Raw genomic sequence first — 115343 nt, forward strand, 5'->3', positions numbered from 1 at the left:
CCATAATATATCTATAAAATGCCAAAAAATAGATGCGATTTCCATGCGATATTGGCTTTTCGCTAATGGAATATTTCTGTAGCTCCCCACTAAAGCACTAATTATTAAAAAAGCGCCAGCTATAATGTGTAGCAGGTGAATAAAACTCACCACATAAATAAACGAAATTGCTGCATTATTACCTACGAGGGTTGCACCTGTTTTGATCATACTGCCCCATGCATTAAACTGCATTACACCGAAAGCAATAGCCAATAGCACAGTTACCAAAAGCAAATTTCTTTGTAACTTGAAATTTAATTTACGCAACGCCCTAGATGCTAAGAAAAGCGTAATACTACTGGCGATAATCACCAGACTAGAATAGATAAAGGCATCGGGCAAAACCAAACCATGCCCTTTTCCTTTTGATGCAGAAAACACAAGATAATAACTTGTGAAACCACCAAACATAATTGTTGATGATACTACAAATAACCATACTATAAATTTTCTTGGCTTTGGATCAAATGTATCTTGGATATTTTCCATTGTTAGAACCATAAATTATTTTGCTATAAAATTTAATAATAAACCCAACTGTACGGCAGGGATGTAAAAAAACGAACAGAACATTACTTTTTTTGCATCAACTAATTCTCTGTTTAATAAAAGTTTTAAAGCCAACCAGCTAAAAATAAGCCCGGCTATTAGCGATAAACCAGCAATGTAACAACCACCGAAACCGTAAAAGGTCGGCAATAAACTTACCGGAATCAAAATTAACGTACTTACAAAAGTTAATAAAGCTGTAGCCTTATCGCGTTTTTTAGTGGGTAAAAGTCTGAAACCAGCTTTTTTGTAATCATCATCCAACACCCATGCAATTGCCCAAAAATGTGGAAACTGCCAAACGAACTGGATTAAAAATAATATTCCTGCGATGTAATAATCAATTTCATGAAACATTTCTGCTTTCAAACTTCCGAATGCTGCCAGGTAACCGATAAGTGGTGGCAATGCACCAGGTATAGCTCCAACAAAAACCGCAATCGGTGATTTACGTTTCAAAGGTGTATAAGCAAAAGCATAAAGCAAAATCGAAAATACTGACAATAGCCCGGTCTCGAGGTTAAGTCTTCCAAGTAGCCACGTTCCTACGAAAGCCATAAACACGCCCAAAATTAAGCCCTGTCCGGTTGTCATTCTCCCTGCAGGCATTGGTCTATCTTTGGTACGAGACATCAGCTTATCTAAGTCTTTCTCAATAATTTCATTGAAACAGTTTGCGGCTGCTGTTACCAAAAACCCACCAGCAATCAAAATGCCCCAATTTCCCCAATCAATAGATGGAATATGGCCTCTGCCTACTTGCATTTTCTGACCGATCAAAAATGATATCGATGCAGAAAATACTACCGTAAACGATAGCCTGAACTTGATAAGTTTAGAAAAATCAGAAATAACTTGTTTCAATTCTCTTTTTATTATTGCTTATAAGTACTTGTACGGTAAACCAGCAAGTACAAATAAAATTGTAAACTAAATAGCAGCGTAGAAAACAAAATGTGTATGGCTTGCGCTGCCGGTGGAAATGCGATATAAGCTAAAGCAAAACCACTTAAAATTTGTATGAGAAGCGTGATTAAAATAAAACGGGCAGTTAATAATGGGGCTGCTTTTCCGCTAAAGCGATCAATAACCATTTTATAAACGATCGCATTTGCAACCACTACTAATATGGCCAAGTCACGATGATATGAAAAAACAGAACCCACTCTTGCTATCCAACTTCCTCTGAAATTGTATGAGAGTGATTTAGCAATTACATCCACCGACTCTCTTACCTCAGTACCTAATATGATTTGAACAACACTAACAATCAAGGTGAAAAGCAAAAATCCTTTTAGCCATAATATGCGGTACATAATTACGGATTGTGGTTTGTTCAGCTGTTTCGCATAGTTATAAGTATATATGGAAATGGCTAAAATTACAATGGCCAATAACATGTGTACGGTAACTACCCACTGTGCCAGGTTAGTCGAAACCACAATAGAACCCAGCCAGGCTTGATATCCCACCACTAAAATATTCAGGATACTTAAAAAAATGATCCTCTTTGCTGATTTCCTATAGGTAAAAGAATACACCGCTGTTAAAAGCAAAAATATTCCTGCAACAACTCCCGTTAAACGGTTAATATATTCTACCCAAGTTTTTGCCGGATTAAATTCTTCAGGCAGTGTAATACTTTTATCATTCCTGATGCTATCTGCCAATTCAACTTTGCCCATACTTTCTAGGTATTTAGCAAATTTTTCATTCTTTTTTAACCTTCCGGCAACATACTTCTCTTTATAATCTGCAGGAAGCTGAGATACATCAGTAGGTGGAACATAACGGTCAAAACATTTTGGCCAATCAGGACAACCCATACCCGAGCCAGTACTGCGAACAATACCGCCGGCAAGTATAACCAATAGTGTAACTATGATGGTTATGAAATTGATCCTAATAAAACGTTGTTCTGATCTGCTGACCATATATCTTTTAAGATGAAAAGGGTATCCGGATAAGCAGAAACTTAATCAGATACCCCTTTTAAAATTGTATTAAAGCTAAAAGCTAGTTATTCTCTTCTACAGGATTAGCCAATTCCCAATCTTGTTGAATTTTCTCTGCTTCAGCATTTCCTTCAAAATCATGAGGCAGGTTTGAACTCATGGTTTGAGAGAAAGGAACCGTTTGTGGAATAAAATCTACATCATGTCCTGGTTTGCTATAGTCATAAGGCCATCTGTAAACTGTTGGAATTTCTCCTGGCCAGTTACCGTGGATATGTTCAACTGGTGCAGTCCATTCTAAAGTATTTGATTCCCAAGGATTTTGAGGTGCCTTTTTCCCTTTGAATATCGAATAGAAGAAATTGAACAAGAATGCTACTTGAGCCAATGCTGCCATAATAGCCGCCCAAGTTACAAAAACGTTCACCGTTAACCATTTTTTCATGAATTCGAATTCAGTGAAAGCATAGTAACGACGAGGTACACCATCTAAACCTAAGAAGTGAAGTGGGAAGAATACCAGGTAAGCCGCGATGAAAGTTAACCAGAAGTGTAAGTAACCTAATTTAGCATTCATCATTCTACCAAACATTCTTGGAAACCAGTGATAAACACCTGCAAGCATACCAAAAATTGCTGCAGAACCCATTACCAAATGGAAGTGGGCAACTACAAAATAAGTGTCGTGTAGGTTAATATCCAGTGAAGCGTTACCTAAGAAGATACCGGTTAAACCACCAGAGATAAAGAATGAAACTAAACCAATAGCGAACAACATGGCTGGAGTGAAACGTATGTTACCTCTCCATAGCGTAGCTAAATAGTTAAATGTTTTTACCGCTGAAGGTACGGCAATAATCAACGTGGTTATCATAAATACACCACCCAATAGCGGGTTCATACCGGTAACAAACATGTGGTGACCCCAAACGATGAATGAAAGTACGGTAATACCAATCAATGAATAAACCATCGCATGATAACCGAAAATTGGTTTACGTGAGTTTACAGAGATTACTTCAGATGAGATACCCAAAGCTGGCATAATTACGATGTATACCTCAGGGTGACCTAAGAACCAGAATAGGTGTTGCCATAAAATTGGAGAACCACCTTCGTTTGGTAAAATATCAGTACCTAAAACTATATCAGATAAATAGAAACTTGTTCCAAAACTACGATCGAACACCATCAATACCACCCCAGCTACAAGAACAGGGAAAGATAAGATACCTAAGATAGCCGTTAAAAAGAAAGCCCAAATTGTTAATGGCATTTTCCAAAGGTCCATACCTTTAGTACGCATGTTTAAGATTGTACTCACATAGTTGATACCCCCCATTAATGATGATGCCACGAAAAGTACCATACTAATTAACCATAATGTCATCCCCATACCAGAACCTGGCATTGCTTTCGCAACTACAGATAAAGGCGGATAAACCGTCCAACCACCAGAGGCAGGTCCTGTTTGGATGAAGAACGAAGACATCATGATCACACAAGCCATAAAGAAGAACCAGTATGAAAGCATGTTCAAGAATGGCGATGCCATATCTCTTGCACCAATTTGCAATGGAATAAGTAAGTTACTAAAAGTACCACTAAGCCCTGCAGTTAACACGAAGAATACCATAATGGTACCGTGAATGGTAACTAATGCTAAATAAAAGTCAGGTTTGATACGACCGCCCTCAGCCCATTTTCCTAAAAAAGTTTCTAAGAATGGAAAGTTTTGATCTGGCCAAGCCAATTGAATCCGGAATAAAATTGATAAGCCCATTGCTATTACGGCCATAATGACACCCGTAATTAGGAATTGCTTAGCAATCATTTTGTGATCCATGCTGAAGATATACTTCGAAATCAACGTCTCCTTGTGGTGTCCGTGATCAGCGTGGTCGTGATTGTGTTCGTCGTGTAATGCTATTGTTGACATATTCTTTTCGCTCCTGCTTAATATTATTTATTTAAAGCCATTTGGTTTCCTTTCACAGCTGCCGAATCGGTTGCTGATGAATCTCCCTCTGCTGCTGGTTTAGCAGGTGCAGGCGCCACTGGCAAATTAAATTGTTTTCTTAAATCGTCGTTTAAGTATGTTTTTTGTTCTGCAATCCATGTTTTGTATTCAGCTTCTGATACTACACGTACATCTTTTTGCATGTTATAGTGACCAGATCCGCAGATTTTAGCACAGTAGAAAAGGAACTTAAAATTAGGATCATTGGTTTCCTCCTGCATCTGACGGGTAGTCTTTGTTGGGGTAAATTCGAAAATAGTTTGCATACCTGGTACAGTATTCAACTGAACTCTGAAGTGAGGCATGTAAAAACTATGGATTACATCTTTACTGTTTAAGATTAATTTAACAGGCTTACCAACAGGAATAACCATCTCGTCAGCCATTTCGTCATCACGAGAATTTAAATCTTTAAAATCAATACCTAAAGTATTTGATGCAGTTGTCAATTTATAGTTTTTCTTTCCTACAATACCATCAGCTCCTGGGTAACGGATAGACCATTTAAACTGCTCCGAAGTTACTTCGATTTGAAGTGGTTTGTTATTAGGATCTTCAACTTTGAAGAAGATTGATCTCCACGTTAAGAAACCCATCAACACTAAAACTGTTAATACTAAGGCTGGAACTATTGTCCAGATTTTCTCAATCGTATTATTGTGTGGATAGTAGTAAGCTTTTCTTTTTGCAGAATACTTGTAGATATAAGCAAAACCAAATAATAAAATGTGCGTAGCAATGAATACAATGGTCGTGATAATTAATGTTAAGTTAAACATTTCATCAATCTTCTTTCCATGTTCTGATGCAGCATCAGGCAATAACATAGAACCATGAACGGTATATTCCCAATACACACCGTACAAACCTAAAACCAAGAACAATGCAAATAAGCTTGCATGTACCCCGTTCCAGTTGATACCAATTGGCTTACCTTGCGCTTCGCGGCTTAATTCATATACTTTTATTGCTTTACCAATAATAGCGATGAATACACATACGGCAAGGAATATCAGCGTATAAAAAATTACTGATTTGTAAACCTCTCCCATATCAACTTTCGGTGCCGCTGCAGCACCTGCTGCTGCCTCTTGCGCAAAAGCGCTGGTGTTTGCAAAAACAGTAAGTAATACTGCCAAAGCCGCGGTCGTTTTATTCGTGATAAACTTTCTTAAACTCATTTCCTTAAAAGTAGTACGCTGTACTTCTATAATAATAATTAAATATTTGCTCTATACTATCACCTATTAAAGCTGGTGATGCAAACTTTCTTGTAATAACGGATGATTCTTTGCAATTAAAGGTTTCTTGCTTAAGTTGCTTAGAACTGTAAAGGTAAACAATCCTACAAAACCTAAGGCAGTACCGATTTCGACAATACCGAAACCATTGTGTCCATCTTCTACAGCACCTGGCATAATCATTTGGTAGTAATCTACCCAGTGACCTAACAATACTACGATAGAAACAAATAACAACTTCGCATCTGTTCTCTTGTTGTCTCTGTCCATTAATAATAAAACCGGAGCTAAGAAGTTCATCGCCAGGTTTAAGAAAAACCAGAACTTGTAATATTCAAAGCGTTTGTAGAAATAAACAGTTTCCTCTGGCATGTTTGCATAGTAAATTAATAAGAACTGTGCGAACCATACGTAAGTCCAGAAGATAGAGAAACCGAAAATAAATTGACCTAAGTTATGTAAGTGGCTATTGTTAACCCATTGCATATAACCAGCTCTCCTTAATAAGATGATGATGATTGCAATGGTAGCTAAACTACTCACCCACATTGCGGCAAAGTTGTACCAACCGAACATAGTTGAGAACCAGTGCGCTTCTAATGACATGATTGTATCGAAAGCAAAAATTGGTGTAGTGAAACCGTAAATTACCAGGAAGATACAAGCATTTTTAAAGCTCTTTCTGTATGAAGCTAATCCACCAGCTAAATCTTCATTATATGAAAGTTTAGTAAAGCTTATTGCAAATGCACTGTAAACACCCAAAAATACTACCATACGACCTAAGAAGAAAGGCACATTTAAGAATACGGCCTTACCTGCGATCAATGAATCGTAATTAGGGCTATTTGGATCAGTTAATCCATCAGCATGCCAGTGGTGGTATAAATTATGTGTATATAAACCAGCAGAAATAATCACGATTAGGATTATAGAAGCAATAGGCAATGTTTTGGCCAATGCCTGTGGTACACGTAAAATTGAAGCAGACCATCCTGCTTGCGCAACAAATTGAACAGCTAGGAAAAACATACCTGACATACAAACGCATGCAAAGTAATATCCCATAAGCAACAAGTTAGCAAAAGTACGCTCATGCATTACTTTATCACCAGTAAAACCGTAACCAATAGCAATAGCACCTAATATGATACCAACAATGCTCAAGGTTTTTACTTTACCTGTAAACTCAAACTGTTCACTGAAATTAATATTGTGAGTTCCCATTTATATTCTGCTTTACTATTGTCCTTTTTGTAATTGTTGAACATACATCACTACTTTCCAACGATCTGTTGGCGTAATTTGTGAAGCATGCGAGCCCATGTTATTTACACCGTAAGTAATGGTGTGATAAATTTTACCTGCAGTAAGATCTACCATGTTACCACCACGAGATGAAGCGCCTGTTTGATATGCCGGTACACCGCTAAATTTCTCAATTTTTACCAAATGGCCTTGACCATCACCTTTTTCGCCGTGACAAGGGCTACAGAAAACATTGAATAAGTGCTTTCCTTGTGCCAAGTTAACGGTATCAACAGGCAATGGATTTACCATACTTACCCCAGCTGCTTCGTAACCTTCTTTAGTGTTAGGAAATTCGTCGTACTCTGTAAAACCAACAGGTTTTGTATTTGCAGGTGGCGTTTGTGCTGCCTGACCTTTAAAACTAGCCAGTAATTTATTAGCCGTATCAACAGGTTGATCCGGGTTTAATGCTAATGCATCATACATATTCCTGGCATATTCTAAACCAGTACTGCGTTTATCTTTACAAGCGGATACTGTAGCTGCGAAAGCGATAGCTAAAAACGCTGTATAAACAAATTTATTCTTATTCATAGCTAATGTACTTCCTTTCATTATACTTTACTTCTAAAGCACCTGCATCTTTTAATAAACCATCAATAACAGTATGCGCTGCATTATCTTTTGCATCAACAGCAATCACAAAGCGATCGTCTGTTGCACGAAGATCCATTACTCTTGGCGCTCTTCCTGGAAACAAATGCGTAGATGCATAATAAGTTAAAACCATACCGAAAGCACAAAACAATACAGTAAGCTCGAACATTATCGGAATAAAATCCGGCAATGCAAATGATGGCTTACCACCAATGTTTACTTTCCAATCGATTACTGCGCAAAAATAAATTAATGCAAAAGCTGCGCAAGTTCCAGTGATACCAAAGCAAAATGCTGCAATATCAATTCTCGATCTTTTAATCCCTAATTTGGCTTCTATTCCGTGTATAGGCATTGGCGTATAAACATCGTAAATGCTTACACCATTTTCCTGAAGTTTTTCGATGCCATGCATCATTTCATCAGGATCACCAAAGCTGCCTAAAATATATTTGATATCACTCATTGTTATATTTTTGCGTAATCTTCTTGTTTAACACTATCAAATTTCTGTAACGACTCTACGTATTCTGCTACGTATTCTTTGTTCTCATGCCCGTCTTTAATCTGTTTCATTTTCGCTTGCTCACTTGCAGATTTTAATAATAATTTAACCTCTGCGATAGCGATTGAAGGCAATACCCTTAAGAATAATAAGAATAAAGTAAAGAACAAACCGATTGAACCTACGAATACACTCACATCAACCCAGGTTGGATAAAACATTGCCCAACTCGAAGGGATATAATCACGGTGTAATGAAGTAACGATAATTACGAAACGTTCGAACCACATACCTACGTTTACTACGATTGATAAAATCCAGGTAGCTTTGATGCTTAAACGGATCTTTTTGAACCATAACAATTGCGGAGAGATCACGTTACAGGTCATCATCATCCAGTATGACCACCAGTAAGGACCAGTAGAACGGTTGATGAAGGCGTATTGCTCGTACTCAGAACCTGAATACCATGCAATGAAGAACTCAGTTAAGTAAGCCACACCTACAATTGATCCTGTTAAGATGATGATTTTATTCATCGACTCAATGTGGAACATGGTGATGTAGTTTTCAAGACCCAATACTTTACGTGCTACCAATAATAAGGTTAACACCATCGCAAAGCCTGAGAAAATCGCTCCCGCTACAAAATATGGAGGGAAGATTGTGGTATGCCATCCTGGTATTACTGATGTTGCAAAGTCCATTGATACAATAGTGTGCACTGAAAGTACTAATGGGGTTGAAATACCAGCCAGGATTAATGATACCGCCTCGAAACGTTGCCAGGTTTTAACACTTCCACTCCATCCGAATGAAAAGATAGAATAGATTTTTCTGCGTGTTCCTACTGCACGATCGCGAATGGTTGCAATATCTGGCAATAAACCTGTGTACCAGAATAATAATGATACCGAGAAGTAAGTAGAGATGGCAAACATATCCCAAACCAATGGTGAGTTAAAGTTTACCCAAAGTGAACCAAACTGATTTGGCAATGGTAAAACCCAATAAGCCAACCATGGACGACCCATGTGTGATACTACGTACGTTGCTGCACAAATAACGGCGAAGATTGTCATCGCCTCTGCAGAACGGTTAATGGAGTTACGCCAGTTTTGACGGAAAAGCAATAGTACCGCTGAAATTAGCGTTCCGGCGTGACCGATACCTACCCACCATACGAAACCGGTGATATCCCATGCCCATCCAACTGTTTTATTTAAGCCCCATGCACCGATACCATTCCAAAAAGTGTAACTCACAGCTACAACCCAAAGTAAAGCACCTAATGCTGAAACGATGAAACCAATCCACCAAGCCTTGTTCGGCTTGTTTTCTACCGGTCCTAAAATATCATCCGTAATTTTCGCATACGTGATATTATCGCCGGTAATTAATGGTTCTCTAAGTATTGATTCGTTATGTCCTGACATAATTTGTATTTTCTTTATACTAAAGCTTACGCTTGTACTGTTGTATCTGTGTTTCTAATTTTTGTCATGTATCCGATACCTGGTTTCACATTGATTTCTTCTAATACGTAGTAGATACGCTCAGAACGTAATGCTTTTGAAACCTCTGAATTTGGATCGTTTGAATCACCAAATATGATTGCATTTGCTGAACAAGCTTCCTGACAAGCCATTTTAATATCGCCATCTTTTAATGGACGTTTCTCTAATTTAGCTTGTAATTTTCCACCTTGAATACGTTGGATACACATTGAGCATTTCTCCATTACACCACGAGAACGGGTAGTAACATCAGGATTCAATACTAATTGAGTAAACTCATTATTTAAGTAGTTATCGAAACGTGAATCATTCCAGTAGTTAAACCAGTTGAAACGACGAACTTTATACGGACAGTTATTCGCACAGTAACGTGTACCTACACAACGGTTATAAGCCATGTGGTTTAAACCATCGCTTGAGTGTACAGTTGCCAATACCGGACAAACTGTTTCGCAAGGTGCGTGATCACAGTGTTGACACAACATTGGTTGGTGAACCACAGAAACGTGATCTAAATCTTCCAATTTAGCAATCTCCTTTTCTTTGGTTACATCACCATCTTTGGTTTCGTAGCTATAGTAACGATCAATACGAATCCAGTGCATTTCACGACGACGGCGAACCTCATCACGACCCACTACTGGAATGTTATTTTCTACATTACAGGCAACAATACAAGAACCACAACCTGTACAAGCATTCAAATCGATTGCCATTACCCAGTTGTTACCTGGTTTCTCATAAGCATCCCAAAGATCGTAATCTTTGTGTTCGCCTTTATGGTTACCAGCAGAAGCATCTTTCAAATATTCTTTGAATGTAGCTTCTTTGATTACCGCACGACCTTCGAAAGAGTGGTGAGTTTGTGTTTGAGCCAATTCATAATAACCGCCTGTTGGGGTAATGGTTACATTGCTGGCATATTGCATTGTTCCGTTTAGGAAAGAGATAAAAGGGAAAGCATTTTTACCTACCTCGTTACCAGCTTTACCAACTTTGGTACGGCCATAACCTAACGCGATAGATGCTGTTCCTTGTGCTTGTCCTGGCTGGATCAATACCGGAAGATCTACAGAATGTCCATTGCTACCTTTTACAGTAACTACATCAAATTCTTTAACCTTTAATTTTTCTGCAAATTTCGGAGCAAGTGCAACATAATTATCCCAGGTTACTTTTGAAACCGGATCTGGTAATTCTTGCAAGAATGCATTGTTGGCGTTTTTACCATCACGCATCGGAACGCTTTCGTAAACTTGTAATTCTACCTGGTCGCCACCTTTTGCTAAAGCTTTGCTGCTGCTTATGATTGAAGTAGCAACTTGCGCCAATGATTGAGTGAAAGAATAACTACCAGCAGCTTTTGGAGCTACTGTAACTACACCTTTCTCTAAAACATCATTCCATTTTAAACCAATTGCTGGCAACATTTTGGCTTCCCAGTTGTTGCGAACAAACTGATAGTAATTTTTAACAGGAGCATCAGCCCAAACCAATAGACTCTCTTCTGCCTGACGGCTATTGAAAACTGGGTTGATGGTAGGTTGAACAATTGAATAATATCCTTCGTAAGCATTTGCATCACCCCACGACTCTAAATAGTTATGGTTAATTGCAATGGCATCACAAAGTGAAGCTGTTTCATCAGCTCTATCTGAGAAAGAGATTTTTGCAGGAACTTTAGCTAAAGCCTTAGTAAATGCATCAATATTCATGAAATCGTAAGCAGGGTTACTGCTTAAGAATAAAACAGCACCAACCTCACCGTGACTCATTTCGGCAACTAAGCCGTTAAATTCAGCATCGTTACCTGCATATAAATAGCAAGGATTATCTAAATCGATTGTAGTACCATAACTTCCAATAGCGGAGTTAATGGCATTTACCAAAATCTGAGTTGAAACATCGTTAGAACCGCATACTACAAGGCCTTTACCTTTGTTTTGTACTAATTCTTTTGCTACTAATTTGATTACCTTATCAGCAGTAGTGTTGTTTCCAAGTGTACCGCCAGCTAAAGACTGACCAGTAATTGCATTATATAAAGCGATTAAAGCAGGTCCTTCTTCTGACAATTTAATCGGAACACGCGTATCAGCATTTGTACCCGTTAAGCTCATTCCACTTTCAAACTGAATGTGGCGGCTCATTTTTTTGTTTTCTAACGATTTGTAGTTACGGTTAGAAGTATATTGAGCTGTAAACTCTTCTCCGCTAATCCAGGTTCCTAAGAAATCGGCACCGAAACTTACAATTAAGTCAGCTTTATCGAAGTTATATTTTGGCAATACCGCTTTACCAAAACTGTTTTGGTTAGCCTGGATAATTCCGGTATAAGAAACCGCATCATATTGTACTAATTTAGCCGCTGGATATTTCGTAATAAACTGCGCTAAAACAGCATTTGTTGATGGGCTGTTAACTGTAGAAGCCACTACGCGGATTTTCTTACCGCCTGCTTGTGCTTTTGCTAATTCGCTTTTTACAAAGCTATCTAACTTAGCCCAGGTAGTTTCTTCGTTTTTAAGTACTGGCGCTTTTAATTTCGATACATCATAAAGATCTAACACAGAAGCTTGCGCTCTTGCATCAGTACCGCGATAAAATTCACCTGCATTAGGGTTTGGTTCAATTTTAATCGGACGCCCCTCTCTTGTTTTAACTAAAATACTTTGGCCGTTAAAGCTCGAAGTATAATAGTTAGGAATACCTGGCGTAACCTCTTCAGGTTTTACCAGGTAAGGAATAGATTTATGAACCGGGGCTGTTTGACATGCTGCCAAAGTAACTGCACCTAAACCAAAACCTAACGCCTTTAAAAAGTCGCGGCGTGGGGTAACGGTACTTAACCCTGCTTCATTTAAAACATCTTCTATTGGAAGTGGCTCGGCGAATTCGTTTTTGCTATTCTTAACAAAATCGGGTGTATTATTATACTCCTCTAAGCCTTTCCAGTATTTTTTGTTGCTTTCCATTTAAGCTATATTACTGTTTATTCGAACGTTCTTACTAAACTCTATCTATTAATAGTGGCATTTACCACACTCTAAACCACCCAATAACGCTGGGGTGACTTTCTCGCCTTTTTTAATCTTCTCATGCGCTTCGATAACCTTAGCGTAGAAAGCATTATTTTTCTGACCAGAAATATCTGTTTCCTTGTGACAGTTGATACACCATTTCATGGTTAATGGAGAATATTGGTAGATCTCTTCCATTGTATTAACCGGACCGTGACATGCGAAACATACAGGCTCTGTTGGTTGTAATCCTTTTGCTTTACGAATAGCATCTTCTGCAACTACTACGTGTTGAGAGTGGTTGAAGTATGCAAAATCTGGAAGGTTGTGTACACGTACCCATTCCATTGGTTTCTCTTTGCTCTTATCGTATTGTTGGGTCTCAGGATCGTAACCCAAAGCATTGTAGATTTTTTTGATCTCTGGAGAAATCTCACCATCGTAATTATCTCTTGCCTGAACAGCTTTGTGGCAGTTCATACAAACATTTAATGATGGAATGGTAGCATTCTTAGATTTGAAAGCACCATTGTGGCAATACTGACAATCGATTTGATTGATACCAGCGTGTAGCTCATGTGAGAATTTAATTGGCTGAACTGGTTGATAACCAGTGTGAACACCTGTGTTCCACATACCCATCCAACCCCAAGATCCTAAAGCAATTACCAAACACAAGATGAAGAACATCACGAACTTCTTGTTTTTGAACATTTTACGAACACCTACCTTTAACGGCACATCCTCTTCAATTTCAATACCTTGTTTCTGTAAGATTAAACGCTCTAGCAATTTAGAGGCACGACCTAAAATTACCAGGATTAGAATACCTACCAATACAATAGCAACGATACCAGCGATAGATAAACCAGATGTACCGCTTTCTCCACCGCCCGCTTTAACCACACTTGGATCAACAGCAGCTTTTGGCTCGCCTTCTTTGATGTATGCTAAAATGCTTTTAACTTTTTCCTCATCTAACTCAGGGAAAGAAGTCATAGCTACTTTACCATTTTCGTTAAATAATTTAACCGCTTCCGGATTGCCGGCAGCAATCATCCCTTGCGAATTAGGAATCCATTTTAATAAGAACTCTTCAGAGTGGCGATCACTCACCCCTGTTAAAGCAGGACCTACCAATTTGGCATCTAATGCATGGCATGATGAACATTTAGCTCTGAAAAGCGTTCTCCCCTCTTTAGCATCCTGAGCACTAACGGTTGAAACCGCCATTACAGTAACTGCTGAAAACACGAATAACGACTTCCAAACGCTTTTTAAAATCATCGAGATATCTCTCATAATGAACACTTTATACTTATTTAATTTACTTTTTGTTGTGAAATTGATGCCTGAACTGATGTAGCTCCACCAAAACTTGAACAAAAGTATAACTTATTAATAAATCCCATGACATAATAGTGACCGGAAATACAATTTATAATCATTCTAAACAAATGATGTTTCAGGCCACTCAGGCAATAAAAATGCCCATTTTTCGATCTTTATCGAAAATGGGCATCAAGCTTCAATTTTGTTTTATCAAAATGTTATTCTTATTGCTTTAATATCCAGGCAAACATCAGCGGTGCTACAATTGTTGCATCACTTTCTACAATAAACTTTGGTGTATTGATATCTAACTTACCCCAGGTAATTTTTTCATTCGGTACCGCTCCAGAGTAGGAACCGTATGAAGTTGTAGAATCAGAAATCTGGCAGAAATAGCTCCAGAAAGGAATATTTTCCATTTCCATATCCTGATATAACATCGGTACCACGCAGATTGGGAAATCGCCAGCAATACCACCACCGATCTGGAAGAAACCAATACCTTTGCCGCCACTGTTTGCAATATACCAATCGGCTAACCAGCCCATATACTCAATACCACCTTTTACAGTAGTAGCCGTTAGCTCTTTTTTCATTACGTAGGAAGCAAAAATATTTCCCATAGTTGAATCTTCCCATCCTGGAACCACAATTGGAAGATTTTTTTCAGCAGCGGCTAACATCCACGAATTTTTTGGATCAATTTCATAATATTGTTCTAAATCTCCACTTAAAAGCATTTTGTACATAAATTCATGTGGAAAATAGCGTTCGCCTGCTGCTTCAGCATCCATCCAGATTTTTTGAATGTGTTTTTGCAAACGACGGAAAGCCTCTTCTTCAGGAATACAAGTATCAGTAACACGGTTGTAGTGGTTTTCTAATAAATCCCACTCATCCTGCGGACTTAAATCGCGGTAGTTAGGCACACGTTTATAATGCGAATGCGCTACCAGGTTCATTATATCTTCTTCCAGATTAGCTCCTGTGCAAGAAATAATAGATACCTTATCCTGGCGAATCATTTCTGCAAGCGAAATTCCCAATTCAGCAGTACTCATTGCACCGGCAAGGGTAATCATCATTTTACCGCCTTCATCCAAATGCGTTTCATAGCCCTTAGCCGCATCCATCATCGCCGCAGCATTAAAATGGAGATAATTACGCTCCATAAACTGAGATATTGGTCCTCTAGTATTGCTCATTTTGTTATGTATTATTTTTCGCAAAAGTAGGCATTTAGCCCGAAACGATAAAACATTAAAAGTATTTGGAGCTAGGAGTCAAAAGTTTGAAATTCATTGTGACACCTCGTTAACAGTAATTCCGAAGATCAAAAAAGATTAATGGAGAAACAATCAGCGATAATCACCTTAATCTGCGGGAGAAATTGTTCCAATCTAGCTTTTTCCCATGGTCGGTGTGCCCCACAGACCATTTCTTGTTTGTCAATGCTTCGGTCTGTAAAGACACAGACCGAGGCGTTAAATCGATTTCACCTGCCTGTCGCAGGCAAGAAATCACGGAGAATTAAAAACGTCAATGGTAGCGTGCCGAACGATTTTTTTTGAAAAGCAGTTGCTGCAACATCATCAAAGGCAGTCCGGCTTTTTGGTACAATGCCCAACGAAAAGTTGGACGATTTCCCCGCCAACCCGGTTTAGGTGGCCCAGGCCTTGCTACTATTAAAAAATCCCAAGCCACTGTCATAAAACAGCTATAGCCCTTCAGTAAATAATTCTTAATAAAAAAATCAGTTAATTTGCGGCAATGAAAAAAGTTTATTTTCTCCTGGCTTTCGTGTTCCTATCTGGAAGTTCATTTTCTCAAATGAAATTGATAAAAAAGTTGCTATCAAACGAAAAAGATACTTTACGCAAAGCAACCTTTCTGCCCATTCCTTCCTTTGGATATGCCCAGGAAACCGGTTTTCAGTTTGGTGTTGGTGCAATTGTAGGTTTTTATGCCGATCGGTTGGATACCACAAATCGCCCATCATCTTTAACCTTAAACCTGAACTACTCTACCTTGAAAGCTTACAATATGAGTTCGCTCATTGATATTTGGGGAAAAGGAAATAAGCTACATTACATTGGCGAATTACGTTTCAAACGCATGCCTTTTAACTTTTATGGCATTGGCAACAGTACCGAAGAGGCTAATGAAGATAAATTGATCCAGCAGCAGATTAAAGTTTTGCTTCAGGCAGAAAAACAGTTATTGCCAAAGGCCTATACCGGGGTTTCGCTAGGTTTTGAAAATTATAAATACAAAGATGTAGTTGCCGACGGAATTTTTAACAGCGACACATATTATAACAATAGAACCGGTAGCGTTTTATATCTAGGTGTTTCGCAAAGTTATGACGCCAGGAATAATAACAACTACACCACCAAAGGCTTTTTCATCAGAGGTACCTACCAATATGCGCCCAATATTTTTTCGGCCGGCAATTTTACAGGTAGCCAGATAAAAATTGATGTAAGGAATTTCTGGCGATTGAATAAAAGCTTTGCCGTGGGCGTACAAGGATTGTACAATACCGTGTTAGGCAGTAATACACCTGTTTATCTGTTACCGCAAATTGGTAACGACGAAATGATGCGTGGCTATTATGGCGGGCGCTATCGCGATAAAAACTTATTGGCTGCGCAGGCGGAATTAAGGTACCGTTATAGCAGTCGTTTCGGCGCTACGCTCTTTGGTGGAACCGGAACCGTTTGGGGTGTTGATGATTTCTCTACCGATGCTTTCAAACCAAATTATGGTGCTGGATTACGTTATTTCTTCGATCCGGAAAAAGGAATCAGCGTTCGTGTAGATTACGGAATTGGCGAGAAAAGATCAAATGAAAAGCGTCAGAGTGGATTTTACATCAGTATCGCGGAAGCGTTTTAATAACCACAGATATCTTTTGCAAAGAGGAACAACGTGGCAATCTGATTCGGCAACTGCGATTGCGGCAATGAAATTACCTGAAACGATGAAAAATCATTTATCGCTCCACAGCTGCCATTATCGAGCAATAAATTCTGCACAGTAATAAGTTAATTGCTCCGCCTTCGCTCCTCTTCATTTCCTGATTTACGATCCGTTTGTTTTAGCTTCTCGTTTCCGAAATTGAACCGGGCAGTGATTCGTAACTGTCTGGCATCGTAATAATTATTGTAATCTTGTTTAATGTTATTGATTAAACTGCTAAATCGATACCTATTGGATTTCAGCAAATCGTTTGCGCTCAACGATAGCTGAAGTTTTTTATTGAGCAGCAAGGTCTTCACTCCAAAATCCAAATTATACTGGCTTTTAATTTCATTTAACCCTTCAGCTCTCGGAAATTGAAACCAAAAATTAACATCGGCCAAAACAGTTTTGCTTTTATTTATGGTAAATTGATTTGAAGTAGAGAAATATGCGCCTATTCTGCTCAAATTGGTTTGTGTTTGCAAAATTGCAGACTTTGATACATTGTAAAAAACATCAAACTGATTAATAGTTTGCCAATTTTCGAATGGGTTTGACACTAGGGAATTACTAAATTGGTAACTATATGCGGTGATAAAATTTACGGGTTTAGTGGCTTGGGTATTTGAATTTACATCGATAAAATTTACATCAGCAAAACCATTATTGGCACCGCTAAACGATAAAGTACTGGTGAGCGAACTTTTGTAAGTGTGCGAAAGCTCAATGTTGTGGTTATAAGACGGCTGCAAGAACGGATTACCTTCAGTATAAACATACTGATTGCTGTACCACCGAAAAGGATTTAACCTCCGGTAGGCTGGTCGATTAATTCTACGTCCATAATTGATGCTCCATGCACTTTGATTGCCAGCACGATAAGTTGCGTAGAAAGTAGGAAACAACTGTAGATAATTAGACTGAATTTCTTGATTGACTGAATTTCCATTTATCTGGGTATATTCCGACCGCAGGCCAAGTTGAAACTCCCACTTTTTAAAGGTCTTATTCATATTAGCATACAAGGCCTGAGTGTTTTCATGATAAGTAAATAAATTACTTTGATTCAAATCAACGGCATAAAGGTCATTCCGTTTTCTATAAAAAGCAATATCGCTTTCGTTCTTAATAAAACTAAGTTTGGTACCGAACGAAACTTTAAAATTTTTATAAGGCAAATCTACATCAGCTTTTAGCGTATAAAGTGTAATTCCTTGTTTGCTCGTTGATAAATATTCTGCAAATGATCCCGGTATTATAGCACCATCACCGAAAAAACTCTGGTTATTGAAAGCCCGATTTTTATCGTCGGCAAAGCTAAACCAGTCTGCATTTATGGTAAGCTGTTTGCCTGTTGAATCTAATGTTTGTTTTAAAAACAGATTTGCAGAATGATAATGGGAGCTGATTGCTGCATTTGCATCAGAATTTAGGATAGAATCTAACTGCTGATTGACGTTAGATACCCTGGTTTTTATATTCTCTTCTGAATGAAAATTTGTATACCCGCCATTGTACGCAGCACCAAGCATTGTTTTTTTGGAAATCTGATAATCCAATCCAATTTGCCCGCTGGGTACCGTTCTGAAGTTCCGGTCTTTGTTAATTACATTCCAGCTTTGCGAAGGGTAAAAAATAGTACTCTGTTCAAATGGTACAATGGAACCCTTTCTGATGTTAAAGGTTGAATTAACGGTAATTTTATCTTTTCGATAACTCACATTTCCACCCATGGATGCCGTTGGATGTGAAGCTTGGGTAAAAACCATATTAACGGAACCTTTGAGACCTTCAGCTGTTGTTTTTTTTAACACGATATTGATCAAGCCGTTATTCCCCTGTGCATCGTATTTGGCCGGAGGATTGGTAATCATTTCGATTTTCGAAATTTGATCAGATGGAATAGATTTGAGATAATTAGACAAATCATCCTGACTCAGCTGTACCAATTTATCATTCACCATCACATTTACACCACCTTTGCCCACGAGGGAAACCTGATCATTTACTACCCGAACGCCTGGAACTTTGGCTAGTAACTCAAGCGCATCGGTACCGATTGCAATTATGCTATTTTCTACATTAAAAATGGTTCTATCGATCTTCTTTTCAATCAGTGGCTTTTTAGAGTTGATTTGAACATCGGCGAGCGCTTGGCTATTTTCCATTAGCTGAACATGAATAGAAGTATCGCCTTTAAGCTGAAAACTATTTTGCTGACTGAGGTAATTAACGGCCGAAAAAAAGATATTGTAATTCCCTGCTGGCAAGTTCAGGAAAGTGTAATTCCCCAAGCTATCGGATTGTGTGTAGATTGATTTCTTGTTAAAGTCGGTAAGCTTGACTGAAATGTGCTCATTTGGTTTATTTTTTACAGATTTTGTTTCCCCAAAAACCCTGAACTGTGCCTTACTTGGTGAAATTGATAATATCCCAATCAAAATGACAAAAAGTTTTTTTAACATCGAAAAACTACTTATCTGATTGCCATAACTCGAACTTCCCTTTACTCGTTAAATCAAACTTCTCTTCGGATCCAACCATTGATATTCCGTTTTTTAAAGTTTTAATTTTTACATTCTTAGCAGTACCTTTTCTGGTTGTATTGTCGTAAATGATTTCATCAGCAAGCAAATCAATATCCCCGTAAGACAGTTTGGCATTACCGTAGAGTTTAATCACGTTTCTATTCTTGCTGAATCGGACAGAATCAGCCCAATAAACAAACCTATCACCAGGTAATGCATTAGAACCTGTTTTATCTGGCTTCAGATCAGATTCCGAATCCTGTTTTAAGGATGTTTCATAAGTTCCGTTATTCAAATCAAAAACGAACAATTTTGCAATAGTTTTATCGCCCAAATCATTGGTTAGCGAAGCATTTCGAGCTGTTAGAATGTTCCTCACTTTATTCCATTCTACGCTTTCAGCCCTCAGCACCTCCGATTTTATTTCTATCACCGCATCTTGCATCAAAGAAATTTTGTTTTTGGTATCTCCAGTTATCTTTTTGAAAGATTTAATTCTGGGAATAACTGAACCTGATGATTTCTTCGCCGAATCACTTCGTGCTATCCTTTTGATTTTTTGTTTCTGTTTTACAATAGTATTTGACCTGGCTTGTGCTGAATCTATCACTTTAACATCTCCACTCTTCAATTTAAATTCTTGAACAACTTTTTCAGCGTAAACGACTTCCACCGACAATAGCCAAACCAGACCGAATACCACTGGCAAAACCAACAAATACATCAATTTTTTCATGTTTTTAGATTTTGAATTAAACAACATCTTGATTCGATCCTTAATCGGGCTTTTCACGAAATTGTGAATGAGTGGCATATCATTTTTAGCTACGGCAAGCCTGAGCAGCAAATTTGCATAAGCTTGATTCCCGAAGTCAGCTGATGTAATTTCATCTGCTTCATACTCATGGGTTTGTTCTAACGCTTTATTAAATAAATAAATGATTGGATTGAACCAAAACAAAGCTTTAAAAAGCATTAGCAAAATCTTATCAACAGAATGAAGTTGTTGAGCATGAACCCTTTCATGGACTAATAAAACTTGCAATTCGTTTTCGCTTAAGCTATTTGGATCGATAAAAACATAATTGAAAAAAGAGCAGTTGGTAAACCCCTTCTTTTTTGTAACCAATTTTAATCCATCATTGGTCTTTACATATTTCCCAGTACACTTTAGTAAGGCAACCAACCTCCAGACAAAGGCCAAAATGATTAATGAGGTAATGCCTCCATAAAAGTAAAACCCTAGTTTTTCCCAATTTATTTCGTTTTTATCGATAGACTGGTATTCAACTGCAATAGGGTTAATCATTTGGAATGGCGCATCGCTAACAGGCTTGAGGTTTGAATCAACTAACGGAATGTGGATCTCTTTTATCTCGATTTGGCGTTTAATTTCAAACTGCAAAGCAGGAATAATTGAACTTAAAATTAATGAGCCAAGCAGGTAAATTCGATTGAATTTAAAGAAGGTTAGTCTTCTTAAAACCAAAAGATAGAAGCCGAAAAACAAAACTGAACAGGCGCTGACCTTAAGCAAATAGATGAACCATTCCATATTTTAATCTTTAACAACCTCGTTTTGAGAACAAGACAAACCCATCTAATATTAAATTACTAATTCTACGAAGATTATTTTCCTGATTGATGAAATCCAGACTTTTTTGATCGGTAATATTCCCTAATTCGATCAAAACAGCTGGCGTTTGAGATTCTCTTAATACCAAGAGACTTGCGTCCTTAAGCGAATTTTGGACAGGCGTCCCCTTCACTTGTTTAAGTTTTCCTAAGATATTTGCGCCCAGTTCTTCTGCTATTTTAATATTCTTATTTGATTTCGAAACATAAACCTCTATGCCGCCGAAGGCCACGGGACCGTTTTTAGGCATTGCATTATGATGAATAGAGATAAAAGCAGTAGCAGGTTGAACAGGTAATCGATCACGAAGCGATACATACTCATCACTACTTCGTGTCAACCGAATTTTAATGCCTCGTTTGGTAGCTTCTTCTTTTAAAATGTTTACTGCTCTCAAATTCATGTCTTTTTCCCTTTGCCCATCCAAGGCAACCGAAGCTGCATCTCTACCTCCATGTCCTGCATCAAGAACCAATACCACTTCTGCTTCGTTAAATGCAGGTTTTGCATTCGGATCCAAAACTATTGCTGTTTTAAAATAATCTTGCTTGTAAACCTTAACATCAGTAAAATAATTTCCATTATCTACCACCTTTTTTTTTACAATAACCTCTTTACGGTTTGCAAAGGCTAATAAGCAACCCGCAATTATTGGAATAAACGAAAAGTAAATGAGCTTTTTCATATTGGAGTTTGGTTTTTTGTACAACATCATAATTCTTTTCTTTAATGGAAGCTTACTAAAACTATGCGTCAAGAGCATACTTGATGGCATAGCCAAATTCAACAATAAAGATGCATAAGCCTTTTTATCAGCGGTTTTTAGTGTTTCCTGATCAGCCAAAAACTCGTGATTATGGTCGATTGCATTTCTCCAGAAGTAAATGATGGGATTGAACCATAAAATACAAACTGCTAAATTTACCAGGAGCTTGTCGACAGCGTGGCCTTGCGTTACATGAGCCGACTCATGCTGAATTACCAAATCTCTTTCATCTTCTGTTAAGCTTTCATCGATGATAATTTGATTTAAAAAGGAGCAATTTTTTATCTGTGCATGAGGTTGTACCAGAATAAGTTTACCATTTTGAGAGGATTTGTATTTTGTGATGGAACGCTGAACGATACCTATCATAATCATCATTCGGAAAATTAACGCCAGCAAAACGGCACCATACACATAAACCATTAACTGACTCCAATGTCTAGCCGAATCCCTTATTGGCTGATTATCATCAAAATCTTGTTCAAAAGCGGCTTCATTGCTATAAGCCACCTCAACTGGTGTTTCTTGCTGATTGATCGAAACTTCCCTTGTACTTTCTACTGTCAAAGCCGGAATGGTAAAACTAAAAAGCAATGCAGTTAATAAGAATAAACGGTTAAGTTTAAAAAAGGTAAGTTTCGATAACAAAAAATGATAGGCTATGAACAGGACAACTGTACAAGCCGAAACTTTTAACAAATACAGTAAAATCATGATTTTTGATTTTGGTGAATGATCTTTTGGATTTCTTCTATATCGTTTTCACTCAATTTTTCTTCTTTAACCATAAAGGATAATAAACTGGCTGGTGAATTATCAAAATAGCCAGAAAAAAGTTTAGAAAATGTTGTTTTGGCATAATCATCTTTTCCGATTGAAGGAAAATACTCATAGGTTTTTCCATAAGCTTTGTAGTTAACATAACCTTTTTTTTCTAAAAGCCTTACGATAGATGAGATAGTATTGTATGGTGGTTTCGGTTCGTCATCCAGTTCATCAATAATATCTTTTACGAAAGCTTTCTTTAGCTTCCATAAAACCTGCATAATCCGCTCTTCGGTTTTGGTTAATTCTTCCATACCCAAACTTATAACTTATTTTTCAGTTATACAACTATAAAATCAGTTATGTTATTGATTTTTCAGTTTTCATACTGAATATCGCTACGGAAACGATCCGGAACAACTCCCTAGGAATATAAATTTGAAAATGTGATTATCGTGAAACTTTGAGAAGGTATTACATTAGATAAATAGGCAATAAGCAACAGCCTTTGTTTTTAAACCCTAAGGGATCGAAGCGAGATGTTCCCCGATTTTTTATCGGGAGCAGAAGCGGGAGCGGGACAGAAAGCCGCCACGAAACAGAGAACTGATCATTTACAAATAATTGATCAACAATATAGCCTCTGAAATTAGTGAGTTAATCCAGCCAATGCATTTATGGTTAGCGCCACAATTACCGTATTGAAAATAAAAGCGATTAAACTGTGTAGCAAGGAAAGCCGACGAATTTGACGGGAAGAAATTTCGACATCGGAAACCTGAAAAGTCATCCCTAAAACGAAAGAAAAGTAGGCAAAGTCAACAAAATCTGGAGATCCATTGCCAGGAAAACCCAATCCTGAACCTTTTCCATTTTCATTATCGCCATAAAAAAGATGTGCGTAACGCATACTGAAAGTGGTATGCACCAAGAACCACGACAAAAACATTCCTGACAAGGCGATAACCAATGAGAGCGGTTTGATATCTTTATTGATTAACAGCAGAATTACAGCCAACAAACCAGCGAAGGTAGAAACTACAACAATTGCAAAAATCTCTTCTTTGGTTTCATCTTGAATTTTTGCTTTTAAGCAGGTTTCGATAGGTGATGTTTTGAAAAACATGAACCAGTGCAAGGATATCAGCATTAAACTAAAAATATCCCAGCCAAACATCACGTGGGTGAGCATGTCAGTTTTTAAGAGCAACGAGCCGAAAAAACCCAAAACCGCCACAAAAAAGCTAATTAGCAAAATATACAATGCCGATAACTTCTGGATACCTTGAAGTTTGGGTTCGATTTTCATACTGGTTTATTTACTGATTAAATTTCAGCTTGAAATGCTCTTTGGCTTGGCCTTTTTTGAAATAAACCAATCCAATCCAGAACAAATCAACTGTTACTGTTACTTCTGGATGGCTTTTGATCTCTTCCCAAGCTTCCTTCATTCCCTTGCTCCAGTAAATATCATCAAAAATGAGCAAAGAATTTTCGGTAACTTTTGGCAAACACCATTTAAAGTAATTTAAGGTAGCATCTTTGCGGTGGTTGCCATCAATATAAACGAAATCGAGGCTTGGCTGCTTAACAATAATATCAGGTAAAATGAGGTCGAAATTACCTACATGAAGTTCAATATTATTCAGATGGAGATCTCGGAAATTTCTCTTTGCCACCTCGGCCGTTTGAGGACAGCCCTCTATAGTAATAATTTCAGCTTCGGGACAAGCTTTTGCCAAGTACGACGAGGTAATTCCTAAACAAGTGCCCAGTTCGATTGCTGTTTTAGGATCAGTATTTTGTGCTAGCCGATAAATAAGTTTAGCTAACCGCGGACTTTTAAGTGCGTTTTTAGCGATTTCACTTATCTTCTTGGTTCGGTTTTTATTAAGATGGGAGCCTGCTCCAAGATCTGTAACAGTGATTTTGGAATCGTCAGAAAAAAGTTTTTTTCTTTGCTCTTCTATATTTTTGTATTGAGATTTCTCGCTAAAATCGTAAATTACCCCATCAGCGAGCTTGTATACGAATGGTGAATGCGTTCCATGACGGGTTTTCGCTGTTAAACGATGTTTAATGTAATCGGTAATAAATTGAAATAGCATAATATTGCAAAAGTAGTTAAACGCGGCAAACGTGTGTATGTTTTATGGAAAATATCGGAGAGATAAGCGCATTAATTAAATTATTGGATGATCCGGATGAAGAAGTTTATCAGCATGTTGAGCAAAAACTGCTCGAATATGGTGGTGAAGTGATTCACTATCTGGAAAATGCCTGGGAGCAGTCTTTTGATGGGCTTTTGCAGGAACGAATTGAAAACATTGTTCACCAAATCCAATTTAAAACGGTTAAAGAAGATTTGAATTTATGGTATTTGAGCGGTGCTTTCGATTTGATGCAGGGTGCGCTCATCATTAACCGTTATCAATATCCTGATTTGGATGAACAAAAAGTGATTAACCAAATCGAGGAAATTAAAAGAGATATCTGGCTGGGCTTACAATACGAAATGAGTTCGGTAGAAAAGGTAAAATTGATTAACCATGTTTTGTACCAACAATACGGTTTTGGTGGCAACACAAAAAATCATCACGACCCTCAAAACTCTTATTTAAACCAGGTTTTAGAGAGCAAAAAAGGCAATCAAATATCATTGGCTATCATCTACTCTACCCTTGCCCAAAAATTGGATTTGCCAATTTATGGTATTAATTTGCCTCAACATTTCATTTTGGGCTTTATAGATGAAAGTAAACAAGAAGGCACTGAATACGGCGTGTTGTTTTACATTAATGCTTTTAACCGTGGAAATATTTTTGGCAAACATGATGTTGATCAGTTCCTGCGCCAACTAAATTTAGAGTCGCTGCCAGAATATTACAGACCATGCAGTAATACAGATATCATTCGCAGGGTAATCAGGAATTTAATTTCTGCTTACGAAAATGCCGGTGCAACAGAAAAAGTGAGAGAACTGAACGAACTGCAAAATATTATTGCCGAACCTTAAACATCCCAAAAATTGAAAAAAATCTCCCCTCTGTCTTTTTTACAATTCATTATTTTCGCAGGATTTATCTGCTTTGCAAATAACCTTATTGCACAAAAAATAACCAAGCCAAACGTAATAGCCTATTACACTGGTGGCGGCGGAACTTTAATCGACAGCTTCCCTGTAGAGAAACTGAGCCATTTAATATACAGCTTTGGGCACGTTAAAGGCGATAGCCTGAACATTAAAAACGCTAAAGATTCGGCTTTGATTTCGAAAATGGTGGCTTTAAAAAGTCGCAATAAAGATTTGAAAGTGATGATTGCCATGGGAGGTTGGAGTGCTTGCGAACCCTGCTCGGAAGTATTCAGCAGAAAAAACGGACGCGAAACTTTTGCCAAAACCACTAAAGAACTATTGGATTATTTCCAAGCAGATGGAATCGATATTGATTGGGAATATCCTGCAGTAGCGGGTTACCCAGGCCATCGATACACAGAAGCTGATAAACACAACTTCACTTTATTGATTCAGGAGTTACGCAAAAAACTGGGCAAAAAAGCCGAGATTAGTTTTGCTGCCGGAGGTACGAAAAACTGTATAGATTCTTGTTTTGAGTGGAAAAAAGTGATGCCTCTAGTAGATCGCGTAAACTTGATGAGCTACGACCTGGTAAGCGGTTATGCCACACAAAGCGGGCACCATACGCCACTTTTTTCTACGCCGCAACAACAACTTTCTGCAGATTGGGCCATAAATGAGATGATTAAAGTAGGTGTTCCACCGCAAAAAATTGCTTTAGGTGCAGCTTTCTATTCGAGAATTTTCCAAAACACTACAGATGCCAACCAGGGCTTATATCAACCAACAAAATTCTTAAGTGGTGTTTCTTATAAGAATTTCCCAGATCAGTTTACGGTAGAAAAAGGATTTCAATACTATTGGGATGATGTAGCCAAAGCGCCATATTATTACAATGCCGCTTCGAAACAACTTGTCACTTTCGATGACCCAAAATCAATTGCTTTAAAAACCAAATACGTAGTTGACCGTAAGCTAAACGGTATTATGTTTTGGGAGTTAACGGATGATGCTTATGCCAATGGACTGGTAGATGTTATAGCTGAAACTTTAAAAAAATAAAAAAGCCGCAAATTAAATTGCAGCTGCTCAATATTATCCATGCTATTTACAGTCCCAAGTTAAGGTATTCGATATTTGATATTCATCGGTTAAAACAAGTTTACCTGATTCATTTTGATAACTTTTGGTAGCTAAAATAATTGATGTGGCATTCCCTTTTGCATCGAATTGATATTTATGATCAACAACATCCTGTGCGGATATAACGCCATTTGTTGGATTGACATGAAATAGTCGATTTGATGAATACGTTTTTGGATTGGATGCCGTAGTATTTGCCTGGAAAATAATCTACATGGCCTGTAAGCGGATCGGCCATTTCATAAGCATTCACCGCGGCCGAGACTGAGTATTCGTAAACAGTAATCTCCTGTTCGCCACCACTTACAAAGGTTACAACTGATTTGGTAAGGTTACCACCAGCGTAAGTAATTACATCTGTAGAATTTAATTCTCCATTAACATAGTTTTTCACCATAGCAAGGTAACCCTCTGCATTGTAGGTATAATCCCTCTTGATATCGTAACTTATTCCGTTAATCTGAATATAATCTGGAGACGAACTGCTCACCGCTCGTCCGTTTGACAACGAAATTTCACTAACTTTTCCGCCCGTATCAGTTGCTGTAATTTTATTCGTTGAGTAAGTATAATTAAGACTTTCATCATTACTTACGCCCTTGATCACCTTGCCAGCCACATCGTAAGTGAAACTAAGATTGAAATCTCCAAAACCAGGCAATGTTAAAACCAGATTGCTTAACTTACAGTTGTTCCCATTCGGATCGTTGTAATTGATTTCCTTTTGACAGCTTGCGATAGAAATAATGGTAATAACAGCCACCATTGCAAGTTTAATTTTATGATTCATTTGGCCAGATTTAGAGCGTAAATTTTTGGCTACAAATGTATTAATATTATTCTTTCCAGAAACTATTGGCTTTTAGCCCAGATTAGAAATTTCCTTTTACTTTAAATTTTTGAACTTTTAACCATCCTGCCATCAGGCTAAACCAATCGGTGGTGCTCGTTTTGTTAATTAGCCCGAAACCATGACCGCCTTTTTCAAAATAGAAAAGGTTACTTGGAACTTTAGCAGCAAGTAATGCTTTATGCATTAATTCACTGTTTGCTACAGGCACGGTCTTGTCATCTTTAGCGTGTACGAAATAAGTTGGAGGTGTTTTTTTAGTTACGTTTTCATTTGCAGAAAAATACCTTCTTAATGAATCTGGCGGATTTGACCCTAATAGATTTTTCATTGTCCCTGTGTGTACCGATTCTTCGAAACTAATTACCGGATAAACCAGCACACCGAAGCTTGGTCGTAAATCTATTTTTTCAGGGTTCGCGATTTTTAGATCGTTATAATGTGTTTCTAAGGTAGAAGCGAAGTGACCACCTGCCGAAAAGCCCATTATTCCAACCTTATTGCTTTTGATATGGTATTTTTTAGCCGCCTTTCTTACCAGATAAATCGCTTGCTGTGCATCCTGAAGCAATGCATAAGTTTTATCAACCATGATTTGATCACTCGGCAAACGATATTTTAAAACAAAAGCGGTAACCCCAATGGCATTGAAACGTTTGGCCACATCTGTTCCCTCATGACTAAAAGCAAGCGCTCCATAACCACCTCCCGGGCAAATAATTATTGCTGTTCCGGTGGCGATATCTTTAGGCGCTTCAAATACCGTAAGTGTTGGTATCGAAACCTTCGTAACGCTTAATGTACCATTAGATCTTACCTCGGTATTTTCGGCATATGTTGACGGTGTAGGCTTTGCTCCTGGAATGCTGTCAGTAAACAAAGGAATTACTTCTTGTGATTTTGAAATTTGAACCGCCATAAAGAACAAAAAGAAAAGGATGAATGATTTTGCCATGATTGTTTATTAAAATTCCATTAAATAAGCTTTCAAAAAGTCGTTAATATCGCCGTTTAAAACGGCATCAGGGTTTGAGGTTTGATAGTTGGTTCGGTGATCTTTAACCCTTCGGTCATCCAGCACATAACTTCTAATCTGCGAACCCCATTCTATCTTCTTCTTCGATCCTTCTACCGCAGCAATGGCCTCATTGCGTTTACGTTCTTCGATTTCATACAGTTGAGATTTAAGCAAGCGAATGGCATTTTCTTTATTCTGCAACTGCGATCTCGATTCCTGATTTTTGATGATGATACCCGATGGTTTATGGTACAAACGAACAGCGGTTTCCACTTTATTTACGTTCTGTCCACCGGCCCCACCTGCTCTGAAGGTTTCAAATTCTATATCAGCCGGATTGATGTCAATCTGAATGGTATCATCAACCAATGGATAAACGTAAACCGATGCAAAAGACGTATGGCGACGGGCATTCGAATCAAACGGAGAGATGCGAACCAAACGATGAACGCCGTTTTCGCCTTTCAAATAGCCATAAGAAAAGTCGCCATCAAACTGAAGCGTTACCGATTTTATTCCGGCAATCTCCCCTTCTTGACTATCTTGTTCGGTAATTTTGTAACCATTTTTATCGCCCCACATCATATACATCCGCATGAGCATGTAAGCCCAATCGCAACTTTCGGTTCCTCCAGCCCCAGCAGTAATCTGCACTACTGCCGAAAGTTGATCTTCTTTATTTCTGAGCATATTTTTGAGTTCCAGTTCTTCAACCGAAGTTTTGCTGACCTCAAATTGCTCTTGAAGTTCTGTTTCTGATGCATCGCCAGATTGAAAAAACTCAAACATTACTGCTGCATCTTCTACCGCATTATTGGTTTGGTTAAAGCCATCTGTCCATTTTTTCTTTGAACTGATTTCTGCTAATATTTTTTCTGCTTTTTTTGGATCGTCCCAGAAATCGGGCGCCATCGTTAATTTTTCCTCTTCACGGATGGCGTATAGTAGCTCATCGACGTCAAAGATGCCTCCTCAGAGACGTTACTCTGTCTCTTAAATCCTGAATCTGTTCTTTGGTCATAATGGCAAATATAGCAATAGTTGCCGATTAAGCATGGAGAAATAATCGACAGACATTAAAGATAAATAATATAAAAAATCGATTTAGAAAGTGCTAAAACAATGTTAATTATTGCAACATATAAAAATGAATTGATTTTTTTAGTAATTTCAATTTTCTAATCAGATTATTAGCCAGTGAATTAACAACGTAGTTTAAAACAACGACAACCAATGCGGAGAAAGAAAATCAAAAACCAATTATCATTAACCAATGCTTAAACACACGCTCTCGTTCATCATCCTATTTTTTGCCGCAGGTAACATCTCCGCTCAAATTACAAAAGTAGATAGCTCAGAAATGGTTACGCTCCGGATTGACCCAGAAAGTGCTAGAGGCGCCAAAGTTTCAGAAATCTTCGAGGAAGTGAAATTCATCCCGTTAGAAACCACAAAAGAAAGCCTATTTGGGTCAATCGATCATCTCGAATTAACCAAAAATTGCTTTGTTATATATGATCATGATACTAAAGCAGTATTGATTTTTAATAAGAATGGGAAATTTAAGGCTAAAGTTAACAGCAGTAAATTAAACGAAAGCGATGAAAAGGACAAACAGGCTTTTTATGGTTTCAAATTAATTAAAACAAACGAAACTGAACTCATTCGAATTGCCTCTGGCAAGAAATACTATCTTTTCGATCTCGAAGGAAAATTAACAAAAAAATACCTCAGAGAAATGAAAGATTCAAAAGAAAATCATTTCAAATTTGCAGACAGTATTACCTCTATTGCGCCTTTCCATGTGAGCAGAGATGGGAAAGACAGTACATTCCACGAAATTGCAATCCTAAATAATAAGAAAGAAGTTGCCTTATATTTCCCATTGGAGTTTGACCGGTTTAAAACGGACCAATATATTGGATCAGGTAACCCAATTACAGATTCCCATCTTAAAAATGAACTATTTTACATCCGCTACTACGATTACAACATTTACAGAATAAAACCTAAATCTCTTTCACTGGCTTATCGAATTATTTTCCCTGCAAACAACTCTGTTCCAAAAGATTTTTTAACCAATCCCGATTATAAAAATAAAAGGATTGAGTACTTCCAAAAAAACCCAACCCAGATTTATGGCATAAGCAATCCTTATCTCATTGGCTACAATTTATATCTCAAAGCCAACACTTGGGGTTGGAACCTGGATTCAAAGACTGCTTTAATCCACAATTTGCAAACCGGTGCATTAACATCAATTAAAAATTTAGAAGCCGATAGCTTATCGCAATTTCTACCGGTTACTGATGGCGGATCATTCACTGATTTTTACAATCACGGTTTTCATCTTTACGAAGATGAGTATCTATACACCAGCTATTCATCATTAGCGATGTTTTCCTTTAAAGATTCAAGCGTTACTAGAAACATCAAATACGATCCTTTATTGAGCAAGTATTTTGAGACACAAAATAAAAAAAGCAATCCCGTTATCATCCAATTAAAGCCGAAAAAAAATTAATCGTTCTCATGTTCAAAATTCTGAAATTAATAGCTCTCCTTGTTTCCATCTTAATAGTAAAACCAACATTAGCGCAGCAAGCCAAACCTGTTTTCCCAGGTTCGGCTAAAGGCGTGTTAAGAGATACGGCTCATAACTATACCTTAAAATCGGCTACAGTTTCAGTCTATAAATTGGCAGATAGCAGTTTATTGAGTTATCAAATCAGTAATAATTATGGCGAGTTTAGCTTCAAAAACCTTCCTGTAGGAACTTCTTTGCAATTGGAGGTTAGCCATGTAAGTTACCAAACGCTTCGTAAAAAATTTACCATCCCCAGCGATAAAAACGCTATCGATTTACATACACTTATTATCAACCCAAAAGATATTACCTTAAATGAAGTGACGGTAACAGTACCGCCCATTACCATGAACGGTGATACACTAGAATTTAATGCCGCAGCATTTAAACTTGATAGCAACGCGGTGGTAGAAGATCTACTTCGTAAAATTCCGAACATTACTTTGTGGGGCGATGGGTTAATAACCGTGAACGGCAGAGAGATAAAAAGTGTTTTAGTGAATGGAAAACCATTTTTTGGAGGGGATACAAAAGTTGCCACTCAAAATATTGCTAAAAATGCTTTGGAAAAGATTCAGGTTTATAACACCATTAAGGATAAAACCAATCCTTTAGATTCTACCCTTACCATGAACTTAAAATTAAAAAAGGGAAAAGAGATCGGGTATTTTGGTAAAATCTCTGCAGGTTATGGAACAGATAATCGATTTGATGGCGATTTAAGTTTTAATATGTTTAGTCCGAAAATGCAATTGGCGATTGTAGGCGCAAGCAATAATGTGAATAAATCGTTAAACAATATTAATACATTGATGACCAATAGCACTTTTAAAGGCATTGGAACCAACAGTGATTATCAATCAGACTTTCGGGCTTCTGGTATAAATAGAGCCAATGCTGGTGGAGTTTCTTTTACTTACAATTTTATTGAAAAACCAAACTGGGAACTTCGAAACACACTTACCTCAACCTATTTTATTCAGGATAGAAATAGCGATGTGGTAAGTAATACTCAAACTACTACATCAATTAATACTAATGATAAAATTTACGAACAAAGTAATAATAGAAACAGATTTGAAAGCACCAATCAAAATTTTGATGCTAAGTATGAATTAATCAAACGAAACAAAAATTTAACATTAAGTCAAAATTTTCAGAAAAACAGCGGAGAAAACACGGGTGAAACACTCAGAAATGCCAGAAATGCTGAAGGTATGCTCACAAGCACCAACAATACGCTGAGCCAAGGCAATTTTGATAATACTAGTTTTAATTTCCTAGCCAATTATCACCTGTCGCAGGATTGGCTGAAACCTCGTAGGAAATTCAAAGGTATAAATATCACTTACGGACTTAGAGTTGATGATTCTCAAAATGAAAACTCCAACTTAACCGAATTTAAATCTTTTACTAACGCGGCTTCCGATCAACGTTTCGATCGTAGATATGATAAAAACATCAACACTCTTAATCAACAATTTGATGTCGAATTTCCAAACTTAAGGTCGATATTTTTTGGAGATAAACGATTAGGAGGAATTGATTTCGCTTTCAAAAATCAATTGAACTTCAACAACAGAAAAGATGACAACCAGGTTGAAGACCTAAACGGAAACACTAATACTTACCAACGAAATACTTATCTTACCAACAAGCTTGAAACCAATCGCATTGACGAAACCCCCGGAATTACATTTACCAAAACGATAAATAAAAGCCTATCTAACCGCTACAGCAAAAATCTTAGTTTCAATTTCGCTCCGAAACAGACGTTTATTTTTCAGGATAATAAGTCGCAAAAAAGTTTTCAAAATTTAAACAGGACTTATACCCGCTTCCTTCCCGATGCGTTTGTTAATTACTCAAATTACCAATTTGGAGAACATTTGAAAAACTATCGTTTAAGCTACAATACGAAAATCAGAATTCCAAATATCGATCAATTGGCGCCACTAATTGATAGTACTAACTTATATTCGATACAGAGGGGGAATTTAAACTTAAGAGAGGCAGTAGACCGAGAAATTAGCCTATCGACTAATCATTATGACCAAACCAATAAAAACACATTAAACTATAACTTATCACTTACTGCCGGTTTTACAAACGACAACATTGTAGACAGTACTTTTATAGATGATTTGAATAGAAGAACAATTTTTCTAACCAATGCAAATGGTAGAAAATACATTAATTTTTATGGAGATATTCGCAAAGCAATTAAGTTTAAAGCATCCGAATTGCAGCTTAGTCTGTCGTCGCAAATCAATAACGACCAAAACCCTGGCTTCACAAATAATGCTTTTGCTTTTTCTAAAAACCTAAACACAAACTCCGATTTAAAAGTTAATTACACCTATAAAGATTATTTGGCTATAGCGGTAAGTCAGAACTATGGAACCTACCAATCAAAGCAAGAGGCATTTAATACTGAGTACACAGGCGTAAACATGGCTTCTACTATAAGTTCAAGCTACAATTTTTCAAAGAGATTAACCCTTAGGAGCAACATTACCTACAACAGAAGTACCTCATCAAATGCGAATGATATTAACTTTACCATTTGGAATGCTAATCTTTTGTACCGCTTTTTGAAAGGAAATAACGCTGAAATAAAACTAGCAGCCTTGGATATTTTACATCAAAATACGAGTGTAATTAATTATGGAGGAAACAACAGTTTCACAATTGGCACCAGAAATGTACTCCAACAGTATTTTATGGCAACCTTATCATACTACCCTAAGCAATTTGGAAAAAAACCTGTGAAGAAATAATCTATTTCTTCATCCCCATATAATCCAGCGTTAAATTGGATAATAATTTTACGCCCAACACAAAGCCGCTTTCATCCAAATAGAAATCGGGCGTATGGTGAGAAGCCGTTTTTAAAGGATCTTTGCCTTTTGGCATGCCACCAAGAAAGACAAACAAGCCTGGTATTTTTTCCTGGAAAAATGAAAAGTCTTCAGCGCCAGTAACAGGCGGCTTAAGCATTACATTGTCTGCTCCGGCAGTTGCTTTCATACTCGGAAGCATTTTTTCTGTTAAAGCGATATCATTATATGTAACAGGATAATGGTTACTATATGGGATTTTAACTTCTGCAGTTCCGCCGCCAGCCTCGGCTGTTTTGGTGGCAATAGTTTTAATACGCTCAATAAACATCGCTTCATCTTCCTTGCTAAAATTACGAACCGTCCCGAGCATCTCGACTTTCTCGGGGATAATATTCGAACGTACACCACCATTGATAGCGCCGATAGTGACCACGCCTGGGTTTTCTGTAAGATTCAAATTTCTGCTTACAATGGTTTGAAGATTGTTTAGAATTTGGGCTGAAATTACAATAGGATCGATACTGCTCCAGGGATAGGCGCCATGTGCTTGTCGGCCTGTTACCGTAATTTTCATATCGTTTACCGCAGCCATTGTACCGCCGGGGCGATAAGTTACTTTGCCCACTTCTGTTTGAGCATTAATGTGTAAGCCAAAAATAGCTTCCACTTTTGGATTTTCTAAAACTCCCTCTTTAATCATCAAGGCAGCACCGCCTTCTTCTCCTGCCGGAACACCTTCTTCTGCGGGTTGAAAAATGAATTTCACAGTCCCGGGAATATCCTTTTTAATTGAAGCCAAAGCCTCTGCTACGCCCATTAAAATAGCCATATGGCTATCATGACCACAAGCATGCATTACGCCTACTTCTAGTCCGTTGTATTGCGCTTTCACTTTTGAAGCGAAAGGAACATCAACTCTTTCTGTAACGGGAAGTCCATCCATATCGGCTCTTAGTGCAACCACCGGACCAGGCTTACCTCCTTTTAAAATGCCAACCACACCAGTTTTGGCAACGCCAGTTTTAACCATTATGCCCAACGATTCGAGATGCTTTGCAATGATTTCTGCTGTTCTGGTTTCGGTATTGCCCAATTCAGGGTGTTCATGAAAATCTCTTCGCCAGGCGATTACTTTTTGTTCTAATGCATCGGCTTTTTTTGAAACCGCCGACCTCAAGTTAGATTGTTGAGCAAAGCTGACTAGCGAAATCAGCAGAAAAGGGATGATGTATAATTTTTTCATAGGAGATGATTAGTTGGTTTGCTAATTTAACAAGAAAAAGCTGTATCATTTATACAATCTGTTATCGTAAACCTGTGGAAGGACTTGTTAAAATACCAATTAAGGAGTTGCGACAAGCTCAACGCAACAAGGGTGAAGATGTTTAGATTTATGATACAGCCTCTAAATCACTTTATATTTTAACTAAATATGCCTTTCAGCTTATCTAATATCCCACCTTCGGCAGGAGTTTCGCCGTTTTGGCTAGCTGCAGGCGCTGGTCTGCCACCATTAAACATCCCAATTACATCGCTCACATCGAATTTAACATCACTTCCACCAGCCAAACTGCCCAGTACATCTTTAATATTGAACGAACTATCATTTGGATCAGCAGTTTTTTGGGTTAGTTTTCCAATGATTACGGGGATTACCGTTGCAGCCAATTTCTTCGCTGTTTCTGCATTTATGCCTAAACCCGCTAATTTATCTGTAAAACTTCCAGCCGCCTGCTGTGTAACCGCTGATCCTTCTGCATTCCCAGAATTAAAAATTTCGGCCAAGCCACCTACATTTCCAGAGGAAATTTGATCTTTCAACGTATCAAAAATAGAATCTGAAGCCGCTTGAATTACCTGTTCATTTTGCTCATTTCGAATTTCGTTGTTATTTACAACGGTGTCCTGTACGTTTTCAAGCACCAATTCATTTAAATTTTCTAACATATCGTTTGTTATTTATTTTATTGCTGGGTGCAAAATTTCAACGGGGACTAATATTAAAGTTACACTATAGATTCAACAATAAAAATTCTTATGGATTTTTGAACATTAAAAGACAGAATTAAAAATTTGCTTTATTACTTTTACAAAAAACAAAGACTATGTTACCGAAAATAAATTTTACTGAAACCGAGGCATACAAATACCTGGCCGATCATTTTATAGATATTAATCAAAAAAGCATTAAAGATCTTTTCGCAGAAGATGCAGATCGTTTCAACAAATTTTCTGTTTTTTTTGAAGATATCTTGCTTGACTACAGCAAGAATAGAATTACGGATGAAACCTTGGCTTTGTTAATTCAGCTGGCCCGCGAGTGTAAATTAGACGAAGCCATTAAAGCCATGTACAATGGCGATAAAATTAATGAAACTGAAGATCGTTCTGTACTTCATATTGCGCTGCGTAATTTAAGCAATACGCCAATCTTGGTAGATAATAACGATGTAATGCCTGAAGTTAATGCTGTTTTGGCTAAAATGGAAAAATTTAGCAACAGCATTATCAACGGTGAGTGGAAAGGTTACACCGGAAAAGCCATTACCGATATTGTGAACATAGGAATTGGAGGTTCAGATTTAGGACCGGTAATGGTTACCGAAGCCTTGAAACACTACAAGAACCATCTGAATAGTCACTTCGTTTCTAATATTGATGGAACGCACATCGCTGAAACCCTTTCGGGATTAAACGCAGAAACGACTTTGTTTTTGGTGGCCTCCAAGACGTTTACTACACAAGAAACCATGACCAATGCGCATTCTGCCCGCTCGTGGTTTTTAGAAAATGGTGGTAAAGAGAATGATATTGCTAAACATTTTGCTGCCTTATCTACCAATGCTAAAGATGTTTCAGCTTTTGGAATTGATACCGAAAACATGTTCGAATTTTGGGATTGGGTTGGCGGTCGTTATTCTTTATGGAGTGCAATTGGTCTATCTATTTCATTAAGTATCGGCTTCGATAATTTTAAAGAACTTTTAGCTGGTGCGCATGCAACCGATAATCACTTTAAAACCGCAGAATTTGAAAGCAACATTCCTGTAATTTTAGGACTATTAGGCGTTTGGTATATTAATTTTTACAATGCAGAAACGCAAGTAATTTTACCTTACGATCAATATATGCATCGCTTTGCAGCGTATTTCCAACAGGGAGATATGGAAAGCAACGGCAAGCATGTAGATAGAAATGGCAACGAAGTTGATTATGAAACAGGGCCAATTATTTGGGGCGAGCCTGGTACAAATGGTCAGCATGCATTTTATCAATTGATCCATCAAGGTACCAGAATCATTCCTGCTGATTTTATCGCTCCGGCTCAAAGCTTAAATCCACTGGGAGACCATCACCCAATTTTACTATCTAACTTTTTTGCGCAGACCGAAGCTTTAATGAACGGTAAGACGGAAGAAGATGTTACCGAAGAACTGAAAAAAGACGGCAAGTCGGCAGAAGACATTTCAAAAATTGCTCCGTTTAAAGTTTTTGAAGGAAACAGACCAACGAACTCTATTTTATTGAAAAAAATTACGCCATACACTTTAGGAAGTTTGGTAGCTATGTATGAGCACAAAATTTTTGTTCAGGGTGTAATATGGAATATTTTCAGCTTTGATCAGTGGGGTGTGGAGTTAGGTAAACAATTGGCTAAAAAAATTCTTCCAGAGTTGGAAGGTGATGAGAAAGTGGCGAGCCACGACAGTTCGACCAATGGTTTGATTAATCAATATAAGACTTGGAGGTAAAACCTACAAGTAGTTTTGGCTTTTGAAAACAAAATCAAACAAAGTTTAGCAAAAAGCGAGTTTTATACTCGCTTTTTCTATTTATAATCAATATTTTAGGGCACCCTTAGCCAAGTGGCAAATCCAAATTAACTTATTAATGAAATTTTCTCTCGCTTCTCGCCTTTGATCGTTTCTAATCATTAAAAACAAATTACGAATGAAAAAAAGATTTCTTTTTGCTTCGGCCCTTTCCATTTTATGTTTAAGTGCCTCCGCTCAAAAAGTACAATTTACGGAGTTCGACCTTGACAATGGTCTTCACGTTATTTTACATCAAGACAAAACCGCACCCGTAGTCGCCGTTTCTGTAATGTATCATGTTGGTTCGAAAGACGAAGAAACAGAGCGCACAGGCTTTGCACACTTTTTCGAACATTTATTATTTGAAGGATCGGATAATATTAAACGCGGCGAATTTATGAAATTCGTAAGTAGCAATGGTGGGCAGAACAATGCAAATACCTCTCAAGACCGTACTTTTTATTACGAAGTGTTTCCCTCTAATCAATTGGAATTAGGCCTTTGGCTTGAAAGTGAAAGAATGTTGCACCCGGTGATTAATGAAGTTGGCGTTAAAACCCAAAATGAAGTTGTTAAAGAGGAAAAACGCTTACGTATTGATAATGCACCTTATGGAAAGTTTACCGAAAAAATATTTTCGCATCTGTTTGCTGGCCATCCTTATCGCTGGCAGCCAATTGGTTCAATGGAACATTTAGATGCTGCAAAACTTAGTGAGTTCATTGCATTCTTTAAAAAATATTATGTTCCTAACAATGCGGTTTTAACTATTGCAGGCGATGTGGATATCGAAAAAACCAAAGGCCTGGTTAAATCTTATTTTAACGAGGTACCAAAAGGTGAACCTGTTGTTCGCAAGGAGTACAAACTACCAGAGATCACTAAAGAGATCATCGATACCGCTTACGATGCCAATATTCAAATTCCGGCAATATTTGCAGCGTATCGCGTACCGGGAATGAAAAGCAGAGATAGCAAAGTACTGGGCATGATCAGCTCTATTTTATCTGGCGGCGGTAGCTCGAGATTAAGCACTAAAATGGTTGATGAAAAGAAAACTGCCTTGCAAGTAGCGGCTTTCAATTACAGTTTGGAGGATTACGGCGCTTATATCACTTTAGCCCTGCCAAATAAAAACACCCCACTAAACGATTTATTAAAAGATATTGATGAAGAAGTATCGCGTTTACAAACGGATTTAATCAGCGAAAGTGATTATAAAAAGTTGCAGAATAAATTTGAAAACGATTACGTAAGCGCCAACAGCAGAATGCTCGGAGTTGCCGAAAATTTAGCAGCAGGTTACACCTTCCACGATAAAGATACAAACGACATCAACAAAGAATTAGAAATAATAAGATCGATTACACGCGAGGAAATCAGAGACGTTGCCAAAAAATACCTAGGCAAAAATCAACGAGTTGTTTTGTATTATTTACCTAAGAAATAAGCGCTTTATATCTTACATTATTTAAAATCATGAAAAAAATATTCATCATAGCTGCAATTTCCTTATTGGCTCAAGGTATTTCGGCACAAACTATAAATCGCAGTCAAAAACCAAAACCTGGTCCGGCGCCTGTAATAACTATCGGCGATCCGGTAATTTATAAACTGGCCAACGGCATCACTGTTTTAGTGGTAGAAAATCATAAGTTACCTAAAATCTCAGCAAGCTATAGTATCGATGCTGGTCCGATTACCGAAGGCACTAAGGCTGGCGTGGTGGGCTTAATGGGCAGCATGTTAAATGAAGGAACAACCGCCAAAACCAAGGCACAATTCGATGAGGCGGTAGATCAATTAGGTGCCGATGTTGCTGCTAATGCATCTGGGGGTTCGGCATCAGCTTTAACCCGCTATTTTCCTCAAGCTTTCGCTTTAATGGCAGAAAGTATCAGAAAGCCAGCATTCCCTGAAGCTTCTTTTGAAAAGATAAAATCTCAAACGATTACGGGATTGAAATCAAATGAAAAAAATGCCAAAGCAATATCTTCACGTGTGGTAAATGCCCTGGCTTATGGAAAAAATCATCCTAATGGAGAATTTGAGACGGAAGCATCTATCAACGGTTTAACTTTGGCTGATGTAAAGAACGCTTATGCAAAATACATTACTCCATCTAGAGGTTATTTAACTTTTGTCGGAGATATTAAACCAGAAATGGCAAAAGCGCTTGCAGAAAAAGCATTCGGCGATTGGAAAGGCGCAAAATTAACTTTACCTACATTAGCAAAAGTGAGCAATCCTGCTAAAACTGAAGTTGATGTAATTAATGTAAGTAACGCGGTACAATCTGAAATTACGGTGGTAAATTTAATCGATTTACCTATGAGCAATCCTGATTACTTTCCACTTTTATTGGCTAATCAAATCTTAGGTGGAGGTTCGGAATCCAGATTATTTATGAATCTACGTGAAAAACATGGATTTACTTATGGCGCCTATTCTAGCACAAGTGCCGGAAGATTTCAGTCAAAATTTTCCGCTAACGCCGCCGTTAGAAACGAAAAAGTTGATAGTGCCGTAGTTGAATTTTTGAAAGAGATAAATACCATCCGTACGGCAAAGGTATCTGCGGAGGAGCTGCAAAATGCAAAAAATCTTTACAATGGTAGCTTTGCGCTGGGTCTTGAAAACCCTGCCCGTATTGCTGGCTTCGCTAGTAGTATTTTAATTAATAATTTACCTAAAGATTTTTACCGTACTTACTTACAAAAATTAAATGCGGTAACAGCTGACGACATTTTAAGAGTTGCCAAAAAATATTACAATCATGATAATACCCGTGTAGTAATTGTTGGCAAAACGGAAGCTTTTATACCGGGCTTAAAGAAAGCTGGTTTTGCGGTCAATCAATTTGATAGTTACGCAATGCCTGTTACAGCTGCCGCTACTACTAGCACAGCCACTACAAAGGGTGCTAAAGATGTTATAGCAAGTTACATTACAGCAATAGGCGGAGAAGCAGCGATTAAAAAGATCACGTCGTTACAACAAAATGGTGAAATGGACATGCAAGGCAACAAGTTAACTGTAACCATGAAAAACATGGCGCCGAACGCAAATAGCATGGAAATATCTATGATGGGACAAACTGCAATGAAACAAGTTTTCAATGGGACAACTGGATATGCCACGCAAATGGGGCAAAAGAAAGAATTAACTGGAGATGACCTGACAGACAAGAAAGAGGAAAAAGGCTTGGTAAGTCAGTTGTACTATGCTACTGATGGCTGGAAAGTTGAATCGGCCGGAACAGCAAAAGTGGGAACAGCCGACGCTTATAAATTAGAAATTACTTCACCATCTGGCAAAAAGAAAACTGAATATTATGATGTCAAGACTGGCTTGCTTTTGAAAGATGAGAAAACGGTAACAAAGGGCACTGTAGAAATTAGTCAATCGACAGAGTATGCTGATTACAAGAAAGTAGGAGACCTATTATTTCCTCATTCATTGACGCAAAGCGTCCAAACTCCACAAGGCTCACAAGAGTTTGCCATTATAATTAAAGAAATTAAAGTGAATCCGCCACTAAAAGCAGAAGAATTTAATTAACGAGTTATTTTGAAGATAGAAAGCCGTTGCATTTAAAATGTAACGGCTTTTTACTTTTGAAGCCATTCTTTGCTTTTTCATAATATCATTTATGGAATGTTTGAAACTTGCACATCTTTAATTTGTTATACTTTAAAACACACAGGTTATGAAACAATTTAGATTAATACTGAGCTTGGTTTTGGTGAGCTCATCATTATCATTACTCGCACAAACAGATAAAGAAACCACAGAAAAAATAATTAAAGAGCAGAACTATACATTTGTGGCTAATTCTGCCATCCCGATGGCTAATATGGATGTTTCGAGAGTCTTGGAAAGAATGCCCGGAAATCCAAGTGGGTCTTACATCAATTTATCAGGAAGCAACTACGACTTCACAGTAACCAAGGATAGCATTATTGCTTACTTGCCATTTTATGGGAGAGCATTTAGTGCGCCATATAACCCGAATGAAGGTGGAATAAAGTTTACTTCAAAAGATTTTACTTACAGGCAAACTGTGAGTAAAAAAGGCGCCTATACTGTTCAAATAAATACGAAGGATGTTAAAAGGGAAAATTATAGGTTTACGTTAAATGTTTCTACAAGTGGATACGCTACTTTGGTTGCTTCTGGAAACAATAGGCAACCGATTACCTTTAACGGTGTATTGCAAGAATCGAAGAAGAAAGATAAAAATTTATAAATCAGGTGTGGAAGTCTAATCCTGTATCCTCATTCTCGCGTAGGCGTTAATTTTAAAGCAATGCATAATAAATCCGATTTAGATCCTCAGTCAAGCTGAAGGTTAATTTATTTGATAAAATCAATATAAATGACGTTAAGAACGGTCGTCATTGCGAGGCACGAAGCACTCTCCTTTAAAAAAATAATGCAACAAAAGAGATTGCTTCAATCCATGAAAAATTGATTGAAGCAATTGTAAAGTTCGAAAATTAAAAACATCAATGTAGGATGAGGGTTATTTATGGTCGGTGGAGATACCGACCATAGAGGAATTATGCTATTTCTTTACCAACTGAATCTGATAAATATGGGGCCATTTTTTACCCGTTACAAACAGGCTTTTTGTTGCTTTATCATAGGCAATTCCGTTCAGCACGTTATTTGCCTTTTCGTCTTCAGTCTTGAAATTATCTGCAGAAAAAATCCCCGCCAAATTGATACGTGCTTCAACAGCACCATTATCCGGGTTGATGATCAAAATATCGTTTGTGGTGTAAACATTGGCGTAGATTTTCCCATCGATAACTTCTAACTCATTAAGATTTTGAATTGGCCCTTTATTGTCATAAACATCAATAGAACCGATGCGGTTGTACTTATCTTTATCCAAAAAGAAAATCGTATTTGAACCATCTGTGTTGAGCACCTTTTCTCCGTCGAAAGCCAAACCCCAACCCTCTCTTCCGGTAGTGTAGGAAAATTCTGAAAGTTTTTTCATGGTAGCTTTGTCGTAAACAAAACCCACTTTTTCACGGTAGGTAAGTTGAATGATTTTATCACCAATAACCGTGATTCCTTCTGCAAAATATTGTTTATCAACCGGTGTTGACTGAACTATTTTCCCTGTTGATGGTTCTACTTTACGCAGACTCGAATGGCCGTAATCGCCAGCGCTTTCGTAAAAAAAGCCATCATGATATTCTAAACCTTCCACGTAGGAAGTAGTATCGTGCGGAAGCGTTTTGATTACTTTGTAAGTATATTCCAATGGTGCCTGGGCAGCCAGCACATTAATATTGGTCGTTAGCTCTTCAGCCTCTGTACCTTCGTAAATTTTGGCAGTTAAAATATGGCTTCCTAACTTCAATCCTGCTGTTTTTAGCTTAATAGACAAAGTGTCTGTTTTGGCAATAACTTTAGCCGTATCAATTAAATAGACAACAGAATCTACGCTCTTATCCTTTCCAAATTGAACTTTAACTTCAAATTCATTTCCAACAGGAACATTTAAGCCGATCATCGGCGATAAGAAGCTCCTATAAGCCCCTGGTTTATCATCCTTGCATGAGCTGACAAATGCAACGATGATTGTGATGAAAAGTAAATTTTTGATTTGGTTAGTCTTCAGGGCAAAAAGCATCTTCAATATGATTTAGGTTATAACTTTTATTTTTTGTAAAGGTAGTCGCAATTATATCAAAACGAATATCATTTTGATGATTCACGATTTCTATGTATTAAGTTGCGGCTAGTTCCATCTGTTTCTGCTTTGCATTATGTACAAACTCCTCCGCCTGACCAAAAGCAACAGATGTTCGGGCTTTTACCTCCACGAAAACCATGACTCCATCTTTATACACTATTAAATCTATCTCCGCTTTGCCATGCGTCCAGTTCTCGTCCAGCACTTCGTAATTTTTACCCTCTAAATATTGTTTTGCAATATTTTCACTCTCTCCCCCTAAAGCGTTATGAATCACCCTTTTGATGAATTATTGAATGATCGATTTTTGAAGGAGTGAATGATACCTGTATGAAGAAATGAATAAACGGCCCTGATCTAAAAATCCCTAAATCTTGTTAATTCTGATCCTATTTCACAATTACTGAACCTAAAAACTTAGATATTTCCCGTTCCACTCCTTTAATTACACCGTAACGCTGCATTAAAATCATTTGGTTATCCGCATCGTTTTCGTCTTTAATTTCTTTTAACAAATTGGTCAAAATCTTATCAACCTTTCTTTTCTTCAGATGAAAAATACCTCCTAAAATGGTTGCTTTGAGGTTCATACTTTCATCTTTAACGTAAATCAGGTGCTTATTAAGCCAGTTTTCACTTAAGGCATATTCTGATGTAGAAAGCGTTATGGCTAAATCCGCCAGGTCACGATCTTCATGTTTTATAAAATGATTTGCCGTTGGTAATCTTCCATTGTCAATCTCTGTTTTATAATGCTCGATGATCCTTTTACAAAGTGAATTTTCAAAGTCGACATCTGCCAGGTTTTGCATAATAAACGAACCGATATACATGTCATCGATCTTGTCCCAATTTACAAATTCATGCCCGTAAGTTAACAACAAGCGTACTATTTCCTTCTCCTGAATCTCATCTGTTGCCGAAGCGGCTTGTTGGCTATCTGGGCCAGCATTGTCATCCCACAAATCGTCTGGCGGCCCTAACGGTTCGGGCGGACCAGAAGAATAAGGATTACTATTATTGTTTGAAAAATTACCTTGAGCTCTTTGATTACTTTCGAAATTTTTCTTCACTTTGTTTGAGCGCATTTTATTCAACTCGCTCATCAAAATCTTTTCTTCAATTTCAAGCAGGCTGCTCGATTCGCGAACAAAAACCGACGCCTTAATTGGGTCAGGGATTTTCGCAATACTTTCTACAATATCGCGGATAATTCCAGCCCTCTTTATCGGATCATCACCAGCATCCTTCAATAAAACATTGGCCTTGTAAAGGATAAAATCTTTGCGATTTTGCTCTAAATAAGTCTTGAAAGCGCCTGCCCCTACATGGTGCATATAAGAATCCGGATCATGACCATCGGGAAACGAAACGATCTTTACGTTTAATCCCTCTTCCAGAATCATATCCAATCCACGTAATGAAGCCTTTATCCCGGCGGCATCACCATCAAATAAAATGGTAATATTTTGCGTAAAACGACCGATAAGTTTAATCTGTTCTACGGTTAAAGAGGTTCCGGAAGAAGCGACAACATTTTCTATACCTGCCTGATGTACAGAAAGCACATCGGCATATCCTTCGGCCAGATAACAGTTATCCAAATCCCGAATTGCCTTCTTCGCATGGAACAAGCCATAAAGAACATTCGATTTATGATAAATTTCGCTTTCGGGAGAATTTACATATTTGGGTACGTTTTTATCGGTTTTGAGGGTTCTACCGCCGAAGCCAATTACCCTGCCCGTAAAACCATGGATAGGAAACATCACGCGGCCACGAAAGCGGTCGTAAATTTTCCCATTATCGTTCTTGATAGATAATCCGGTAGACTCTAAAAATTCCAATTTATGGCCTGCATTGGTAGCGCTTTGAGTTAGGGCATCCCAAACATCAGGCGAATAACCTACTTCAAATTTCTTAAGGATATCTTCCCGAAAACCACGCTCCTTAAAATAGCTGAGTCCAATTCCTTTCCCTTCATCTGTTTCCCAAAGTTGTTTTACAAAAAATGCTGATGCAAATTGAGATACGATGTACAAACTTTCTTTGGCGCTTTGTGCCTCCGCATCTTGTGGCGTGAGTTCAGTTTCCTCAACTTCAATATTGTATTTAGTGGCTAAAAACTTAAGCGCTTCAGGATACGAATATTTCTCGTGATCCATAATGAAACGAACAGAATCGCCTCCTTTTCCGCATCCAAAGCATTTGTAAATCCCCTTGGTTACCGAAACGTGGAAAGAAGGGGTTTTTTCGCCATGGAATGGGCAATTGCCAATTAAACTAGTTCCGCGTTTTTTTAAGTGCACAAAATCCCCTACTACCTCCTCAATTCGGGCGGTATCCATTATCTTATCTATCGTTTCGCGGTTTATCATTTTAGTTCTACGTTTTAAGTAATAAGTTTTACGTCTGCCGACTTCACTTATAACCTACAACTTTTAACATATTCAAAATATTAATAGGCATACAGACCTATAGCTTATAACATTCAAAAATTTCTATAGACATCCAGACCTATAACTTATAACCTACCTCACCAAAGGCAATAACTGTTCAGCCACTAATTTATTCCCAACTTCATTTAAATGAACACGATCTGTAGTTAAAATGCCTTTCTCTTTGTCTTCCGGATTGTTTTTCGCTTCGTAGGCTGTGAAAATTTTTCTCAAATCGCAAACTGGTAAATTGTTTTTTGCAGCCAGCTGTCTTATCCCTTCGGCATACTTATTTAAGTCTGCATCAAGCTCATTGGTTCCATCTTTTTTTTCTCCCACAACAGATGGTGTAACAAGAATCACCTTACTACCAACACCCTGAATTTTACTAATCAAAGCTTGATAAAACTTAAAATATTTATCATAATCAGTTCCGGTATGTGATGATTGTTTGTGCCAAACATCATTAATCCCTACATAAATGACTACCAGATCTGGTTTTTTATTTAATACATCATCTTCCAAGCGTAGATACAAATCGTATACCTTGTTGCCACCAATACCAGCTCCTGTAACAGCATACTTAGTAGAATCTAAAGCTTTCTTTATTAAGGTAACATAGCCATTTTTCGAAACGCCCTGCTGCGTGATAGAGTCTCCAAAGAAGATAATGTGTTTTGGTTTAAATGTCATTGAAGTTAATGCAATTAGGCAAAAGCTTAGTAAAATGCCTGTTCTGAATAAATTTTTCATTGAAATATAGGTTTGATTATTTTTGATCAATTTTTTTTAAGGTCCAGATCCTGAAAATCGAAGCTAAAATCGGTTAATGGAGAAATTGCCTCCATTTTAAAGCCTGTAGGTTTTCCTTCGGTATCAAGCGAAAAGTTAACAAATGCATCCGCATCCATACTTCTATCGTACCATTTAACAATAAAAGTATTGCCTTTGTAATACACCATATCGCCGGTTAACTTTAGGGAGTTTTTTGCCTGGAAATGCATTTTTCCATTTACATTGCTAATGGTAACTAGACCAAACCACACATCGTTGTATTCACCCAAATAATTTTTTAAATCTGGTTTATTAGTACCGTCTTTTTGAGCAGAAGCGATATCAGCCCAAATTTTATCAGTCACTTTTTTAGCATCTTCCTTATCTTCTTTCTCACTATCGGTTACCTCTTTAACTCTGTCTTTACCTTTGATACCGAAATAGCCATCCTTAATGGCTTCAGTAATTGCAGTAAAAGCGCCGCCAGATTGTTGATTCGTCAGCACGATTATACCCAATTTCAAATCTGGTATTAAAGTTACTTCACTTACCATTCCAGCCAGACCACCGGTATGCTCAGCAACCATATAACCTTTTTCATCACTCAAAAACCAACCTAGTCCATAACCAAAGAAATGCGTGTTATAATCGCCTTTTCCAGCAGGGATGATGCTGTGCAAGGTCCACATTCTGTTCTGCGAAGCTCTGCTAAATAAGGTTTTGTCTAACTTCTCGCCATACTTACCCCCGTTTAATTGCGTAATTGCCCATTTGCTTAAATCTGCTACGCTCGAGTTCATTCCACCAGCGGCATTGCTATTCTCAGAGAAATCTTTCGGGATGACCGACAATTTCCCATTGACAGGCGCATGGGCATCAATGATATTTGTTTTGTCTTTTAATCGATTAAAAGAAAGGGCAGTACTATTCATGCCTAATGGTTGCGCAATTTTTTGCTCAATAAAATCTTCATATTTCATTCCAGAAATCCGTTCGATTACTTCGCCGGCCACGATGTAAAGTAAGTTATCGTAATCCCATTTGGTACGGAAACTAGAAACAGGTTTGAGATACCTTAAATTATGAATGATTTGTTTTTTCGAAACCGTTGAAGAATCAGGCCAAATCATTAAATCACCAGCACCTAGACCTAATCCACTTCTATGCGAAAGTAAATCACTGATGGTAAACTCAGAAGTAACGTATGCATCGTATAGTTTAAACTCAGGAATTATGTCGGTTACTTTCGTGTCCCAGGTAATTTTCTTTTCATCTATCAGCATGGCTAAGGCTGCTGCTGTAAATGCTTTGGTGTTCGAGGCAATACCGAACAGGGTATTTTCATCAACCTTCAATTTATTTTTTAAAGACCGAACACCATAACCTTTGGCGTGGATTACCTTTCCATCTTTTAATACTGCTACAGCAATACCAGGAACATTTAAAGCAGTTAAGGTTTTTTCTGCAACACTGTCGATTTGTTTAGATGTAAGTACCTGAGCAGACAGATTTGTACTGCAAAGGATCAGTAGAAAACTCGCCTGTATAAAAGTTTTTTGAAAGGATAATCGCATGGAGGGTGGGTTTAAATATCGCTTAAAGATAATCATTCTTTCAGGAGCATTTTTCGCCTACTTATCCTTTTCGAGTTTGTAATCTTTATGAACAATGAGGAAGCTTGCCCGCTCTTCTTTTTTGAAAGGGTAGTCCCAATTGCCCTGATACGTAATCTTGGTAGGTAGTTTATCATCGCCGAAATAACCCATTTCAATATTCATTTGAACATCAAAATCAAACAGCATGTTGCCATATTTCATATCAACATAACGCCCCAGAATATTGAAATTTCGTTTATCAAAAATGGTAACCAGTTCTTTGATCATGATGCCATCTTTTGTCCAACTGGAGATATCTGGCTTGACAGAAACTTTAAAGCGATAAACAGGAATGGAATCCAAATAAGTTCCACTAGTAAAAGCATAATTATAATATTGGCGCATATTTGCCGAAAAAATCTCTGTTTTACTGCCGATAAATGGCACTTTTACCGGCCGACCGGGATTGAAGATTAGCGTTTTTAACTTATTTTTGTAGCTCTCGTTGGTACCACCTTTTCCGTTAGCGGCTGGTGCATTGGGCACAAAATCGGTGTTATAGGCATTCATAAAAATGTAATCGAACATTTCTACCGTATATAGTTGATACTTACCGTTTTTCTTATAAAGATTACCACTTTCTTCTTTCACCAGATATTCCATTTTATACTGGCCGGCATTGTTATGCTTTATCTTCCGATAAATTTTTCCATCAACTTTGTTTTTCTTGTTATAGCTGAAGATTCTGTTTTCAGCTATGAAGCTGTAGCGCTTCATGTCTCTAAATGATTGATAAAAAGATGTATCGTTTACCACTTTATTGATGAAAGTTTCGATGTTTAACCGCTCCGCTTTAATATTCACTACAGAATCTAAAGTAATTGTTTTAATCGTATCGGGATTAAAACGAGGAATTTCTTGAGCAAAACCACTGAAGATGAAAGCGGATAAAATGGTAATCAAAAATAATTTCATGTATAATGATATATAATATGGTGATGTAAGCGAGATCTTGATTGTTCCACTACATCAATTAATTCCCGAGCTGCTTTAGGGCGATATAAGCCATTAAACCAGTAGAAATTTTAAGTGCATCCTCATCGATATCAAACTTTGGCGTATGCACAGAATATTGCGTATCTTTTGCTGCGTTACCAGTACCTAAACGGTAAAAACAAGCATCTGTTACCTGAGAGTAGAAAGAAAAATCTTCAGCAGCCATCCAAATGTCTAAATCAATTACATTCTCTTTACCTAAAAATTCCTCAGCAAATGATCTGGCATTAGCCGTTAATTTTTCCTCATTGATAAGGAAAGGATAGCCCTTGTGAATATCAAAATCACAACTTCCCCCCATGGCTTCGGCAATACCTTCGGCCATTTTTTTCATGCGTTTATGAGCCTCTGCTCTCCAATTTTCATCCAAAGTTCTAAAAGTACCTTCAATTTTAACCTCGTTCGGAATAATGTTGGTTGCGCCATTTGCTGTTACTTTACCGAACGACAAAACCGATGGCAAACGCGGATCGGCATTACGGGAAACGATTTGCTGTAAGGCAATAATGATGTGTGAGGCAATTAAAACCGGATCGATATTTTGGTGCGGCTGTGCACCGTGACCACCTTTTCCGGTTACGGTTACATACAATTCATCGGTTGACGCCATATAAATACCTGAACGAAAACCAACCTTTCCTGATTCTATTAAAGGCATCACATGCTGACCAACAATGTAATTTGGCCTCGGATTTTCCAGAACGCCTTCCTTAATCATGATACTTGCACCACCTGGTAACAGCTCTTCTGCTGGTTGGAAAATTAATTTGATAGTCCCGCCAAATTCATCTTTCAATTGATTTAAGATATAAGCTGAACCTAAAAGTGAAGAGGTGTGTACATCGTGACCACAGGCATGCATTACGCCCGGATTTTTAGACGCGTATGGTTTATCGTTCGCTTCCAGAATTGGCAAGGCGTCCATATCAGCACGTAAGGCAATCACCTTATCTGATGGTAAATTTCCTTTAATTAAACCTACAACGCCTGTGTTTGCGCAATCGCTAAATTCGATTCCCCAAGCCGATAGCTTATCTTTAACAAATTTTGAAGTTTCGAACTCTTGATAAGATAATTCAGGATTGGCGTGAATATGTTGACGGTAACCTACCACATCGTTAAAAATTGCGGCAGCAAGTTCTTGGACTTTATTTTTGATCATCAGTGATAGTCGTATCTAATTGTGGAGCATTAATTTTTTCCCTAAAAATAAACAATGTTGGGAAAGCTGGTCGGATTTCATTCATCAAACGTTGTGCTTCTAAACGTGTTCTAAAATCGCCCACTCTAATATAATAATTAGGCTCCTTGTAAATAAGGTAAGTATTAAATTTCGGGTAGAGACTTTTAAATCTGGCCTGTTGATTAAACACTTCTCTCCTATCTGAACCATAAAATATTTGCACCCGATAGCCATAAGAAGAAACAATTGGCTTTCCTATTTTCACTTCACCGGTCGTTTTATAAACTTCAGAACGCTTTGCGATCAAACTATCAATGAGTGGATCTTTTACAACAGTTACTTCGCCTCGCTGAGCAAAAGATGCTGAAAACAGAAATAAGCTTAGTATTAGCGTGAGTATTATCTTCATTTGTAATTAACCATGACATTCTAGAATTGTTTAAAAACAAGAATGCCGAATTCTTCGCAAAAATCGGCATTCTTTATGGGTTGTGCAAATGGTAGTTTTATTCTTCGTAACTGTCTACAATTAGAAAAATGTTACTTATTTATTATAATGAAACCGACATTGAATTACGGCACATTGTTGATCTTTACCTTTAGTACCCGAAACCTGATATACTAAATGATGTTCACTGGTAATACGCCGAGACCAAAACCCCTTTAAATTATGTTTCAAAGGCTCCGGTTTACCTAAGCCATGAAATGGAGTTCTTTTGATGTCTTTAAGCAAATACCTAATTTTTTTCTCAGCTTCAATATCATTATCTCTCCAAAACTCAAAGTCTTCCCATCCTTCTTCTGTAAATACAATGTTCATATATTATACTTCGTCATCAAGTATAAAGTGTCTCACATTACCTTGTTTCACGCTTTCAATCGAACTTTCTAATCGTTTACGATTAGCCTCTGTCGACATTAAATGTGCCGTTTCTGGTCAGTGCATTATATTCCTTAATAGAAATTACAACTACAGCTTCATCCTCGTTATTATTGCGAGGGACAATTAAAATATCTTCTGTTGAACACGCCTCATCAAAATAGCTCTTCATGTTATTCCTCAGTGAAGAAATTGTTACAGCTTTCATAAAAACAACTTTAGTACTTAAAAATGTACGCCAAGATGTACGTAATTGCAAATTACCTGAATAAAAAAAGCCTTAGTGAGTGCTAAGGCTTTTATAGTTTTGATTAAAAACTCCTTTACAAGTTTGCTCCGTGGCAGTTTTTAAACTTTTTGCCACTTCCACATGGGCAAGGCTCATTACGCCCAACAGTTGCTTCTTTACGAATCGGTTGTTGCGGAACAGCCTCACGGGTATCGCCAAATTCTACACCTGGCTGCTCAGCACCAAACTCTTGCTTAGTAGTCTGCAATTTCGGTTGTTTAACAGGTGCTGGTGCTTCTCTAACCTCATCAGCTTCTTGCTGAACAGGAATACCACCTTTATACAAGAAACTTACTACTTCTTTATTCACTGCGTTAAGCATGTTTTTAAACAAGTTAAAAGCTTCCATTTTGTAAATCACCAATGGATCTTTCTGCTCATAAACAGCATTTTGAACAGACTGTTTCAAATCATCCATTTCACGTAAATGCTCTTTCCAGCTATCGTCAATCAAGGCCAGAACAATTGTTTTTTCAAATGAACGAACAACTTCTTTTCCCTTATTATCAATTGCTTTCTTTAAATCAACAGCCACCTGAATTCCACGGATACCATCGGTAAATGGAACTACAATTTGCTCAATGTGCTCACCACGTTCTTCGTAAACCTGAGTTAAAACTGGTAACGATTGGTGAATAATGGCTTCTGATTTACGAGCGTAAAACGATTCAGCCTCTTCAAATAAACGCTCTGTTAATTGCGCTACATTGGTGGACGAGAAATCTTTCTCTGTAATTTCAGTATCCAAAGAGAAGTTTTTAATTACTTCCAGTTTAAAACCATCGTAATTTCCTTCTTGTTTATACTCATTAACGATATCTTCAGCAACATCATAAACCATGTTGTTCATATCTACATCTAACCGCTCGCCAAAAAGGGCATTTTTACGTTTAGCATAAATCACCGTACGTTGGGAGTTCATCACATCATCGTACTCCAACAAACGTTTACGGATACCAAAGTTGTTTTCCTCTACTTTCTTTTGAGCACGTTCGATAGATTTGGTAATCATCGAATGTTGAATTACTTCGCCATCTTCGATACCCATACGAACCATAATGCTTGAAATTCTTTCAGAACCGAATAAACGCATTAAGTTATCTTCTAACGAAACGAAGAATTGTGATGAACCTGGATCGCCCTGACGACCAGCACGACCGCGTAACTGCCTGTCTACACGACGAGACTCATGACGCTCTGTACCCACAATTGCTAAACCACCAGCTTCCTTAACACCTGCGCCCAATTTAATATCTGTACCACGACCAGCCATATTGGTTGCAATGGTTACCGTTCCCGCCTGACCAGCTTCTGCAACAATATCAGCCTCTTTCTGGTGCATTTTTGCATTCAGTACATTGTGCTTAATTCCGCGAAGCTTCAACATACGGCTCAATAATTCGGAAATCTCTACCGACGTTGTACCTACCAATACTGGTCGGCCTGCTTGAGTTAATTTTACAATTTCATCGGCAACGGCATTATATTTCTCGCGAACAGTACGGTAAACATAATCCTGCTGGTCCAGACGTGAAATGTTTCTATTGGTTGGAATTTCAACCACGTCTAATTTATAAATCGACCAGAATTCGCCTGCTTCCGTGGTTGCTGTACCCGTCATACCGCAAAGTTTGTGGTACATACGGAAATAGTTTTGCAGCGTTACGGTAGCATAAGTTTGGGTTGCATCTTCAACCTTAACATTTTCTTTAGCCTCAATAGCCTGGTGTAAACCGTCAGAGTAACGACGGCCATCCATAATACGACCCGTTTGCTCATCAACAATTTTAATTTTCCCTTCATCGATGATGTATTCCACATCAATTTCGAACAAAGTATAGGCTTTTAATAATTGATTTACCGAATGAATCCGCTCTGCTTTAACAGAATAATCACGCATTAAAGCATCTTTTTGAACAACCTTTTCTTCTAAAGGCATATCAGATTTTTCCAGTTCAGCTACTTCAGTACCTACATCTGGCAATACAAAGAAATGAGGGTCTTCGCCAGATTGAGTAATCAATTCGATACCTTTCTCCGTCAATTCTACCTGATTGTTTTTCTCATCGATATAGAAATACAATTCCGAATCAACCTTAGGCATATTTTTAGATTGATCAGCCATGTAGTAGTTTTCAGTTTTCAGCAACAAACCACGAACACCGCTTTCGCTCAAAAATTTAATTAATGCTTTATTCTTTGGCAAACCGCGGTAAGCACGTAATAGCGCCAAACCTCCTTCACCTTCTTCAGTACCAGTGTTACCCGCATTGATTAACTTTTTAGCCTCATTTAAAGCAGAAGAAACATAAGCTTTCTGAGCATTTACCAAACGCTCAATACGAGGTTTTAACTCATAAAATTCGTGCTCATCTCCACGAGGAATAGGGCCTGAAATAATTAATGGTGTACGGGCATCATCAATTAAAACTGAATCCACCTCATCTACCATTGCAAAATGTTGTTTACGCTGCACCAATTGATCAGGCGTTTGCGACATATTGTCACGCAGGTAATCAAAGCCAAATTCGTTATTGGTTCCGTAAGTAATATCAGCCGCATAAGCTTTTCTTCTTTCCTCAGAGTTTGGCTCATGCTTATCAATACAATCGACACTAATTCCATGGAATTCGAATAGTGGACCATTCCACTCACTATCCCTACGGGCCAGGTAATCATTCACCGTTACAATGTGAACACCTTGACCGGCAAGCGCATTTAAATATGCTGGCAAGGTAGAAACCAGAGTTTTACCTTCACCAGTAGCCATTTCGGCGATTTTACCACTGTGCAAAACAATACCACCAATTAATTGAACATCGTAGTGAACCATGTTCCATACTACTTCGGTACCTGCGGCATCCCATCGATTGGCCCATTGTGCTTTGTCGCCAACGATTTTCACATTGCTTTTACGAGCAGCATAATCTCTATCAAACTGTGTTGCGGTAACTTCTAGATAATCGTTTTCACTCAAACGACGAGAAGTTTCCTTAACTACGGCAAATGCTTCAGGAAGAATTTCCAATAGCACTTTTTCCAATTCAGTATCACGCTCTTTACCTAAAGCATCAACCTGATCGTATATGGCAGTTTTTTGATGAAGATCCAGACCATCTCCTTCAGCATCAGCTTTTAAGGCAGCAATTTTACTATCGATATCAGCTAAAAAAGAAGCTATTTTTTCTTTAAATTGAATGGTTTTCCCACGTAATTCGTCGTTACTAAGTACCGTTAGTTTACTAAATTGTTCATTTATGGCAACAACCAATGGCTGAACTGCCTTTATATCTCTCTCTGATTTACTTCCGAAAATCTTCGCTAAAAATCCTAACATTATTGTATTTTAAATCTTATTTACTATTGAAAAAGGGTTGATTCCAACAACCAGAATATTGACTTGTAATAAGTCAATTGGGCTGCTGAGGGTTTAAATGGGAATAAAATCTTTTAAAAAGATCTAGAAAAACGAAATTATGGACTATTGTTTTTTGGCTTTTTACGGATGGTCAAATCAGAGATTAACTGATTTATGCATACATATTTAACAGTTTTTAATGGAGCTTGGGTACCGCTTAAAGCAAGCGCAGTATAAGATAATAAGTAAGGGTTATGCTCCTCATTTAACTGAACGGAAGCTTTCCCGGGGTTATTTACACTAATTTTGTGCTCACTACAATATTCGTTCAATATCCTTAGCCCTTCAACACGCTCGGCTTTTGCCAAGTGTGTTAAGCTAAAAAATACAAGAGATATGGTAACGAGGTGTTTCATTAATTTGCGGCAAAGCTAGTTTTAATCTTTTACAAAATGAAATTACACCTACTCAAAAACTATACCCCTAATTTCGAATCCTTTATTTGACACCTTTTTTTGCTACAAAAAAAGAAGAATTCATTTTCGCGAATTAATTACTGACAAAAACACTACAGTTGACATACATTCAAAGTAAAGTTGTTCCATCATTTTTATTTGCAAAAGAGGTTAGGAAATGCTGACGTCCTTTTTTAATTTTAGACCATGCCGCAAAAAGTAATTACGATAGGTTACCGGAAGATAATTGATGATTCAAGCCTAAACCATTGGGATAAGTTTATACATGAAGACAGTTTTTTAGAGTTCCAAATGCAATCGCAGCTTTTCAATCAGGAAGAAAAGTACAATACATTTGCCGAGCTAATTTTAAATGTACCAGAGGCAGATAAACTTCACTTTTTAGTAAGTGCAGCCATTACAGGTTACCTAAGACAACTGAATGGCATTATTCCCGATATTTTGGATAACCTTGGAAGAAAATTTCTACCCTTCGAAAATTTTAAATTTGAGATTATTAATTCCGACATCAATGATATCGAACAACATAAAGTTGCCATCAACTTTTTTTCTAAACCTATGATCTGGCATGATAGCCTTCATCACTATTTATTGCTCTCGCCATACAGTGAGGTAACCCAGCCAGAGGTATTTACTCATCTTCTTCAAATTCAACCGTTTGTAAGTATTCATTCTATAAAAACTATTTAATAATGAGGTTATCACCTAACAAATTATTCCTTGCTGATGAACGTGGCATAAAAACAACGGATGCATTAAAAAGATATAGCACATTTAACTTTGAAAAATTATTTAGCGAGGAGCATGCCATCGGAAATTTATTTATCTGCAATGATGACACTATAGCTGCTGGCAAAATGATTTTTTTTCTTTCCAAAGAAGATTCTTATCAGTTATTTTTTCCCATTACGGGAAGAATAGACATTGTTCAGGGAGGGAAAGAGTTTGGAGTTGAGACTGGTGAAGTACAGGTTTTAAATTTAGGTAAAGGTGAGGTTTTAGAAATCAGTAATCCTTATCCAAATGAGGAAATCCATTATACCCAGTTGGGAATTAACACCGATATGTTCTTGCTTAGGGCAAGCGAAATGTTATTCAAATTCGAGTTTGAGGAAGATAAAAAACATTTCATTGAAATTGTTAATCATCCTAAACTTCCGTTCAAGCTAAATGCAGGTAGTTTTACCGATGGCCAGCACTTGATTTATAAGAACCAAAACAAAGATCACAAACTCTTTTTCTTAGTAATTGATGGCACCTTTGAAATTGATGGAAGAATATTGAAAACCAGGGATGGTCTGTCGCTTTGGGATTTAGAACAGGTTCGCATTGTGTCATTGAGCGATAACGCAGTCATTTTGGTATTGGAACATCTATAGCAAATATGATCCAGCTGAATCAAGACGAAGTCTTTCGATAAATTATGCACTTGAAGAACGCAAGCTGGCAGATGCCCATTGCTTTCGACGTATTGAATCCCACGTTGCTATTCAAACTTTGCTCGCTAGTGTTTTTGATTTAACCTTTTCTCGGCCGTCTTTCTGCTTTCACCCAAATATGACACCCCGCTTAAATTAATCCAAATCGAAACTTTTACCTTTAATAATCCGTTAATACACATACATGAGAGGTTTTCGTTTTTCTGATTATAAGCCTGGCGATACGCCACAAGGTGGGTTTGATGAGTTGCTGAAATTGTTTAGCGAACTGCTTAACTATACAGCAGGTGATGCGGCAGAGGCTTTAAGCTGGCTCAATGAACTTGACAAGCAATACAAGCTAACAAACAATGATTATGGCATCGGAAATTTCATCGATGACCTGAAAGAAAAAGGCTACCTGACTGAAGACAATCAATCGGGAGAGTTTAAAATTACTGCCAAAACAGAACAAACTATCCGGAAATCGGCCTTGGACGAGATTTTTGGAAAGCTGAAAAAATCTGGCAGAGGGAATCACAATAGCAACCAATCGGGTATTGGTGAAGAGAAAAACGCCGATAGACGCGAGTATAGTTTTGGCGATAGTTTGGACCAGATCGATATGACTGCCTCTATCCAAAATGCTCAAATTAACCATGGAATTGGCGATTTTACCCTAACTGATAGAGATTTAGAGGTAGAGGAAAAGGATTTTAAAACACTTACCTCAACCGTGTTGATGATCGACATTTCGCATTCCATGATTTTATATGGGGAGGACAGAATTACTCCCGCCAAAAAAGTGGCAATGGCCTTAGCCGAACTTATTAAAACGAAGTATCCAAAAGATACTTTAGATATCGTGGTTTTTGGTAATGACGCCTGGCCGATTACTGTTAAAGATTTACCTTACCTTCAAGTTGGCCCCTATCACACCAATACTTTTGCTGGGTTAGAGTTGGCTACAGATTTACTTCGCCGCCGAAAAACACATAATAAGCAAATTTTTATGATTACAGATGGCAAGCCAACCTGTTTGAAAGAAAATGGAAAGTACTACAAAAACAGCATGGGCCTGGACAGAAAGGTGATTAACAAAACCTTAAATATGGCTGCACAGTGTAAGCGATTGAAAATTCCAATCACCACGTTTATGATTGCAAAAGACCCCTACCTCCAACAATTCGTTCGCCAGTTTACCGAAATTAATGGCGGAAGAGCTTTTTACAGCTCCCTAAACGGATTAGGTGAATACATTTTTGAAGATTACATTAAGAATAGAAGAAAGACTGTAAAATAGTCAGAATTTCCGCATCTCTGGTACTGAGATAAGGGATCAAAATAATTAAACATGGCTAAACGCACAAATACTTATAAGTTAACATTAGAAGAAATATCTTTAGCAAAAGAAGATGATGGTATAATCGATCCGTTAACGCTAGAGTTCGATAACCACGATAATATTTTTAACATTATCAACGCAGTAAAAGGCAAAGGTATTTTTGAAGATGAAAATCAAGCTGTTGAGTTTGCCATTGGTTTAAAAATGTTTACCGAGGTGATGCTCAAAAATAGAGAGAACGAAATTTTCAAAGAATTGCAGCCTGCTATTGGCGAATTCATGAAGAAGCTGAAAAGCAAGTAAGTTAAAATAAAAGTTTTAGGTTTAAATTCGGAAACTGGCAACACATAACCTATAACTCATAAAAAAGATATATGCAAAACACAACATTAGGCCAGTTAAAGGCAACAAATTATAAATCTCGGAGTGTAAAAGAAGAACTTAGAGAGAACTTAATTAAGGTACTTAGAGATAAGAAAACGGAATTCGAAGGGATTATTGGTTACGATGAAACGGTGATTCCGGAGTTGCAAACTGCAATTCTTTCCCGTCATAACATTTTACTTCTGGGTTTACGCGGACAGGCTAAAACACGTATTGCCCGTTTAATGGTAAACTTATTAGATGAATATGTTCCGTACGTTGCTGGGAGCGAAATTTTCGATGACCCATTGAACCCTATTTCGTGGTATGCAAAAAACGAAATTGCTACTCAAGGTGATGAAACCGAGATCGCCTGGTTACACCGCAGCGAGCGTTATACCGAAAAGTTGGCTACGCCTGATGTTACCGTTGCCGATTTAATTGGTGATGTCGATCCGATTAAAGCCGCTACTCTAAAACTGACTTACAACGATGAGCGTGTTATTCACTTTGGGTTAATTCCAAGAGCGCACCGCAGTATTTTCGTTATTAACGAATTGCCCGATCTGCAAGCTCGTATCCAGGTGGCTCTGTTTAACATGCTCCAGGAAAAAGATATACAAATTCGTGGTTTTAAACTCCGTTTGCCTTTGGATATCCAATTTGTGTTTACGGCAAATCCAGAAGATTACACCAATCGCGGAAGCATTGTTACCCCGTTGAAAGATAGAATTGAAAGTCAGATTTTAACCCACTATCCGAAAAGCATCGAAATTTCCCGTAAAATTACTTTTCAAGAAGCCAAGCTCACCAGCGAGCAACGGGCTAATATTGAAGCGGATGGGTTAGTTAAAGATTTAGTGGAGCAAATTGCTTTCGAGGCAAGAAAAAGCGAATACATTGATCAGAAATCGGGGGTATCGGCAAGACTAACCATTTCAGCTTATGAGAATTTAATTAGCACAGCCGAAAGACGGATGTTAATTTCGGGTGAGAAAAACACTTTTGTTCGTTTATCTGATTTGGCGGGGATAATCCCTGCTATTACCGGTAAAATAGAATTGGTTTACGAAGGTGAATTGGAAGGGCCTGCACATGTGGCAACAACTTTAATCGGCAAAGCTGTCAAAACTTTATTTGCCCGCTATTTCCCAGATCCTGAAAAGGCAAAGAAAACCAAAACGGCTAATCCATATACTGAAATTACCGAATGGTTTACTGAAGGAAATAATATCGATGTTACCGATACATTGACCAATGCGCAATACAAAAAGGCATTGATGCTGGTTCCAAGTTTATATGATACGGTAAAGAAATTTCATCCTAAATTAAGTGAAAACCAAACCCTTCTTTTGATGGAATTTGTGTTGCACGGCCTCGCAGAATATTCTCAATTGAGCAAAAATTATTTGAACGGAGGTTTTGGATTCTCAGATATGTTTGGCAGTTTATTTAATGCCGAGTTTAACGAGGAAGAAGATGAAGACGATTTTAGGTAGTAATTAATGAAAAATTTAATAACTTCTAGAATAAACTAAATGGAATTTAACGGATATCTTTTATCGCTGAGGCTAAATCGGCAAAATCTTCCAGAAAGATATCCGTTTAATATTCCTTGTTTAAAATCTTTTGAAGAATTGGTTTTTCATCCAAAAGTAACGTTTCTAACTGGCGAAAATGGAGTTGGCAAATCGACATTAACCGAGGCAATTGCCATTAATCTTGGTTTCAATGCTGAAGGAGGAAGTAAGAATTTCAATTTTAAAAGTACTGAAAGCCATTCCGATTTACACAACTATTTAACAATAGCCAAAAGTTTTAAGAAACCAAAAGATGGTTTTTTCTTAAGGGGCGAAAGTTTTTACAATGTTGCCAGCGAGATTGACAAACTTGATGAAGAAGGTGGAGGACCAAAAATCATTGACTCTTATGGCGGACTTTCGTTGCATAAGCAATCTCATGGGCAGTCATTTTGGTCACTATTTATGAATAGATTTAACGGAAATGGTATCTATATTCTGGATGAGCCCGAATCGGCACTTTCTGCAACTAAACAAATTGCAATGTTATCCAAAATTAACAGCTTGGTGAATCAAAATGCACAGTTTATTATTACCACACATTCTCCAATATTGCTGGCATACCCAAATGCATCAATTTATGAAATGGCTGACGAAGATATTATGAGGGTGAGCTATGAGGAAACTGAAGTTTATCGGGTTTACAAATCCTTTCTCGATAACCCTGACAGAATTCTAAGTAGTTTATTGACTGCAAATACTTAATTTAGCAGGTTAATAAAGTACCCAAATTTTTAATTTAAATTGAACAACCCGAGTATGGGAAGACTTCCTTTCATTATCGTTGCCTGTATATTTATTATTGCATTCGATATTTATTGCTACAAAGCAATTGTTTCTGTTTTTAAAAACTGGAAACCACGCACCAAAAAGGTTTTTGGAATTTTATATTGGTCTTATAGTATTCTTTTAATTGTTGGCGTTTTCGCAGGAATTTATTTAAACCTGTTTCTTACTTTAAGAGCTATCATCTTAGTGGCTTTCTTTCTCACAGTAGCCTGCAAATTTGCAATGTTGCCATTTTTAGTGTTCGATGATTTACGTAGGTTATTCATTAAGATTTTCAGAAAAAAACCTACTGCAGAAGACCAGCCAATAAGCCAAGCAGAACCGATTTCACGTTCAGAGTTTCTAGTTAAAGCTGGTTTAGTAGCAGCAGCAGTTCCTTTAACTTCTTTAAGCTGGGGCATTATCTCGGGTGCTTACGATTACCAGGTAAGAAAGGTAAATCTAATTCTACCTAATCTTCCAAAAGCTTTCGATGGAATTACAATGGCCCAAATTTCCGATATCCATTCCGGTAGTTTTTATAACAAAACCGCAGTTAAAGGTGGTGTAGAAATGCTAATGGGCGAAAAACCTGACTTTGTTTTCTTTACCGGTGATTTGGTTAATAACCTCACCAATGAAGTTAAAGATTATCAAGATATTTTCGCAAAGGTGAAAGCGCCATTGGGCGTATATTCTTCTTTGGGGAACCATGATTATGGCGACTACTATTTTGGCAAAATATCATCTCCTGAAAAGGTTAAAAACCTGAAGGATATGGTTGATGTACATAAAATAATGGGTTACGAGTTGTTGATGAACGAACACCGCAGATTAAAAGTTGATGGTGAAGAAATTGGTATTTTAGGTATAGAAAACTGGGGAATGGGCCGTTTTCCAAAATATGGTAAAATGGAACTGGCTGTTCAAAATACCGACGACCTACCAGTGAAATTATTGCTCAGTCACGACCCTTCGCATTGGCGGGGTGAAGTGCTACAAAAATACCCGCAAATTGATGCAATGTTCAGTGGCCACACCCATGGAATGCAGTTTGGCGTTCGCTTAAAAGAATACCAATGGAGTCCGGTGCAATACATATATAAAGAATGGGCCGGATTGTATCAGGAGCAAAAGCAACAGCTTTACGTTAACGTAGGTTATGGATTTTTAGGCTATCCGGGAAGAGTTGGAATTCTGCCAGAAATAACGGTATTTACATTGAAAAGGGCTTAAGCAAATTAACAAGTTTGAATGAGCGAATATTTCCAGCATACAGCCTCTAATTCCCTCATTCAAACATTCTCTCATTCCCTCATTCAATCATTTCTTATCCCGCATTAAAACGATAACCTACACCGCGAACGGTTTGCAACAATTGCGGATTATCTGGATTTAATTCAATCTTTTTACGCAGGCGAACAATGTGCATATCCAATGTACGGGTGTTAACATCCGAATTGTAGCCCCAAACCACCAACATCAACTCATCGCGATTAATTACTTTTCCAGGATTGCGCAAGAAATAAAGCAAAATTCGGTTTTCTAAAATGGTAAGCTCAATTTTCTTTCCGTCTCTAAATAAAGTATGAATATTCGGATGATGCTCCATATTACCAAAACGGTGAATTTCAGCGGTATCTTTATTTACGATGAATTTTACTTTACTTTCCAGCATCGCAACCAAAACATCCATATTAAATGGCTTGGTAATATAATCTGATGCGCCAAAGTTATAAGCATCAATTTTATCAACATCCTGTGCCTTGGCCGTCATCATAATGATCAGGTTTTCGAAACCTTGTTTGCGAACACTTTCACAAACTTCGGCACCTTGCTTTCCTGGCATCATCCAGTCCAATAAAACAATATCTGGTTGGTCAGCTATAATCATCCGCTCACCCGATTCGCCATCATTGGCTTCTAAAACATTATAGCCTTCAGTTTTTAAACGATGTGCGACTAAAAAGCGAAGATTTTCATCATCCTCAACAATTAATATTTTTACTTCTTTAGACATTTTTGTGTGTTTATATGTTGTAAAGTTCAAAGGTTGAAATGTTAACCGTGGCAAACAAAACATTCAGACTTTATAGTATTTTAATTTTCAATGCATTAAGTTCAAATAGCCTCAATCGCCTTTCTAGTTTTAACTTTCTACTTTGAACTATTATAAGGCAGCACAATTTTAAACTCTGTGCCATTGCCCACTTTGCTCTTAACTGAGATTTCTCCCTGCATAAAGTTAACCAGTTCTTTACAAAATGCCAAACCTAAGCCTACACTTCCCATTTGGTTGTATTCATTCTGTATCCTGAAAAACTTTTTAAATATATTGTTTAATTCAGATGCCGGAATACCAATTCCTTTATCGGCAAACCTAAAAACCAAAACACCCTTAATTAGCTTTGCACTAATATGAAGTATCTTGTGAGCAGGTTTAGAATATTTATAAGCGTTTTCTGCTAAATTATCGAAAAGGCTTCCTAATAACACCGGGTCAGTAATAAAGGTTTTAAACCCTACAACTTCATAAGTAATTTTAAAATCAGGATGTTTTAACGTGTGCGATTCAATTGTACTTTCGATGAAATCTTCAATATTTACCTGTTCCTGGTTAAGCTTTATGGCTTTGTTTTCAATTTGAGTAAAAGCCAGTAGCTTGTTCATTAAGCCATTGAGTTTATCCGCTTCTTCATCTAAAATTTTACCATAGAGTTGTTGCTCTTTTTGACTTAATGCAGTTGCACTTTTAATGTTATTGCCTGCAATTTTAATTACACTAACCGGCGTTTTAAACTCATGGGTAAGGTTGTTTACAAAATCATATTGAAGCTTAAACATTTTACTGTTGATGTTGAGATTACGATAGATTAGAAAAGCTACCAACAATAATACGCCATACACCAAAAGCAATACTAAAGCAATCGGCATAAAGTAAATAAATATCTCTTTTTTGATATATGATTTTGACGAGGTGAAATATAATTTGAAATCAGAAAATGCACCCGGCAAAGCAATTTCAGTAGTCATATTCTCATCAGAAGTATCAATTGGGTCATAGGTTAAAGGCTCAACTTCAATTTTTTGATACAACAATGGTCTTGTATTAATTACCTTGATCTTATTTGGGTCAAGTTGAAATACCAACATATCCTGCTGATAAACCGGCAAAGGGTTCAGCTTACGGCGCATCATATCCTTGTAGATTTTTAAATCTTCGCGTCGGGGAATGTTTAGGTAAGTGATTTTATTTGATTTTACTACAGAAAAATTGGTGAAAAGTTCTTCCTGGGTGGGTACAGCTGCAGTATCCAATAGGTCTACAAAGGTTACCAGTTTGTAAGCCATTGCATTAAAATCATCTCCAACTTTAAAAGATCGTGTATCAAATTCAGAAAACAGCTTTACCGAATCTGGTGCTACGGTTTTACCAAATTGGTAGATGGATTTCGGTCCGATAGACAAATTTCCGACGTTCATGCCGTCTTTCACAGCGACGTTTTTTACCTCGGTATCATAAAAAGTAACTTTCGAAATAAATGGATATTTAATCGTTACGGTATCTACAAATTTTGCTGCAGTTGCAGAATCCAAAAAGCCATTATAATAAGATATTTCAGGCATCTTGTTCTGAAAAAAATCGTTGTAAGCTTTAATGCTTTGCTCTAAAACGTTTACTTTTTCTGATACAAATTCGTTTTCAATAGACTTTTTACTGAAATTAAAAGCCAAAAATAATGATAGAATAAATAGAATCGAGATGAGAACAATAAAGGTAACGCCAAGCGAGAAATTCTTGCGATAACCACTTTTTTTGTCGAGGGCCATAATTTATTTCTTGCTCAGATTTGTTTTTAAAAACTCTTCCAACGCTTTATACAATGCAGTTCTTCCTTGCTGGCGTAATACAGGGTTCGGCCCTTCTTCTTTCTCAATATAGGTAACTGGTACATTTCTCTTTTTCAACTCTTTGATGAACTGAACGCCTTCTGCTACATTTACCCGTGGATCTTTAGGGTTTTGCGCAATAAAAACAGGCGTTTTAAAACGATCGGCATGAAATACGGGTGATGCGAAACGCATATAATCTGTATCGGTTACCGGATTGCCAACAATTTCATAATACATTTGCAGGTTCGATTTTAAAAACGGAGGGATTGTTTTCAGATAACTAAATAAGTTAATTACTCCAGAATTTGATCCGCCGCAGTTGTAAAGATCGGGATTTTTATATAAACAGTTTAATGCAATATAACCGCCAAAACCATTCCCATAAATAGCCACTTTTTTAGGATTGGCGATTTGCTTTTCGATTAACCAGCGCACACCATCATTTACATCTTCCTGTATCTTATCGCTCCACTGTTTAAACCCAGCTGCATAAAATGATTTTCCATAACCTGTTGATCCTCTGTAGTTTACCTGCAAAACAGCATAACCCCGACTGGACAAAAACTGTACTTCAGCGTTATAACCCCAACTATTTCTTCCCCCCGGCCCATTATGCGGCAATACCACAACAGGCAAATTTGTTGCTTTTTTGTTTTTCGGTAGCGTGAGGTACCCATTAATGGTTAAGCTATCGCGACTTTTGAAACTAATCGGCTTCATATCGCACATCATCTCTTCTTTAATTGAAGAATTAATATCAGTAAGTTTTTTTAATTTATTATCACTTGCCGTATATAAGTAGTACGAACCTGGGCTTTTATCGGTAAAAGTTCTAATCACAAAAACTTTTTCCTGCTTGTCCTTATCCATTATCCGCCATTCTGAGCCTGGCAAATTTAAATCAATTTTACTGTAGGTATCTCTGGAATCGCTATCCAGATAGTATTTTTGCTTTTTCCAAGTTTCGCAGGTTACAAACAGCATCTTCTTTTGTGCCCGTGAATATCTCGCATCCACTACATTCAAAGTGTCGTTTGCAAACAGCACTTTCTTTTCTTTACCTGTTTTCAAATCGAGAGAAACTAGCGCATTTTTATCCCTGTTCACATTCGATATCGCATAAAGCACATTTGGCTCTTGCTCAGAAAATGCAACAGGTCGGAAAGTGGTTTCAAAATTATTGCTGAAAACCGGCTGAAACGACTGATTTTCATTTTCGCGATATAAAAGTGTTTCGTTTACACCATCACTGGCGATAGCAATTTTTAAAACACCCTTGTTATCCGTCATCCATTCGGTAATATTCCCTGGATTTTTAGCCGCAATATCCATTTGACCATTTCTCACATTTAAACGATAAACATCAAACACTGTAGAATCTCTTTTATTGGATGCAACAATGATATATTTATCGTCAATAAGCTGATCTTCGATAACCTTTAAACGTGTTTTTTCATTTGCACTAAGTTGTACCTGCTTGCTTCCATCTTTGTTAATTACAAAAATATCCGAACGCCGGTCTTTAGATTCATCTTCGGTGTAATAGATCAATTCATTATTGCTTGTCCAGAAATGAAAACTGATTGTTTTTTCAGTTAAATGCGTCAGCTGAACACTATTTCCTGTAGCTAAATCTTCAACAAAAAGATCGAGTTTCTTATCCTGAAGTTTCAAGTACGATAAGCTTTTACCATCAGGAGAGATGTGATAATAAGCTTTATCGAACGTTTTAAAGAAATCATCTACAGGTATAGTCTCCCCCTTTTGCGGATTCTTACATCCCCAAACTGAAGTTACTAAAACAAATAGAATAATTCTTTTTAACATAAATTAATTTCTCACGGGATGACAAAAATAAGGAACCCTGTTAGTTTACTATGCTTTACACCAACAATGTTACTTATCAAAATGAGATGCCAACGGGCTCAATTTAGTATTTAAAAAATAGAGACAAAATAAATTGCAGGTAACATTATTATTGGAATTAATCGGTCTTTGCCTTAGCTTTCAACTAAATCCATTTAGTTAATGTTTACCAATCGGGTTTTTAGCTTTCAGCCTTTTTAATTACTTTTAAACCTTATAATTGGCATAATGAATAGACTAATCGTATTTGTATCTTTCTTGTTAACATTAGGTGCTAATGCGCAAGTTTTACGTCTAAACCCACCTCTTTCAACCGATAATACGTCGTTAATTATTCAGTATTATCGTGACGGAGAATATGAAAAAGCTGTCGTTTTATTAGAGAAAGTTTTTGCCAGTGCTAACAATGAAGGCTATTTTGATATCTATTTCAATTCTCTTTTAAAATTAAAACGTTACGATGTTGCCGAAAAAACGGTAAAGAAGCTCATGCGGCAAAGCCCAGAAAATGAAGCTTATCCTGTTGCATTAGGCAAGCTCTATCAAGAAAAGGGCGATATCCAGGCAGCTAATAAAATTTTCAATGAGGTAATCAGTAAACTACCAAAAGATGAGTTTAAAATCCGTAGTCTTGCCAATAGCTTTTATAGATTTGAAAATTATGATTTCGCTGTTCAAACTTTTAAACAAGGCAGGAAAATATTAGGCAATGATGAGTTTTTTGTTTATGAGCTTTTAAACATTTACCGTTTTAAAAAGGATAAACCCATGCTAATGCAGGAATATTTAGATGCACTAGCCACACTCCCACAGTTACTGCCACAAGCGCAAGCCATCTTGCCTGTAATTTTTGATGACAAGGCCGATTATCAAACCTTTCAAATAGGCATTTTGAAAAAGATTCAAAAATTTCCGGATGCAGAGGTTTATATCCAGTTATTAACCTGGAATTACATTCAACAGCAAGAATTTGACATGGCGTTGCGCCAGTTGATTGCTTTTGATAAACGCACTAAAGCCGATGGCGGTACTTTATTTAATGCTATATATACTTTCGTTGATAATAGCGCTTACGAAACTGCTATCAAAGCTTATGAGTACCTACTCACTAAAGGTAAAGATAATCCATACTATTTACCATCCAAAATTGAACTATTAAATACCAAATACAATATCCAAACTACTGGCAAACCAATTTTAGCAGACCTTAATTTATTAGCCAAAGATTATCAAACTCTGCTGGATGAAAATGGAAAAAATAAAAACACTTTATTCGCGATTAAGAAATTATCCAATCTGCATGCATATTATTTATATCAGGCTGAGAAGGCCGAAAAAGGTTTGGAAGAAGCTTTACAAATGCCAGGATTAAGTAGCCAGGATCTTGGTCAGTTGAAACTGGATTTGGGTGATGTTTACATTCTTACCAACCAACCTTGGGAGGCCTTTTTGGTATATGAGCAAGTGAGCAAACAGTTTGAAGGGCAATCTATAGGTAATGAAGCTCGTTTTCGAAGCGCAAAGCTTTCCTTTTATCAGGGTAATTTTGAATATAGTAATGGCCAATGTCAGGTATTAAAGGCTGCGACTTCACAACTAATCGCTAACGATGCTTTGAATTTAAGTCTTTTAATTTCTGATAATATTCAAACCCCTACAGATAGTAATGCTTTGAAAATGTACGCTGATGCCGAAATGTTGATTTTTAGAAATTTACCGGCAAAAGCAATCAATAAGCTAGATAGTATAGCCGTTGCTTATCCGCAGAATGGCCTTGCTGATGCAGTAATGATGACCAAGGCAAAAATCCTTATTAAGTCAAACGAATTCCAAAAAGCTGCAGATATCCTAAAAAAATTAAGCGAAGATTTTAAAGATGGCATTTGGACTGATGATGCGCTGTTTAAACTTGGCGATTTGTACGAGAAAAAACTGAACGACATTGTACAGGCTAAACTTTACTTCCAAAAACTGATTACTGATTACCCCGGCAGTATGTTCAGTGCAGAAGCACGCAAAAGGTTTAGAAACTTACGGGGAGATGGGGTTTAATGCAGCATTAGTTCGAAAAAATAATTAACAAAAACTGTAAATTAGCTTCTGTTTAATGCTCTACCATGATAGAAACCGATCGGCTTATTTTAAAACCATTGCTTCATGATCAACTGCTAAAATATATTCGGGATGATCATTCTCTGGAAAAAGAATTCGGACTTTTACCTACCAAAAAAAATATTTCGAAATCGTTACATGATGCACTTCAGAAAACTATTCTGCCCATTGTTTTTGATAAAGATAAAGACTATCTCTATCACACCTTGTGGGTAGTTATCTCTAAACCAGACCAAAAAATGGTTGGCGATATTTGCTTTGTTGGTGAACCCGACGCTGATGGAGAAATTGAAATTGGTTACGGTACTTATGAAGAGTTTAGGGGCAAAGGCTTTATGACCGAGGCAGTCGGTAGAATAACTGAATGGGCAAAAGAACAACCAAAGGTTAAATCAATTTATGCCGCTACTGAAAAAAATAATGTAGCATCATATTCCATTCTGGAAAAAAACCATTTTGTAAATATTGGTGAAGTAGGTGATATGTTAAGTTGGAAAATCGAATTAAAATGATTGTTAAACAGCAATCTCAAAAAGGCTCAAACTGATACCCTCATAGTGTTTCGGCAAACCTTCCGATTTTTGGAGTGTAACTACGCCAACATAATCAAAACCGCAGCCAGTATAATAGGCTAAAAGTTTTTCATTATCAGCCCAAGTATCCATACGAATATATTTTATATCGTTTTTGGCTGCATAACCTTTAGCCCATTTGATAATTTCTTTTACGAATGAATAACCGCGATAAGCAGGGTGCGTAACAATACGATGAATGTAAACTGAATCATGGTCGCGATCGCCCCAAATGAGTTGATCATTAAAGGTTACTGCAAATACACAAGCTACTTCGCCATCAACTAAAATTTTATATTGGCGGTTATCTGTAATTTCCGTTTCTACTAATTCCCTGCTAAAGCCTTGCCAGTGTTTGTTAAATACTTTCTTTTGATGAGCAATGGCCATATCGTAGAAATTAAAAATGGTATCTATATCTAAAAGCTGGCTGTTTTTTACCTCGATTTGCATGGCGTAAATGTAAAATTTGATTTTTGACTTGCAGTAATTTGATAAATATTCCTTTGTGATTTGTTTCTAAATTCACCATGACAGCAAAAAGCAGGGGTCGTTTTCCTATAGAATGCGACCCCTGCTTATCTTATCATAATTTCGTTAGACTTCTGTTAACCTCATTCTTTGCTGCTTATTTCTGTCGGAAAAATATTTGAATTGGTGATCCTGAAAAATCAAAATTCTCTCTTAATTTATTCTCAATGAAACGTTTATATGGATCTTTAATATACTGAGGCAAATTACAGAAGAACGCAAACATTGGCGAAGTACCGTTAATCTGCGTAATGTATTTTATTTTAATGTGTTTACCCTTCAATGCCGGAGGTGGAAACTTTTCGATCAACGGCAACATTACATCATTTAATTTCGATGTAGGAATTTTCTTGCCCCGGTTTTTGTAAACCTCTAAAGCAGCTTCAATGGCCTTGAAAATACGTTGCTTATTTAATACTGAAGTAAATACGATAGGCACATCGGTAAACGGACGAATACGCTCGTGAATTTGCTCCTCGAAAGCTTTCATTGTTTGCGTATTTTTCTCAATCAAATCCCATTTGTTGATTAAGATTACGATACCTTTCTTATTTTTTTCAGCAAGGTGGAAAATATTAATATCCTGACTTTCGATACCTTCTACAGCATCGATCATCAATACCACCACATCAGCCTCTTCCAAAGCCTTGATGGTACGCATTACCGAGTAAAATTCTAAGTTTTCTTTAACCTTAGTTTTTTTACGCAATCCGGCAGTATCGATCAGCATAAATTCATGTCCAAATTGGTTATAATGAATTTTGATCGAATCGCGGGTGGTACCAGCATTTGCAGTTACAATATTGCGTTCTTTCCCAATTAAAGCATTAACCAAAGATGATTTACCTACATTTGGGCGACCAGCAATGGTGATTTTTGGAAGTTGATTTTCTTCTTCAGGGATATCTTCGAAAATTTTAACGATCTCATCTAACAACTCACCCGTACCAGAACCAGTCATTGACGATAGTGGATACACTTCGCCCAAACCAAAGCCATAAAAAGTATGGATTTCATTGTACAGTGCAGTATTATCTACTTTGTTTGCGCAAACAAAAACAGGTTTCTTACTTCTGCGTAAAACCTGGGCAATATCATCATCCAAATCGGTAATGCCTGTCGTTACATCAACCATGAATACTAAAACGCTTGCTTCTTCAATAGCAATCATTACCTGTTCGCGGATAGCCGCTTCGTAAACATCTTCAGAATTAGCTACGTAACCACCAGTATCAATTACGGTAAATTGCTTGTCCGTCCACTCGCCAACGCCGTAATGTCTGTCGCGGGTTACGCCGCTCATATCATCTACAATTGCCTTGCGACTTTCAGTTAATCTATTAAAAAGGGTGCTTTTGCCTACGTTTGGCCTGCCTACGATGGCGATAATATTACTCATTTTGTATTTATGATTGTAAATTTACGATTGTAGATTTTCTATCACAAACGTAAAAATTGTTAAGTCTATATCAATTAGCCATTGATTATCAACTCCTAACCGATTTATTTCGGGCTGCAAAGGTACGGTTAATTATCGTAACCAAAGCTCTTTAGGTAATTCTTTTTGCTTCTCCAATCAGGAATTACTTTTACAAACAACTCTAAAAACACTTTCGAATCCAAAAATTTCTCGACTTCCAAACGGGCTTCTGTACCTACTTTTTTAAGCATGCTGCCACCAGTACCAATTAAAATATTTTTTTGCGAGTCGCGTTCTACCACAATTTCAGCCATAATCCGAACCATGCTACCTTTACCGTTTTTAAGTTCTTCTTCCTTGAAACTCTTTACAATTACCTCGGTACTGTAAGGAATTTCTTTTTGATAGTTCAAGAAAATCTTTTCGCGGATGATCTCCGAAACGAAGAAACGCTCCGAGCGGTCGGTCAATTCTTCCTTATCATAATAAGCCGGATGCTCAGGCAACAATTGCAGAACATGATCTAAAATTCCATCTACATTGTGGTTATGCAAGGCCGAAATTGCATAAATAGAAATGGGATTTAGCTTTTCTTGCCAATAAACAATCTTTTCATCAACCTGTTCTTGCAATGCTTTGTCGATTTTATTAATCAACACAATCGTAGGAATATCGCGGTTTAGTATTTTCTCTAAAACATCATCTTCATCATGCGTTTCGTTGATATCTGTAACGAATAAAAGTACATCGGCATCGGTCAAAGATCCGTTAACAAAGCTCATCATACTCTCTTGCAAAGAGTATTTTGGCTTAATAATACCCGGAGTATCAGAAAAAACGATCTGATAATCTTCCTCATTTACGATACCTAAAATACGATGTCTTGTGGTTTGCGCTTTAGGAGTTATGATGCTAAGTCGCTCGCCAACAAGCACATTCATTAGGGTAGATTTGCCAACATTGGGTTTACCTATTATACTAACAAAACCTGCTTTATGCGCCATAGAAATATTTTTAAAAAAAAATTTGCAGCACAAAGAAACGAATTATATCTTTGCATTCCAATTCGGAAACAGAGTTAAGGATTTAATTCAAGTGAAAAAACGAGTTGTATATAATGCGGGGTGGAGCAGTTGGTAGCTCGTCGGGCTCATAACCCGAAGGTCGCACGTTCGAGTCGTGTCCCCGCTACCAAGTAGTCTGAAGTCGTCAGTACCAAGTCCGAAGTCTTATTGACTCAAGACTGAGAACTAAAAACTCAAGACTGATTTAATGGCCCGTTCGTCTAGGGGTGAGGACGCCAGATTTTCATTCTGGAAACAGGGGTTCGATTCCCCTACGGGCTACGAAACCGCTTAATTAGATGGCGGTTTTTTTATCAGTTTCAACACTGCAAAATTGAGGTTGGTAATACCGTAAAAATACAATGTAATGCGGGGTGGAGCAGTTGGTAGCTCGTCGGGCTCATAACCCGAAGGTCGCACGTTCGAGTCGTGTCCCCGCTACTAAGTAGTCTGAAGTCGTCAGTACCAGGTCCAAAGTCTTATTGACTCAAGACTGAGAACTAAAGACTCAAGACTGATTTTAATGGCCCGTTCGTCTAGGGGTGAGGACGCCAGATTTTCATTCTGGAAACAGGGGTTCGATTCCCCTACGGGCTACATAAACTCTCGTCATGGGAACAACATGGGGATTATTCGATAAAAATCAACAAAAAAGCCTTCAAAACCTGAAGGTTTTTTTGTTGATTTTTTTTTAGTGCAGTCTTTTTAAATGAAATTTAAACACGTATATTTGATTTACTCATCACACGTGTTATGAATACTAAACTCACATTAACGATAGAGGATACAGTAATTGATTCGGCTAAAAAATATGCCCGCCAAAAAGGAAAAAGTTTATCTGATATCGTAGAAAATTACCTGAAATCTATCAGTGTTTCAGAGGAATCTGTGCAGACATTATCGCCAAGGGTGGCCAAATTAATGGGATCAGTAAAACTTCCTGAGGATTTCGATTACAAAAAGGAGTTAGCCAAGGTTTTGAAAGAGAAACACGGGTAAGCATGAAACAGGTTTTCATGGATACCAACATAGTTATTGATTTTCTGGCAAACCGGCAGCCTTTTGCAATGGATGCTGCAAAACTTTTTGATCTAGCTGTTAATGGTAAAGTACGGATTTTTATAGCCGCTGTCTCTTACAATAACATATATTACATTCTTCGTCAGTCTATGTCCGGAAATGCTACTTTGAGATTGCTGGAGGAACTGGCTGATATGACGGAAATAACAGACGTAACAGCTGCTGCTATTCGTCAGTCGCTTAAAACGGATTTTAAAGATTATGAAGATGCCATTCAATACCATAGTGCCCTAAGCATCCCCGATTTAGATTTTATTGTCACTCGAAATACCAAAGATTTTAAAAAGAGCAAACTTGCCGTTCTCACACCGACTGAAGCATTGGCTAGCTTTAGTGGTACATAGCGAATTTGTCTCATAGGCTGGTCAATAGATCACCTCCCATGTTCGCCAAAAGTATCAAATGGTCCTGAAAGGTGCTCGACAACTGTAACGCTTGGGCTACAGAAAGCGATTTGTTTATTCAAATCGCTTTTTTCATTTAAGACTCTATTCTTCCTGACCTTTAAACCTTAGGATGCGCCCGATTACCAACAGACTTATCGTAACCTTTTGAGTTATCCTTAAAATAAAATCCGTAACTGATAATCAGAACTACGATGGCGATGCCTAATACTAACAAGGTAGCGCTGCTTTTTATTATTGTTTGCAGGCTCACCACTTCGATATTCCAAATTCTTAAACCCAATATACCTACAAAGGCGATAACAAGAATAACAATAAAAATTCCTATAATCTTTTTCATAACTGTTTCTTTAAAACTTATTTAGCCATTCTGTTTTCTTTTGATCAAACTCCTGTTGCGTAATAATACCCTCATCTAAAAGAAGTTTCAGCTGTTGGAGTTTCGCAACCGGGTCGGAAGCAGAATTGTCACTCTGTTCGTTTCGTATGGTATCGAAAGTTTTTCCAATCTCCATACCTACCCCAAACTGTAAACCCGCTCCGGCCAAACCGCCTTCATTTCGGGCAGCATCTCTTAAGGCTCTTAACTTTTCAAGCTCTACATAAGTTAAACCACCTTCTCCAGCAGCCATAGCATCGGCAGTAATATCTGCAATCTTGCCAATTCGTTCTTTTGTGGCCTCGTCAAAAACTGTCCCGTTAAGTTTAAAATCCGTTAAAACGAAACCCAGGTTACTCACCTCATTATTAATCTGATCTTTAATATTTTGCGAAAGCAGTGGCAGTTGCGAATCAATGTTTTGATAAGACACGCCACCTTGTGCGAGCGAAGAGGCAATACCTTGCGGAAAACGACTTTGGAGCATTTGCCTTGCATCAAGAACAGTGTATTGATCTGACGAGCCAATTACATTACTGAATAAATGTTTTGCATCTGCTATTTTGAACGAAAACGAACCGTTAGCTCCAAGCTCAACTGGAATCTTATAAACGGGATCAATGTACTTAATCGCTTGAACGGTACCCCATCCCTGGTTTACATTTTCTGATGTACGGTAGAAATAAATTTTCAGTTTGTGTTCACTTTCAAAAGCAGTACGCAATTTCAATAGCGTGGTGATGAAAGGATGGTTATCAGTTTCCAGATCATAAATGCCCTCTGCTGTAATTTCATCGGTTAGATTCCCTTCGTAAACCAACAAGGCACCCTGCCCTGGCCCAACAATTAGTTTACTGGCATTTTTAAGTTCATCGTTACCAGATGGAAACTTGTACACTAAAATCTCTGGGTTTTGATTATCCCACTCTATTACCTGAGATAGCTGGTTTTTGAAAAAGTTTATTATTCCCATGGTTTACCTTAATTTAAATTCTTTAATTAATTTTCCATCCATCCCAATAGTGAGGAGGAAATTACCTGCTCTGACCACAAATCCATCTTTGTACCGAATGCCATCATGGAAATTTTCATGAGTTGGAACTGGGTAGCTAAAGATTAACTTACCGTTTTTTGCATCAATGCATTGAATATTAGTTGGTGATTTATCTGCCGGAGTTTTATCGGTAGCGATAACTACATAGTCGTTATCACTAAATAGAATTTTAGGATCAAAATACACCCTGCCTGGGGTGAGATCGGTGTAAGAACGGAGGACATCCCAAAGAAAATAGTTGAGTATTTTTTTACCTCTATAATTCATCCAGCTTAAATGCACATAATAATCAGGTCCGCCCTCATTATCTTTCATGGTATATTTAAACAACTGTATTTTCTCTTCAGGGTAATCATCACTATGCAACGAAAACCTATATTGTGTTTTTAGCTTTTCATTTATTTCTTTTTTCTCAAAAGCAGGTTGGCTGGCGCTCATTTCATCTTTGGTGTAAATTTTATCAATCAATGGGAAAAAGAAAACATTTATACCCTCGTTAGTCATTAAGTTAAAGGCTTCTCCGTTGCTATCGTATGCAAACTCTGCATTTGCAATACCACTCGCCAGCGCTGTATGATTTTTAAATAAGCTTTGCGATACATCAATTGGTGAATAATTTTCTTTATCGATTTTATAGATGGTTGTTTTATTGGCGATGGCATATAAATCGCCGTTGCTAAATTGTTTTAATTTAAAATCGTTACTATTCGAAATATTAAAAGTCCCTATTTTTTGTGTCTTAAGTTCTTTATCTGATATCAAATCGTAAAAACTAATATACGTACCTGTTTCATTTTCATTATCATTACCCGAATATCTGCGGGCGCCAAAAACAACAACAATGGGCTGTCCATTTTTATCAGTATAAGCCAACTGCTCTTGAGAATACCAATTAAATTCTGGCCGAACATATTCGTTAACATTTTTGCTTTTTTTGCCTACAAAAAGTAGTGGAACTATCAATGCAACAACGAAAAATGCAACTACTACCGAGCCAATGATTAGACCGATTTTTTTACCTCCTCCTGTATTAAATAGAGGAGTATTGTAATTTATATTGTGGTTAATGTTGATGTCGTCATTATCCAAAAAATATTCGGTGTTGCAACTGCTGCAAATAAAATGATCAGCCTTGATTTCTGTTTTACCTATGCTGCCACAGTGCGGACATTTAATTGCTTTAATTTGTTTTGCCATTTATGGTAAAATATTTAATTCGTTCCACATCAATGTTCAATATTAAAGCCATCATCGGTATGTTTGTTTTTAAAATGTATATGCGTTTATATCTGTTTATTATTTGTGAGGTATGTATTGATATTCGTTTCTGATGTTCAGCTTAATGGCTTGCGATTTATTAGAAATGCACTTTCCGATATCAATTTCGTCTGAAAATAACTACATTAACAATCCATCAACTACCTGGTATGCGACGAATTAATATCATCAAGGCAACCCAAAATGATTATGAAATATTGATCAAAGTATGGGAAGGATCCGTAAGAGCAACACATCATTTTTTAAGCGAGAGGGATATTCTAACTTATAAGCAACTGATTTTATCCAAATATTTCGATCTAGTTGATCTATTTTGTTTCAAAGCGCATGATGTTATCTTGGGATTTTTAGGTTTATCAAACGATAATATTCAAATGCTATTTATTGATCCAAGTGCAAGAGGCAAAGGAATTGGTAAAGAATTGATGAAATTTGCCATCGAAGAGATGAAGGCAACAAAAGTGGATGTAAACGAGCAAAATGAACAAGCAGTAGGCTTTTACAAACATTTGGGCTTCGTTATAATGGAACGCTTTGAAAACGATGATGCGGGTAAACCATTCCCTATTTTAGCTATGGAGTTAGCAAAATAAAATAGTTTGATGAGGAAAATTTACATTTGTGTAAGTTTAGATAAATTTTTACCAAACGCCCTCGTGAACAACCAATTAAAAACAGTTAGCTTACTTAGCTTGTTGATTCTTCTTACTGGAAAACTTGCTAATGCTCAAGCGCCCAACATAAGTTTTGTTTCACCACAAATTTATTTTACCGGATCGCCGATATCTCCACTAATACCTGCTAATACTGGAGGAGCCATACCTGCAAACGTTTATCAACAGGTAATTACCTTTGCGGGAAGCGGAGGATCAACATCTTACAATGGCACCGGCACTGCATCTGGTTTTTATTTACCATCTGGTATAGGCGTAGATGCGCAAAGCAATATTTATGTTTGTGACTATGGTAGCGGATCTATCAGAAAGATAAGCCCCGCAGCACAAGTTACTTCAATAGGCAATGTCGGTACGCCAACCGGACTAACTGCCGATGCAGCTGGAAATGTTTATGTATCGAGTTTCGACAATAATAGCATTCACAAAATAACCCCCACTGGCACCAACTCCATTTTTGCAGGTGCATCGGGTAGTTTCAATAGCCCAGGCGGACTTAATTTTGATTATGCCGGAGATTTGTATCTAGCGGATCAAAAAAACAATAAGATCAAAAAAATATCCAGCACCGGATTTGTAACCACCATTGCAGGAACAGGAGCTACAGGAAACTTGGATGGCAATGCGGCAAACGCGACATTCAATAATCCAGATGGAGTTGCTGTTGATAGAGCAGGAAACGTTTATGTAGCCGATGCCGGAAACAATAAAATACGAAAAATAACTCCAGCAGGAATTGTTTCTAGTTTTGCAGGCAATGGCACAGCAGGAAGCAATGATGGACCAGGAATAAATGCAAGCCTAAATTATCCAACTGGAATTACGATTGATCCGCTTGATAATTTATATGTTGCAGATTATCGAAATAACAAAATAAGGAAGATCACACCTGCAGGCATTGTAAGCACTCTGGCAGGTAATGGAACGGTTGGCCGCATGGATGGAATTGGTACAAATAGTAGTTTTAATGGCCCCATTATGCTGGCATTTGATGTGATAGGAAATCTTTTTGTAACTGATTTCCAAAATAACTTAATTAGAAAGATAGCCTTAACTGGTTATACGATTGACAAAACCCTTCCGCCAGGACTAACCTTCGATGCTAAAACAGGGATTATTAGTGGTACACCTACCGCAACCTCGCCCCTTAATGATTATACGGTTACCGCTTATAACCTTTTTGGAAGCAGTAGTACCATAGTGAAAATTCAAGTTATTTCACCAAGTAGTATTGCATTTCCTGAGTTGTTAGCGAAAACTCCTTGCGATGCAGACTTTAATCCTGGCGCAACAAGCGGATTACCGATCACTTATTCCAGTAGCAATACACAAGTTGCAGAGATTGCTAATGGATTAATACATATTGTTGGCGAAGGAACAAGCGTTATTACTGCAACTAACGGAGTCGAATCGAAAGACCAAACACTAATTGTTTCTGGTTTCCAAACGCCTTTTGCGCTTATCCGAACAATTTCAAGCGTTGTTTGCGAAAATGCGCCCATCACTTTTAATGCGGCAACAGATAATATTGGAGATAACCCTAGCTACATTTGGATGGTTAATAACGAACAGGTTAATAACAGCAATCCAACATTTACCACAACTGAACTTAAAGATGGTGATGAAGTGACCCTCCAGATTATTAATAATGATTATTGTATTCCAGTTGCTTCTGGAAAATCAAACGCTATTAGGATGAGTATTTTACCAGCAGTTATACCAACGGTAAGTATTGAATCATCAGCTAATGAAGCGATATGTTTTGGAAAGCCGATTACTTTTACGGCAACCATCGAAAGAGACGAAAATATTACCGCATATACCTGGTTTATTAATGGGCTGGACATTAAGCAAAACACCAAGACGATTGTATTGAGCAATCTGAATGATGGAGATGAAATAAGTTGTGTGGTAGCGAGCGAGGGGAATTGTATCACTAATCCAAATGCATATTCGAATGTGATTACCGCCCTTATTCGAAACGACTGTGAAATTGTTGCGCCAAATTCTTTTAGTCCGAATGGCGATGGCATTAATGATTACTGGCAAGTAACGAGCGTGGGTAATAGCGATTTGGTGAAGGTATTTAACAGAAACGGCAGTATCGTTTTTAGTTCCGGTGGATATAAAAATCCTTGGGATGGAACTTTTAACGGAAAGCAATTACCTGTTGGCGTTTACTATTACCAAATTATTGCTGAAGGAGGTGCTAAAAAATTATCGGGTAGTGTGCTTATTGTACGATAGCTAGAAAGAAAAATCCTCAAAAGTTTATAACTCGATTTAAAAACCATAAGCTTAATTGCGACGCAAAAGATAAAGTAAACCCTGGGGTCAATCTGAAAATCTGTGGCCAATTTTCTTTATTGTCGGGTCTCCCCATTTACTTAAGCGTTATTTCATTGAAATTTAGTCAGCCTCTTAGAACTTTGAATCTTATAGAATGTTGTTACTCATATTCATTTAATAAGAAGATATGGCAAAGGAAAAGAAGAAAAAAGACAGTAAGAAAAAAGGCGGAAAGAAAAAAGACAAAAAAGCAAAGAAAAAAGGCCAGAAGAAGAATAAGCTTGGCGTAAAAAATTCGTTGGTTAATAACATCAATGCCCGTAAAAAGAAGGGCAAATCCCGCTCAAAAAAGAAATCGAAGATTAGCAAGAAAGCTTATAAAAAAATGCAAAAAGGCTGGAAGAAAAAGTAAGCTAAAAGATTGTACCAAATGATTTTAATATAGCGCTGAAAAGGTGAAAATCTACTGTGATATCAAAAGGGTACTACTTTCCCAAAGGATAGCAGTATCCTTTAGGAAAGTTATTAACTTTATACCATGGCTTTTAACAGAGAAATTCACACCCTGGAAACTTGTAATACCAGTTTAAATGCAGTAAGAGATGCCCTTTATGTTTTAAACGGAAAATGGAAGTTGCCATTAATATTAACACTTCAGGATGGTCCGAAACGTTTTAATGAAATTCAAAAGTCGTTGGGTGATATTACCCCTAAAATTTTATCGAAAGAATTGAAGGAATTGGAACTGAACGAATTTGTACTGCGTAAAGTCTTCGCTACCACTCCTGTAACTGTTACTTACGAGCTCACTGAATACAGTGAATCTTTAGATAAAGTGATTGACGAACTTAGAAATTGGGGAATGCAACACCGGGAAAGATTAGTGGCAAGCAGAAAGACTGATGGTATTTTAGAAGAAGTTGAAGCTTAAATGAGCAGAATAAGTTTCATACTCGCCACCCCACTAAAACTTTCCTTTTTTTTCGAACTTATAAAAAGTTTAAATTTCCTATTTACATGATTATCTGTAATATCGGTTATCTTTGCCCAAAATAAAAGCGATGGCGGTATTACATAAAAAAGAAGAAAAAATTCAGGCAGTGCTGGGTAGGTTGCCTAAAAAATATACAGACGAGCAATTTGTAGAGATGTTTATCAGACTTTATTCGAAGGATTGGGGCAAAATTAAATCGGCTTACATTAAACAATCTCAGGATAAAGAACCTGGCCACATCATTAATATGCCAAAGCCAGAGGTTTATTTAAGACAAATTTTAGTTAACTACTTACAAAATGTAGATGCTCCTAAAGCTACAGAAACCAAAGAGGAAGTGAAAGTTGACGCTCCTGCCGTTGAGCGTGAAGCACCAGCTAAGAGAAAAGAAGTGGCAGCCGAAGAAGCTATTGCTGAACCAAAAAAAGCTAAAGCACCTGTAAAAAAGAAAACAGAAGTTACTGATGAAGACGTTGCTGCAGCACCAAAGAAGGTTAAAGTACCAGCTAAGAAAAAAGAGGTTGCAGAAGAAACAGTTGCAGAAGTAAAAAAAACCAAAGCGCCAGCTAAGAAAAAAGTTGTGATTGAGGAAGAAATAGTGGCTACTGAAAAGAAACCTAAGGCGGCAGCAAAGAAGCCAGCAGCAAAAAAATAAAATATTTTCTGCTCAATATAATAAATCGGCTTTTTAGCTGTTTATATATTTGAGAGCGTTAATTTAGATGACGGGGATAGGTCGGTATGATTTATCCCCGTTCTTTTTAAACAGGGTTTTTTCCTGTTTTCGTCAATGGGTCAGTCTAAAATTGGTTTTACCTGAAATATGGCAAGGAGTTCCTTTTGAGCCTGTTCAGCAGCAAAGATTATTTCTTTATTGTTCTTAGAAAGTGGAAGTTGAATGGTAATCTTAAATATTGTTTTCATCAGGTCTATTGCTTTTTCAACTGTGAGATTTGTGTTTTTTTCTTTGAGTTGCCTTTCAAGTTCCTTGTATAATTTGTAGGATGCAAAAGCAATTACCAAGTGGGCAGATATCCGAGCTGGGAGCCGATGATAAATTGGCCTGATTCTTAGGTCTGTCTTGGATATTCTAAATGCCTTTTCAATTTGCCATAGATGTTTGTAATTTTCAATTATCTCAACCTCTTTTAATCTACTATTGGTTACATAACCTTTCAGGCCATCCCATCTACCATCTCCTTTGAATTTGTCATAGTCTATTGAAATATCGATTTCACCGTCCATTTTAAGGTATTTATTGTAGCCTCGATTGTTGATATGGGTTTTGCTTAACTTTCCTGAACTTACCGATTTCTCGAGCTTATTAAGTCCCCTGATTCGATTATGCATATCTTTTTTTGCCCTCGCCGATGAATAGTTGACGATGAGCCTGGTATGCTCATCCCGTTGGATTATCAAACTTTCGCCCTCCTTGAATTTGTGGTCCAGGACCAGCTTTTTAATCTTATTGGACTCAGTCTTTATTTTTCCTCCAAGAATGAACTCATAGTTGTTGTCAAGCAGCTGCTCCACATTACTCTTGGATAGCAGTCCGGCATCGGCAATGATCATCAATTGATCTAACTTGAATTTTACCTTGAATGCCTCTACCACAGGAAGCATCGTATGCCCCTCAAACTTATTCCCTTCAAAAATATCGAATGCAAGCGGATAGCCCTCCAGACTTACAAGTAGCCCCAAGACGATTTGAGGGTTCTGGTGCTTTCCATCCTTGGAAAACCCGGTCTTGCGCAAATCATCCTCATCGGAAGCCTCGAAATAAAGTGTTGTTACATCATAAAATACAACTGAGAGCTTTCCATCAAATAGCTTGAGGGTATGCTCATAGCTGATTCTCTGGATTTCTTCTTTCTGCTTATTGACAAGCTTATCCAGATAGCGATAGATCTGACTGATGTCAACCGATATATGATGATACCTCAACAGGTATTCACTGGTCTTTAACTTACTCAGCGGAAATACTAGTCGACTAATCACCAAATGCCTAAATAAGCTATCCGGAATGTTATTAAAGCCTATCTCGTCAAAGAGTTTACCTAAAATAAGTTCCGGGCCAACCATTTGTATGTGTTGGATGCCATCTGTTAAAGAAGAAAAAAAATGTTGATCCTCATCATAGGGTAAATTGAGCTTCTGCTGGCCATGATATCTATCAATGAATAGTTGACCTTTCTTACAAAGATTATCTATCTCAAAATTATCTGTGCTGGAGCCGATCGTTTTTACCAGCCGATCCTTAGCGCCTGTAGTGTCGATAATCTGAACACTGGTACTGCCACTTTTATTCTTCTTTCTTCTAACAAACACATAATAAAGATACGTGGGTCAGTCAATTTTACAAAAAAAAACAGCCAAACAAGGCCAAATTCGCAGATTTTTAAGGTTTTAAAATCTGTGTGACGAAGACAGGAGGAAGAAATAGTGGCTACTGAAAAGAAACCTAAGGCGGCAGCAAAGAAGCCAGCAGCAAAAAAATAAAATATTTTCTGCTCAATATAATAAATCGGCTTTTTAGCTGTTTATATATTTGAGAGCGTTAATTTAGATGACGGGGATAGGTCGGTATGATTTATCCCCGTTCTTTTTAAACAGGGTTTTTTTAGTCGTTCCGCTGAATTTTTTTCAGCTTCTTAATAGTATGAAAAATGCTAAAACACATTCTAATTGATGACTAAACACAAAAAAAGCCGTCCCGAATGGAACGACTTCAACAATTAAACTAACCTGCAAATTACTTATCAATCATTTTGTAATAACGAACATAATCTACTTCCATTTTTTGTGGCCAGATAGAAGCATCTACACCTTGAGCTCCTCCCCAATCGCCACCAACAGCAATGTTTAAAAGCAAATGGAATTTTTTATCGAAAGGCCAGGCCTTATATCCCGTACCTTCGTTAGCAAACTCGAAAACTTTAACATCATCAAAGTAGCCTCGAATGGCATAGGGCGTCCAGTCTACGCGGTATAAATGAAAGGCAGTGCCCACGCCATCAATTTTCTTAGTACTCGATTTTTGTGTGTTTATTTTAAAATAATAAGCTTCAGTATGCGTAGTAAAATGAACCATATCCTGGTCGTAACCTACATGCTCCATGATGTCAATTTCTCCTGATTTTGGCCAATCACCATAGAAGCGATCGGTGGGTAACATCCAGATGGCCGGCCATGTTCCATTTCCAAAAGGCAGCTTCGCTTTTATTTCGAAACGCCCATATAAGGCATCCAGCTTATTTCTCGTTACCATTCTAGCTGACGAATAATCTCTTCCACCCATACTTTCTTTCTTCGCTGTGATAGTTAAAAGCCCGCCCGCCACATTGGCATTATTGGTAGTGTTGGTGTAAAACTGGAGTTCGTTATTGCCCCAGCCACTTCCACCGGTATCGTAATCCCAATTGCTTGTTAACGGTGCTCCGGTATTCGTAAATTCATCGGCCCAGGTTGGTGAAGTTTCAAACGTCCATCCTTTATCTACCGGTGGCCCGGCAGGTGTTGGCGGAACATATACCAAACCATCATCATCAGTGCCTTTAGAACATGAACTTAACCCAATTACAGCAAGAGCAAATGCAGCAAAAATTTGTTTCGTGAAATATTTTCTTGTCTTGATCATCATATCGATATATAAAGATCAGCTGGCCTTAAAATCCAACTGATCTAGCACAATTTTATTTGAATTCGAAGTCATCTATGTAAAAGAGCCCTGGGTTTGGATGCCCTTCTCCACCAAGCTGAACTACAATTTTATCGTAGAGCGTTTGCCCGCTGATACCTGAAAAATCGAACTCTAGTTGCGTCCATGTATTATATTGAACAGCCGTTAAAGTTTTCACAATTTCGGTTTGAGTCTGCCAGGCATTGCCACCCAGCAAAGAGTTTTGTAGTTTTACTGAAACGGTTGCTGGGGTTTTAGTGAAATCATTTCCGCCAGGGAAGAAAACTTTTAACCTCACCTTATTTGTAGTGGCTAAGTTAAATCGATATGGCAGGGTTACGTTTAAATTCCCATACTGACCGTCGCCTCCAGCTTTTTTCTCGTAATAACCAGCTTTTGCAGAGGTATTTACTGGAAACTTGGCAGGATTATCATAAGGCCTAACAAAATCTACATTCTCTGCAGTCCAGCTAAAAGTTGCAGTAGCCTGGAAATCATCACTTAAATTTGCCGCTTGCAATGGTTTTTGAATTACAGGCCGTACATAACCTTTTTTAACCAGTTTCAAATACCAGGCATTTCCAGCATTTGCTTTATCTAAACAACGCAGCCACATTTCGTTCTCGTTTAACGATAAAATTTGATATTGAGATACACCCAAATAATAACTGATGAACCCTCCGCCAGAAATAGTTAAGTATTTTACACCATTGGTTTCTGTTACTAACCAGGTTAAGTTAGTTGCCGGCGTATAGTTTACCGTTGGATCATTTGATCCAGCCGGGCCACCAATTCCAGGCGCATTTGCGGCATTGGCAAAGGTTGTTCCTTTATTATCGTAGGTATATTTTAAGGCATTCATGTTAAAGGTCATCTCGTCATCGTAAAAACCCTGTCCGTTTTTTTCATCTGCCGCAGCCTGATACCAATCGGGTGCTTGTGAGGTAATTGGACCCACACCCAAATGACCTGCAGATTTTTGATCAATAACCCAGGTGAAACCTGCTGCATTAGATAAGCCACCAGATAATGTGGTAAATGCTGGATCAGTTAACATGGCAGGATTTGTTGCTGCAATGACTACCGTTTTGGTGCTTGAAACAGAACCTCCAGCAGTTGCAATCGTTAATTTTACGGTGTAAGTTCCGGCGAGAGGATAAGAAGCTGTCACGTTATTTCCATCAGCTGTAGCGCCATTACCAAGATCCCATAGTGCCTTGAAACCCGGAGATTGATTGACTAACGTAACTACATTGGCATTTGTTGCGGTTGGCGTAACCGTAAACTTCACTTGATCCGCTGTTGGTGCAGCATCCAGCTCTTTATCGTTGTTTTCTTTTTTGCAAGCGCTAAAGCTTAGCACAAACAGCAGGCTTAAAAACCCGGCTGTTTGTTTAATGATATAATTTAATTTCATGATATATCTAATTAATTATAACCTGGATTTTGTTTAATTACGCCTTTTGTCAAGTCGATTTCTTGTTGAGGAACTGGCAGTAATTCGCTTTTTCCTGCTTTGAAACCCAATGGACCCAACACGGCAACAGCTCTGTTAGTACGTACCAAATCGAAAAAACGATGTCCTTCAAAAGCCAACTCAAGTCTGCGCTCATTGTAAATATTATCAAGTGTTGCTGGTACCGGGGCTAAACCCACCCTGGCCCGAACGGCAGTTAATAATTCCAAAGCTCTCGTTGCATTGCCTCCTGATCTTACTAAAGCTTCTGCTTCCATTAAGTACGTATCGGCTAAACGCATTTCAATCTCATCTATTGGCCAGTTTAATTCGGCAACCCCGCTATTTGAGCGATATGCCTTTAATGGCGCATATTTTTTAATAAAATAATTGGTATTCTGATAACGAGCGGTATAAGTAGCACCAGCAGCTTTTAGTGCAGCACCGTCTATAATAGAAGTTGCAAAACGTGGATCAGCTTTCATGGCGTTTACTAAATCGAGCGTTACAGGGCAAAAACCCCATCCTGCAGAGTAAGTATCGCCATTGTAGCTATCCATGCCAATAAATTGGGGTGCAACATTTCCTTCGCCACCATTTACCCAACCCCAATCGCCCCAGGCAGATAAGGTAGAGTGAGGAATCTCTAAAATTACTTCTGAATTAAATTTATTATCAGGCCTGAAAATATCAGCATAATTTGGAAGCAAGGCATAACCATATTCATTTCCGGTTTTATTCACATCATTAAATAGCGTTGCGGCTTCTGCCAATTTACTATTGTCATTTTGGAAAAGTAACACCTTACCTAATAGTGCTTTTGCCGTTCCTCTAGAAATTCTACCTTTTTCATTTGCCGCTACCGTTGGTGGCAAGCTAGGAAAGGCTTCTCTCAAATCTTTCTCTATTTGTGCATAAATCGCTGTAGGCGCCGATTGTGTTTGTGTGTAAAGATCGGCCGTTGGTATTTGTTTGGTAATTAACGGAACATTACCAAAAAACCGAACTAAATCAAAATAAAAGTAGGCACGTAAAAATTTAGCTTCTGCTGTTATTCTAGATTTAAAACCAGCACTTAAATTTGTGGCTTTCTCAATTTTATCTAAAATGATATTCGCCCTGTTTATTCCGGTGAAATTTTTAGACCATAAACCCACCTGTGGACCCAACCTCGAATCCATATTGAAGTTATCGTATGCTACCCAGCCTGGCTGATCGGAAGCATTACCTCCTCCTGCCCAGCAATCATCAGATGCAGCACTTAATAAGGGCTGCTTCATGGTGTAGCCTCCACTTGTGCCCCATTGCATTACATCGTAAACGGCAACCAGGCCTTGATAAACTTCTGTTTCATTGCGATAAAAATTTTCTTCTGTCGCGGTTCCTTTTGGCGTTAACTCCAAAAAGTCTTTCTTGCAGGAAACCATTAACTGCATGATGGCCAAAATGGCTATCGAATATTTTATATGTTTAGTTTTCATCTCTATATTATTAAAATCCAACATTTACACCTACGAAGAATGATCTCGCCTGTGGATAGAAACCGCGATCGACACCTAAACTACCCCCACCAATTTCCGGATCGTAACCATTGTATTTAGTTAGCGTAAATAGGTTATTTGCCATTACATAAAATTTAAGGTTATCTAAGCCCACCTTATTCACAAGTGTTTTTGGCAAAGTGTATCCAAGCTGAACGTTTTTCAATCTGAAATAAGCACCACTCTCTAAAAACAAATTGGAAACACGGCTATAATTTTTATTATCATCGGCCAATGTAGCCCGAGGAACTGTATTGCTTGTTCCCTCACCTGTCCAACGGTTTAAAATGTTAGTGGTATAGTTTGATGGACTTAAATCGAACCTTCTTAAACCATTAAATATCATGTTTCCAGAAACACCCTGGCCAAAAATGGAAACATCGAAGCCTTTGTATTTGGCTGAAAATGTTAATCCATAAGTAAAGTTGGGGTTAGATCTTCCCAAGAAAGTTCTATCCGCATCACTAATTACACCGTCGCCATTTAAATCCAAAAATTTAATATCACCAGGTTTTGCATTTGGCTGAATTAATGTGCCAGCACCATTTTTGTAATTATTAATTTCTGCCTGATTTTGAAACAAGCCAGCAGTTTGGTAACCGAAAAATGAATCGACAGACTGGCCAACCGCAACACGGGTAACCTCTAAACTTTGCGGCGTAATCGTTTGCCTGCTTGGTATGTAATCTTTATCGGCTCCTAACAGCGTTACTTCATTTTTGATGAACGCTGCGTTACCTGCTATACGAAAACTTACCTCACCAACTCTTTTGTTCCAACCCAATTCGATCTCGAAACCGCGGTTGTATAAATCGGCTGTATTGGCATACGGACCAGAGTTGCCCACATAAGATGGAACCACTTGCTGCAACAACATGCCATAAGTTTTCTTATTGAAATAGCTGGTTGATAAAGTAATGCCTTCAAACAAAGTGGCATCGAAACCAAGATCGAAAGATGAGGTTTCTTCCCACTTTAAATCAGGATTGGAAAGCGCATTCGGACTTACTCCATTGGTTAACGTCTGTCCAGATGCTGTTCCTAATGAGTAATTTCTTCCTCCGCTTACGGTTGCTAAGTAGCTAAAATCAGGAATGTTATCATTACCGTTAACACCGTAAGAACCACGGAATTTTAAAAAGGTTACGATGTTGTTTTTTGGCCAGAAATCTTCTCTCGAAGCTACCCAACCAGCAGATCCTGAAGGGAAATAACCGTATTTATTGTTTGGACCGAAGCGTGATGATCCATCTCTACGGATGATACCTGTGAACAAATATTTCTCATCATAATTATAAATAAGCCTTCCAAAAATAGAGTTTAAGGTGTTTTGATATTCTCCGCCATAAAAATCCGAATTCGTTCTGGCTACCGGAAACTGCAATGAAGCATCCCGAATGTTATCAACCGGAATACCCTCTTTAATACCACCATTTGTTTCGCCTTTGTTTTTTTGCGCCGAGTAACCCACTAAGGCGGTAATTACATGCTTTCCAATAGTTTTATCATAACTCAAAGTATTCTCTAATGACCAAAATAAACCGCGGTTACTATCTCTGGTGTAAGCGGTTAAAGTAGATTGATTGATTGAATTGAGGTAATAAATCGGACGGAATGATTGTCCACCCCAGAAAGCTAAATCCACACCACCTGTACTTCTCAGCTTCAACCCTTTTAAAAATTCAACTTCAACAAAGGCATTTCCAACCACTTTATCGCTCCAAGAGTTACCTTGAGCAACCTGCAAAGCTGCTACCGGATTCAAAATTTCCGATTGCGCATAGTCAGATATCCCATAAGGAAAACCTGCATCATTTCTAACGACCAGATTATTGAGATACTTTGGTAAACCATATTTTGCAGGATCAGTTTCTACAATTGGTGTAATTGGATCCATATTGATGGCACGGCTTAATGGCGAACCATACTCGGTATTGGTACTTACACCAATTGAATTGATTCGGGTATAACCGATTGAGTTTCCAAATTTGATATTCTTGGTGATTTTATGCTCGAAATTAAATCTGGCTGTAAATCTTTTAAACTTCGAATTTTGCGTGGCCACGATACCATCCTGATCGAAATAACTGAACGAGCCGTAATAAACTGATTTATCATTACCCCCGCTCATGTTTAAATCGTGGTTTTGAATCATCGCTTTGTTGTTAAAAACAGCTTCCTGCCAATTCGTTCCTTCACCATACTGCGCCGGATTTGGGAAACGAACTCCTGTAACACCATCTGCCAATTGCGATTCATTATAAATGGTGGCATACTGTGTGGCATTTAATAAATTTAACTTGGTAGAAGGAGCTTGCGTACCAATGTAATTATTGTATTCTACACGAATACGACCAGTATTTGAGCCTTTTTTCGTCGATACAATGATAACGCCATTTGCTGCACGGGTACCATAAATAGCTGCCGAAGCGGCGTCTTTTAAAACCTCAATCGATTCTATATCCGATTGATTTAAAAATTCTATCCCACCGTTAATCACTACTCCATCAACTACATATAAAGGATTGGCATTATTAATATTCGCAATACCTCGAATTCTAACTACCCCGCCATCTCCAGGCTGACCAGAGCTCGTGGTAACCGTTACGCCCGAAGCTCTACCCTGTAAAGATTGTTCAATACGCACCACAGGCATATCTTTCAAATCAGTAGCTTTTACTGATGCAATGGCACCCGTTACTACGCTTTTCTTTTGCGTTCCGTAGCCGATAACAACCGCATCAGCCAGTAAACCTGCTTGTGGAGTAAGCGTTATCGTTAATCCATTTGATGCCGTAACTTCCTTGTTTTCGTAGCCTATGTACGACACTACTAAAGTCGCACCTTCAGTTACATCTTTTAAGGAAAACGCACCAGTTACATCCGTTACTGCACCAAGGTTAGAACCCTTTACTTTTACGCTGGCTCCTGCCATAGGCTGGCCGTTTTCATCCACTACCTTTCCTCGTATATCAACAAAAGATCGAATAATTAATGGCATGCCTTCAACAGGCTTACGGTGAATAATGATGGTGTTATTTTTTATCGTGTAACCCAAAGGTTGTTCGCTAAAAATGCGTCTTAAAGCTTCTTTAATATCGGTATTTTTAATTTCGATTGTTACCGGTTTTGCTTCTTTCAACACATCGAGATCATAGAGAAAGTTATAACCTACGCTTTTGTTAAGCTTACGAAAAACATTCAAGAGCGAGGTATTTTTTTCTGATAGGGTTACGTTTTGTGCATTGGCAGCTCCATAACTAAGCTGTAAAAAGGAAGTGATTAGTACGACAAAAGTCAATTTCATAATCAGCAGAAATTTAAACAGGCGCCCTTTAGGTTGGGGCAGCCATTCAGTATAAAAATTCATATATTTGGTTATTAGGTTTAGAATAGTTGTATCTCACAATTTTACGATTAGAATAAGGCCTTTATTATAGCTGGGAGCGTTGCCGCGCTTCCAGTTTTTTAGTTAAGCTGTACTCTAAAAACCATCAAAGATGATGAAAAGTGTATAGGTTATGGCATAACTAAAATCCTCCTTCCGTCAATTTTAAAATGTACCGCATCAGTTGTTTGAAGCATATCCAACACTTCATTTACGCTGTTGAAACGAGAAATCCGTCCGCCGAAAGTCTTGTTGATTTTTTTACCCCGATAGTCAATTTCCACATTGTACCAACGGGCAATTTTATTCATAATCGTTTCTATATTCTCTTCATTAAAGCTAAAGAAACCATCTTTCCAGGCTATCGCTTCTTCGGCGTCAACTGCCGAAACCACTATTGATGGCGATGAAAGGCTGATAAGCGACTGCTGTCCCGGCTTAAGTAATGCTGATCTAGTGGATTGAAGATTTTTGATTTTCACGCTACCTTCCAACAAAGTTGTTTTATTGCCTGGTTCATTGGTATAAGCGTTGATATTAAAATGCGTTCCCAATACCTCTACTTCCTGGTTTCTCCCAGAAGCTAACTCCGTTTTAACTGTAAAGGGAATTCTCTTGCTGTTTTTATCCAAACGTTTGGCCACTTCAAAATAAGCCTCTCCTTTTAATTCAACCAACCTTTTTGTCTGATCAAAAGCCGTAGGATATCTTAATGATGATTCTGCGTTTAACCACACTTTTGTACCATCAGGAAGATTAATTTGATACTGCCCGCCACGAGGCGTTTCGATGGTGTTATATAAATCTTTTTTTGCGCTTGAAGTCGAAGCCACCGTATAAATTAATTCGCCATTTTTGGTTTTGGTAATATTTATTCCAGCTTGATTTGCAATTATGCCATTTGAAGCATCGGTGAGTGAAATTTTTGAGCCATCGGCTAGCGTTAGTGTTGCTTTATTCCCTCCTGGCTTAATAATTTTCTGTTCCGTTTTGTTTAAGGCTTGCTTGGTTTCCGTATTTTTCTGAACCTCCCGATTAACGACTACACCAATAAAGAAAAGTACTACGGCAGCAGCAGCAAGCTTTAGCCAAAGCTTTTTACTGTGCCCGGTTTTAATTTGGGTTTCCTCTTGAATGGCAGCCCACATTTGGTTGCGGGCATCTGCCAATTCTGAATGGCTTACATCAGCGTGTTTACCCGATAGCTCATTTAAGTGCCACGATTCTACCAAAGCTTTTTCTTCTTCAGTACAAAGGCCGGCGCTGTATTTTTTTAAAAGTTTTTCAACTTCCTCTTTACTCATCACTTCAATATATTTGGCTAATTAAATACATGTAGGTTGAGGAAACCCTAGGTAGTAGATGAAATGAATTTTTTTTTTATTTTAGAAAAGCAAGGACTGCATTTCATTTTCGCGTTTGTTCCTACCACATGCTCATACGCCTTCAGGCCTTAGCCACAAGGCCGGTATCCGCCATGCCAGGTTTAGAAATGAAGTGATGTGCACAAACTCAGGTTTCCTAAACCCGAGTGTTGCGATAATACTTTTTGTTGCAATAGCGTTAACGAAGTATCAACTTTAACAAAAAGATTAAAGCAAAAGCGGGACTGAAGAAACCGATAAGCAGAAATTTGCTTTCCAAAAATTTATTTGATTAATAAGATGGTTGCCAATAACAAAAATGAAGTTAATTTCAAGCGTAAGACTTTGAGCGCATTGCTCATTTGCTTTTTAACGGTTTTATCTGATAAATGAAGAATTTCTGCTATTTGCTTTTGACTCAAATGCTGTTGGCGACTCATTTCAAATATCAACCGCATTTTTGGAGGCAGTAATGAAACCTCCTTTTCTATTAAAGAAGCAAATTCCTTTTCACGAATATAATCATCAGTTACATAATCTCCCTTTAAAGAAAAATCTTCCAGCGATTGTAAATAATTCGAACGTGATTTATTTTTATCCAACCAATCGAAAACTTTATAACGTATTGCGGTGTACAAATAGTTAGAGAGTTGAGATTTGATTTGAATATTTGGATTGCTCCACAGGTAAACAAAAATTTCCTGAACAATATCTCGGGCATCTTCCCTGTCTGGCAACATTTTACAGGCATAGATATACAACAAACCATTAAAGCGTTCGTAAATTTCCTCAAAAGCAAATTTATTTCCATCCTGCATGAGGATGAAAAGTTCATGATCAGTTAATGATTTATAAGCAGGCATTTGGTTAGAATGATTAAACGAATGTAAGAAATAGTTTGGCTTAAATCCTAAATAAAACTGAACAATCACCAATTAACTTAAACGTTTTATTAACGCTTATTTGGTTATTATACACACTATTGTAAACTTCAAAGTTTTAATTGGTATATCGGGAAAAGTCGATATACATTTGCATCATGGATCAGGTAGAAATTTTCAAAGCTTTATCAAACAAAACCCGTTTACAAATTCTAAACTGGCTAAAAAGTCCTGCCGAATACTTTCCAGAGCAACCAAATGCCGATTTTGAAAACGTTGGCGTGTGCGTAGGGCAAATTCAAAATAAAGCCGGTTTATCACAAAGTACCATTTCCGAATACCTCTCTATTTTACAGCGGGCAGACCTAGTTTGCGCCACAAGGGTTGGCCAATGGACCTACTACAAACGTAACCATGAAGGCATTGAAAAATTAAGCAAAATCATCAATACAGAATTATAAAAATTAATAATATGAACACAGATAGTTTATTTAAGCCATTTAGCTTAAAATCATTAAACATAAAAAATAGAATTGTAATGGCTCCAATGACGAGGTCGTTTTCTCCGAATGGAATTCCGACTGATGCCGTTGCCGAATATTATGCAAAGAGAGCTGCCGGCCAGGTTGGTTTAATTCTTTCAGAAGGAACAGTGATTAACCGCCCATCATCTTCTTCCGATCCTAACATTCCTCACTTTTATGGCGAAAAAGCTTTAGCAGGATGGGAAAAAGTGATTAACGAAGTTCATACCGCTGGCGGACAAATGGGGCCACAAATCTGGCACCAGGGCGTCCATGCAAATCATGCTTCGGGCTGGTTGCCAAGTGCTCCTTTTGAAGGACCATCGAGCTTAAATAGTCCGGGTTTTGAAAACGGTGTACCAATGACTGACGCTGCAATTGCAGATACGATTGCAGCTTTTGGTCAGGCTGCTGCAGATGCCAAAGCATTAGGCTTTGACACAGTAGAAATTCATGGTGCTCACCAATACTTAATTGATCAGTTTTTCTGGGATGCAACAAATAACCGCACCGACATTTATGGTGGAAAAACTTTAGCTGAACGCACACGATTCGCTGTTGAAGTAATTAAAGAAGTGCGTAAACGTGTAGGTGAAGATTTTGCTTTAATTATTCGCTTGTCACAATTTAAACCTTCAGCATATGATTTTAAATTAGCCAAGAATGAATCAGAAATGGAACAATGGTTAACGCCAATGGCTGATGCAGGAATTGATATTTTCCACTGCTCACAACGCCGTTTCTGGGAAACTGAATTTGAAGGTTCTGATTTGAACTTTGCAGGCTGGGCAAAAAAATTAACCGGAAAAACAACCATCTCGGTGGGTTCTGTTGGTTTAAGTGGTGATTTCTTCGGCGCTTTCGCTGGCCAAAGCTCAGAGCCAAGCTCATTGGATGAGTTGGTGCGAAGAATGGAGCGTGGAGACTTTGATTTGGTAGCTGTTGGTCGCCCATTATTGGCTGATCCAAACTGGGTTGAAAAAATCAAAAACAACCAAATGGATGAGCTGAAAGGTTTCAGCAAAGAAGCGTTAGCAGAATTAGTATAGTTTTTCTTTCTAAGTATATAATGGAAAACACCTTATCAATGAGGTGTTTTTTTTTACCATGATTTTTCTTGAGCTTGCGCTCGTTTCGAACGAGTGCAAAATAGCTTAGCGATTACAATCGCGTTTAAATAAAAACCAAATCCAAAATTCATCCGCTATGGTCGAAAGGACGATGAGATTTTGTCTCGACAAATAAAATTTTCTTAATTTCACGTTATAAACAAAGGAACTCCCATGTCAAACATATCCCTTATTATCGAAGAAAGACCAGCGAACATCGGCAATTTTATGGTAGGTAGACTACTCCCTTTCCGTGAAAAACGAATGGTTGGTCCATTTGCGTTTATCGATCACATGGGGCCTGCAGCAATGAGCGGCCATGAAAATCTGGACGTTCCTCCGCATCCACACATCGGTTTATCTACACTTACCTTTTTGTTCGAAGGAGAAATAGAACATCGCGATAGTTTAGCAACGGATGTAATTATTAAACCAGGGCAGGTAAACTGGATGACAGCCGGTAGTGGAATTGCTCACTCAGAAAGAACGCCGAAACATCTGCGACAAACCGATAAAATGCTCCATGGCCTTCAAATTTGGGTGGCTTTGCCTAAAGCCCTGGAACAAATGGCGCCAGAGTTTTTTCATGTAGACGAAAAAGATATCCCGAGTTGGGAGCAAGATGGCGTTAACATTAAACTTATTGCAGGCGAAGCTTTTGGTAAAAAATCTCCGGTTCCGGTTTATTGCCCACTTTACTTTATCGAAATTAAAAGCACAACGAGGCAAAAACTAAGTATTGGAAACGATCTTTTTGGCGAAAGTGCATTGTATATTTTAGAGGGTGGGATTGAAAGTGAAGGACATCTTTTCGAACCGCGATTAATTTTAATTGCAAACGATGCCAAGTTATGTGAATTTACGATGCTCGAAAATACAACTGTTTATATTTTTGGAGGAGAACCTTTCCCTGAGGAAAGATTTATTTATTGGAATTTTGTAGCATCAGAGAGAGAATTGATTGAGCAAGCCAAACAAGATTGGTTAGAACAAAAATTTAAACCCGTACCAGGCGAAACCGACTTTGTTCCTTTGCCCAATCAAAACCCTTATCAAAAGAAATAATATGGAGATTAATCAGGTAAACAACGAAAAAAATGGCTATTTCGAAGCTATAGAAAATAATGTGCAGGCAGGCAAAATGAGTTACGTTTGGGCTGGCGAAACCAAAATTATAATCGATCACACAGAAGTTAATCCAGAGTTTTCGGGCAAAGGGATTGGCAAACAGCTGTTAATGGCTGTAGTTGAAAATGCCCGCGAAAATAAGATTAAAATACTTCCCCTTTGTCCTTTCGCTAAAGGTGTGTTCGACAAAGACGAAACGATACGCGATGTTTTGTTTTAGCGAATTTATTCCGCTAACAAAGCCTGCTTAATTTTCTCAGCCGCTTCGGCCAGCTCTTCCTGGGTTGGCCTTAGCTTCTCCTTGGCAAAGTTCATATCGGCTACACTATTCATCGGTATTAAGTGAATATGAGCATGCGGAACTTCTAACCCAATAACCGAAACGCCAACTTTTTTGCAAGGAAAGGCGGTCTTCACTCCTTTTGACACAATTTTGGCAAACATCCAAAGGCCAACATATAAATCTTCATCCATATCGAAAATATAATCTACTTCGATTTTAGGAATAACTAAAACGTGGCCAGCGGTTAAGGGCTGAGCATCTAAAAAGGCTAAATACTCAACAGTTTCTGCAACAACATGCGCTGGTATTTCTCCTGCAACAATTTTTGAAAAGATAGTCATAAGTCAGTTGTGGGTTATCAGTTATGAGTTACAGGTTTGGGCTTACAACCTGTAACCCATAACTCTCAACTTCTTTTATCTAGAGATTTCTAAAACTTCGAATTGCATTTTACCTGCAGGCACTTCAATTTCGGCAAATTCGCCAACAGATTTTCCTAACAAACCTTGCGCAATAGGAGATTTTACAGAAATTTTTCCTGTTTTTAAATCGGCCTCAGTTTCGGCTACCAATTGGTAAGTCATGGTTGCGCCGTTTTTAACATTTTTAATTTTAACAATTGATAATGCCAATACCTTTGATAAATCCAATTTCGACTCATCAATCAGGCGGGCATTTGCCAATGTATTCTTTAATTTTGAGATTTTGGCCTCATGCAAACCCTGTGCTTCTTTGGCAGCGTCATACTCTGCATTTTCCGATAAATCACCCTTATCTCTCGCCTCAGCAATTGCTTTAGATATTAGCTGACGGCCGGTGGTAGTTAAATAATGAACTTCTTCTTTCAGCTTATCTAACCCCTCTTGTGTGTAATACGTTACCTCTGTCATTGCTCTATTAATTTTATTCAAACGCTATAAAAAACAAACAAGACTACATAGTTGGTTTGCTACATAGTCTTGCTTCAATTATAACGAAGATAAATTGTGGAAATTACAAAAGCAAATAAAAGATCAGGATTTTTAGATTTTAACATTGAGTTGCCACTAATCACCACATTAATAAACCTTCATTCCCCATACCATTCTTCTTTCGCTTGAAATAAAAAAGTAACATTCAAACAGACACTCATTTAAAATTCATTCAATTATGATATTTTAGTCGAAATTATTCAAAAATGAAAAAGTTATTTTCTTTATTCCTCTTTGTCGGACTAGGAAGTTATACGCTTTCGGCGCAAGAGCTATATATGCCACGAAATTTGAAGGCAGCTTACGATAAAGGAACCCGCTCTATGAACGGTAATCCTGGTGCCAACTATTGGCAAAATCATGGCAAATACACCATGGATATTAAAGTAGATGCCGCTACGAAAATGGTTAGCGGCCAAGAAGAAATTTTGTATAGCAATAACAGCAACGATACGCTAAAAACATTGGCTATTCGTTTTGTGAACAATTTACACAAGCCGACTTCTCCACGTGGAGGTGCTGTAAGCGAAGATTTTTTAACAACAGGGCTAAACATATCTTCGTTTTCTGTTGATGGAGAAACGTATAAAGTAGATTCAAAAAACTGGGGAACGGTTGGCAATGTGCGTTTGAAAAAGCCGTTAAACCCAAAGTCGAAAGTATCTGTTAAAATAGGATGGGATTATCCTTTATCAAAAGAAAGCGGTCGCGAAGGACAGATTGATCCAAACTCTTTCTTTGTGGCTTACAGCTATCCTCGTATTTCTGTTTATGATGATTACAATGGTTGGGATAGAATTCCACATACCGATAGAGCGGAATTTTACAATGATTTTAACGATTATGTTTTCTCAGTAACAGCGCCAAAAGATTACGTGGTTTACGCTACCGGTGATTTCTTAAATCCTGATGAAGTATTGCAGCCAGAAATTTCCGCCCGATTGAAAAAGTCATACGATACAGATGGAGTAATTAATATTGCCACTGCTGATGAATTGAAAAATGGTAAAGTAACGGTTCAAAAAGATTGGAATACCTGGAGATTTAAGGCCAATCATATTCCTGATGTTACGTTTGCCATGAGCGATCATTACGTTTGGGATGGTGGAAGTGTTGTGGTAGATTCAAAAAGCGGTCGCAGGGCAAGTGCACAGGCAGCCTATAACCCAACCACAGGAAAAGATTTTTTAAATTCGGTAAAATACAACATTAATGCACTGGCCTGGTTCTCGAATAACTGGCCTGGCATTCCTTATCCTTACGCTAAAAGCGTTGCTTTTCAAGGCTTTGCAGATATGGAATATCCGATGATGGTTAATGATTCTAACTTCGGCGATCCGGTTTTCGCTCAACTGGTTCAAGACCATGAAGTGGCGCATACCTATTTTCCTTTCTTTATGGGGACAAATGAAACGCGTTATGCTTATATGGATGAAGGTTGGGCAACTACTTTCGAATATTTAATCGGCATTGCCGAACATGGCCAAAAAGCTGCTGATGATTTCTACAAAAAATTTAGGGTTAACAGCTACATCAACGATAAATCTGCAGAAGAAGATCAGCCCGTAATTTCGATGTCTGACCAAGTTTCTGGTGCCGGGTACGGAAATAATTCGTACGGAAAGGCTTCGTTAAGTTATCTGGCATTGAAAGATATGTTGGGCGATGATTTATTTAAAAAAGCACTTCATCATTACATGAACACCTGGAATGGTAAACATCCCATCCCATGGGACTATTTTAATTCGATGAATACAGGATCAAGACAGAATTTAAACTGGTTCTTTCAGAACTGGTTTTTCACAAATCACTACCTCGATTTGGCCCTAAGTAACCCGCAAATTTCATCAGGAAAAGTAACGTTTGTAATTAAAAATGTTGGCGGTTTTGCTATCCCATTTGATATTTTGGTTACCGATACGGAAGGTAAAACAGAAACCATCCATAAAACACCAGCGGTTTGGAAAGTGAATCAGAAAGAATTTGCCATGACGATTAATACTAACCGTAAAATAAAGTCGATTACTTTGGATAATGGTATTTATGTAGATGCTACTCCAAATGATAACGTTTTTGTTGTAAAATAACAGCAGTTTAAAGTTGGCCGTTTAGGAGTGTAAATGACCAACTTTAAACTTTTTACTTTCTACTTTAAACTTTTTACTCGATACTAGCTATTCTCCGCTTTACAAACAGGCTGGTGTTTAACAGGAAAATTTAAAGAGTTGGCGATAAAACACATTTTGTTCGCTTCCACATGCAACGATTCAGCTAATTCAAAATGTGCATTATCTGCTATTAAAACCTGTGGATGTAGGGTCACTTCCTTAAACTTACCACTTCCATCTGCCGATTCTTCCATTGTGCCAACAGCCTGATCTTTATAATCGATAACTACTATTTCGTTTTTAGAACACAAGTGCAAATACCAAAGCATATGGCAACTGGAAATAGAAGCCAATAACAAATCTTCGGGGTTATATTTAGATTTATCGCCAAGAAAGGCAGAATCTGATGAACCAGAAATATCGCTTTTTCCTTGGACAGAAATAACGTAGTCGCGATCGTAAGAGCGGTAATCCATTGTTCCGGAGCCTTTATTGCCCGTCCAGGTTACAGTGGTAGTGTATAAATGATCTTTCGGCATGATATAATTTAGTTAGAAATGTATTCCAATTTAGGAAATAAGGGTGGAAACTAAGAGAAGAAATCGCAATTGTTTCTTAATTTAGAATCAAAATGAAAAAATTTCCCGCCCAAAATTAGAAATTGAATAGACTTAATCACAGCCATGACCAAAACTCACACCACTAACTATTTCGATACTTTTATTGAGGTAGCAGAAGATTGTCCGGTTAGCCACGGAGAAATACCAAAACCAAAAGGAAACAATAAAACGGTTGCTGAATTACAGTTTGAAATGATCTCAAAAAAGCCATACGAATACTCATCTGATGATGTGTTATTTCAAGTTTTCGCAGAAAGAAACGATAGCAGCGAAGCAGAAAAAGATGAAGCCAAGAAAAGCTTTTTCTCGAAAGGACAACCTTGTTTTCGTGCTTCACCTTTAACAAAACGATATGGCTTTGGCGTTCACTCCAACCACGAAGGCAAAATTGCTATTTATGGAATGGAAACAGAAGAATACACAAAGCTATCTTCCGATTCTGGAATTAAAACAGTGAAAGCCATGCGTACCTCAAAAAATAATTCAAGAGTCTAAAAAGAAAGTCCCTCCAGTTTTTGAGCCAAAACTTCCGATATCTTGCGATAAGAATCGAAGGTCCAACCGCCAACATGCGGTGTCAAAATCACTTTTTCATTTTTGGCCAGTTCTTTATACCAATCTTGCTCACCCAGGGCCGGAAATTTTTCAGTTTGTAATACATCTAGTCCTGCACTTAAAATTTTACCTGATGAGATGGCATTTAAAACGGCTTTTGTGTTTACAATTTCGCCTCTGGCGGTATTGATAAAGAAAATGGGCTTTTTAAAATGGAAAAAATATTCATCATCAACCATCTGTTTGGTTTCGGCGGTGAGTGGAATGTGCAAACTGAGCACATCGCTGTGCTTTACAATTTCTTCCATACTTACTTCCCGGGCGAACGCATCAGAAAAGCCAGTTTTATATTTATCGTAAGCCATTACATCAACCTCAAAGCCAGCTAGTTTTTTCGCGAAACTTTGTCCCATAAAGCCATAACCAATAATGCCTACTTTTTTTCCTTTTAATTCATACCCTCGGTTTCCTTCGCGATCCCAAACCCCGTTTCTGATCTCCATATCAGCCCTTCGGAAATTATTCATCAGCGATAAAAGCAAACCTGTGGCGTGTTCGCCCACCGCATCGCAATTACCTTCTGGGGCGTTAATTAACTCGATACCTCGTTCAAAAGCAATTTTATCATCGATATTATCTAAACCAGCACCGGCACGGGCTACAAATTTCAGGTTTGCAGCCGCCGCGAAAAGCTCAGCATCAATCCTGAATTTGGTACGAACAGCAATACCGACGTAGTCTTTTATTTTTTCTAACGTCTGCTGTCTGGTAATTTCAGGTTCATCATCAACCTGATAGCCCAACGCCACCGCCTGCTCTTTAAAAGCGGGATGTAAATCATCAACGATTAATATTTTTTCCATTTCGAACAAAAGTAACAATTTAGATATTGGCCATTTATAATATTGTTCAATTGTTTTCCTGTTTCACTAACAGAAATAGGCCTGGCTATTTAAATTTGAACAAAAATTGCTCACAAAAATATTACTATAAAATGGCTGTAATAAAATAGTTACGCCTGCTTAATTAAACTTAGTTGCCGTTACTTTGTCTCCCTTTACAAAAACACACAACAAATAATATATTTTAATGAGAATTTTTAAATCAAGGACGATACAAATTACCCTTCTATTCTTAAGTTTATCCTTTAACCTTTTCGCCCAAACTGGAGGCAAGGCAAAAATAATCGGTGTACTAAAAGATGCCAAAACACAAGAGACCATCCCATTTGCAACGGCTGTTTTAATTGATAAAGCTACCGCTAAAAATGCTAAAATAGCACAAACTGATGCAAACGGTGCTTTTGTAATGGCCGATTTACCTACAGGAACTTTTACTTTTAAAATAAGTTTTGTTGGCTACCAAACCATGGTACGCGATAACGTAAACATTACCTCAGCCACCGGAACTTTAAACTTCGGCGATATTAAAATGAATACTGCCAAAGGAAATATTTTAAGCGAAGTTACGGTAACCGGACAAAAACAAGGTATGCAAATGGGTATCGATAAAAAGATTTTTGCTGTAGATCAAAGCGTAATTAGCGAAGGTGGTTCTGCCGGCGATTTACTACAAAATGTTCCTTCTGTTTCTACAGATATGGACGGAAATGTGAGCCTACGTGGATCGAGCGGCGTTAGGGTTTTAATTGATGGCAAACCTTCACTTATTGCCGGTGGTAACGTGGCGCAAATTCTCCAGTCTATCCCAGCAAGTTCTATTGAAAGTGTAGAGGTAATTACCAACCCGTCATCTAAATATGATGCGGAAGGCCAATCTGGCATCATCAATATTGTGCTAAAGAAAAATACTAAACTTGGTTTTAACGGTTCGGTGGCTTTAACTGCCGGTAACCGCGACAACTACAATGGCAATACCAATTTAAGTTTTCAAAATAGTAAAGTAAACCTTTACGGAAACTACAGCTATCGTTACGGCAATAGAATTGGTGGTGGCTTCCAGGATATTACTTATAAAAGCCCAACCACTTCAACTGCTTTTGCAAACCAAAATACTTCATCAACTTCGTTGGATAAGGGACATAATGCTAAAGCAGGTTTAGATTATTACATCACTCCTAAAAGCATTGTAAGTTTATCTGGTGGTTTTAACTCAAGAGAAAATGACCGCGATGAATTTGTTGACATCAGACAATTGCGCTCTAATTTAAGTCCGGTTTTACTAAGCAATAGAAGCAATACCAATAAAGGTGATGGAAGCAGTTATGATTTAAATTTGGATTACGTTCAAAAATTTAAAAAACCGAAAGAGGAACTTACTTTTAATTTTGGTTATTCTTACGGAACGAATAATAATGATCAGGCGTACAGCACCACTTTTACCAACCAAAATGGAAATGCGGTAAACATCAATCCAAGTTTACAGCGTATTTTTAATACTGGCGATAACACAAATTATAACATCCAGGCTGATTACACTTTGCCAGTTGGTAAAGCAGGTAAAATTGAAACCGGCTACCGCAGCCAAATTCGTTTAGGAGATAACGATCAATATGCAGATTCGATTTTAACCAATACTGAAATTTACATTCGTAATAACAAATTGATTAATGATTTTAACAGCAAAGATCAGGTTCATGCGCTTTACCTAAACTATCAAAATCAGATAAAAGATTTTGGTTACCAAATCGGCTTAAGAGCTGAAGATGCCCGTTTAGATACCCATCTGGAAGGATATAACGGTAATAACCTGGTAGCAAGTGAAGGAAACATCCATTACAAAAGGTTATACCCAAGTGTATTTTTAACGCAAAAATTAAAAGGTGAGCAAACGGTTCAGCTAAGCTATACACGCCGTGTAAATCGTCCTCGCCCATGGGATACCAATCCATTTTTAGATGTATCCGATCCGTTGAATTACAGAGCAGGTAATCCGAATTTATATCCGGAAGATGTACACTCTTTTGAATTGGGTTACAGCAAATATTTCAAAAAGGTAACCTTAACATCTAGCTTATATTTCCGCCAAACCAATGATGTAATTCAAAGGGTAAGAAGTGTGCCTGATGCAAATGGAATTATCACCACAACACCACAAAACTTAACCCGCCAACAAAATAGTGGTTTAGAATTAATTGGTCGTTTCGATTTAATTAAAGCGTTAAACTTTACTACTAACGTAAATTTATATCAACAGAAATTTGAAGGTGATGAAAGATTCAACATTGCCAGCAGAAGTGGTTTTAGCTGGAATGGAAATATCACTGGAAATTTAACTGTAGCAAAAAACGTATCTATTCAGGTTCGTGCCGATTACAGGGCACCAGAAGTAATGGCGCAAGGTAAACGTAACGCCATGTACGGTATTGATGGCGGAGCCAAATACGATTTCCCTAACAAAAAAGCCTCACTTAGTTTCAACATTAGAGATGTGTTTAATACCCGCAGATGGAGCATGACTACTGATGATAACTTTACGTATATCGATTTTGCCCGACGCATGCAAGGAACAATGGGTAACCTAACGTTTTCTTACCGCTTCGGAAAAACCACATTCAATTTAAATAAAACCAAGAAGAAGGACGATCAGCAAGACAATCGTCCTGATGAAGGCTCATTTTAATTTGAAAAAGGCGTTTAAAAAGATATTTTTAAACGCCTTTTTTATAAATGCTAACCAAACATTGAAAAAACGTCTCCCTAAATTTTGTCTTACTTTCTTGATTCTATTTTCAGGAGTCATGGCTTTTGCCGCCGAAAAAGGAACGATTAGTGGCAAAGTGGTAGAGGAAGTTGGCGGTTTATCTATTCCCTCAGCTATTATTTCGGTATATCTTGGAGATGCAGAACAACCTTTGATTACTTCTACAAGTGATGATGACGGTTTTTTTAGCATCAAAAATCTGAAAAGCGGAAACTATCGCATTAAAATTAGTTTTGTTGGTTATGCACCTTTGGTGGTAAACGGAATCATCCTTACTGACAAAGATTTTGATAAAAACTTAGGATCATTAAAACTCAGCTCAGAGCAAAATGCGCTGCAGGAAGTAACCATTACCGTACAGAAACCTGCAATAGAATTTGGTGCCGATGGTGTAACCTATAACGTCGGGTCCACTTTGCTAGCGGAAGGCAGCACCGCAACAGATGTTTTAAAAAATGTACCCATGGTACAGGTTGATATCGATGGGAATGCAACTATTGCGGGCAAAAAAAGCACCCGTGTTTTTATTGATGGAAAGCCATCTGATTATATGACATCGAACATTGCCGATCTTTTGAATGTGCTTCCATCGGATGCAATTGAAAAAATCGCAGTGCTCACCAACCCACCTGCAAAATACAGCGGCGACGGGGAAGGAATCATTAATATTGTGATGAAAAAAGGGTTTAAGGTAGGGTTTAATGGTAATATCGGCATAGCAGTTGGTGTGCAAGGAAATGGAAATGCCAATACGAATGCTTCCTACCGTGGAAAAAATTATGCTATTAATGGAAGTGCGGCCTATCGCTATAACGTGGGCAAGGGTGAAAATAATAGTTATAGAGAAAACTTCTTTCCTGACACCACATTTTATTACGATCAAAGCGGTGCCAACAAAAGCAAAAGCAGAGGTGCCAATTTTAGGTTGGGTTTTGATTGGGACATCACGCCAAAGCAAAACATTCGCCTATCAACCAATTACAACGATAATACATCTTCTTCCAATTCAGCAAACGATCTTCGCTATTTAAGCGAGCAACTCATTGAAAAACGATTGCGCAACCAAGCCAATACAGGCGATGGGAACAGCAACAACGTCGTAATTAATGCCGATTACAAGCTACAGACTGATACGAGTGGCGGAAACCTATCGATTGGGTTAACATTTAATAACAATGGGAGTTCAGATCTTCGAGCCTATAATACCTCCTATTTACCCATTGGTATTTCGCGAGCAACCTTGCAAAAAAACAATAATGATATTGGAAATAATGGCATCACTTTTAACCTGGACTATGATAAACCAGTATTTAAAAAGAGAGATCGTGTTGAGTTAGGTCTTGCTTATAACTACAGAAAAAATGACAACGACTTATTGGTCGAAAATTTCAATTTTCAAACGCAGCAATTTGTAACGAATGATAGGTTGAGTAATCAATTTTTATACAGTGAAAACATTCTGGCGGGATATGCATCATACAATTATCGCAATGCAGGTTGGGGCGTAAAAACAGGGGTTAGAACCGAATTAACAGACGTGGCTTTCGATCTTTCGACAGGAGAAAACTATAATGTAAAGCCTTATCTAAGTATTTTCCCCAACTTTTCGGTTAATAAATTTTTCCGCAAACGTTATAATTTTGGCGCAACATACAGCGTTCGTATCAACAGACCAAGAGAAAACACCTTGAATCCACAGGTTAATAATGTAGATACGTTAAATATTTCTTATGGTAATCCGAACCTTTCGCCCTCATACACGCACCAAATGGATATTAGTTTTGGGGCATTTGGGCAGAAATGGTCTTTTACGCCCCGCCTTTCTTATTCCACTAGTCAGGGCGTAATTGAAAGATTTAGAACAGTTACCTTAATTCCAGGTTCCACCTCCGCTCGATCGGAAAGCACTTTCGATAACGTTGGAACAAACAATTCTCTGGCTTTGATTCTAATTGGAAATTATCGTCCTACGAATAAAATATCAGCCAATGGGAATTTCAGTGTGATTCAGAGTAATTACACTTCAAAATTGAATTCAGCCTTGAATAGAGATGGATTAAGCATTAGGGGAACTTTTGGCTTTTCTATGCAACTTCCACAGAAAACTGCTTTCGAATCAAATTTAAATTATGCCAATAACGTAAGTGCCCAAGGAAGAAACAAGGGTTCGGTAACTTCGAGTTTCTCTGCGAGAAAAATGTTTTTTAGCAACAGATTAAATTTCAGGGTTACACTAAACGATATTTTTGGAAATCGAAGTAACACCATTTATAACGAAGGTGAAAACTTTAGATTGCAAAGTTTTTCTACGAATAATACGCAAAATTTCATATTCAGCTTAAACTACAGGTTTACAAAGATCGCAAAAAAAATTCTACCACCGCCCCCAGCAACACCATGATAAATTTTATTTAGGATAGGATATTTGTAATTTGCGTAATGGAAGAAAAAAACCCCTGGAAAACACTAGAAAGTGACTTGAAATATGACAACTACTGGATTAGTGTCACCGAACATCAGGTGATCAATCCATCTGGTGGGAAAGGAATTTACGGTGAAGTACACTTTAAAAACTTAGCCATTGGCATTTTGCCACTCGATGAAGATTACAATACCTGGTTAGTGGGACAATATCGCTTTCCGTTAAAAGCTTATAGCTGGGAGATTCCCGAAGGTGGCGGACCATTGGGTGAGGATCCATTAGAAAGTGCCCGAAGAGAATTGCTGGAAGAAACAGGCATGAGCGCAAGCAACTGGAAAGAAATTCAACGCATGCATTTGTCAAATTCAGTGAGCGATGAATTAAGCATCATTTACGTAGCCACCGGATTAATTCAAGGCATTGCAATGCCAGAAGAAACCGAAGAATTAATGGTTAAAAAAGTCTCGTTTGATGAGGCTTTCGAAATGGTGATGAAAAATGAAATTACCGATTCAATGAGCGTGGCTGCAATTTTAAAAGCGAAGCTGATGATTATGGAAAACCTGATTTGATGTCTATTTTATCATGAAATGTTCCTAACGGAACATGAAAAACCAGGAATTCTTTCTAGCCAGGAGATATCCCTACGGGATATTTGGGCGCTTAAAAAATGAAATTTATGCCTCAATTTTAATGATATATACCAAAGCCGGGTGTCACATGTTCCGTAGGAACATTTCCTCGGTAGAAACGTTTCATAAAAATTAGTTATATTCATTAAAAAATGATATGATAAACACCTACACCCAAATACACATCCAATTTGTTTTTGCGGTGAAATATCGAGCGGCATTAATTGAGGCAGAATGGGAGGATAATTTGCAAAAATACATCACCGGAATCTTCCAAAACAACAACCACCAAATGATTCAGATCAATAACATGCCGGATCATATCCATATTTTGGTTGGGATACGTCCACATCAATCAATTTCGAGTTTAATTCAAAACCGAAAGTTCAAAATGGATTAACGATCAAAATTTATCTAAATCGAAATTTTCATGGCGAGAGGGTTATGGTGCATTCTCTTATTCAAAACGTCTCCTACCAAACGTAATTCAATATATCTACAATCAAAAAGAGCATCACAAAAAAGAAAGCTTTCTAAGCGAGTACGCTAAATCTTTAAAAGATTTTGAAATTGAATTCGAGGATAAATACATCTTCAAGGAACCAGAATAATTTATATTATCTTTGTTGCTTTATTTTAAAACCAGATGAGCAAATTTTTCGGCTATATACTTACCCCAATATTTTACATTTTCTTTGGTTTAATACTGTGCATCTTCCATCCCATTCAATGGATTTGCTATAAATTATTTGGCTATAAAGCGCACAAAACGTCGGTTGATATGCTAAATTTCTTCTTAACCTATTGCCAGATATTTTTATTTAATTCCATTAGTTTCAAGAATGAATATGATCTCCCAACCGATCGGCCAATCATATTTGCAGCTAACCATCAAAGCATGTACGATATCCCATCGTTGATTTGGTTTTTAAGAAAATACAGTGCAAAATTTATCTCCAAAATTGAACTCACAAAGGGGATTCCCTCTATTTCTATTAACTTACGCTTAGGGGGCGGAGCCAATATCAACAGAAAAGACAATAAACAAGCCATTTCCGAAATTATCAAACTTGGCCGTAGAATGAAAGAAAATAACTGGAGCACGGTTATTTTTCCTGAAGGTACCAGGGCTAAAGATGGAATGGTGAAGCAATTTCAATTCGGAGGAATCGCAACCATTTTGAAAGCAGTTCCAAACGCATTAGTGGTGCCAATAGCCATCGAAAACTCGTGGAAGATCGTTCGCTTCGGAATGTTTCCTTTAACTACCGGCCATGCGTTAAAATGGACGGTTTTGAAACCGATAGAACCAGGGCTTAAAACGCCAAACGAAATTACGCTGGAAGCCGAGACAGAAATTAGAAAAGTTTTGGAGCAAGAAATAACTTTATAATAAAAAATTAGTTCGAGAGTGGCAATTAAATATTCTTATTGCCAATAACTCTGAAAAATTCATCGCGATAAGTGTCTCCTACCGGAATTATTTTGGTGTTAATGGTAATCCTACTGCGCTCAATACTTTCAATTTTATCAACAGCCACAATGTACGATTTATGTACGCGAATGAACTGACTCTGTGGTAAAGCCTCTTCCATTTTCTTCATGCTTTGGAGCGTAATAATGCGTTCATCCTTGGTAAAGATCGAAATGTAATCTTTCAACCCTTCGATATACAAAATATCGTGAAGGTAGATTTTCTGAATTTTATGTTCTGTTTTTACAAAAATATAATCCTGAACGGGATTGGCCGGAGCAGAGAAAGCTGCCGGGGTAATAATTGGCTGTGCTACACCGGCAGGCGCTTCTACTGGTTTATGCTGTTTGTGAACCTTCTCTACTGCTTTGTAAAAGCGATCGAAAGCAATAGGTTTCAGCAAATAGTCAGACACATTTAAATCGTAGCTTTCTAAGGCGTACTGTGGGTATGCTGTCGTTAAAATATAATTGCATTTAGTCCCCGCAATTTTTAAGAATTGAATCCCCGTTAGCTCTGGCATTTGAATATCTAAAAACACCAGATCAATACCCCCACCCTGAACAACCTGTAATGCTTCAATTGGATTCTCGCATCGCTTCACCATCGTTAAAAACGGAACTTTGGAGATATAATCTTCCAAAATATCAAGCGCTAATGGCTCATCATCAACAACAATACAGTTTAAGTTCATTTTTAGGTTTAATTTTAATTCAAGGATTCAAAAATGGTCAATTCGTCAAAGCCAGTTGGCAAATTAAATATCGATCATTAGTTCACAGGTGTAATGAGTAGCCGAATTTACAACATTTAATTTATATCTATCTGGGTATACCAGCTGTAATCGTCTTTCTACGTTAGGTAAACCAATTCCACCTTGAGCATCTTTATTCTGCTGATTTTTCTTATTGATCACGCTAAAGTGTAGGATCTTTTGGTTCGCAATGATATTAATTTTAACCGGGTTTTCCGGATCATTCACCACGCCATGTTTAAACGCATTCTCTACAAATGAAATCAGCATCAATGGCACTATTTTTTGATCGTCAATTTCCCCATTTAAGGTAAGTTCTATGAAAGCACCATCTTTAAATCTTATTTTTTGCAGTTCTACATAGTTAATTAAATAATCAACCTCCTTGCTTAAAGCTACCGTTGGGGTATTGCTTTCATAAATCATGTAACGCATAATCTCCGAAAGTTTCATAATCGCATCTGCTGTTTTATCTGATTTTTGATAGGCCAGCGAATAGATGTTATTTAGGGAGTTGAAAAGAAAATGCGGATTAAGCTGCGATTTCAAAAACTGCAGCTCCATTTCCCGACGCTCACTTTCCAGGTTACGTTGAATGCGTTCGTTAGAAAACCAATCAGCAGCAAATTTAATCAGGCAACTTGAGACTAAAAAGAATCCACACAAAAACAATTGTACGAAAAAGTATTGATCTGCCTGCAGTGTTTTCGGCTTTCCTTCCATGATGTAATCCATCATATCTTTAGGATTTAAAACCGCTACAACAGTTTTAATTAATGCCGCAGCGCCTAGCAAAAGAACAAACGCCAACATGTATAGAAAATATTTCTTCCTTTTCTTAATGAGCTGGGGAATAAGGATTAAATAGTTAATATAAAAGAGGGAAATATTTATTATACCAAATAGCACAAGAGAGAGTAAAAAATGTTTAACACTTTTTACCTGAGAATCAAAAAAGACATCCAACGAAATTATTAATATTATCAACGCCCAGAAAATTCCGTGAAGTATTAATGGTCCTTTGCTTTTTTTCATTTAATATACTTTGGAAGAGGAAGCAGCTTATTGCTAATCTTTCCGCATCCAAAATAAATAAACTTTCTTTTTAAACCGCACACAATCTACCAACAGGCATTTTTTTTCTACCAACAGGCAAACAGCCATATTTTATCGACAAACTCCAAATCTCATCGATAAACGCCAAAAATGCCAGTTTATCTAGAATCTTGAACACTTGGTATAATACATTTTAGCAAGCAATTCGAATGCTGTTCCTTTGAATCATCAAAACGAAAACAAAATGAAAAAGTTAGTAAACACATCGCCATTTTTACTTTTATTAGTTCCAGTATTCATGATGATTATTTTAACGCTTACGGTAAATACAAATCAAAATGATGCTGAAGTTGTGGTAAGACCTACATCAAGCACTAATACTATCGCAAAACAAGTATCAGCGGTTTTCAAATAAGGTAATGAGTAATTATGCAATCGAAACTGTAGGCTTAAACTTTAGCTTTGGCAACCAAACCATTGTAAAAGATTTATCCTTACAAGTATCAAAGGGTAGTATTTATGGTTTTTTAGGCCCTAATGGCGCTGGTAAAACCACTACAATAAAAATCCTGCTTAATTTATTGAAATCGCCGGCAGATCAGGTTTTTATTTTCGGGAAAGAAATCAACAGTAATCGCATTGCCGCACTCAAAAAAATTGGAGCCTTGGTAGAGCAACCTGCTATCTATGGCCATCTTTCTGGTAAAGAAAACTTAATTAATCGCTGCCTCCTGCTCAGGATTCCAAAAAGCAAAGTCGCCAAAATGCTGGCTTTGGTAGGCTTAACCGATGCAGGAGATAAAAAAGCTGGTAAATATTCTCTAGGAATGAAACAACGTTTGGGCATTGCCTTGGCCCTGGTTTCCGATCCAGAATTACTACTCCTTGACGAACCAACTAATGGCTTAGATCCTAACGGGATTATCGAAATCAGAAACTTGATGATAGAATTAGCCACCAAACACAACAAAACTATTTTAGTGTCTAGCCATTTATTGGCTGAGATTGAAAGAACTGCTACTCATGTAGGCATCATTAACAAAGGCCAATTATTATTTCAAGGCACCATTGATGAACTTCATTTGCTAAGCAAACCGATGGTCGAAATAGAAGTAGATCAAATTGAAAATGCAAGCGCTTTTTTGGTTACCGCAGGCTATGAAATCGCTTCCAAAACAGACAGCAAAATAACCGTTCCTTTTTCTTCATCTGCTGATAGCGGAAAGCTGAATACACTACTCATCCAAAATGGATTCACAGTAAGCAGCCTCTCCAAACAACGCAAGGATTTGGAAAACCTTTTTCTTGATATTACCAAAAACAACTAAAATGCGCTCCATCTACATTTCATTAGTTTCCGAGTTTTATAAATCCAGGAAAACCCTTGCCTTTTGGGCCGCAATTTTACTTCCGGTTGTAATATGCAGCTTGGTAAGTTTTGGTTTTTATTCAGGTGCTGATAAAATTCTGAAATTAAACGCACCCGGTATGATGCTTTGGATAAAATACGCTGGTGCTACCCTGAACGTTATGGGCATATTGGTGATGCCTTTTTATGTAATGTTTATGGCTTTCTCTGTTAATAATATTGAGCACAAAAACGATACATGGAAAAGCCTTTTCGCCCAACCGTTAAATAAATTCTCTATCTATACAGCTAAATACCTATTTGCTGTTACGCTGATATTCATTTGTCTGTTTCTTTTTGCTACGCTAACCTATGGTTTCGGCCATCTATTGCAAGTTTTGGTTCCAAAATATACGTTTAGTCAATACAACCCATCCAACTTCCTCATTAACTCTTACAGCAAGTTATTTTTATCATCCCTGGGCATTTTGTCTCTTCAATTTATTTTTAGCTTAATCTGGGGCGATTTTCTTAAACCAATCGGCATCGGTTTCGTAGGCACTATTATGGGCATTGTAGCAGGCATGGTTAACTGGACATACGCCTATCTTATTCCATACAGTCTGCCTGCATTGGCTTTGCAAATTACACAGGTAAAAAAAGGAAAAGATCCATTAGATTTTGAAATTTTCGCTAGAGAAATCTGGGTAAGTCTAATTTATGCAGGGGTATTATTTATAGCAGGTTACTTTATTGTAACCAGAAAAAGTATCAAATGATTTTTTGAAAAGCAATAGCTGCATTTCATCTTAATGTTAGTCCTTCTTTACACTACAAGTCCGCTTCAAAAGTTTTGTGCTTAGGTAAAGCATATGCATCGAAACCTCTATTTGTTCTCAATTGGAATACGGGCTTTTCGTTTCAATAAGGTTTAGATAATTTAGGCTTTTACTATCAAGTTTGGCAACTGTTCTTCGGCAAAAACGCTTTGTAAAAATATCAGGAGATTCTAATTCTAGAAAAGCTAAAATGTAATTTAGCACTTAAACCAACCTACTTCTTAAAATGATCAAAAGATTTACAATCACAGCAATGGCTTTTAGCCTTTGCTTTTCTGCGTTTGCGCAAGATGCACCAGATGCCGCGATAGTAGAAAAGATACGCAAGGCTGGCCTGGATAATTCAAAAGTGATGGATATTGCCTTCAACTTAACTGATGTTTCCGGTCCTCGTTTGTCTAATTCTCCTGGTTTAAAACGAGCGCAAGACTGGGCGGTAAAACAACTTACAGAGTGGGGTTTGAAAAATGCACATCTCGAAGCCTGGGGAACATTTGGCAAAGGCTGGCAAGTAGATAAATATTACGCTGCAACCACCGCTCCATTTTATCACCCGATTATTGCGTCTCCAAAAGCATGGACACCAGGAACCAATGGGCCAATAAAATCAGAAGTAGTTTTAATCAAAGCAGATAGTGTTGCCGATTTAGCGAAATATAAAGGTAAACTCGCTGGCAAAATTGTAATGATGGATCAAGGTGTTCCACTTGCGAGCGGATTGAAGCCAGATTTTTCACGCTATGCTGATTCTACGCTGGCACAGATGGCAGCGGCAAAACCTGCAGCTGGCGCTCCTCGTCAACGTACTGCCACCGGGCCAATGGCCGATCGTATCGCGCAAATGATGAAAGTGCGTGAAGTGCGTGCCGCCATGAGCGCCATGTTAGTCGAAGAAAAAGTGGCTCTGATTTTAACTTATGCCCGCGGCGGACAAGGAACATTCTTCACCAGCAATGGCGCCTCTTATGCCTTAGATGCTAAACCAGTTTCTCCTGAACTTGAAGTTGCTGCTGAAGATTTCTTACATATTTTACGTTTGCTTCGTGCTGGCAAACCGGTAGAGGTAGAAGCTGATATCAAAACTTCATTTTATGCTCAAGATCCTCAGGGCTACAACGTAATAGCTGAAATTCCGGGAACCGATAAAAAATTAAAGGATGAAGTGATTATGATTGGAGGCCACTTCGATTCGTGGCATGCTGCAACTGGCGCTACCGATAATGCAGCAGGTTCTGCCGTAATGATGGAAGCCATGCGCATTTTAAAAGCCATTGATTTTAAACCTAAGCGCACCATCCGCATCGCACTTTGGAGTTCTGAAGAGCAAGGACTATTTGGTTCAAGAGGGTATGTAGCTAAACATTTTGGCGATCCAAAAACGATGGTTTTAACACCAGATCAAAAGAAAATTTCAGCATATTATAATTTAGATAACGGTACGGGCAAAATTCGCGGTATTTATTTACAAGGAAACGCAGCAGCCGGCCCTATATTCCAAAGTTGGCTAAGCCCATTTAACGATCTTGGAGCTACAACGGTAACGATTAACAACACTGGCGGAACCGATCACCAGGCCTTTGATGCAGTAGGCATTCCGGGCTTCCAATTTATACAAGACCCCGCCGATTACAATACCCGTACGCACCACAGCAACATGGATACTTATGATCGATTGGTGGAAGATGATTTGAAACAATCGGCAACTATTGTCGCTTCTTTCGTTTACAATACTTCCCAACGTGATGCACAAATTCCAAGAAAAGAACTACCAGCAACACAAGCCGCAAGACCATAATTAATTAAAAATGCAAAAGCCTGCTAATTTGACCATAAAGTCAAACGGCAGGCTTTGCTTTTTAGAGAGAGGGTGCGTTAAATATGTATATTTTAATCTTTAGTAAGATAATATCCGCTGCTTAAATGCCCACACAATAAGCTGATACGAGTTTCGTAAATCTAGCTTTCTAACCATGTTCCGCCTGTGTGTATTTACGGTATGCTCGCTAATAAAAAGCATATCGCCTATTTCTTTGCTGTTGTAACCTTTTGATAATAGCCTTACTATTTCAATTTCTCTTTCCGTTATCAAGTTACTGTTTTCTTGAAGATGGACGTTGTTTGTCATTGTAAATTAAATTGTAGGGTGATCATTAATTCATCACAAAGAAGACTCCTGGTTACCCAGCAAAAATTCGGGATCTTTTGATTATGGGATAGACAACTTTGGGATGTGTAACACTAAATTCTCATTCCTTATTGCATTTCAAAAGTATGTCGACGTACTTATATATGAGTAGTATGTTTTACCCTAAATAAAAAGGTGTTTTTACGGTATTAAAATTCATAGTGGCTATTGCCAGAAACTATCTAAATCACGACTTTAGAAGACCAAAATCAAACATACTATAATAATGAGCAAAAATTCGAATTTTCAACCTATTGATAAGAAGGTTGCACAAGAAATGGTTAAATCGTATGCCGAACAGGCTAGCAAAGATCCAAAATCTTACACCAAAGCAATCTGGTTTCCTGCAGCACAAATTTTAGAAATGGCCAAAACAATTGCAGATGGAAAACACGATGGTTTGCGAATTTATAATGCTCAGTACACAGCCAAC

At 37.7% G+C, this 115343-nt stretch carries 99 protein-coding genes and 4 tRNA genes (2 of these 103 cut by a window edge); 45 read left to right on the plus strand and 58 right to left on the minus strand.

Going from position 1 to position 115343, the window contains the following annotated elements; translation table 11 throughout:
- The 12 genes from OQZ33_RS07485 to OQZ33_RS07540 form a co-directional block, all read right to left on the minus strand.
- Window positions 1-531: the 5' portion of a cytochrome c oxidase subunit 3 gene (locus OQZ33_RS07485; RefSeq protein ID WP_265798433.1), read on the minus strand. The gene continues 36 nt to the left of window position 1, outside the view; only the first 531 of its 567 coding nucleotides appear in the window; the start codon lies at window positions 529-531; its stop codon lies beyond the left edge, outside the window.
- A gap of 15 nt (window positions 532-546) precedes the next feature.
- Window positions 547-1455 (minus strand): heme o synthase, encoded by a 909-nt coding sequence (cyoE, locus tag OQZ33_RS07490; RefSeq protein ID WP_265798434.1) that lies wholly within the window; start codon window positions 1453-1455, stop codon window positions 547-549.
- An 11-nt stretch (window positions 1456-1466) separates the two neighbouring features.
- A complete protein-coding gene (locus tag OQZ33_RS07495) occupies window positions 1467-2525 on the minus strand; it encodes a COX15/CtaA family protein (RefSeq protein ID WP_265798435.1) in 1059 nt (352 codons plus the stop codon).
- Between the two features lie 82 nt (window positions 2526-2607).
- On the minus strand, window positions 2608-4485 hold the full coding sequence (locus tag OQZ33_RS07500; protein WP_265798436.1) for a cytochrome c oxidase subunit I: 1878 nt from the start codon (window positions 4483-4485) through the stop codon (window positions 2608-2610).
- Between the two features lie 23 nt (window positions 4486-4508).
- Window positions 4509-5747, minus strand: a complete 1239-nt coding sequence (locus OQZ33_RS07505) for a cytochrome c oxidase subunit II (protein ID WP_265798438.1) — start codon at window positions 5745-5747, stop codon at window positions 4509-4511.
- Between the two features lie 66 nt (window positions 5748-5813).
- Window positions 5814-7034: a hypothetical protein gene (locus tag OQZ33_RS07510; protein WP_056848394.1), complete on the minus strand. Its 1221-nt coding sequence runs from the start codon at window positions 7032-7034 to the stop codon at window positions 5814-5816.
- Window positions 7035-7049: 15 nt separating this feature from the next.
- A complete protein-coding gene (locus tag OQZ33_RS07515) occupies window positions 7050-7673 on the minus strand; it encodes a c-type cytochrome (protein WP_265798439.1) in 624 nt (207 codons plus the stop codon).
- On the minus strand, window positions 7645-8181 hold the full coding sequence (locus OQZ33_RS07520; RefSeq protein ID WP_265798440.1) for a DUF3341 domain-containing protein: 537 nt from the start codon (window positions 8179-8181) through the stop codon (window positions 7645-7647). Before OQZ33_RS07520 ends, OQZ33_RS07515 begins: the two co-directional genes overlap by 29 nt.
- Before the next feature lie 2 nt (window positions 8182-8183).
- Entirely contained in the window at window positions 8184-9656 is a 1473-nt protein-coding gene (gene nrfD, locus OQZ33_RS07525) for an NrfD/PsrC family molybdoenzyme membrane anchor subunit (protein WP_265798441.1), read from the minus strand.
- Between the two features lie 26 nt (window positions 9657-9682).
- A complete protein-coding gene (locus OQZ33_RS07530) occupies window positions 9683-12712 on the minus strand; it encodes a TAT-variant-translocated molybdopterin oxidoreductase (RefSeq protein WP_265798442.1) in 3030 nt (1009 codons plus the stop codon).
- A 48-nt stretch (window positions 12713-12760) separates the two neighbouring features.
- A complete protein-coding gene (locus OQZ33_RS07535) occupies window positions 12761-14059 on the minus strand; it encodes a c-type cytochrome (RefSeq protein WP_265798443.1) in 1299 nt (432 codons plus the stop codon).
- 254 nt (window positions 14060-14313) lie between these two features.
- Entirely contained in the window at window positions 14314-15294 is a 981-nt protein-coding gene (locus OQZ33_RS07540) for a deoxyhypusine synthase family protein (RefSeq protein ID WP_025144047.1), read from the minus strand.
- Window positions 15295-15859: 565 nt separating this feature from the next.
- Here OQZ33_RS07540 and OQZ33_RS07545 point away from each other — a divergent pair.
- Complete coding sequence (locus OQZ33_RS07545; protein ID WP_265798444.1) at window positions 15860-16987, plus strand: polymerase; 1128 nt, start codon at window positions 15860-15862, stop codon at window positions 16985-16987.
- A gap of 149 nt (window positions 16988-17136) precedes the next feature.
- Here the strand turns inward: OQZ33_RS07545 and OQZ33_RS07550 are convergent, their stop codons facing one another.
- From OQZ33_RS07550 to OQZ33_RS07575, 6 genes are all read right to left on the minus strand, one after another.
- Window positions 17137-19518: an outer membrane beta-barrel protein gene (locus OQZ33_RS07550; RefSeq protein ID WP_265798445.1), complete on the minus strand. Its 2382-nt coding sequence runs from the start codon at window positions 19516-19518 to the stop codon at window positions 17137-17139.
- Between the two features lie 7 nt (window positions 19519-19525).
- Window positions 19526-21136, minus strand: a complete 1611-nt coding sequence (locus OQZ33_RS07555; protein ID WP_265798447.1) for a M56 family metallopeptidase — start codon at window positions 21134-21136, stop codon at window positions 19526-19528.
- 10 nt (window positions 21137-21146) lie between these two features.
- The gene (locus tag OQZ33_RS07560; protein WP_265798448.1) at window positions 21147-22697 is read right to left on the minus strand and encodes a M56/M15 family metallopeptidase; all 1551 of its coding nucleotides are present in this window, start codon (window positions 22695-22697) and stop codon (window positions 21147-21149) included.
- Window positions 22694-23062, minus strand: a complete 369-nt coding sequence (locus tag OQZ33_RS07565; RefSeq protein ID WP_265798449.1) for a BlaI/MecI/CopY family transcriptional regulator — start codon at window positions 23060-23062, stop codon at window positions 22694-22696. The genes OQZ33_RS07560 and OQZ33_RS07565 overlap by 4 nt, the downstream gene beginning before the upstream one ends.
- A 335-nt stretch (window positions 23063-23397) precedes the next feature.
- Window positions 23398-24057 (minus strand): DUF1345 domain-containing protein, encoded by a 660-nt coding sequence (locus OQZ33_RS07570; RefSeq protein ID WP_265798450.1) that lies wholly within the window; start codon window positions 24055-24057, stop codon window positions 23398-23400.
- A gap of 10 nt (window positions 24058-24067) precedes the next feature.
- Window positions 24068-24856 (minus strand): O-methyltransferase, encoded by a 789-nt coding sequence (locus tag OQZ33_RS07575; RefSeq protein ID WP_265798451.1) that lies wholly within the window; start codon window positions 24854-24856, stop codon window positions 24068-24070.
- Window positions 24857-24900: 44 nt separating this feature from the next.
- Between OQZ33_RS07575 and OQZ33_RS07580 the strand changes: the two genes are divergently transcribed.
- On the plus strand, window positions 24901-25764 hold the full coding sequence (locus OQZ33_RS07580) for a transglutaminase-like domain-containing protein (RefSeq protein ID WP_265798452.1): 864 nt from the start codon (window positions 24901-24903) through the stop codon (window positions 25762-25764).
- A 12-nt stretch (window positions 25765-25776) separates the two neighbouring features.
- The gene (locus tag OQZ33_RS07585; RefSeq protein WP_265798453.1) at window positions 25777-26889 is read left to right on the plus strand and encodes a glycoside hydrolase family 18 protein; all 1113 of its coding nucleotides are present in this window, start codon (window positions 25777-25779) and stop codon (window positions 26887-26889) included.
- A gap of 181 nt (window positions 26890-27070) precedes the next feature.
- On the opposite strand, the gene OQZ33_RS07590 is transcribed toward OQZ33_RS07585, so the two are convergent.
- The 3 genes from OQZ33_RS07590 to prfB all read right to left on the minus strand — a co-directional run bounded on the left by OQZ33_RS07590 (window position 27071) and on the right by prfB (window position 29859).
- Window positions 27071-27760: a hypothetical protein gene (locus tag OQZ33_RS07590; RefSeq protein ID WP_265798454.1), complete on the minus strand. Its 690-nt coding sequence runs from the start codon at window positions 27758-27760 to the stop codon at window positions 27071-27073.
- Between the two features lie 82 nt (window positions 27761-27842).
- Window positions 27843-28775, minus strand: coding sequence for an alpha/beta hydrolase (locus tag OQZ33_RS07595; protein ID WP_265798455.1), 933 nt, complete (start codon window positions 28773-28775; stop codon window positions 27843-27845).
- A gap of 9 nt (window positions 28776-28784) precedes the next feature.
- A protein-coding gene (gene prfB / locus OQZ33_RS07600) for a peptide chain release factor 2 (RefSeq protein ID WP_265798456.1) occupies window positions 28785-29859 on the minus strand; the annotation gives its coding sequence in 2 pieces (ribosomal slippage) (window positions 28785-29798 and window positions 29800-29859; 1074 coding nt in all).
- A gap of 252 nt (window positions 29860-30111) precedes the next feature.
- Between prfB and OQZ33_RS07605 the strand changes: the two genes are divergently transcribed.
- Window positions 30112-31362, plus strand: a complete 1251-nt coding sequence (locus OQZ33_RS07605; RefSeq protein WP_265798457.1) for a 6-bladed beta-propeller — start codon at window positions 30112-30114, stop codon at window positions 31360-31362.
- Window positions 31363-31370: 8 nt separating this feature from the next.
- Window positions 31371-34205, plus strand: coding sequence for an outer membrane beta-barrel protein (locus tag OQZ33_RS07610; protein WP_265798458.1), 2835 nt, complete (start codon window positions 31371-31373; stop codon window positions 34203-34205).
- A gap of 1 nt (window position 34206) precedes the next feature.
- On the opposite strand, the gene OQZ33_RS07615 is transcribed toward OQZ33_RS07610, so the two are convergent.
- Window positions 34207-35511: an amidohydrolase gene (locus OQZ33_RS07615; protein ID WP_265798459.1), complete on the minus strand. Its 1305-nt coding sequence runs from the start codon at window positions 35509-35511 to the stop codon at window positions 34207-34209.
- Window positions 35512-35690: 179 nt separating this feature from the next.
- The gene (locus tag OQZ33_RS07620) at window positions 35691-36215 is read right to left on the minus strand and encodes a hypothetical protein (protein WP_265798460.1); all 525 of its coding nucleotides are present in this window, start codon (window positions 36213-36215) and stop codon (window positions 35691-35693) included.
- A 158-nt stretch (window positions 36216-36373) separates the two neighbouring features.
- Here OQZ33_RS07620 and pgi point away from each other — a divergent pair, with 158 nt between their 5' ends.
- The 4 genes from pgi to OQZ33_RS07640 all read left to right on the plus strand — a co-directional run bounded on the left by pgi (window position 36374) and on the right by OQZ33_RS07640 (window position 42332).
- Window positions 36374-38020, plus strand: a complete 1647-nt coding sequence (pgi, locus tag OQZ33_RS07625; protein ID WP_265798461.1) for a glucose-6-phosphate isomerase — start codon at window positions 36374-36376, stop codon at window positions 38018-38020.
- Window positions 38021-38219: 199 nt separating this feature from the next.
- Window positions 38220-39533, plus strand: coding sequence for a M16 family metallopeptidase (locus tag OQZ33_RS07630; protein ID WP_265798462.1), 1314 nt, complete (start codon window positions 38220-38222; stop codon window positions 39531-39533).
- 29 nt (window positions 39534-39562) lie between these two features.
- Window positions 39563-41644, plus strand: a complete 2082-nt coding sequence (locus OQZ33_RS07635) for an insulinase family protein (RefSeq protein WP_265798463.1) — start codon at window positions 39563-39565, stop codon at window positions 41642-41644.
- A gap of 148 nt (window positions 41645-41792) precedes the next feature.
- Window positions 41793-42332: a DUF4251 domain-containing protein gene (locus OQZ33_RS07640; RefSeq protein WP_265798464.1), complete on the plus strand. Its 540-nt coding sequence runs from the start codon at window positions 41793-41795 to the stop codon at window positions 42330-42332.
- A gap of 318 nt (window positions 42333-42650) precedes the next feature.
- Here OQZ33_RS07640 and OQZ33_RS07645 read toward each other — a convergent pair whose 3' ends face one another.
- From OQZ33_RS07645 to OQZ33_RS07700, 12 genes are all read right to left on the minus strand, one after another.
- Window positions 42651-43733, minus strand: a complete 1083-nt coding sequence (locus OQZ33_RS07645; RefSeq protein WP_265798465.1) for a glutaminyl-peptide cyclotransferase — start codon at window positions 43731-43733, stop codon at window positions 42651-42653.
- Window positions 43734-43830: 97 nt separating this feature from the next.
- On the minus strand, window positions 43831-44073 hold the full coding sequence (locus OQZ33_RS07650) for a YraN family protein (protein ID WP_265798466.1): 243 nt from the start codon (window positions 44071-44073) through the stop codon (window positions 43831-43833).
- Between the two features lie 112 nt (window positions 44074-44185).
- On the minus strand, window positions 44186-46174 hold the full coding sequence (gene dnaG / locus OQZ33_RS07655; RefSeq protein WP_265798467.1) for a DNA primase: 1989 nt from the start codon (window positions 46172-46174) through the stop codon (window positions 44186-44188).
- A 153-nt stretch (window positions 46175-46327) separates the two neighbouring features.
- Entirely contained in the window at window positions 46328-46987 is a 660-nt protein-coding gene (locus OQZ33_RS07660) for an SGNH/GDSL hydrolase family protein (protein WP_265798468.1), read from the minus strand.
- A 26-nt stretch (window positions 46988-47013) separates the two neighbouring features.
- Entirely contained in the window at window positions 47014-48582 is a 1569-nt protein-coding gene (locus OQZ33_RS07665; RefSeq protein WP_265798469.1) for a serine hydrolase, read from the minus strand.
- A 57-nt stretch (window positions 48583-48639) separates the two neighbouring features.
- Window positions 48640-49578: a hypothetical protein gene (locus tag OQZ33_RS07670; protein WP_265798470.1), complete on the minus strand. Its 939-nt coding sequence runs from the start codon at window positions 49576-49578 to the stop codon at window positions 48640-48642.
- A 58-nt stretch (window positions 49579-49636) separates the two neighbouring features.
- The gene (locus tag OQZ33_RS07675; protein WP_265798471.1) at window positions 49637-50821 is read right to left on the minus strand and encodes a M20 metallopeptidase family protein; all 1185 of its coding nucleotides are present in this window, start codon (window positions 50819-50821) and stop codon (window positions 49637-49639) included.
- On the minus strand, window positions 50808-51251 hold the full coding sequence (locus OQZ33_RS07680) for an SPOR domain-containing protein (RefSeq protein ID WP_265798472.1): 444 nt from the start codon (window positions 51249-51251) through the stop codon (window positions 50808-50810). The genes OQZ33_RS07675 and OQZ33_RS07680 overlap by 14 nt, the downstream gene beginning before the upstream one ends.
- A gap of 135 nt (window positions 51252-51386) precedes the next feature.
- On the minus strand, window positions 51387-51662 hold the full coding sequence (locus OQZ33_RS07685; RefSeq protein ID WP_265798473.1) for a Txe/YoeB family addiction module toxin: 276 nt from the start codon (window positions 51660-51662) through the stop codon (window positions 51387-51389).
- Window positions 51663-51744: 82 nt separating this feature from the next.
- Window positions 51745-51930, minus strand: coding sequence for a type II toxin-antitoxin system Phd/YefM family antitoxin (locus OQZ33_RS07690; protein ID WP_265798474.1), 186 nt, complete (start codon window positions 51928-51930; stop codon window positions 51745-51747).
- Window positions 51931-52045: 115 nt separating this feature from the next.
- Window positions 52046-55348 (minus strand): preprotein translocase subunit SecA, encoded by a 3303-nt coding sequence (gene secA / locus OQZ33_RS07695; protein WP_265798475.1) that lies wholly within the window; start codon window positions 55346-55348, stop codon window positions 52046-52048.
- Between the two features lie 137 nt (window positions 55349-55485).
- Entirely contained in the window at window positions 55486-55785 is a 300-nt protein-coding gene (locus OQZ33_RS07700) for a hypothetical protein (RefSeq protein WP_265798476.1), read from the minus strand.
- 246 nt (window positions 55786-56031) lie between these two features.
- Between OQZ33_RS07700 and OQZ33_RS07705 the strand changes: the two genes are divergently transcribed.
- The 7 genes from OQZ33_RS07705 to OQZ33_RS07735 all read left to right on the plus strand — a co-directional run bounded on the left by OQZ33_RS07705 (window position 56032) and on the right by OQZ33_RS07735 (window position 62555).
- The gene (locus OQZ33_RS07705; RefSeq protein ID WP_265798477.1) at window positions 56032-56535 is read left to right on the plus strand and encodes a hypothetical protein; all 504 of its coding nucleotides are present in this window, start codon (window positions 56032-56034) and stop codon (window positions 56533-56535) included.
- A gap of 2 nt (window positions 56536-56537) precedes the next feature.
- The gene (locus OQZ33_RS07710; protein ID WP_265798478.1) at window positions 56538-57224 is read left to right on the plus strand and encodes a hypothetical protein; all 687 of its coding nucleotides are present in this window, start codon (window positions 56538-56540) and stop codon (window positions 57222-57224) included.
- A 244-nt stretch (window positions 57225-57468) separates the two neighbouring features.
- Complete coding sequence (locus tag OQZ33_RS07715) at window positions 57469-58566, plus strand: vWA domain-containing protein (protein WP_056848359.1); 1098 nt, start codon at window positions 57469-57471, stop codon at window positions 58564-58566.
- A gap of 51 nt (window positions 58567-58617) precedes the next feature.
- Window positions 58618-58911: a DUF3861 domain-containing protein gene (locus OQZ33_RS07720; protein WP_265798479.1), complete on the plus strand. Its 294-nt coding sequence runs from the start codon at window positions 58618-58620 to the stop codon at window positions 58909-58911.
- Window positions 58912-58982: 71 nt separating this feature from the next.
- On the plus strand, window positions 58983-60470 hold the full coding sequence (locus OQZ33_RS07725; protein ID WP_265798480.1) for a sigma 54-interacting transcriptional regulator: 1488 nt from the start codon (window positions 58983-58985) through the stop codon (window positions 60468-60470).
- Between the two features lie 39 nt (window positions 60471-60509).
- Window positions 60510-61256, plus strand: a complete 747-nt coding sequence (locus OQZ33_RS07730) for an AAA family ATPase (RefSeq protein ID WP_265798481.1) — start codon at window positions 60510-60512, stop codon at window positions 61254-61256.
- 54 nt (window positions 61257-61310) lie between these two features.
- Window positions 61311-62555, plus strand: coding sequence for a metallophosphoesterase (locus OQZ33_RS07735; RefSeq protein WP_265798482.1), 1245 nt, complete (start codon window positions 61311-61313; stop codon window positions 62553-62555).
- A 94-nt stretch (window positions 62556-62649) separates the two neighbouring features.
- On the opposite strand, the gene OQZ33_RS07740 is transcribed toward OQZ33_RS07735, so the two are convergent.
- The 3 genes from OQZ33_RS07740 to OQZ33_RS07750 form a co-directional block, all read right to left on the minus strand.
- Window positions 62650-63339, minus strand: coding sequence for a response regulator transcription factor (locus tag OQZ33_RS07740; protein WP_056848356.1), 690 nt, complete (start codon window positions 63337-63339; stop codon window positions 62650-62652).
- 137 nt (window positions 63340-63476) lie between these two features.
- On the minus strand, window positions 63477-65150 hold the full coding sequence (locus OQZ33_RS07745; protein ID WP_265798483.1) for a sensor histidine kinase: 1674 nt from the start codon (window positions 65148-65150) through the stop codon (window positions 63477-63479).
- 3 nt (window positions 65151-65153) lie between these two features.
- Entirely contained in the window at window positions 65154-67040 is a 1887-nt protein-coding gene (locus OQZ33_RS07750; protein WP_265798484.1) for a S9 family peptidase, read from the minus strand.
- A gap of 267 nt (window positions 67041-67307) precedes the next feature.
- Here OQZ33_RS07750 and OQZ33_RS07755 point away from each other — a divergent pair, with 267 nt between their 5' ends.
- On the plus strand, window positions 67308-69131 hold the full coding sequence (locus OQZ33_RS07755) for a tetratricopeptide repeat protein (protein ID WP_265798485.1): 1824 nt from the start codon (window positions 67308-67310) through the stop codon (window positions 69129-69131).
- A 65-nt stretch (window positions 69132-69196) separates the two neighbouring features.
- Window positions 69197-69703 (plus strand): GNAT family N-acetyltransferase, encoded by a 507-nt coding sequence (locus OQZ33_RS07760; RefSeq protein WP_265798486.1) that lies wholly within the window; start codon window positions 69197-69199, stop codon window positions 69701-69703.
- Window positions 69704-69706: 3 nt separating this feature from the next.
- Here the strand turns inward: OQZ33_RS07760 and OQZ33_RS07765 are convergent, their stop codons facing one another.
- From OQZ33_RS07765 to era, 3 genes are all read right to left on the minus strand, one after another.
- Window positions 69707-70216, minus strand: a complete 510-nt coding sequence (locus tag OQZ33_RS07765) for a GNAT family N-acetyltransferase (RefSeq protein WP_265798487.1) — start codon at window positions 70214-70216, stop codon at window positions 69707-69709.
- Window positions 70217-70391: 175 nt separating this feature from the next.
- Window positions 70392-71693, minus strand: coding sequence for a ribosome biogenesis GTPase Der (der, locus tag OQZ33_RS07770; RefSeq protein WP_265798488.1), 1302 nt, complete (start codon window positions 71691-71693; stop codon window positions 70392-70394).
- A 128-nt stretch (window positions 71694-71821) separates the two neighbouring features.
- Window positions 71822-72718, minus strand: coding sequence for a GTPase Era (gene era / locus OQZ33_RS07775; RefSeq protein ID WP_265798489.1), 897 nt, complete (start codon window positions 72716-72718; stop codon window positions 71822-71824).
- Window positions 72719-72832: 114 nt separating this feature from the next.
- Here era and OQZ33_RS07780 point away from each other — a divergent pair.
- The 6 genes from OQZ33_RS07780 to OQZ33_RS07805 all read left to right on the plus strand — a co-directional run bounded on the left by OQZ33_RS07780 (window position 72833) and on the right by OQZ33_RS07805 (window position 74202).
- A tRNA-Met gene (locus tag OQZ33_RS07780) sits at window positions 72833-72908 on the plus strand.
- A gap of 80 nt (window positions 72909-72988) precedes the next feature.
- Window positions 72989-73060: transfer RNA gene (locus OQZ33_RS07785), tRNA-Glu, on the plus strand.
- A gap of 86 nt (window positions 73061-73146) precedes the next feature.
- A tRNA-Met gene (locus tag OQZ33_RS07790) sits at window positions 73147-73219 on the plus strand.
- A gap of 84 nt (window positions 73220-73303) precedes the next feature.
- Window positions 73304-73375, plus strand: a tRNA-Glu gene (locus tag OQZ33_RS07795).
- 156 nt (window positions 73376-73531) lie between these two features.
- On the plus strand, window positions 73532-73777 hold the full coding sequence (locus OQZ33_RS07800) for a DUF6364 family protein (RefSeq protein ID WP_265798490.1): 246 nt from the start codon (window positions 73532-73534) through the stop codon (window positions 73775-73777).
- Between the two features lie 17 nt (window positions 73778-73794).
- A complete protein-coding gene (locus OQZ33_RS07805; RefSeq protein WP_265798491.1) occupies window positions 73795-74202 on the plus strand; it encodes a PIN domain-containing protein in 408 nt (135 codons plus the stop codon).
- Between the two features lie 160 nt (window positions 74203-74362).
- Here the strand turns inward: OQZ33_RS07805 and OQZ33_RS07810 are convergent, their stop codons facing one another.
- From OQZ33_RS07810 to OQZ33_RS07820, 3 genes are read right to left on the minus strand one after another with little or no spacing between them, the layout of a single operon-like run.
- A complete protein-coding gene (locus OQZ33_RS07810) occupies window positions 74363-74602 on the minus strand; it encodes a hypothetical protein (RefSeq protein WP_265798492.1) in 240 nt (79 codons plus the stop codon).
- A 10-nt stretch (window positions 74603-74612) separates the two neighbouring features.
- Window positions 74613-75614: an SPFH domain-containing protein gene (locus tag OQZ33_RS07815; protein ID WP_265798493.1), complete on the minus strand. Its 1002-nt coding sequence runs from the start codon at window positions 75612-75614 to the stop codon at window positions 74613-74615.
- Between the two features lie 3 nt (window positions 75615-75617).
- Complete coding sequence (locus OQZ33_RS07820; protein ID WP_265798494.1) at window positions 75618-76892, minus strand: hypothetical protein; 1275 nt, start codon at window positions 76890-76892, stop codon at window positions 75618-75620.
- 230 nt (window positions 76893-77122) lie between these two features.
- Here OQZ33_RS07820 and OQZ33_RS07825 point away from each other — a divergent pair, with 230 nt between their 5' ends.
- The 5 genes from OQZ33_RS07825 to OQZ33_RS07845 all read left to right on the plus strand — a co-directional run bounded on the left by OQZ33_RS07825 (window position 77123) and on the right by OQZ33_RS07845 (window position 81585).
- On the plus strand, window positions 77123-77566 hold the full coding sequence (locus OQZ33_RS07825; RefSeq protein ID WP_265798495.1) for a GNAT family N-acetyltransferase: 444 nt from the start codon (window positions 77123-77125) through the stop codon (window positions 77564-77566).
- A gap of 9 nt (window positions 77567-77575) precedes the next feature.
- Window positions 77576-79894, plus strand: a complete 2319-nt coding sequence (locus OQZ33_RS07830) for a gliding motility-associated C-terminal domain-containing protein (RefSeq protein ID WP_265798496.1) — start codon at window positions 77576-77578, stop codon at window positions 79892-79894.
- A 229-nt stretch (window positions 79895-80123) separates the two neighbouring features.
- A complete protein-coding gene (locus OQZ33_RS07835) occupies window positions 80124-80348 on the plus strand; it encodes a hypothetical protein (RefSeq protein WP_056848346.1) in 225 nt (74 codons plus the stop codon).
- Between the two features lie 126 nt (window positions 80349-80474).
- Window positions 80475-80867 (plus strand): winged helix-turn-helix transcriptional regulator, encoded by a 393-nt coding sequence (locus OQZ33_RS07840; RefSeq protein ID WP_265798497.1) that lies wholly within the window; start codon window positions 80475-80477, stop codon window positions 80865-80867.
- A gap of 112 nt (window positions 80868-80979) precedes the next feature.
- Window positions 80980-81585 carry a hypothetical protein gene (locus OQZ33_RS07845; RefSeq protein ID WP_265798498.1) on the plus strand — a complete coding sequence of 202 codons (606 nt, stop codon included), beginning with the start codon at window positions 80980-80982 and terminating at the stop codon, window positions 81583-81585.
- Between the two features lie 140 nt (window positions 81586-81725).
- Here the strand turns inward: OQZ33_RS07845 and OQZ33_RS07850 are convergent, their stop codons facing one another.
- The 7 genes from OQZ33_RS07850 to OQZ33_RS07880 form a co-directional block, all read right to left on the minus strand.
- Window positions 81726-83258 carry an IS1634 family transposase gene (locus OQZ33_RS07850; RefSeq protein WP_265798499.1) on the minus strand — a complete coding sequence of 511 codons (1533 nt, stop codon included), beginning with the start codon at window positions 83256-83258 and terminating at the stop codon, window positions 81726-81728.
- Between the two features lie 424 nt (window positions 83259-83682).
- The gene (locus OQZ33_RS07855) at window positions 83683-84570 is read right to left on the minus strand and encodes a glycoside hydrolase family 16 protein (protein WP_265798500.1); all 888 of its coding nucleotides are present in this window, start codon (window positions 84568-84570) and stop codon (window positions 83683-83685) included.
- Window positions 84571-84622: 52 nt separating this feature from the next.
- Entirely contained in the window at window positions 84623-86026 is a 1404-nt protein-coding gene (locus OQZ33_RS07860) for a PKD domain-containing protein (RefSeq protein ID WP_265798501.1), read from the minus strand.
- Window positions 86027-86037: 11 nt separating this feature from the next.
- Complete coding sequence (locus tag OQZ33_RS07865; protein ID WP_265798502.1) at window positions 86038-87546, minus strand: RagB/SusD family nutrient uptake outer membrane protein; 1509 nt, start codon at window positions 87544-87546, stop codon at window positions 86038-86040.
- 10 nt (window positions 87547-87556) lie between these two features.
- A complete protein-coding gene (locus OQZ33_RS07870) occupies window positions 87557-90976 on the minus strand; it encodes a TonB-dependent receptor (RefSeq protein WP_265798503.1) in 3420 nt (1139 codons plus the stop codon).
- 149 nt (window positions 90977-91125) lie between these two features.
- A complete protein-coding gene (locus OQZ33_RS07875; protein ID WP_265798504.1) occupies window positions 91126-92298 on the minus strand; it encodes a FecR family protein in 1173 nt (390 codons plus the stop codon).
- Window positions 92299-92642: 344 nt separating this feature from the next.
- On the minus strand, window positions 92643-93221 hold the full coding sequence (locus OQZ33_RS07880) for an RNA polymerase sigma factor (RefSeq protein ID WP_265798506.1): 579 nt from the start codon (window positions 93219-93221) through the stop codon (window positions 92643-92645).
- Window positions 93222-93397: 176 nt separating this feature from the next.
- Between OQZ33_RS07880 and OQZ33_RS07885 the strand changes: the two genes are divergently transcribed.
- The 4 genes from OQZ33_RS07885 to OQZ33_RS07900 all read left to right on the plus strand — a co-directional run bounded on the left by OQZ33_RS07885 (window position 93398) and on the right by OQZ33_RS07900 (window position 96220).
- On the plus strand, window positions 93398-93700 hold the full coding sequence (locus tag OQZ33_RS07885; protein ID WP_056848339.1) for an ArsR/SmtB family transcription factor: 303 nt from the start codon (window positions 93398-93400) through the stop codon (window positions 93698-93700).
- Window positions 93701-93711: 11 nt separating this feature from the next.
- Entirely contained in the window at window positions 93712-94812 is a 1101-nt protein-coding gene (locus OQZ33_RS07890) for an NADH:flavin oxidoreductase (RefSeq protein ID WP_265798507.1), read from the plus strand.
- Window positions 94813-95046: 234 nt separating this feature from the next.
- Window positions 95047-95937 carry a pirin family protein gene (locus tag OQZ33_RS07895; protein WP_265798508.1) on the plus strand — a complete coding sequence of 297 codons (891 nt, stop codon included), beginning with the start codon at window positions 95047-95049 and terminating at the stop codon, window positions 95935-95937.
- Between the two features lies 1 nt (window position 95938).
- Complete coding sequence (locus tag OQZ33_RS07900) at window positions 95939-96220, plus strand: GNAT family N-acetyltransferase (protein ID WP_265798509.1); 282 nt, start codon at window positions 95939-95941, stop codon at window positions 96218-96220.
- A 5-nt stretch (window positions 96221-96225) separates the two neighbouring features.
- On the opposite strand, the gene OQZ33_RS07905 is transcribed toward OQZ33_RS07900, so the two are convergent.
- Both OQZ33_RS07905 and greA read right to left on the minus strand, forming a co-directional pair.
- A complete protein-coding gene (locus tag OQZ33_RS07905) occupies window positions 96226-96624 on the minus strand; it encodes an HIT family protein (protein WP_265798510.1) in 399 nt (132 codons plus the stop codon).
- A gap of 75 nt (window positions 96625-96699) precedes the next feature.
- Window positions 96700-97173 (minus strand): transcription elongation factor GreA, encoded by a 474-nt coding sequence (gene greA / locus OQZ33_RS07910; RefSeq protein WP_029276724.1) that lies wholly within the window; start codon window positions 97171-97173, stop codon window positions 96700-96702.
- 287 nt (window positions 97174-97460) lie between these two features.
- Between greA and OQZ33_RS07915 the strand changes: the two genes are divergently transcribed.
- The gene (locus OQZ33_RS07915) at window positions 97461-99341 is read left to right on the plus strand and encodes a M1 family metallopeptidase (RefSeq protein ID WP_265798511.1); all 1881 of its coding nucleotides are present in this window, start codon (window positions 97461-97463) and stop codon (window positions 99339-99341) included.
- Between the two features lie 83 nt (window positions 99342-99424).
- On the opposite strand, the gene OQZ33_RS07920 is transcribed toward OQZ33_RS07915, so the two are convergent.
- Window positions 99425-99901 (minus strand): OsmC family protein, encoded by a 477-nt coding sequence (locus OQZ33_RS07920; RefSeq protein WP_265798512.1) that lies wholly within the window; start codon window positions 99899-99901, stop codon window positions 99425-99427.
- A 144-nt stretch (window positions 99902-100045) separates the two neighbouring features.
- On the opposite strand from OQZ33_RS07920, the gene OQZ33_RS07925 reads away from it, so the two are divergent.
- On the plus strand, window positions 100046-100477 hold the full coding sequence (locus OQZ33_RS07925) for a DUF6157 family protein (RefSeq protein ID WP_265798513.1): 432 nt from the start codon (window positions 100046-100048) through the stop codon (window positions 100475-100477).
- Here OQZ33_RS07925 and OQZ33_RS07930 read toward each other — a convergent pair.
- Window positions 100474-101400 (minus strand): NAD(P)-dependent oxidoreductase, encoded by a 927-nt coding sequence (locus tag OQZ33_RS07930; protein ID WP_265798514.1) that lies wholly within the window; start codon window positions 101398-101400, stop codon window positions 100474-100476. The genes OQZ33_RS07925 and OQZ33_RS07930 overlap by 4 nt on opposite strands.
- A 226-nt stretch (window positions 101401-101626) precedes the next feature.
- Here OQZ33_RS07930 and OQZ33_RS07935 point away from each other — a divergent pair, with 226 nt between their 5' ends.
- The 5 genes from OQZ33_RS07935 to OQZ33_RS07955 all read left to right on the plus strand — a co-directional run bounded on the left by OQZ33_RS07935 (window position 101627) and on the right by OQZ33_RS07955 (window position 108647).
- Window positions 101627-104119, plus strand: coding sequence for a TonB-dependent receptor domain-containing protein (locus tag OQZ33_RS07935; RefSeq protein ID WP_265798515.1), 2493 nt, complete (start codon window positions 101627-101629; stop codon window positions 104117-104119).
- Between the two features lie 118 nt (window positions 104120-104237).
- Window positions 104238-106601 carry an outer membrane beta-barrel protein gene (locus tag OQZ33_RS07940; RefSeq protein ID WP_265798516.1) on the plus strand — a complete coding sequence of 788 codons (2364 nt, stop codon included), beginning with the start codon at window positions 104238-104240 and terminating at the stop codon, window positions 106599-106601.
- Between the two features lie 38 nt (window positions 106602-106639).
- A complete protein-coding gene (locus OQZ33_RS07945; protein ID WP_265798517.1) occupies window positions 106640-107194 on the plus strand; it encodes an NUDIX domain-containing protein in 555 nt (184 codons plus the stop codon).
- Between the two features lie 217 nt (window positions 107195-107411).
- Entirely contained in the window at window positions 107412-107654 is a 243-nt protein-coding gene (gene tnpA, locus OQZ33_RS07950) for an IS200/IS605 family transposase (RefSeq protein ID WP_265798518.1), read from the plus strand.
- 246 nt (window positions 107655-107900) lie between these two features.
- On the plus strand, window positions 107901-108647 hold the full coding sequence (locus OQZ33_RS07955; RefSeq protein ID WP_265798519.1) for a lysophospholipid acyltransferase family protein: 747 nt from the start codon (window positions 107901-107903) through the stop codon (window positions 108645-108647).
- A 25-nt stretch (window positions 108648-108672) separates the two neighbouring features.
- Here OQZ33_RS07955 and OQZ33_RS07960 read toward each other — a convergent pair whose 3' ends face one another.
- Together OQZ33_RS07960 and OQZ33_RS07965 are read right to left on the minus strand one after the other, a co-directional pair.
- Complete coding sequence (locus OQZ33_RS07960; protein ID WP_265798520.1) at window positions 108673-109422, minus strand: LytR/AlgR family response regulator transcription factor; 750 nt, start codon at window positions 109420-109422, stop codon at window positions 108673-108675.
- A 63-nt stretch (window positions 109423-109485) separates the two neighbouring features.
- Window positions 109486-110517, minus strand: coding sequence for a sensor histidine kinase (locus OQZ33_RS07965; protein WP_265798521.1), 1032 nt, complete (start codon window positions 110515-110517; stop codon window positions 109486-109488).
- Window positions 110518-110782: 265 nt separating this feature from the next.
- On the opposite strand from OQZ33_RS07965, the gene OQZ33_RS07970 reads away from it, so the two are divergent.
- From OQZ33_RS07970 to OQZ33_RS07985, 4 genes are all read left to right on the plus strand, one after another.
- A complete protein-coding gene (locus OQZ33_RS07970; RefSeq protein WP_265798522.1) occupies window positions 110783-110953 on the plus strand; it encodes a hypothetical protein in 171 nt (56 codons plus the stop codon).
- Between the two features lie 4 nt (window positions 110954-110957).
- The gene (locus OQZ33_RS07975) at window positions 110958-111866 is read left to right on the plus strand and encodes an ABC transporter ATP-binding protein (RefSeq protein ID WP_265798523.1); all 909 of its coding nucleotides are present in this window, start codon (window positions 110958-110960) and stop codon (window positions 111864-111866) included.
- Between the two features lies 1 nt (window position 111867).
- Entirely contained in the window at window positions 111868-112665 is a 798-nt protein-coding gene (locus OQZ33_RS07980; protein WP_265798524.1) for an ABC transporter permease, read from the plus strand.
- Between the two features lie 286 nt (window positions 112666-112951).
- The gene (locus OQZ33_RS07985) at window positions 112952-114520 is read left to right on the plus strand and encodes a M28 family metallopeptidase (protein WP_265798525.1); all 1569 of its coding nucleotides are present in this window, start codon (window positions 112952-112954) and stop codon (window positions 114518-114520) included.
- A 99-nt stretch (window positions 114521-114619) separates the two neighbouring features.
- Here the strand turns inward: OQZ33_RS07985 and OQZ33_RS07990 are convergent, their stop codons facing one another.
- Entirely contained in the window at window positions 114620-114850 is a 231-nt protein-coding gene (locus tag OQZ33_RS07990; RefSeq protein ID WP_265798526.1) for a response regulator transcription factor, read from the minus strand.
- Between the two features lie 286 nt (window positions 114851-115136).
- Between OQZ33_RS07990 and OQZ33_RS07995 the strand changes: the two genes are divergently transcribed.
- Window positions 115137-115343 carry the 5' portion of a hypothetical protein gene (locus tag OQZ33_RS07995; protein ID WP_265798527.1) on the plus strand. Its footprint extends 180 nt past the window's final position, so only the first 207 of its 387 coding nucleotides appear in the window; it begins with the start codon at window positions 115137-115139; its stop codon lies off the right edge, out of view.

Origin of the sequence: Pedobacter sp. MC2016-05, from assembly GCF_026239735.1 — a bacterium.
In the GTDB taxonomy this organism is placed as follows: Bacteria; Bacteroidota; Bacteroidia; order Sphingobacteriales; family Sphingobacteriaceae; genus Pedobacter.

Excerpts from the sequence above, each read along its gene's own strand:
- OQZ33_RS07870 (WP_265798503.1), bottom strand. The coding sequence starts at position 90,976 with ATGAATTTTTATACTGAATGGCTGCCCCAACCTAAAGGGCGCCTGTTT.
- OQZ33_RS07715 (WP_056848359.1), top strand. The coding sequence starts at position 57,469 with ATGAGAGGTTTTCGTTTTTCTGATTATAAGCCTGGCGATACGCCACAA.
- OQZ33_RS07980 (WP_265798524.1), top strand. The coding sequence starts at position 111,868 with ATGCGCTCCATCTACATTTCATTAGTTTCCGAGTTTTATAAATCCAGG.
- OQZ33_RS07675 (WP_265798471.1), bottom strand. The coding sequence starts at position 50,821 with ATGATCAAAAATAAAGTCCAAGAACTTGCTGCCGCAATTTTTAACGAT.
- OQZ33_RS07825 (WP_265798495.1), top strand. The coding sequence starts at position 77,123 with ATGCGACGAATTAATATCATCAAGGCAACCCAAAATGATTATGAAATA.
- OQZ33_RS07930 (WP_265798514.1), bottom strand. The coding sequence starts at position 101,400 with ATGGAAAAAATATTAATCGTTGATGATTTACATCCCGCTTTTAAAGAG.
- OQZ33_RS07665 (WP_265798469.1), bottom strand. The coding sequence starts at position 48,582 with ATGCGATTATCCTTTCAAAAAACTTTTATACAGGCGAGTTTTCTACTG.
- OQZ33_RS07875 (WP_265798504.1), bottom strand. The coding sequence starts at position 92,298 with ATGAGTAAAGAGGAAGTTGAAAAACTTTTAAAAAAATACAGCGCCGGC.
- OQZ33_RS07590 (WP_265798454.1), bottom strand. The coding sequence starts at position 27,760 with ATGAATCATAAAATTAAACTTGCAATGGTGGCTGTTATTACCATTATT.
- OQZ33_RS07855 (WP_265798500.1), bottom strand. The coding sequence starts at position 84,570 with ATGATGATCAAGACAAGAAAATATTTCACGAAACAAATTTTTGCTGCA.
- OQZ33_RS07670 (WP_265798470.1), bottom strand. The coding sequence starts at position 49,578 with ATGAAATTATTTTTGATTACCATTTTATCCGCTTTCATCTTCAGTGGT.
- OQZ33_RS07735 (WP_265798482.1), top strand. The coding sequence starts at position 61,311 with ATGGGAAGACTTCCTTTCATTATCGTTGCCTGTATATTTATTATTGCA.
- OQZ33_RS07700 (WP_265798476.1), bottom strand. The coding sequence starts at position 55,785 with ATGAAACACCTCGTTACCATATCTCTTGTATTTTTTAGCTTAACACAC.
- OQZ33_RS07895 (WP_265798508.1), top strand. The coding sequence starts at position 95,047 with ATGTCAAACATATCCCTTATTATCGAAGAAAGACCAGCGAACATCGGC.
- OQZ33_RS07615 (WP_265798459.1), bottom strand. The coding sequence starts at position 35,511 with ATGAAAAAATTATACATCATCCCTTTTCTGCTGATTTCGCTAGTCAGC.
- OQZ33_RS07545 (WP_265798444.1), top strand. The coding sequence starts at position 15,860 with ATGAAAAAAGTTTATTTTCTCCTGGCTTTCGTGTTCCTATCTGGAAGT.
- OQZ33_RS07720 (WP_265798479.1), top strand. The coding sequence starts at position 58,618 with ATGGCTAAACGCACAAATACTTATAAGTTAACATTAGAAGAAATATCT.
- OQZ33_RS07565 (WP_265798449.1), bottom strand. The coding sequence starts at position 23,062 with ATGGAAGAATTAACCAAAACCGAAGAGCGGATTATGCAGGTTTTATGG.
- OQZ33_RS07960 (WP_265798520.1), bottom strand. The coding sequence starts at position 109,422 with ATGAACTTAAACTGTATTGTTGTTGATGATGAGCCATTAGCGCTTGAT.
- OQZ33_RS07900 (WP_265798509.1), top strand. The coding sequence starts at position 95,939 with ATGGAGATTAATCAGGTAAACAACGAAAAAAATGGCTATTTCGAAGCT.
- OQZ33_RS07740 (WP_056848356.1), bottom strand. The coding sequence starts at position 63,339 with ATGTCTAAAGAAGTAAAAATATTAATTGTTGAGGATGATGAAAATCTT.
- OQZ33_RS07860 (WP_265798501.1), bottom strand. The coding sequence starts at position 86,026 with ATGAAATTAAATTATATCATTAAACAAACAGCCGGGTTTTTAAGCCTG.
- greA (WP_029276724.1), bottom strand. The coding sequence starts at position 97,173 with ATGACAGAGGTAACGTATTACACACAAGAGGGGTTAGATAAGCTGAAA.
- OQZ33_RS07505 (WP_265798438.1), bottom strand. The coding sequence starts at position 5,747 with ATGAGTTTAAGAAAGTTTATCACGAATAAAACGACCGCGGCTTTGGCA.
- OQZ33_RS07830 (WP_265798496.1), top strand. The coding sequence starts at position 77,576 with ATGAGGAAAATTTACATTTGTGTAAGTTTAGATAAATTTTTACCAAAC.
- OQZ33_RS07595 (WP_265798455.1), bottom strand. The coding sequence starts at position 28,775 with ATGGCAAAATCATTCATCCTTTTCTTTTTGTTCTTTATGGCGGTTCAA.
- OQZ33_RS07685 (WP_265798473.1), bottom strand. The coding sequence starts at position 51,662 with ATGAACATTGTATTTACAGAAGAAGGATGGGAAGACTTTGAGTTTTGG.
- OQZ33_RS07905 (WP_265798510.1), bottom strand. The coding sequence starts at position 96,624 with ATGACTATCTTTTCAAAAATTGTTGCAGGAGAAATACCAGCGCATGTT.
- OQZ33_RS07725 (WP_265798480.1), top strand. The coding sequence starts at position 58,983 with ATGCAAAACACAACATTAGGCCAGTTAAAGGCAACAAATTATAAATCT.
- OQZ33_RS07975 (WP_265798523.1), top strand. The coding sequence starts at position 110,958 with ATGAGTAATTATGCAATCGAAACTGTAGGCTTAAACTTTAGCTTTGGC.
- OQZ33_RS07580 (WP_265798452.1), top strand. The coding sequence starts at position 24,901 with ATGGAAAATATCGGAGAGATAAGCGCATTAATTAAATTATTGGATGAT.
- OQZ33_RS07985 (WP_265798525.1), top strand. The coding sequence starts at position 112,952 with ATGATCAAAAGATTTACAATCACAGCAATGGCTTTTAGCCTTTGCTTT.
- pgi (WP_265798461.1), top strand. The coding sequence starts at position 36,374 with ATGTTACCGAAAATAAATTTTACTGAAACCGAGGCATACAAATACCTG.
- OQZ33_RS07555 (WP_265798447.1), bottom strand. The coding sequence starts at position 21,136 with ATGGAATGGTTCATCTATTTGCTTAAGGTCAGCGCCTGTTCAGTTTTG.
- OQZ33_RS07915 (WP_265798511.1), top strand. The coding sequence starts at position 97,461 with ATGAAAAAGTTATTTTCTTTATTCCTCTTTGTCGGACTAGGAAGTTAT.
- OQZ33_RS07575 (WP_265798451.1), bottom strand. The coding sequence starts at position 24,856 with ATGCTATTTCAATTTATTACCGATTACATTAAACATCGTTTAACAGCG.
- OQZ33_RS07755 (WP_265798485.1), top strand. The coding sequence starts at position 67,308 with ATGAATAGACTAATCGTATTTGTATCTTTCTTGTTAACATTAGGTGCT.
- OQZ33_RS07640 (WP_265798464.1), top strand. The coding sequence starts at position 41,793 with ATGAAACAATTTAGATTAATACTGAGCTTGGTTTTGGTGAGCTCATCA.
- der (WP_265798488.1), bottom strand. The coding sequence starts at position 71,693 with ATGAGTAATATTATCGCCATCGTAGGCAGGCCAAACGTAGGCAAAAGC.
- OQZ33_RS07495 (WP_265798435.1), bottom strand. The coding sequence starts at position 2,525 with ATGGTCAGCAGATCAGAACAACGTTTTATTAGGATCAATTTCATAACC.
- OQZ33_RS07865 (WP_265798502.1), bottom strand. The coding sequence starts at position 87,546 with ATGAAAACTAAACATATAAAATATTCGATAGCCATTTTGGCCATCATG.
- OQZ33_RS07680 (WP_265798472.1), bottom strand. The coding sequence starts at position 51,251 with ATGAAGATAATACTCACGCTAATACTAAGCTTATTTCTGTTTTCAGCA.
- OQZ33_RS07660 (WP_265798468.1), bottom strand. The coding sequence starts at position 46,987 with ATGAAAAATTTATTCAGAACAGGCATTTTACTAAGCTTTTGCCTAATT.
- OQZ33_RS07530 (WP_265798442.1), bottom strand. The coding sequence starts at position 12,712 with ATGGAAAGCAACAAAAAATACTGGAAAGGCTTAGAGGAGTATAATAAT.
- OQZ33_RS07515 (WP_265798439.1), bottom strand. The coding sequence starts at position 7,673 with ATGAAAGGAAGTACATTAGCTATGAATAAGAATAAATTTGTTTATACA.
- OQZ33_RS07510 (WP_056848394.1), bottom strand. The coding sequence starts at position 7,034 with ATGGGAACTCACAATATTAATTTCAGTGAACAGTTTGAGTTTACAGGT.
- OQZ33_RS07635 (WP_265798463.1), top strand. The coding sequence starts at position 39,563 with ATGAAAAAAATATTCATCATAGCTGCAATTTCCTTATTGGCTCAAGGT.
- OQZ33_RS07550 (WP_265798445.1), bottom strand. The coding sequence starts at position 19,518 with ATGTTAAAAAAACTTTTTGTCATTTTGATTGGGATATTATCAATTTCA.
- OQZ33_RS07805 (WP_265798491.1), top strand. The coding sequence starts at position 73,795 with ATGGATACCAACATAGTTATTGATTTTCTGGCAAACCGGCAGCCTTTT.
- OQZ33_RS07520 (WP_265798440.1), bottom strand. The coding sequence starts at position 8,181 with ATGAGTGATATCAAATATATTTTAGGCAGCTTTGGTGATCCTGATGAA.
- OQZ33_RS07560 (WP_265798448.1), bottom strand. The coding sequence starts at position 22,697 with ATGATTTTACTGTATTTGTTAAAAGTTTCGGCTTGTACAGTTGTCCTG.
- OQZ33_RS07730 (WP_265798481.1), top strand. The coding sequence starts at position 60,510 with ATGGAATTTAACGGATATCTTTTATCGCTGAGGCTAAATCGGCAAAAT.
- OQZ33_RS07990 (WP_265798526.1), bottom strand. The coding sequence starts at position 114,850 with ATGACAAACAACGTCCATCTTCAAGAAAACAGTAACTTGATAACGGAA.
- OQZ33_RS07630 (WP_265798462.1), top strand. The coding sequence starts at position 38,220 with ATGAAAAAAAGATTTCTTTTTGCTTCGGCCCTTTCCATTTTATGTTTA.
- OQZ33_RS07760 (WP_265798486.1), top strand. The coding sequence starts at position 69,197 with ATGATAGAAACCGATCGGCTTATTTTAAAACCATTGCTTCATGATCAA.
- OQZ33_RS07815 (WP_265798493.1), bottom strand. The coding sequence starts at position 75,614 with ATGGGAATAATAAACTTTTTCAAAAACCAGCTATCTCAGGTAATAGAG.
- dnaG (WP_265798467.1), bottom strand. The coding sequence starts at position 46,174 with ATGATAAACCGCGAAACGATAGATAAGATAATGGATACCGCCCGAATT.
- era (WP_265798489.1), bottom strand. The coding sequence starts at position 72,718 with ATGGCGCATAAAGCAGGTTTTGTTAGTATAATAGGTAAACCCAATGTT.
- OQZ33_RS07945 (WP_265798517.1), top strand. The coding sequence starts at position 106,640 with ATGGAAGAAAAAAACCCCTGGAAAACACTAGAAAGTGACTTGAAATAT.
- OQZ33_RS07880 (WP_265798506.1), bottom strand. The coding sequence starts at position 93,221 with ATGCCTGCTTATAAATCATTAACTGATCATGAACTTTTCATCCTCATG.
- tnpA (WP_265798518.1), top strand. The coding sequence starts at position 107,412 with ATGATAAACACCTACACCCAAATACACATCCAATTTGTTTTTGCGGTG.
- OQZ33_RS07765 (WP_265798487.1), bottom strand. The coding sequence starts at position 70,216 with ATGCAAATCGAGGTAAAAAACAGCCAGCTTTTAGATATAGATACCATT.
- OQZ33_RS07800 (WP_265798490.1), top strand. The coding sequence starts at position 73,532 with ATGAATACTAAACTCACATTAACGATAGAGGATACAGTAATTGATTCG.
- OQZ33_RS07500 (WP_265798436.1), bottom strand. The coding sequence starts at position 4,485 with ATGTCAACAATAGCATTACACGACGAACACAATCACGACCACGCTGAT.
- OQZ33_RS07925 (WP_265798513.1), top strand. The coding sequence starts at position 100,046 with ATGACCAAAACTCACACCACTAACTATTTCGATACTTTTATTGAGGTA.
- OQZ33_RS07620 (WP_265798460.1), bottom strand. The coding sequence starts at position 36,215 with ATGTTAGAAAATTTAAATGAATTGGTGCTTGAAAACGTACAGGACACC.
- OQZ33_RS07840 (WP_265798497.1), top strand. The coding sequence starts at position 80,475 with ATGGCTTTTAACAGAGAAATTCACACCCTGGAAACTTGTAATACCAGT.
- OQZ33_RS07705 (WP_265798477.1), top strand. The coding sequence starts at position 56,032 with ATGCCGCAAAAAGTAATTACGATAGGTTACCGGAAGATAATTGATGAT.
- OQZ33_RS07970 (WP_265798522.1), top strand. The coding sequence starts at position 110,783 with ATGAAAAAGTTAGTAAACACATCGCCATTTTTACTTTTATTAGTTCCA.
- OQZ33_RS07710 (WP_265798478.1), top strand. The coding sequence starts at position 56,538 with ATGAGGTTATCACCTAACAAATTATTCCTTGCTGATGAACGTGGCATA.
- OQZ33_RS07540 (WP_025144047.1), bottom strand. The coding sequence starts at position 15,294 with ATGAGCAATACTAGAGGACCAATATCTCAGTTTATGGAGCGTAATTAT.
- OQZ33_RS07920 (WP_265798512.1), bottom strand. The coding sequence starts at position 99,901 with ATGCCGAAAGATCATTTATACACTACCACTGTAACCTGGACGGGCAAT.
- OQZ33_RS07810 (WP_265798492.1), bottom strand. The coding sequence starts at position 74,602 with ATGAAAAAGATTATAGGAATTTTTATTGTTATTCTTGTTATCGCCTTT.
- OQZ33_RS07820 (WP_265798494.1), bottom strand. The coding sequence starts at position 76,892 with ATGGCAAAACAAATTAAAGCAATTAAATGTCCGCACTGTGGCAGCATA.
- OQZ33_RS07890 (WP_265798507.1), top strand. The coding sequence starts at position 93,712 with ATGAACACAGATAGTTTATTTAAGCCATTTAGCTTAAAATCATTAAAC.
- OQZ33_RS07610 (WP_265798458.1), top strand. The coding sequence starts at position 31,371 with ATGTTCAAAATTCTGAAATTAATAGCTCTCCTTGTTTCCATCTTAATA.
- OQZ33_RS07935 (WP_265798515.1), top strand. The coding sequence starts at position 101,627 with ATGAGAATTTTTAAATCAAGGACGATACAAATTACCCTTCTATTCTTA.
- OQZ33_RS07535 (WP_265798443.1), bottom strand. The coding sequence starts at position 14,059 with ATGAGAGATATCTCGATGATTTTAAAAAGCGTTTGGAAGTCGTTATTC.
- OQZ33_RS07750 (WP_265798484.1), bottom strand. The coding sequence starts at position 67,040 with ATGTTAAAAAGAATTATTCTATTTGTTTTAGTAACTTCAGTTTGGGGA.
- OQZ33_RS07955 (WP_265798519.1), top strand. The coding sequence starts at position 107,901 with ATGAGCAAATTTTTCGGCTATATACTTACCCCAATATTTTACATTTTC.
- nrfD (WP_265798441.1), bottom strand. The coding sequence starts at position 9,656 with ATGTCAGGACATAACGAATCAATACTTAGAGAACCATTAATTACCGGC.
- OQZ33_RS07885 (WP_056848339.1), top strand. The coding sequence starts at position 93,398 with ATGGATCAGGTAGAAATTTTCAAAGCTTTATCAAACAAAACCCGTTTA.
- OQZ33_RS07940 (WP_265798516.1), top strand. The coding sequence starts at position 104,238 with ATGGCTTTTGCCGCCGAAAAAGGAACGATTAGTGGCAAAGTGGTAGAG.
- secA (WP_265798475.1), bottom strand. The coding sequence starts at position 55,348 with ATGTTAGGATTTTTAGCGAAGATTTTCGGAAGTAAATCAGAGAGAGAT.
- OQZ33_RS07605 (WP_265798457.1), top strand. The coding sequence starts at position 30,112 with ATGCTTAAACACACGCTCTCGTTCATCATCCTATTTTTTGCCGCAGGT.
- OQZ33_RS07570 (WP_265798450.1), bottom strand. The coding sequence starts at position 24,057 with ATGAAAATCGAACCCAAACTTCAAGGTATCCAGAAGTTATCGGCATTG.
- OQZ33_RS07690 (WP_265798474.1), bottom strand. The coding sequence starts at position 51,930 with ATGAAAGCTGTAACAATTTCTTCACTGAGGAATAACATGAAGAGCTAT.
- OQZ33_RS07965 (WP_265798521.1), bottom strand. The coding sequence starts at position 110,517 with ATGAAAAAAAGCAAAGGACCATTAATACTTCACGGAATTTTCTGGGCG.
- OQZ33_RS07835 (WP_056848346.1), top strand. The coding sequence starts at position 80,124 with ATGGCAAAGGAAAAGAAGAAAAAAGACAGTAAGAAAAAAGGCGGAAAG.
- OQZ33_RS07745 (WP_265798483.1), bottom strand. The coding sequence starts at position 65,150 with ATGGCCCTCGACAAAAAAAGTGGTTATCGCAAGAATTTCTCGCTTGGC.
- OQZ33_RS07645 (WP_265798465.1), bottom strand. The coding sequence starts at position 43,733 with ATGCTTTTTGCCCTGAAGACTAACCAAATCAAAAATTTACTTTTCATC.